The sequence below is a fragment of the Rhodococcus sp. WMMA185 genome (genome assembly GCF_001767395.1).
Taxonomy (GTDB): domain Bacteria; phylum Actinomycetota; class Actinomycetes; order Mycobacteriales; family Mycobacteriaceae; genus Rhodococcus_F.
In genome coordinates this window covers 2,050,172-2,165,514 of the sequence record NZ_CP017014.1, presented here as the reverse complement: position 1 = coordinate 2,165,514, position 115,343 = coordinate 2,050,172, and the positions used below count along the sequence as shown (strand labels likewise).

Sequence of the window (115,343 nt, the reverse complement as noted above, 5' to 3'; positions counted from 1 at the left end):
ACACCGACCGCCACGAGGAGGATGCGAATCGGCCGGCGGAACCGACCCCGCGCGAGCGCCGACGCCACGCACCACACAAGGTAGAAGCCGGCCGTCCATGCAAGGGGCACAACGAGGGGGACGCTCGCGAGAGCAGGGCCGATCCGGCCGGAGGCGTAGTCATAGCAGCCATACGGATATCCGGTGGCCGTCCCGAGAACCTCGGAGGCCAGACCGAGTCCGGCGGTGGCGAGGATGAGGCCTGCGGTCCAGCGCGGTCCCCGCGTGGCGGCCGCGTGTGTGATGCACGCGGTGGCGAGCAGTACAACCACCGATATGGTGACGGCATCGCGTGTGCCGCCGTGTACGAGCGGATACAGAATCTGCGCCCCGACAGCCGCTGCGGCCAGAAGGGCTGAGAGGCGCGCGGTCACTGCGCCGGCCACAGGCGCCGAAGGCCGCGCCGTGCATCGTGGAGCGCGACGTGCGCAGCGCTTCGTCCGCTCGCGCCGGATACCCCGCCGCCAGGATGTGTCGAGGCCCCAGTCAGATACAGGCGGTCGGCACCGGGAACGCGGTGCCCAGACAGTTCGGGCAGTGGACGCCACATCATCATCTGATCCAGCGACATCTCGACATGCATGACGTTGCCGCCGCGCAGCCCCATCTCGTCTTCGAGGTCTCTCGGCGACTGCACGTGCCGGTCGATCACGGATGTACTGAAACCTGGAGCGAGCAAGTCGATCTCAGCGATGATCCGATCGGCTTCGGGCTGGGCCAGGTCGCTCCACCGGCGATCACCGCTGAGCCGGTACGGCTGCCACTGGGACCACAAGGTCACCTGATGCTCGCCGACGGGTGCTATGGAGGGGTCCAGACTGCTGAAGCTCATACCCAGAACGGCGGGACGTGGGGGAAGTTCTCCGGCCAGGGCGGCGCCATGGGCGAGTCGCAGATGTGCGCGATCGGTTACAAGCAGTGCAAGCCCGTGAGTGACTGATGAATTGGGCGCGCTGGAGTAGTCCGGGAGAGCGTCGGTGGCCAGTCGCACAGCCATCCCGATTCCTGGTCCGACTCGAATCCGGCGACGCCAGCGATTGATTGTCGGTATGTCGTGTCCGCCACGTTCGAGGAGATCGAGTGTGGTGAGGACGTGGCAGCCCGCCACGACCACGCGAGATCGGATTTCGCGACCCGAAGATGTCCGGGTGGTCCAGGAGTCGTGGTGGCGGGTCAGAGCCGTGACTGAATCGCCGAGCGAGATTGTGCCGGCGTCCGATTGCAACCGGGATGCGAGCGCTGCGGTCAGGGCGCCGCTTCCGCCGACCGCGCGACCCGGAGGAACGGTATGCATGAGGGCGGCGAAGCCGACCATCGGGGCTGTCCCGGGTTCGGACATTGGCGGGCCGGACTGGGCACCGAACCAGGCGAGCGCGGCTTTGAGCCGTTCGTTGTCGAAGTACTCGTCCAGTAGGGCGTCGCCGGAGCCGAGGAACTGCCGGGAGAGGTCGCTGCCGCCGCCGTCCGCATCGAGTCCCCAGAACGACGAGAGCAGCGCGGGCGCGGTCGGAGGCTTCGAGAACGCGCGCATGACGCGGGCGCTGCGTGGACCCCACACCTCGACGAACCGGCGGTATGCGTCGGCATCGCGGGCCCCGCAGGATTCTTCGATCGACCGGCACGTTGCGGCCAGGCTGCGGTGGAAGACGATTCCGGGCCGACCTGTGTGATCCGGCGACGGAGCGAAGGCCCACGGATCGCAGTCGATGTATTTCAGCCCGTGCGCCCCCAGGTCGAGTTCTTCGACGATTCCCGTGTGGCGCACCATGATGTGTGCCGACGAACCGCGGTCGACTTTGTGCCCGGGAAAGCGCTCCACCGTCGATACGGCTCCGCCGAGAACTGTGTCACGCTCGATCACCTCGACGGACCATCCGGATCGCGCCAGATAACAGGCCGACACCAAGGCGTTGTGCCCCGAACCCACTACCACTGCATCGATCACTGGAGATTCCTCCCATCGCGTCGATCTCCGGGAGGTTCCTCCCACCGGATGGCGATCACAGCGGAAGTCCTCGTCCGAGTACTGCGAAGGGGCGGTTGTCGCCTCCGAATCGGAAGTGCCGCAGGACATCTTTGAAGCCGAGGCGCCGATAGAGTCGCCAGGCACGATTGTCCTCGTCCGCAACCTCCGGAGTGGAGAGAAGGACACCCTCCTCGGGTCTGTGTTCGAGGAGGCGCAGGAGCAGTGTCTCGCCGATTTGCTGCCCCTGAACGTCCGGGTGGACGTGCAGTTCGGTGAGTTCGAAGTAGTTGCCGAGGAGTATGTCGATGCGGTCGCGACTCCACCCGGTGTGCCGGAGTCCCGAGCGGACCTGCTGGTGCCACCACTGCCCGGGAGCGCCACGGTACCCGTAGGCGATGGCCACCAGGCGGGCGGGAGCTTCTTCGCTCGAACTGTCTCCGGCCGGTACGAACGCGGCGACGGCGCGCCATCCGGAGCGCCGAAGGTGTTCGCTCCATGTCGCTGCCCGGTGATATTCGGTGCCTTGGGGATAGCCCATGGCGGCGACGTAGACCGACAGCGCCTCCTGCAGGCGGTCGCGGAATTCGGCAGCCGAGAGTTCGACCACCAGCGGGGACTGGTCAGCGTTCGTGTCTACCGGTCTCACCTTTCTCTTGACGATGTGTCGGTGGCCTCAGCTATATTGAATAGATCGAACTGATGTTCGATAGAGGGGATCCGGTGATGCCCGAGGGAAGCGGGCATCACCGGACCCAGACCTGGCCCGAATTCAACGTCTGACTATGCCCGGCGGGTTGGTTGCGCCGGGGTCTTGGAGGTGTTCGAGGTGGCGACGAACCCGGTTGTGAAACCGCCTTCCGGGGATTCCCGAAAAACGGGAAGCAGGTGCGTTTCGGCATCCAGGCGAGCGGCGGCGCTTCTCGGTCGCGCCGATGCCCTCCTGTCGCAGTCGGTTGGAGCAGGCGCGCCGGCAGACCGATTCCACAGTGCATACCTGGCAGCCTTGCGAGGGGCGGGTGCGGCACTGGCCGCCGCTGAGGTGGCGTCGTCCGGTGCTCGAAGGACACGAACGCGTAACGCGTGGGTTCTCATGGCTGACGCCGCTCCCGACTTGGCGGACTGGGCCGACTACTTCGCCGGCCACTCGGCCACCCGTGCCGCGATCGAAGCCGGGACGTCGAGGATCTTGACCGATCGGGAGGCTGACGAGTTCTTCGTCGAGGTCGGACGTTTTCTGCATGCGGTCGAAGATCGCATCGGGCACGGCACAGGCCTCGGCTTGCGGGCTTCGTAGCCGAGGGTTGATGGCCGGAAAGCGCTGGGGGTCCGACGGCTCGGACTCGTAGGAAAGCAGTGGGTCGTACCTGAGATTACGGTGCCCGGTGCGGGGATCGGTATGGGGGTCCGTAATATTGGTGGCGATCTCGTACGCGGAGTAGGTGGTACGGGAATCAATCTGCTCGTATTATTAGATCTAGGTAGCCGCCAGAAGTCGGCTACCCACCGTCTCGCACCGCGGGGTGGTGGCCAACATTCCAGTGCCGGGGGAGGTACCGTGCCACTCTCCGAGCACGAGCAGCGAATGCTCGATCAGATCGAGAGCGCTCTCTATGCCGAGGATCCCAAGTTCGCCTCGACAGTGCGAGGCGGTCGCATACGTGCGGCATCGAGTCGTCGTCGAATGCAGGCGATCGCCCTGTTCGCTGTGGGGCTCGTCCTGCTCATCGCCGGCGTCGCCGTCCTGCCGAGCTGGCCGGGCGACTTTCCATTCGTCAGCCTGATCGGCTTCATGATCATGTTCGGTGCCGGCGTTCTACTCCTGTGGGGTGGAGGAAAGGGCAAGTCCGGTCAGGAGTCGGAGGATGGCTCGACCTCCAAGGGCTCGGCCACCGGACAGGATCGGACCGGCGGGTCCGATCGGGGCAAGTCCCGGGGCGGCCGCAAGAGTGGCGGGTTCTCGTCACGAATGGAAGATCGTTTCAAGAAGCGGTTCGACCAAGAGTAATAATGCTCACTCGGATCGTTGGCGGTGCGACATGAAGATGTCGCGCCGCCAATGCTTTTGTGGAGTGCGTTCGCGATAACCATTCGTCGGGTGGCGTTCGGTCTGTGCAATTGCTTGATCTAGGCATTTGCTTGGCCTAGGCAATTGCTTGGTCTAGGCAATTACTCGGGGATCGTGAACCCGTACACCGTCGCGATTTACCCGCAGGGCCGTCGCAGATCTTCCCCACTTTCCCCCAAAACGTTCACGATGTGCTGCCGGTTATGGTGACGCGTGCCCGCAGTCGGTGCTCTCACCTGGGCTGTTGTCGATTCGTTCGGCGCTGTGACGTCAATTATGTGGCGCGAAAATCGAAATCGATCCCATATATCGAAGGCCGCGACTGTATTGCCCCACCGAGATATATCTGTTCTGACCTGCAATTATCAAGAAATTGGGGGGACGACACCCTTCTTTCTTCCTTGTTGGTGGGGGAATGTGGGGTAGTGTGGTGCATGGCGGGGAGCGAAGTTGGCCCGTCCGGGGGTGGCGTCGATATGAATGCGGCGGGAGGTGTCGAGTGTTTCTCGGTACTTACACGCCCAAGCTCGATGACAAGGGGCGGCTCACACTGCCCGCGAAGTTCCGGGATGCACTGGCGGGAGGGTTGATGGTCACGAAGGGTCAGGATCACAGCCTGGCGGTGTATCCCAGGGAAGAGTTCACCGCTCTCGCACGAAAGGCCGCGGCGGCGTCGAGAAGCGACCCGGAGGCGAGGGCTTTCGTTCGCGGACTGGCCGCGGGCACCGACGAACAGCATGCAGATGCCCAGGGGCGCATCACCCTCTCGGCAGATCACCGTCGCTACGCGGGCCTCTCGAAGGACTGCGTTGTGGTCGGTTCGGTCGATTTCCTCGAAATCTGGGATGCGCAGTCCTGGCAGACCTACGTCGAGGAGAACGAGGAGAGCTACTCGCAGGCAACGGGTGTCGTGCTCGGTGAGATCGTCTGAGCCCGACCCGCGAGTGCAGCGAGGCCTCTGTCCGACGGAACCCTGACGCACTTCCCCAGCGCCAGGTTTCCTTCTCGGACAGGGACCCCGAAGCACTCGCCACGGCAACAGGCCGACAAGACAAGTTCGCCGACATGAGAAGTTCAGGGAGTGACCCGCGGCACCGGACCGGTTCACCCGCACCACAGAGTCAGGAGCCGGAGGAATGATGGTGGATCAGGAGGGAACGGATTCCTCACCCGCCGATGGGTTCGGTCACATCCCGGTGTTGCTCGACCGCGCACTCCAACTTCTTGATCCGGCTCTCACCGTGAATGACCCCCAGGGCGGGGGAGCAGTAATGGTCGACGCGACACTCGGTCTCGGCGGACACTCCGAGCGATTTCTCAAGGCTTACCCTCAGCTGAAATTGATCGGGCTCGACCGTGATCCGAATGCGCTGGAGATCGCTCGTAGCAGGCTCGCGCCCTACGCCGACCGAATCACCCTTGTTCACACTCGGTACGACGGTATCTCCGATGCGCTCGGTCAGGCGGGTCTGCCTGCGGAGGAGTCGGTTCAGGGGATTCTGTTCGATCTAGGCGTGTCGTCCATGCAACTCGACGAGTCGGACCGGGGCTTCGCATACTCGATCGACGCGCCTCTCGACATGCGTATGGACCCGACCACCGGTATCACCGCGGCAGAGGTGCTCAACACCTACGACCACGGCGATCTCGCTCGGATCCTCAGTACCTACGGCGAGGAGCGATTCGCAGGCAAGATCGCCTCGGAGATCGTCCGCCAACGTGCGAAAGAGCCGTTCACTACCAGTGCCGCGCTGGTCGAGTTGCTGTACCGCACCATTCCGGCGGCGACCCGCCGTTCCGGGGGACACCCGGCCAAACGGACGTTCCAAGCACTACGGGTGGAGGTCAACGGTGAACTCGATTCGCTTCGCGCCGCGGTGCCGGCTGCTCTCGACGCGTTGTCCGTAAAAGGTCGCGTTGTGTTCATGTCATACCAATCCTTGGAAGACCGGGTCGTCAAGCAGGAAATCGCACCCAGGTCGAAGTCGAAGAGCCCGGAAGGGCTTCCTGTCGAATTGCCTGGAATGGGTCCGGAGTTCCGCATCCTCACACGAGGAGCGGAACGCGCATCCGAACAGGAAGTTGAAGAGAATCCACGATCCGCCCCGGTGCGGTTGCGCGCTGCAGAAAGAATTGCCAGGAGGTCGGCGGCATGACGATTCAGGTGAGTTCCACCACAACACGGCCTGCGCGCACGGAAAAACGGTCGGGTGCCGCCGAGCGTGCCTACAAGAAACGAACTCAGCGCGCGTCCGCACGCGGTGGCTCCGGTGACGCTGCGCCGGGCCGGAACCGCACAGCGCTCGCCGCTCGCATCCCGTTCGTTGCGGCGATCATCGGTCTCCTCGGCGTCGGCCTGGTTGTCACTTTGCTCCTGACTACGCGCTCCGCCGAGGACTCGTACCAGTTGAGTGCGGCGCGTGCGCAGAATCAGGCTCTCGCGCAGCAGAAGGCGGCGCTCGAACGTGACGTAGAGACTGCCAACTCCGCGCCGAAACTGGCGGAGGAGGCAGCAAAGCTGGGCATGGTTCCGGCAAAGGATCCCGCACGACTTGTCGTCCATGAGGACGGCAGCGTCGAGGTCGTCGGAACCCCTGCTCCGGCTTCGGGTTCCCCGGTGCCGCCGCTCGACGTCGTCGCTCCGCAGACGAACGAAGGCATCCTGGTCCCGACGGCGCCGACTCGCGGCGCTGCGACACGGGAACCGCGCGCTGTACCGAGCACCGGCGACAGCCCCGAAATTCAAGCCCGGGGCGAACAACTCGTTCCGGTGATCCCATCGACCACCACTCCGGCGACTGAACCGCCGTCCGGTGATCACGGGTGAGCCGGAACACCCCGAGGACCAGCCGGCGCCCCAAGGGCGCCGGTTCGGCGGCCTTTCCGTTCAGACAGCGGATCGGACGCATTGTGATGTTCGGAGCGCTCGGTGTTGCTGCGCTGCAACTGTTGTGGATTCAGGTTGTCGACTCTCCGCGGCTGTCGGCAGAGGCAGCGAATCAGCGAACGACAACGGAGGTGGACCCAGCGTTGCGCGGTTCGATCCTCGACCGCAACGCCAAGCCCATCGCGTTCACCATGGAAGCGAGGGCGCTGACCTTCCAACCCACGCGCATTCGCAAGGAGCTCGAGGAAGCGAGAGCCAAGAGCGAGGCCGCCCCCGACGTGGATTCTCGGCTCGATGCCATAGCGGAGGAGATCCACGACCAACTCGGAGAGGCCGCGTCCGAGGAGGACTTGCTGGAGAAACTCTACAGTGACGAGACATTCGTCTATCTCGTGCGGAACGTCGATCCTGCCGTCGCCGAGCGGATCAGCGACAAATTTCCCGAGGTTGGCCTCGAACGGCAGGACGTCCGCGAATATCCGGGTGGATCTCTCGCAGCGAACATCGTCGGGGCTACCGGTTGGGACGGTCACGGGTTGCTAGGCCTCGAGGACTCGCTCGATTCCGTCCTCGCCGGCACCGATGGATCGCAGACCTACGATCGTGGGTCCGATGGCGCGGTGATCCCCGGTAGCTCGCGCGACAAACAACCGGCGGTGAACGGATCGAGCGTTGAACTCACCATCGACTCCGACCTGCAGTACTACGTGCAGCAGCAGGTCCAGTCGGCCAAGGACTTGTCCGGCGCAAAGGATGCATCAGCGGTCGTCCTCGACGCCCGCACCGGCGAGGTGCTCGCCATGTCGAATGACGACACGTTCAATCCTGCGATCGGCGTGGGTAATAATCCTCGGTCCGCGCAATTGGGCAACCTTCCGGTCAGCACGCCGTTCGAACCAGGTTCTGTCAACAAGATCGTCACCGCTGCCGCAGCTATCGAGTACGGGCTGACAACACCGGACGAGGTGCTCCAGGTCCCGGGCTCCATTGCAATGGCGGGCGTAACGGTGAAGGACGCTTGGGCACACGATGTAGTGCCGTACACGACCACGGGGGTGTTCGGTAAGTCGTCGAACGTGGGCACCCTCATGCTCGCTCAGCGAGTGGGTGAGGATCGGTACGCGGACATGTTGTCCAGGTTCGGCCTCGGCCAGCGCACCGACGTCGGGCTCCCCGGGGAGAGCGCCGGAAGCGTACCGAGTCGCGACCAATGGTCGGGAGGTACGTTCGCGAATCTTCCGATCGGCCAGGGTTTGTCAATGACGTTGTTGCAAATGACCGGCATGTACCAGGCAATCGCCAATGACGGAGTCCGCATCCCGCCTCGTATCGTTGCGGCGACGATCGACGAGACCGGAAACCGGACGGAGACCGAGAAACCCGAGGAGGTGACCGTCGTCAATCCCGAGACCGCAAGGACCGTGCGCGACATGTTCCGGGCCGTCACCCAGAACGACACAGGCAACCAACGGGGAACCGGGGTGCAAGCAGCTGTCGACGGATACCAGATCAGCGGCAAGACGGGAACGGCTCAGCAGGTCGATCCGGTGTGCAGGTGCTACTCGAACTCGAAGTACTGGATCACGTTCGCCGGGATCGCCCCCTCCGACGACCCGCGGTACGTTGTCGGAATAATGCTCAATGCGCCGACACGCAGTACAGACGGATCCGGCGGGCAGTCCGCCGCTCCCTTGTTCCACAACATCGCGTCCTGGATGCTCCAGCGAGACAGCGTGCCGATGTCTCCTGACCCCGGACACAAGCTGTTGCTGCAAGTCGATTGATCGAGGGTCGGCCGAATCCGGTTCCGAGATCGGTCGCGGTAATCTGACACGTCGGCCTCTGCGTGAACACAGTCTTCCCGTGGGCACAGTGAGTTGCCGCCTCGGCGCTGCGTACCGAACCGTGCACGGCGGCCGTTGCCAACAGTGAGATCGAAATCCGAGAGGAGACCGGTGCCCGTTCCGCCCCGCCGACAATCGGCGTCAAGCGAGGTGCCTCGCCAGCACTCGGCGTCCCTGGAGGTAACTGTCTCCGACGACCTTCGCCCCTCGCACCCCATACGTACCACGGTCGGCGCGTTGGCAGCGCTCACCGGCGCGCGGCTCGAAGCGCCGACGGGATCTGCGGATGATGTGATCGTGACCGGAGTGAGCCTGCGCGCCCAAGCGATAGCACCGGGCGACTTGTTCGCGGGCCTCCCCGGGGCACGGACGCACGGGGCCGAGTTCGCGGCCGAGGCCCTCGGACGGGGGGCGACAGCGATCTTCACCGACGAAGCCGGGTTCGCTCGCGTGTCCGAGCTCGCATCCGAAGTGCCGGTACTCGTCCACGACAACCCGCGTGGGGTACTGGGCGAATTGTCGGCCACCATCTACGGTCGACCCTCCGAGCAGATGCAGGTGATCGGCATCACCGGAACGTCGGGCAAGACCACGACGTCATATCTGCTCGAGTCCGCGCTCATCGCAGCAGGCCGAACGACAGGGCTCGTCGGCACCATCGAAACTCGCATGAGTGGGCGACGGATACCCAGCGCACTGACGACCCCGGAAGCCCCGCAGCTGCACGCCTTGTTTGCAGTCATGCTCGAGCAGGGGGTCGACACCGTGGTCATGGAGGTATCCAGTCACGCCCTGTCCCTCGGCCGTGTCGATGGAGTCCGCTTCGACATAGGTGCGTTCACGAACCTCTCGCGGGACCACTTGGACTTTCATCGTGACTTCGAGGACTACTTTGCGGCCAAGTCGCGCCTCTTCTCCGCCGATTCGCCGACGCACGCAGAACGCGCAGTCATCTGCGTCGATGACGAGTGGGGGCAGCGGATGGCCGAAGTGGCGCGGGGCGCGAATTCGGATGTGACGACGGTGGCCACTACGCCGCAGGGCGAGGGCGCTTCGTGGACTGCTGGTCCCGCGACGGTGTCGCCTTCGGGCACGCAGACCTTCGCCCTCACGGCCGCGGAGGGAACGACGCATGAGGTCGTGCTCCGGCTGCCCGGGCGGTACAACGTGGCCAACGCCTCTCTTGCCATTGCGCTGTGCGCGACTGCCGGCGTCGACCCGCAGGACGCCGCCCTGGGTATTGCCGCCGTCGACGTGCCGGGCCGGGTGGAGCGGATCGAGCGGGGGCAGGACTTCCTCGCGGTCGTCGACTACGCGCACAAACCCGCCGCGCTCGAAGCAGTGATCGCGACTTTGCGCGAGCAGGTGCAAGGCAGGATCGCCATCGTGGTGGGTGCCGGCGGTGACCGTGACGCGCAGAAGCGGCCCCTGATGGGTGCCGCGGCCGCGCGCGGTGCCGACCTCGTGGTCGTCACCGACGACAACCCGCGTACCGAGGATCCGGCCGCGATCCGGGCCGCCGTGCGGGAGGGCGCTCTCGATGTACCCGAACCCGAGCGGGGACAGGTATGGGAAGTAGCCGATCGGGCGAAGGCAATTGCCGATGCCGTCGGTTGGGCGCAAACAGGCGATGTAGTTCTGGTTGCGGGTAAGGGACACGAGATCGGTCAGGAGATAAACGGGGTGAAGTACCCATTTGACGACCGCGACGTACTGGGCGCTGCGATCGAGCGAGTAGTCGGAGGAACGCGATGATCCCCATGACACTCGCTCGCATTGCACAGATCGTGGGCGGCGAACTGCACGACGTCGACGATCCGTGCGTCGAAGTGACCGGTACGGTCGAGTTCGATTCGCGCGAAATCGCTGACGGGGGACTGTTTCTCGCTCTGCCCGGCGCCCGCGTCGACGGCCATGACCATTCGGCCGCTGCCATCGAGGCCGGCGCGGTAGCGGTACTGGCTGCCCGTCCGGTTGGCGTGCCCGCCATCGTGCTGCCCCCCAAGCCCGGTGATGTCCCCAGCCGCGCGATGGCTCTCGAACATGACGCCGACGGATCGGGCGCTGCTGTACTGGGGGCCCTGGCGTCGCTCGCCCGCGCCTCCGTCGACGGCCTCGCCGCGAACGGGTTGACCGTCGTCGGTGTCACCGGATCCGCCGGAAAGACGTCCACCAAGGACCTGCTCGCCGCGCTCTTGCGCCCGCTGGGGCCGGTGGTTGCGCCCCCCGGATCGTTCAACAACGAACTCGGACATCCGTGGACCGCTCTACGGGCGGACGCTGACACACGATTCCTGGTCTTGGAGATGTCGGCCCGCGGTCGTGGCCATATCTCTGCGCTCGCGGACATCGCTACCCCGAAAATCGGGGTTGTCCTCAATGTCGGAACGGCGCACCTCGGAGAATTCGGCTCGCGGGACGCTATCGCCGCAGCCAAGGGCGAACTCGTGGAATCGTTGCCGTCCGCCGCCGACGGTGGTGTTGCGATCCTCAACGCCGATGACCCGCTGGTGGCGGCGATGGCGACACGCACGTCGGCGCGGGTAGTGCTGGTAGGCCAGTCGGAAACAGCGGACGTACGGGCGACCGACGTCACCCTCGACGAGAAGGCCAGGGCACGGTTCACCCTCACCACACCCGCGGGCAGCGTCCCGGTGTCGTTGGTCGTGCACGGTGAGCACCAGGTCGGCAATGCTCTCGCCGCCGCGGCCGTGGCGCTCGAGTGTGGAGCCGACCTCGAGCAGATCGCTCGTGTCCTCGGTGGTGCCTCCGCGGTATCGGCCCGCAGGATGGACGTTCGCGATCGCCCAGACGGTGTCACGGTGATCAACGATTCGTACAACGCGAATCCCGATTCGATGCGGGCCGCGATCAAGGCTCTGGTGTCGATGGCGAGGACGGGTCGCGGTCAGGCGCGTCGAAGTTGGGCTGTACTGGGCGAAATGGCCGAGCTGGGCCCGGAATCGGTGGTCGAACATGACGCGATCGGCAGATTTGCGGTCCGGTTGGACGTGAGCCGGCTGATCGTCGTCGGAACCGGCCGGCCCTCGCGCGCTATGCATCAGGGCGCGGTAATGGAGGGTTCGTGGGGTGAGGAGTCGATCCTCGTCCCCGACATTGCCGGGGCAGTCGCAGTGCTCGAAGAACAGTTGCAACCGGGCGACCTGGTTTTGGTCAAGGCGTCGAAGTCCATCGGGTTGTGGGAGGTCGCGGACGCGGTGCTGGCAGAAACTACGGGGCCGAAGGGTTCGGAGGCCGAGCAGTGAGACAGATCCTCTTCGCAGCGGGTATCGCGCTCGCCGTCTCGATCATGCTGACCCCGGTTCTGGTCAAGGCCTTCTCCCGCCAAGGGTTCGGCCAGGAAATTCGGACCGAGGGTCCGGAGAGTCACCACGCGAAGCGCGGCACCCCGACCATGGGTGGCGTCGCCATCCTGGCCGGGTTGTGGGCCGGTTACTGGGGCGCGCATCTGATCGGCATGGGTTATGGCGCAGACGGACCGTCGGCGTCGGGACTGCTGGTGCTGGGTCTGACGACCGCGCTCGGCGCTGTCGGCTTCCTCGACGACTTCATCAAGATCCGCAAGCAGCGCAATCTGGGACTGAACAAGACGGCGAAACTGGTCGGCCAGTTGGTCGCTGCTGTGACATTCGGCATCCTCGCTCTGCAGTTCCGCGGGGAGAACGGCCTCACACCCGGCAGTACGCACCTGTCTTATGTTCGCGATATCGCGACGGTCTCACTGGGTGCGGTCGTCTTCGTCGCCTTCTGCTACCTGCTGGTCAGTGCGTGGTCGAACGCCGTCAATCTCACCGACGGGTTGGATGGTCTCGCGGCCGGTTCGATGAGCCTGGTGCTCGGGACGTACGTGATCATCACGTACTGGCAGTACCACAACGCGTGTGTGACTCCGGTCGCCGGATGCTATGACGTTCGGGATCCGCTCGACCTCGCGGTGATTTCGGCGGCGGCTGCCGGCGCGTGCATCGGATTCCTGTGGTGGAACGCCGCGCCTGCCAAGATTTTCATGGGTGACACCGGTTCCCTCGCGCTCGGCGGCCTCCTCGCGGGTTTGTCGATCACGTCCCGCACGGAACTGCTCATGGTTGTGATCGGTGCGCTGTTCGTCGCTGAGGCGGCATCTGTGGTCATCCAGGTTGCGGTCTTCCGGTCCAGTCGAAGACGGGTCTTCCGGATGGCCCCCTTCCACCATCACTTCGAACTCGCCGGATGGGCGGAAACCACGGTGATCATCCGCTTCTGGTTGCTGGCGGCCATCGCTTCGGCGATCGGTCTGGCGCTGTTCTTCAGCGAGTATCTGGCAGCGGTCGAGGGCTGACGTCGTGGCGGAGGAACGCGGCAGGCTCGAATGGCTGCGTGGCAGAAGTGTCCTCGTCGCGGGTGCGGGCATTTCCGGTAGGGCTACCATCGAGCCCCTCGGTGACCTCGGTGCCCTCGTCACTGTTACCGACTCGGACGCCGACGCCCTCGGGGCGTGTGCGCGTCAGGGTGCCGCGACCATCCTGATCGACGATTTGCTCGCCGACCGGGATCGTATCGCCGAATTCGCGCTGGTCGTGGCCAGCCCCGGTTTTCGCCCGGACGCCCCTGTACTGACTCTCGCCGCCGACGCGCAAGTGCCCGTCTGGGGCGACATCGAACTGTCCTGGCAGGTGGATCGAGCCGGGCTGTACGGACCACCGCGACAGTGGCTGGTCGTGACCGGCACCAACGGCAAGACCACTACGACCTCGATGCTGCATTCCATCCTCGAGGCGGCCAGATTGCCGAGCCAGGCCTGCGGCAACATCGGACTTCCCGTGCTCGATGCCCTACGGGAGACCGCGCCTCGGGCGGCCGTGCTGGCGGTGGAACTGTCTTCCTTCCAGTTGCACTGGGCACCCTCGGTCCGACCCGCGGCCGGCGCGATCCTCAATATCGCCGAGGACCACCTCGACTGGCACGGAGGCATGCAGGCGTACATCGACGCGAAGTCGCGGGCGTTGTCCGGCGAGGTAGCGATTCTGGGTTTGGACGACGCCGTTGCTTCATCGCTCCGTTCGTCGTCGCCGGCGCCCCGGACCCTGGGGTTCCGGCTGGGTGCGCCGGAATCGGGCGAGTTGGGTGTCGAAGGCGGGTATCTCGTAGACCGAGCGTTCGCAGATGGTGAGCGATTGGCTCCGGCACAAGGAATCGTCCCGCCCGGACCTGCCGGTCTGATGGACGCCCTGGCCGCGGCAGCACTTGCACGGGCCGTCGGGGTCGGGCCAGATGCCGTCGCCGAAGGTCTCGCCAACCATGTGGTGGGTCCGCACCGCGCGGCGCGCGTCGCGACGGTCGGGGGTGTGACGTTCGTCGACGATTCCAAGGCGACCAACCCGCACGCGGCCCGATCGTCGATTCTCGCTCACGAGCGGTTGGTCTGGATCGCAGGCGGACAACTCAAGGGTGCGCGGGTCGACGACTTGGTTGAGGAGGTGGCCGGACGCCTTGCCGGAGCCGTTCTACTCGGGCTCGACGCGCCGCAGATTGCGGAGTCGCTTGCGCGACACGCCCCGGAGGTACCGGTAGTCCGCGTCGAAAGGGGAGACGATGCAGGAGTGATCGAAGCCCCACGTGTACGGGGCGCGCAGGGTTGGTCGCGGACCGTGCCGCAGCGCGTCGTACTCGCCTCGGATACTGATGGCGATGCCCTGATGGGCGTCGTCGTCCGTGAGGCTGCGGCCTTGGCGAGAGCGGGAGATGCCGTCGTTCTGGCACCCGCAGCGGCGTCCCTCGACATGTTCGACAGCTACGGTCACCGCGGACGTAGCTTTGCGGACGCCGTTGGGAGGCTCGACGAGTCGGACATCTCCAGGAAGCTGCGATGACCTCCGCCGGATCGCGGACCCGCCGGGCTTCCGGCGGTCAACGGCCCCGCGTTCGCGAGAGCGCCGCGCCAAGGACGGCTCGTCAAGCATCGTCCGGTCCCAAGACACGCAAGCCACCGCCACGTCCGCCGCGCACCCGGATCGGGACCTGGTTGGCTCGTCCGCTGGCCTCGTTCCACCTCGTTTTGACCATCGCCGCTCTGTTGACCGTGCTCGGCCTCGTGATGGTGCTGTCGTCCTCGAGCGTCGAGGCGTACGCCTCCGACGGTTCGGCGTACACCCTGTTCACACGGCAGGTGTCCTTCGCGGGTCTCGGTGCCATCCTCTTCTATGTGGCGCTGCAGCTTCCCATCCGGCTGCTGCGCCGATTGTCGTTCTTCGCGTTTGCCGGCACGGTCGTCCTTCTCATCCTGGTTCTGATTCCCGGCATCGGCACGGAACTCGGTGGCACCCGCGGCTGGTTCGTCGTCGCCGGATTCGGGCTGCAGCCCTCGGAAGTGGCGAAGATCGCGCTGGCGGTCTGGGGTGCGCATCTTCTGGCCTCGCGGCGCCCCGACGTCTCGAGCGTGAAGGGCATGCTCGTTCCGCTCGTTCCGGCGGCGCTTGTGGTCCTCGTGCTGATTCTCCTGCAGCCCGACCTCGGAACGACCGTCTCCCTCGCCATCATCGTGCTGGCGTTGCTGTGGTTCGCGGGACTGCCGCTCAAATTGTTCATAGCGATCGTCGGCACCGGTTTCGTCGGCACCGTGATCCTGGCGCTGACCGCCGGTTATCGATCCGCACGAATGCGCGAGTTCTTCAACCCGGGCACAGATCCCCAGGGTGTCGGCTATCAGTCTCGACAGGCGATGTACTCGCTCGCCGACGGCGGATTCCTCGGGCGTGGTTTGGGGCAGAGTCGCGCGAAGTGGAGTTATCTGCCGAACGCTCACAACGACTTCATCTTCGCGATCATCGGGGAAGAACTCGGGTACGTCGGCGGCGCGGCGGTGCTCGGATTGTTCGGCCTGTTCGTCTACACCGGACTCCGTATCGCCGCCCGATCGGTGGATCCGTTTCTGCGGTTGCTCACCGGTACGGCCACCGTGTGGATCACCGGCCAGGCCTTCATCAATGTGGGATACGTGATCGGGCTGCTGCCGGTAACCGGATTGCAGTTGCCCCTGGTCTCCGCGGGCGGAACGTCGACGGCCACTACCTTGTTCATGTTCGGCCTCGTCGCCAACGCAGCGCGGCATGAACCGGAGGCCGTCGCGGCGCTGAACGCGGGCCAGGACACCCGATTCGGCAGACTCCTGAGAAAGCCGGATGTGTACTCGCCGGTGCGTGCCGCCACCGCGCGGGCGGTCGCGGTCCGGCGTGCGGAGGCCGATCGGCGCGCCGATCGTGAGGCGGCTGTGCGTACCCGCAGGGTCTCATACGGGAAGGGCCGACCCGCATCGGGTGGGAAGGGTCGCACACCAGAACGGGGTGTGCGTGGACAGCGAAGCTCGGGTGGCCGAGCAGAAGAGCGAGGATTTCGTAGGTGAGCGGCGACAATTCCGTCCTGTCGGTGATCGTGGCCGGTGGTGGTACCGCCGGGCATATCGAACCCGCTCTGGCAGTGGCCGATGCCATCAAGGCGATCGACGACAGCGTGATGGTAACTGCAATCGGTACCCCGCGTGGACTCGAAACCACCCTGGTCCCCGAGCGGGGGTACCCGCTCGAGCTCATTCCCCCGGTGCCCTTGCCGCGCAAACCCTCGCTCGATCTGCTGCGGCTTCCGGGCCGGCTCCGGGAGTCGGTGCGGCGTACACGTGAGGTGCTCGACGAGACGGAAGCCGACGTGATCGTCGGATTCGGAGGCTACGTCTCCGTGCCCGCGTACTTGGCCGCCGGTCGGGGGGGACTCCGGCGGCGGCGGCGGATTCCGATCGTGGTCCACGAGGCGAACGCGAGTGCCGGAATCGCGAACAAGATCGGGGCCCGGCGTGCCGCACGCGTACTCGCCGCGGTCCCCGATTCCGGTGTCGCTGCGCGCGGGCGCGCTGAAGCTGAGGTCATTGGAATCCCGGTGCGGGCATCGATCGCCGGTCTGGACCGGGCGGCGCTTCGGGCGCAGGCACGCGAGTACTTCGGGCTCCCAGCGGAGGGCCCGGTCCTGTTGGTCTTCGGGGGCTCGCAAGGCGCACGGTCGCTCAACGACGCGGTGTCGGCCGCGGCAGGGTCGCTCGGCTCGGCCGGTGTGGCGGTCATTCACGCGCACGGGCCGAAGAACACTGTCGAAGTTCCGGCGACGGTGGGCGCCCCACCCTACGTGGCGGTTCCGTATCTGTCGCGGATGGATCTCGCGTATTCGGCGGCGGACGTCGCAATCTGCCGCTCCGGTGCGATGACAGTGGCAGAGGTGTCGGCCGTGGGTCTTCCGGCGGTGTATGTACCCCTGCCGCACGGGAACGGCGAGCAGGAATTGAATGCGCGACCGGTCGTCGCGGCCGGGGGTGGCATGATCGTTGGCGATGGAGATCTGTCCGCCGGGTTCATCGCGGAGACCGTGATCCCCTTGCTGCGTGATCCCGTGCGACTCGCGGACATGGGACGCCGTGCGGCCGGGGCGGGTCACCGGAGCGCAGCCGCTGAGGTTGCGCGGATCGTGCTCGACGTAGCCGTGCTGACAAGGGGAACCCGATGACCGATTTGCCCCCGGACTTGGAACGCGTCCACATGGTCGGGATCGGCGGGGCCGGAATGTCCGGAATCGCACGGATCCTGCTGGCCCGGGGCGGACAGGTTTCCGGATCCGATGCAAAGGAGAGCCGCGGCGTACTGGCGCTTCGTGCTCGTGGTGCGGAGATCCGCATTGGCCATGACGCCGGGGCGCTCGACATTCTGCCCGGTGGCCCGACAGCAGTGGTCACCACGCACGGTGCGATACCCAAGGACAATCCCGAACTCGTGGAGGCGGGCCGTCGCGGAATTCCGGTGATCTTGCGTCCCACGGTCCTCGCATCCTTGATGCGGGGACATCGCACCGTGCTGGTGTCGGGCACTCACGGGAAGACATCGACGACGTCGATGGTGGTGGTCGCATTGCAGCATTGTGTGTTCGATCCGTCGTTCGCTGTCGGCGGTGAATTGAATGAGGCGGGCACCAACGCCCATCACGGCAGCGGCGACGTATTCGTGGCCGAGGCCGACGAGAGCGACGGTTCGCTGCTCCAGTACGACCCCGATGTCGTCGTCGTGACGAACATCGAGGCCGACCATCTCGACCACTTCGGCACCCCTGAGGCGTATACGCAGGTATTCGACGACTTCGCTGCCCGGCTCTCACCGGGCGGCCTTCTCGTTGCCTGCCTCGACGACCCCGGGTCAGCGGCGCTCGCTCGGCGGGTGGCTGCAAAGCAACTACCGGGGGTACGGGTACTCGGGTACGGCAGCGCCGAGGTCGCCGACGGTGCATTCGATCCGGTCGACGGCGTCGAGGTCGGTGCGCGACTGCTCGGCTTCGAGCCCAGGGACGTCGGCGGAGTCCTGCAATTCCAGTTGGCTGGAGAACAGGCGTCGAGGACCGTTCGGATGGGGGTGCCGGGCCGGCACATGGCGCTCAACGCCTTGGCCGCGGTGCTCGCGGCACGCGAAGCCGGTGCCGACGTGGACGAGATCCTCGAGGGCATCGCTGGATTCGGGGGAGTGCACCGGCGGTTCCAGTTCACCGGGCGTGAACACGGGGTCCGCGTGTTCGACGACTACGCGCATCACCCCACCGAGGTCCGCGCCGTACTCGGTGCTGCAGCCGACCTGGTTCTGCAACCTCAGGAGGCCGACCGCGGCGAGTCCGAAGACCAGGTGCGAAGGGGCAAGGTCATCGTGGTGTTTCAGCCTCACCTGTACTCCCGCACAGCAACATTCGCGGGGGAATTCGGGAAAGCACTCGATCTTGCGGACGAAGTCGTCGTGCTCGACGTTTATGGCGCCAGGGAAGAACCGTTGCCTGGTGTCAGCGGCGCGCTGGTCGCGCAGGCGGTGTCCAAGCCGGTGCACTATCAGCCCGATCTGTCACAGGTCCCGCGCCAGGTCGCGGCTCTCGCGTCGCCCGGAGACGTTGTGATCACAATGGGTGCCGGTGACGTGACGATGCTGGGCAACCAGATCCTCGATGCGCTTCGTGCGGCGCCGCGCCACAACCTCCGGCGATGAACCGGGAGCGTCGTGAGCGGCCCAAACGGGGTACGACATCGCGCAGGAAAACGGTATCGAGCAAGCCGACTGTTCCGCGCAAGAGGCCGACGGGGCGTGCACGGGAATCGGGTTCGGCTGCAAGAAAGTCGGCAGCGGAGGGGCCACCCCGCCCGTGGTACCGCAGGCCGCTCGTAGTTGGCTTCGCCGTTGCCGTCCTCGTCGTATCGCTCGGCCTCGTCGCCTGGTTCACGCCGCTGCTTTCTGTGCGCGAGGTCGACGTCACCGGGGCTACCTCGATCCCGGAGGAGCAGATTCGCTCCGTTCTGGCTGTCCCGCGCGGGCAACCTCTGTTGCGGGTCGACACGCAGTCCGCTGCCGGGAGGGTGGCGGAGATCCCCAAAGTGGCGTCCGTGCGGGTGCAACGCGTGTATCCGTCCACCATCCGGGTCACTGTGACTGATCGGGTTCCCGTCGTGTTCATCGACACCCCGGACGGTACGCACCTCCTGGATGCGGACGCCGTCGACTACGAGATCGCGCCGCCCCCACCCGGTGTTCCACGATTGGTGACCGAGAACCCCGGTTGGGGTGATCAGGCGACGGAGGCGGCCTTGGATGTGCTGGAGTCGATGCCGCCGCAACTGCGAGGTCAAGTGGGACAGATTGCCGCGAATTCGATTTCGGACATTGCAGTGACCCTCCTCGACGGCCGGGTCGTGATGTGGGGCGGTACCGAGAATTCCGCGCGTAAGGGGGCGGTCACACTGCCTCTGCTGACCCAGCCTGGGCAGACGTACGACGTGTCGAGTCCCGATCTGCCGACTGTACGATGACAGAGCGGAACTCGGATGCGAGACCGGTGTGCGGGTTCGTCAAATAACTTGTCGCGTCTCGGCGCGCCTAATGGCGTATCCACAAACTGGTGCATAGCGTTTCGTTCTAGTCGAGCACTTGACATAGACCTGACCCTATGGTTCAGGTTGAGAGTTTGCCTCGGCTGATGTGTCGTACCAAAGCGCAATTCACACTCACGGAAGGCGAGAGCCGATGACGCCCCCGCACAACTACCTCGCCGTAATCAAGGTCGTCGGCATCGGCGGCGGCGGCGTGAACGCGGTCAACCGGATGATCGACCAGGGACTCAAGGGAGTCGAGTTCATCGCTGTCAACACCGACGCGCAAGCGCTGCTGATGAGCGACGCCGACGTCAAGCTCGACGTCGGCCGGGAGCTCACCCGAGGGCTCGGTGCCGGCGCCGATCCCGAAGTCGGTCGAAAAGCGGCCGAGGACCACAAGGACGAGATCGAGGAAGTCCTCAAGGGTGCCGACATGGTGTTCGTGACCGCAGGCGAGGGCGGCGGTACGGGCACCGGCGGCGCACCGGTCGTGGCGAGCATCGCGCGCAAGCTCGGGGCGCTCACAGTAGGTGTCGTCACGCGCCCGTTCTCGTTCGAGGGCAAGCGGCGCGGGAGTCAGGCCGACACAGGCATACAGTCGCTGCGTGAATCCTGCGACACGCTCATCGTCATCCCGAATGATCGTCTACTCCAACTCGGAGACGCTGCGGTCACCCTGATGGATGCCTTCGTCAGCGCAGACGAGGTGCTACTCAATGGCGTTCAGGGCATCACCGACCTCATCACGACTCCGGGTCTGATCAACGTCGACTTCGCCGACGTCAAGGGCGTCATGTCGGGCGCAGGAAGCGCACTGATGGGCATCGGGTCCTCCCGCGGCGAGGGTCGTGCGATCAAAGCTGCCGAAGCAGCGATCAACTCTCCGCTCCTGGAGGCGTCGATGGAGGGTGCACGCGGCGTACTGCTCTCGATTGCCGGTGGCAGTGACCTAGGCCTTTTCGAGATCAACGAGGCCGCGTCGCTGGTGCAGGAAGCTGCTCACATCGACGCCAACATCATCTTCGGTACGGTCATCGATGATTCGCTCGGCGACGAGGTGCGCGTCACCGTGATCGCCGCCGGATTCGACGGTGGCACCCCCACGCGTCGTCCCGTGGAGTCCGGCGCGGCGGGTCGTAGCGCCATCGGTGCGGCGCGTGCAGGTGATGATGTCGGGTCAGCCGAGCAGCAAGGCGAGTCGGTTTCGGTGACACGCGAAACGATCGCCTCTCCGCACCGGAATTCGAACAACCTGCCCCCGCTGCCGGGCAAGGCACAGTCTCGTCCTTCCTCCACATTCGATGAGGAAACCGAGGACGACATCAACGTGCCCGACTTCATGCGTTGAGTTCGTCGTCCGCACAGCAGTTCCGGGTTCGACGAGTCGTCACCTCACGTGTCGGAGGTGCCTCGGCAGAGCCCTACGACTCCTTCAATCTCGGTGATCACGTCGGGGACGACCCTGTAGCCGTCGAAGCGAACCGGCGTCGACTCGCGGCGCAGATCGGTGTCCCGGACGACCATCTGATCTGGATGGAGCAGATTCACGGCCGCAATGTGACCGTGGTCGACGGGCCTACCGACACGGCCGTGCAAGCGACGGACGCGCTGGTGACGACGGTTCCGGGACTCGCGCTCGCGGTATTGAGCGCGGACTGTGTACCGGTGCTGCTGTCCGATGACGAGGCGGGGGTGGTCGCTGCCGTCCATGCGGGCCGGATCGGTGCCCGCATAGGCATCGTTCCGCGGGTTCTCGAGGTCATGGTGGCCCACGGTGCGAGGATCGAGCGGATCGGTGGGTTCCTCGGGCCGGCGGCGAGCGGGCGCCGGTACGAGGTTCCAGCGGCGATGCAGGCGGACGTCGAGAAGTTCCTCCCCGGAAGTGCCACCCGCACTTCCAGGGGGACTCCGGGTCTCGACCTACGGGCGGGTATTCGTAGGCAACTCCTCGATGCGGGCGTGTCAGGGGTTGCCGAGGACCCGCGGTGCACCATCGAGGACCGGACCTTGTTCAGTCACCGCCGTGACGCTCGAACGGGTCGACTCGCTGCGGTGATTTGGATGGATTCGGATGGATACTGAGTCGACCGGCGCGTGAGCGCTGTCGCCGACGTCGAGAGATCGGCGTCGAGAGATTTCGATGTGGGAGTGAAAACGATGAGCAGGGCCGGCGAGATCGAGGCCGCACTCGAGGCTGTGCGCCGACGGCTCGATGCTGCCTGCCGGGCGGCGGGTCGAGATTCATCGGAGGTGTCGCTCCTTCCGGTGACCAAGTTCTTCCCCGAATCCGATGTCCGCATTCTCTACGACCTCGGGTGCCGGGACTTCGCGGAGTCGCGCGAGCAGGAGGCCACTTCGAAGATCAAGGCGTTCCGCGCTCAGGTGCCTGATCAGTCGGTGCGGTGGCACATGATCGGGCACCTCCAGCGGAACAAGTCCAGGTCGGTTGCGCGCTGGGCCTACTCCATTCACTCGTTGGACCGCGAACGCCTCGTCGGCGCGCTCGGTCGGGCCGCGACGACGGCCCTCGAGTCGGGGGAGCGGACCGAACCTTTGCGGGTACTGCTCCAAGTGAGTCTCGACGGTGACCCGCAACGGGGCGGGGCGGCCGTTTCCGATCTCGAGCACCTTGCCGAACAGGTGCAGTCTTCGCCGGGTTTGGAGTACCGAGGGCTGATGGCGATTCCGCCCATCGACGCCGACCCCGATGCGGCATTCGGGGAACTACGGGAAATTCACGACCGCCTATGCCTCGAGCATCCGGAGGCGACGGAACTGTCGGCTGGTATGACGAATGATCTCGAGGCGGCCGTTCGACATGGTTCCACCTGCGTGCGTGTCGGAACCGCGCTGTTGGGTTCGAGGCCTATAACCTCAGATTAGGTCGCCCAGGTGATCGACTACCGGTCCACACCGCTGCTGCCGCGTGCAGTAGGATTTTGTCCGCCACGCCAAGGAAGGTCGATCAATGAGCAGTCTGCACAAGTTCAAGGCTTACTTCGGCATGGTTCCTCTCGAGGACTACGAGGACGAGTACCTGGACGAGCCGGAACACACTCGGCGGACCCCTCGACCCGCCCGCGACAGCGGTCGTGACTCATACGCGGACCGCGACGATCGGGATTTCCCGGAATCGACCTTCAGCCCCGGCGCCTACACGCCCGGCCGCCGTGACGAGCGGGACGAAGAGTTCGACCACTACGAGGCTCCGAGGCACAACTCGCGGGTAGAACCTGTGGGTATTCGATCGACCCGTTCGGGCGCGAGTGGTTCGATGCGTGGGAGCACACGTGGCGCGCTTGCCGTCGACAACCGCTCGGAGCGGGTGGAAGCTCATCGCGGCCCGCTCTTCGACGAGGGTGGCCCCCTGTCCAAGATCACGACGCTTCGCCCCCGAGATTATGCCGAGGCCCGCATCATCGGTGAGCGGTTCCGAGAAGGCAGCCCTGTCATCATGGACCTCGTCGAGATGAGCAATGCCGATGCCACGCGACTCGTGGATTTCGCTGCGGGACTCGCATTTGCGTTGCGTGGATCGATCGACAAGGTCGCCACGAAGGTATTCCTTCTGTCACCCGCAGACATCGATGTGTCCGCTGAGGAGCGCCGTCGGATAGCGGAGACGGGGTTTTACAGTCAGAAGTAAACACGCGCGCGGTCGGCGGAGACGACCATCGTGATCGTATGTCCGCCCCCGGCGCGATCCTCGGTGACTGTGGCGGAGAACGCCCTGGCTGCGCTGATTTTTTGATGAAGCGGATTTTCTACGGCAGAGTGAAGGTGTGGCCTTGTTCTCGGTGATCTACTTGGTGCTGTTCGTCTTTTGGCTGCTGCTCATTAGCCGAATAATTATCGAGTTCATCCGAACATTCGCACGAGACTGGCGACCGACCGGCGTTGTAGTCATCATTCTCGAGGCGGTTTTCACGGTCACGGATCCACCCGTCAAGTTGCTCCGGCGGCTCATCCCCCCGATCAATCTCGGTGGGGTGCGGTTGGATCTGTCCATCATGGTCTTGCTGTTCATCGTGTTCATCGCGATGTCGATCGTGGGACAAGCGCGTGCTACTGGTTTGGTGTGACAGAATGGTCAGCGTTGATCGGGTCTTGTTTCATCGTTCCGTAGACTGCCTTGTAACTGATAGCTTGCTCGACCGCCAAATGACGCGCGAAGGGATCCTTCCATGCCGCTGACTCCAGCTGATGTTCACAACGTCGCGTTCAGCAAGCCACCGATCGGTAAGCGGGGCTACAACGAAGACGAAGTCGATGCGTTCCTTGACCTTGTCGAGCAAGAGTTGTCGCGTCTGATCGAGGAGAACGCCGACCTTCGTCAGCGAGTCGGCGAGCTCGACCAGGAACTCGCCGAGGAGAAGAGTAGTCCCCGACCGCAGTCGGCCGCGCAGAGTCCGCCCGCCAAGGCGGAGCCGGCGCGCGATGTCGAGCAGCCGAAGGCCCCTGCGATGGCACCCGCGGCCGCGGCATCGGCCCCCGGTCAGGGCGCTGATGCTCATATGCAGGCAGCGAAGGTTCTCGGTCTCGCTCAGGAGATGGCGGACCGCCTCACGAGCGATGCCAAGACCGAATCCGAGCAACTGCTTGGCAATGCACGCACCAATGCCGAGCAACTCGTGAGTGATGCTCGTACGCGTTCGGAGACGATGATTTCCGAGGCGCGTCAGAAGTCCGAAGCGCTGATCACGGATGCTCAGACTCGTTCGGAGACCCAGTTGCGCCAGGCCAAGGAAAAGGCTGACGCACTTCAGGCGGACGCCGAGAAGAAGCACACCGAGATCATGGCGACAATCAACCAGCAGCGTTCGGTGCTAGAGGGTCGTATCGAACAGCTCAAGACCTTCGAGCGTGAATACCGCGTGCGGCTGAAGTCGTATCTGGAATCACAGCTCGAGGAACTGGAGCAGCGTGGATCAGCCGTTCCGGTGGACGGTGGTCAGGATTCGTTCGCGCAGGGCGGATCGCAGTCGAACTACAGCCAGTCCTACGCCAAGGGCACCAGCTGACTGAGTGCACGGGAGTTACCCAGCCAGTCGGGCCCGGATAGAGGTGAGCCGTGCTGGTCATGACACTCGCCCTGGCAGCGGTGGGTTTCTCGCTCCTGGTGGTGGCGCTGACGACTGGTTCCGTCATCTGGGCCTGGGGATGCATCGTAGTTTGCGTTGCCGGAGCAGTCCTGCTGCTCGTGAGTGCTCTCTCGGATAAGAAGGCCGTCGACTCCAACGGGCAAGAAGGCCGTGGAGCCGCCACCGGCTGAAGCGACTAGACTGCGTTCAGCGACCAAAATTGGACAGCAAGAATACGGCGGAGATCCGGCCATCACCGGGGAGCCTTCGGAAGAACGGCCGGTTAGTTAGTGGCTCAGTAGAACCGAACGGGTGGGCCCGTTACAGCCTGGCACCGAGAGGCGCCCTCCGGGGTTGCAAGCGGGGTGGTACCGCGGTGGTGACGCAGGAGGCGTCCCCGTCGTCCCCGTGCCGAGCACGTCAGGCACGAGGAGAGCGCCGGTGAGCAACCCCAGCAACGTCAACAACAGCAACTCCTACCCCAAGGTCGACTACGGCGTAGCGGACAATGCCGGTGTCAATTTCCCACGCATCGAGCAGCGCGTGCTGACAGGGTGGGAGGAAGACGACACCTTCCGCGCATCGATTGCCCAACGTGACGCCGCCCCCGAGTTCGTTTTCTACGACGGCCCCCCGTTCGCCAACGGTCTCCCGCACTACGGGCACCTCCTGACCGGATATGTCAAGGACGTGATCCCGCGGTTCCAGACGATGCGGGGCAAGAAGGTGGAGCGCCGATTCGGCTGGGACTGTCACGGACTTCCCGCCGAACTCGAGGCGGAGAAGCAACTCGGCATCAAGGACAAGGCCGAGATCGACATCATGGGCCTCGAGAAGTTCAACGAGTACTGCAAGTCGTCGGTCCTGCGCTACACGGACGAATGGCGCGATTACGTCACCCGCCAAGCCAGGTGGGTCGATTTCGACAACGACTACAAGACACTCGATCTCGACTTCATGGAGTCGGTGATGTGGGCGTTCAAGGAACTCTTCGACAAGGGGTTGATCTACCAGGGATTCCGGGTTCTGCCATACAGCTGGTACGAGCAGACCCCGCTGTCGAACCAGGAGACGCGACTCGACGACGCCTACAAGATGCGGCAGGATCCGGCTGTCACGGTCGACATGCCACTACACGGCGACGGACCACTCGATGGTGCGAACGCGCTCATCTGGACTACTACTCCGTGGACACTGCCGTCCAACCTCGCGGTCGGCGTTCACCCGGACATCGCCTACGTCCAGGTTGAGGTGGAGGACAAGCGCTACGTGCTGGCCAAGGACCGGTTGGCGCACTATGCGCGCGAACTCGGTGAATCACCGACGGTGGTGTCGGAACACCTTGGTTCGGACCTTCTCGGGCTCAGGTACGACCCGCCGTTCGATTTCTTCCTCGGACATGACAACGCCCACCGCGTCATTGCCGCCGACTACGTCACGACGGAGTCAGGTACCGGAATCGTCCACCTCGCACCAGCTTTCGGTGAAGAGGATATGGACTGCGCCACGGCGAACGGCATCGAAATCGTTCAGCCGCTCGACCCGGCCGGCAAGTTCACGGCGATGGTGCCCCCCTACGAGGGGCTGCAGGTGTTCGATGCGAACCCGGCGATCATCAAGGACCTCAAAGCTGCTGGAAAGTTGCTGCGGCACGAGACGATCGAGCACTCGTACCCGCACAGTTGGCGTAGCGGGAAGCCACTGATCTACATGGCCGTGCCGTCGTGGTTCGTCGCTGTGACAAAGTTCCGCGAGCGCATGGTGGAACTGAATCAGGACATCACGTGGGTGCCGGAGCACATCCGCGACGGCCAATTCGGCAAGTGGCTCGAGGGTGCGCGGGACTGGAACATCAGCCGCAACAGGTATTGGGGTAGCCCGATCCCTGTTTGGGTGTCGGACGACCCGGCATATCCGCGCATGGACGTGTACGGCTCGCTAGACGAACTCGAGCGAGATTTCGGCGTGCGTCCGACCGATCTGCACCGGCCGATGATCGACGACCTGGTGCGCCCGAACCCGGACGACCCGACCGGCAAGTCGATGATGCGACGCGTGCCCGAGGTGCTCGACTGCTGGTTCGAGTCGGGTTCGATGCCGTATGCGCAGGTGCATTATCCGTTCGAGAACAAGGAATGGTTCGACGGAGGGTCGCTTGCGGGCCCGACGATGGGTGCGGGCCACTTTCCGGGCGATTTCATCGTCGAGTACAGCGGCCAGACCCGCGGGTGGTTCTACACCCTGCACGTGCTCTCCACTGCGCTGTTCGATCGTCCCGCCTTCAAAACCGTTGCAGCACATGGCATCGTCCTCGGTGAAGACGGCCTGAAGATGAGCAAGTCGAAGGGCAACTACCCGGATGTCAACGAGGTGTTCGAGCGCGACGGATCGGACGCGATGCGCTGGTTCCTCATGTCCTCTCCGATCCTGCGCGGCGGGAACCTTGTCGTCACCGAGCGGGGTATTCGTGAGGGAGTGCGGCATGCGCTGCTGCCGCTGTGGAACGCGTGGAGCTTTCTGCAGTTGTATGCACCTTCAGCGGGTGTATGGCGCACCGATTCGCAGAACGTCCTCGACCGGTACATTCTCGCGAAGCTGGCGGCTACCCGGGACGTGATCACCCACGGCCTCGAGACCTACGACATAGCCGGTGCCTGCGACGAACTGCGCACTTTCTGTGACGCGCTGACGAACTGGTATGTGCGCCGGTCACGTTCGCGCTTCTGGAACGAAGACCGCGACGCAGTGGACACCTTGCACACGGTGCTCGAGGTCGTCACAAGGCTTGCCGCGCCGCTGTTGCCGCTGATCAGTGAGGTGATCTGGCGCGGGTTGACGGGTGGTCGGTCGGTGCATCTCGCGGACTGGCCGGCGGAGGGAGACCTACCCGGCGATCTGGAACTCGTGTCGGAGATGGACGAGGTTCGGTCGGTGTGCTCGACCGTTCTCGGACTCCGCAAGGCGCAGAACCTCCGGGTGCGGTTGCCCCTGTCCGAGGTGACGGTGGCATCGGACGATGCGAAGCGTCTGCACCCGTACCTCGGTCTCATCGCAGATGAGGTGAACGTGAAGAAGGTGACTCTCACCACAGACGTCGATGCCCACGGCAGGTTCGAACTCGTGGTCAATGCCCGGGCCGCGGGGCCGCGCCTCGGCAAGGACGTGCAGACCGTCATCAAGGCGGTCAAGGCCGGAGATTGGTCCGAGAACTCGGACGGTGCCGTGGTTGCGGCAGGAATCGCGTTGCTGCCCGAGGAGTACACGCGCCGACTCGTCGCCGCCGAGCCGGAGTCGACGGCCGCACTGCCCGACGGCGCCGGCCTGGTGGTGCTCGACTCGACGATCACGGAGGAGTTGGAAGCCGAGGGCTGGGCGAAAGACCGCATCCGCGAGTTGCAAGATGCGCGCCGGGCCGCCGGGCTCGACGTCTCCGACCGGATCACCGTCGTTCTCGAGGTGCCGGCGCAGCGACAGGCCTGGGCGGCCACTCATCGAGACCTGATTGCCGGCGAGATTCTGGCCGTCGAGCTGACACTCGCCGAAGTGGTCGGCGAGGCCGTCGAGCTCGGTGAGGGAGTGCGGGCGGCGATCGCCAGAGCGTGAGTCTCCGGGGCATGATCTGTCGGACCGGGCGGGTACCTTCCAGCAGGTGAGTCGTCGGTGGGTGCTGCATCTCGACATGGATGCGTTCTTTGCGTCGGTCGAGCAACTCACCCGGCCCACCCTTCGCGGCCGCCCGGTTCTCGTCGGTGGTCTCGGGGGACGCGGAGTGGTCGCCGGGGCCAGCTACGAAGCGCGTGTGTTCGGTGCGCGATCTGCCATGCCGATGCATCAGGCGCGGCGGCTCGTCGGACCTGGTGCGGTTGTTCTCCCGCCACGTGGCCGGCTCTATGGCGTGTTGAGCAGGTCAGTGTTCGATGCTCTCCGAGGTCCGTTGCCCGTGCTCGAGCAGCTCTCGATGGACGAGGCCTTCGGTGAGCCCACCGAACTGGCGGGTGCGGATGCTTCTACGGTGAGGCGCTATTGCGAGGGCCTGCGCGCCCTCGTGTTCGAGCAGACAGGTCTGGTCGCCTCGATCGGTGCCGGCTCAGGGAAGCAGGTGGCGAAGATCGCCTCTGGTCTGGCCAAGCCGAATGGGGTCGTGGTGATCGCACCCGAGCAGCAGCAGGCACTGTTGGATGGACTGCCGGTACGCAAGCTGTGGGGTATCGGCCCGGTCGCGGAGGACAAACTGAAGCGGCTCGGCATCGAGACGATCGGCAGCCTGGCCCGTACCTCGGAGTCGGAGGTGGCTTCCATCCTCGGCACCACGATCGGACCCGGGCTGCACCGACTCGCGCAGGGGATCGACGACCGTCCCGTTGCTGAGCGCGCGGAGTCCAAGCAGGTCAGCGCGGAGACCACCTTCGCCACCGACATCGTCACACTGGCGGAACTGCGCGGAGCAGTCGAATCGAGTGCTGCTTCGGCCTTCGAGCGACTGCACAGGGATGGCAGGGCGGCTCGGACCGTGGTGCTGAAGTTGAGGAAGGCCGACATGAGTATCGTGACGCGATCGGTGACACTGCCCTACGCCACACTCGACCGTCAGATCCTGGTGGCTGCGGCGCAGCGTCAGGTCATCGATCCGATCGAACTCGGACCGGTACGGCTGGTCGGCGTCGGGTTCGCCGGTCTGTCCGCCGTGCGCCAGGGCTCGCTGTTCCCCGAGTTGGAACTCGAGGTCCCCGGCTACGGGCAGACGCGGGTTCAGGACGGGGATGGTGGCGATCTGGTGGCCCCCACCGCCCCGGCACCAGCTCACGAAATCGGCAGTCGGTGGTATCCGGGTCTCGACGTGTCGCACCCCGGCTTCGGTCACGGCTGGGTACAGGGCGCCGGGCACGGTGTCGTGACGGTCAGATTCGAAACACGCACGACCGGGCCGGGCATTGCGCGGACATTCGCAGAAGGCGACACGCAACTCGAGCGAGCCGACATGGAAGGTTCACTCGGGTGACCAGCTCGCAGTAGTTTCGTTCAGCCAGCGGGCGCCGACTCCAGTTTGTCCACCGCCGTGTGGGCCAAACCGCCGAAGACGTCGGCATCGATCGGGTCCTGGCCGGTGGCGACCAGCTGGGTGACGGTGGTCCCCACGACGGCCACCACAACGTCGGAGACGAGGTCGAAGCCCGCGCTGGTAGTAGCAAGCCGGAACGCAACGGACGCATCGCCCACCGGTTGCTGGTCCAGGCCGCCGATTCGGTTCTGCACATGCACGCCGTCCGCGTCCGTTCCGGAGTACTCGGTGCAGCCATCGAGGCGGTTCTGCACCTGCGCGAACGCATCGGCTGCGTCGGCACCGGTCGCGTAGCTCGCCGCATCTTGGTCGATGCTCGCGAACCCGGGCCCCGTGAACGAACTCGATGCAGAGGACACCGCACCGATGCGCTGGTCGGCGACCGGAGACAGGATCGCGCCGCACTCGGCTGGATCGGTACTCGCTGCCGATGCAGCGCCGCGGTCCGCCGCCTCGGGGGCAGGTTGCAACCCCAGATCTTCCAGGGTGGGTACGGGTGAGAATCCAACCGGCAGGTCGCCGACATCGAGCAGGGCAGCCTGAAGCGCCGCCTGACCAGCGAACGGCACCCCCGACTGGTCCGGTGATGCGGTCACCGCCGGTCCCAGTGGGGGCAGTGCCCCGGTGGCCTCGGGCTCGTCGGAGGCCGACGAACACGCCGACAGCGAGAACACAGCGAGCAGAGTGCAGGCGGCGACGAAGGGCCCGCGAAACATCAGGAAATCCACTCCACACGGTTCGACGTGGTCTGCTGCAGGTGAGTCGGGCCGTCCGGGTCGCTGTACTGCTGATCCCCGGCCACATGGACTTCTCCGCTGACGGGCAGCGGAAGGTGAGATCGACGGTAACCGTCCCCGAACCCTGCATCACATACCGGTCGATGTTGAGCGTGCCCGCCCCGTTGGGCAGGTTCCAGACAGAGGAACTCGGCTTCTGTTCGATCGTGAAGTCGACGGTCAGTAGATCGCCGTCGCGGGCAGTCAGAGTTGCGACGGCAACCTGGTCGAGCGCGATACCGCTCATCACCCGCTGATGGATGCTCCATTGGGCACCCACTCCGACCGCTTCCGTGGGAAACGAGATCGTTCGGTACACAGCCTGATAGAAGGCCTGCTCGACAGCAGAGCGGGCAATGTCTTGGGCGTCCGCGTTCGGACGCAGCTTAAGCTCGGTGATCGCACCCGTCGGGTCGATCGTGAATCCTGCCTCGGCCCCTTCGCTTGCTTCGAGGGCAAGTCCGAGGCGTTCGTCCGGGCTGGTGACGTCGCCGAAAGTGAGGTCGACGGTGGTCTCGCCGTCGGTATCCTCCGGGCGCTTGTGGACGACAGCGCTGAGCGGCAGGGTGACCTCTGGAGACGAGAAGTCCTGGGCGGGCTGATCGTCTATCTGCTGGGACACCTGCGCTTCGGTGATCAGTGTCGCCTGCTGCGAGACACCGTCCGGTAGACGGTGCCGAATCACTTCGCGTGGTTCTTCGCCGGGTTGCATCATTTCGACGGTGGCGTCGGAGATGGGAACGGTCACTTCTCCGGGCGTAGACATCGACGCAGCGTGATTCGACTCCGAGGAGCCCACGTCGCCTGCACATCCAGCGGAAAGGACGAGTAGGGAAATGGTCGCTCCGAGTAGTCGGAATCCGGGCCGTGGAGCTTTCGAGAACGATGACACGCACCCAGGCTAGTGCCGTCAGGGAGCGTGTGAGCGCAAGCTTTCCCGCATAGTGGATGATGAAAGGGTGAGTCAGGACCGCACGGCAGAGAACGAGACCGACGTCGAAGACCGAGACGAGACGCCGAAACATCGGCGGATGCTGCTTCTATTCGTGGTCGCGGGGGTCGTACTTGCCCTGGATCTGCTTACCAAGATCCTCGCCGTCGCCAACATCGAGCCCGGTCAGCCCATCTGGCTGATCGGGGACGTCGTCTCATTGCGCCTGGTTCGCAATCCCGGTGCGGCATTCTCCATGGCTACGGGTATGACCTGGCTGCTCACACTGGTCGCGGTGGGTGTGGTCATCGGAGTGATCAGGATTGGCCGCACGCTCCGGTCACCCTGGTGGGCGCTCGGTCTGGGACTGGTGCTCGGGGGTGCCCTCGGCAACCTCATCGACCGATTCTTCCGGGCACCGGGGGTACTACAGGGGCATGTCGTCGATTTCGTCTCGGTCGGCTGGTGGCCGGTGTTCAACGTCGCTGACTCCGGCATTGTGTGTGGCGCCGTTCTGCTCGTCGTGCTCACATTCATAGGCGTGGAACCCGACGGCAGACGCAAGGCGGTGAAGAAGTGAGGGAAACACGGTCCATGCCGGTACCCCCCGGCCTCGAAGCAATGAGGGTCGATGCCGGACTCGCTCGCCTGCTCGGCTTGTCGCGCACAGCGGTGTCTCAACTCACAGAGGAGGGTTCGGTGCTGGTCGACGGAGTTGCCGTCGGAAAATCGGACAGGCTGTCTGCTGGGACGTGGCTCGAAGTAGAGCTGCCGGAACCACCGCGTCCACTGACCATCGAAGCTGAGCCCGTGGAGGGCATGGAGATCCTCTACGCGGACGACGACGTCGTCGCTGTAGACAAACCAGTGGGGGTCGCCGCGCATGCCAGCGTGGGATGGACCGGGCCGACGGTGATCGGCGGACTCGCTGCCGCCGGTTTTCGGATCTCGACGTCTGGTGCGCATGAGCGCCAGGGCATCGTGCACCGACTCGATGTCGGAACGTCCGGCGTCATGGTGGTGGCGACGTCGGAACGCGCCTACACGATTCTCAAACGAGCGTTCAAACAGCGCACGATCGACAAGCGGTACCACGCCCTCGTGCAGGGCCACCCGGATCCAAGCAGTGGAACCATCGACGCGCCGATCGGCAGACATCGCAGCAACGACTGGAAGTTCACGGTCACCGCTGACGGAAAGCCGAGTGTCACGCACTATGACACCATCGAGGCGTTCCAGTCGGCGAGCCTGCTCGATATCCACCTCGAGACAGGGCGTACCCATCAGATCCGGGTGCATTTCGCCGCGCTGCGGCATCCCTGCTGCGGTGACCTGACGTACGGAGCGGATCCGCGTCTGGCCGAACGCCTCGGGCTCGAGCGTCAGTGGCTTCACGCGCGATCGCTCGGCTTCGCCCATCCCGCGGACGGCCGGTGGGTCGAGATCGCCTCCAAGTATCCGAAGGATCTCGAGGACGCCCTCGAGGTTCTCCGGTCGAGTTGAGGTGATGCGTCGGCGTCAGGGGGGATACTTCGGTCTCGCTGTCGCCGCAGCGGTCCTTCTCGCGGTCACCGTAGTGCTCGGTGTCGTCAATCCGGTTCGGCAGATGCCGGTTTCGACGGACGCGCTGGGTCCGGACAACGGGGAGCGAGTATCCGACTATCTGGCCCGGTCCTCGCGGTCGCTCGCCGTGGAGCCACGGAGCGAACACTGGGCGCTGGTTTCATTCGAGGCTCCGGTGACCACCGAGGTGGTCGGGAACTCGCCTCCGGTGTGCGCGTGTCGCAGGTTCTGTTCCGTGTTCCCCTCGACCGGGTGCAGACGCCCCTCGTCGCCGTATCCGTCGCAGCGGGTGATGCTGCCCTCGCCCGAGCGAGCGTCCTGGCTGCGGGCCGCGCCCAGATGATGACGGGCGAGACCGAGCGGCAGGCGAACATCTCGGCGGTGTCGGCGGAGGAACTGGCCCGCAACTGCGCCTGTGTAATCGGCATAGTCGTGCGCGCAGACGGCGACAGGTTGGCGGCGTTGCAGACCGAGTCGGACGTCCGGGTTGTCGAGGCGCTCGCCGCCGACGCTGTTTTCGGTCGGTTCGCCGTGCGCCCGCTTCTTCCGGAACAGGTCGACCTCGTCCTGCCCGGTCCCGACGACGGCTCCGTTCGCGCTGGTCCGGTCGACAGCGGCGTCTCCGGCGGTGTGAGGTGACGGAGAGGAGGACCGAGGCGGTCGGAACCGCCTACGGCGTCGGCGCCTACGCACTGTGGGGCATGTTCCCGGCCTTCTTCGGACTACTGGGCCCGGCTGGATCGGGCGCGATTCTGGCCCATCGGATCGTGTGGACGCTGGCCATCATGCTCGTCGTACTCGCAGTGTCCAGCCGTATCGCCTCGCTGCGCGGACTCGGAGTATGGACGTGGTTGCTGGTCGCGGCCGCTTCCACGGCTATCACGTTGAACTGGGGGACTTATGTCTACGCGGTGATGTCCGACCGGGTGGTGGAGGCGGCACTCGGCTATTTCATCAATCCTCTGGTGAGCGTGTTGCTCGGTGTGGTGATCTTCCGGGAACGACTCTATCGCGCTCACGTCGTCGCCCTGGGACTTGCGACCACTGCTGTGCTCGTGATCACCGTGGACTACGGTAGGCCGCCGTACATCGCCCTCGTACTGGCCGGCTCGTTCGCGCTGTACGGGCTGTGCAAGAAGGTGATGCCGCTCGATCCGCGGACGAGCCTGACCGCCGAGGGAATCGTGGCCGCGCCGCTCGCTGTCGGCTACCTTGTGTTTCTGACTTTCACTGGCGCCAGCACGTTCTTCGGCAACGGTCCCGCGCACAGCATGTTGCTGATGGCCGCTGGGCCCGTGACGGCCCTGCCGCTCCTACTGTTCGGTGCAGCGGCGCAACGCGTGCCGTTGCGCACGATCGGCATGCTGCAGTACCTGACGCCCGCGTTACAGATGGTGTGGGGCGTCGCCGTTCTGCACGAGGACATGCCCCTTTCGCGGTGGATAGGATTCGCTTTGATCTGGCTGGCCCTCGTCATCTTCACGACCGACGCGCTGGTACGGGCCCGGCGAGTGAAGCACACTGTCGACTCGTCGCCGGTGCGCGCCGGGTAACTCGCATCACGACTTCTCCGACACCAGCCGTCGGCGACCGTCGCTGTCGGTGGGAGGACATACACTCGTGACGCTCCCCAGACAGTGAGAGAGGCGCACGTGGCTGACTCGTTCGTACATCTGCACAATCACACCGAGTACTCGATGCTCGACGGTGCGGCCAAGGTCGGCGCCATGTTCGAAGAGGCGGAGAGGCTCGGCATGTCGGCGGTCGGAATGACCGACCACGGCAACATGTACGGCGCCAGCGAGTTCTACAACGTTGCGAAGAAGCACGGAATCAAGCCGATCATCGGCATCGAAGCCTATGTCGCCCCCGAATCCCGATTCAACACCAAACGCGTGCTCTGGGGAGACCGCAGTCAGAAGTCAGACGACGTCTCCGGTAGCGGTGCGTACACCCATATGACGATGGTGGCGGAGAACTCCACCGGTCTTCGGAACCTGTTCAAGCTGTCCTCGCTCGCGTCCATCGAGGGACAACTCGGCAAGTGGGCGCGCATGGACGAAGAACTCATCGCCGCCCATCACGAGGGCATCATCGCCACCACCGGATGCCCATCCGGTGAGATTCAGACGCGCCTGCGCCTCGGGCACGACCGCGAGGCGCTCGAGGCTGCGGCCAAGTGGCAGGAGATCTGGGGCAAGGACAACTTCTTTCTCGAGTTGATGGACCACGGTCTGTCGATCGAACGCCGGGTCCGGGAGGGGCTGCTCGAGATCGGCAAGAAACTCGAGATCCCCCCGCTGGCGACCAACGACTGTCACTACGTCACCAAGGACGCCGCGGAGAACCACGAGGCGCTGCTGTGCATCCAGACGGGTAAGACGCTGTCCGACCCGACCCGGTTCAAGTTCGACGGCGACGGTTACTTCCTCAAGTCTGCGGCCGAGATGCGTGAGCTCTGGGACGACCAGGTGCCCGGCGCCTGCGACAACACCCTGCTGATCGCCGAGCGCGTCCAGTCCTATGACGAGGTGTGGGAGCACCGAGACCGGATGCCGATCTTTCCCGTTCCAGAGGGCGAGACTCAGGGGACCTGGCTCCGCAAGGAGGTGCTACGCGGTCTCGACCGGCGGTTCCCGGACGGGCCGAAGCAGGAATACCTCGACCGCGCGGACTACGAGATCAACGTCATCCTCGAGATGGGGTTTCCCGCGTACTTCCTCGTCGTCGGCGATCTGATCAACTACGCACGCGAGGTGGGGATCCGAGTCGGCCCCGGTCGCGGGTCGGCCGCCGGGTCACTCGTCGCCTATGCGATGGGTATCACCAACATCGACCCGATTCCGCACGGTCTACTGTTCGAGCGGTTCCTGAATCCCGAGCGCGTGTCGATGCCCGATATCGATATCGACTTCGATGATCGCCGTCGCGGTGAGATGGTGCGTTACGCAACCGAGAAGTGGGGGAGCGACCGCGTCGCCCAGGTCATCACGTTCGGCACCATCAAGACCAAGGCCGCGATCAAGGACTCCGCCCGCGTGCAGTTCGGCCAGCCGGGATTCGCGATCGCGGATCAGATCACCAAGGCGCTGCCCCCGCCGATCATGGCCAAGGACATCTCGGTATCCGGAATCACCGACCCGAACCATGAGCGCTACAAGGAGGCCGCGGAGGTTCGGGCTCTCATCGACTCCAATCCCGATGTCGCGAAGATCTACCAGACGGCGAAGGGTCTCGAAGGACTGATCCGGAACGCCGGCGTCCACGCCTGTGCGGTGATCATGTCGTCCGAGCCGCTGATGGACGCCATACCCGTGTGGAAGCGTGCCCAGGACGGCGCCATCATCACAGGTTGGGACTATCCGTCTTGCGAGGCGATAGGCCTGCTCAAGATGGACTTCCTCGGACTGCGGAACCTCACCGTCATCGGTGACGCCATCGACAACATCAAGGCCAACCGGGGTATCGATCTGGATCTGGATACCCTTCCGATCGACGATCCGGCCACCTACGAACTGCTCTCGCGCGGCGATACGCTCGGTGTGTTCCAGCTCGACGGCAGTGCCATGCGCGACCTGCTGCGGCGCATGCAGCCCACCGGCTTCGAGGACATCGTTGCGGTGCTCGCGCTGTACCGGCCCGGTCCGATGGGAATGAATGCGCACAACGACTACGCCGACCGCAAGAACGGGCGGCAAGAGGTCAAACCGATCCACCCGGAGCTCGAGGAACCCCTGAAAGACATCCTGGCCGACACGTACGGCCTGATCGTCTACCAGGAGCAGATCATGCAGATCGCTCAGAAAGTGGCAGGCTACTCGCTCGGACAGGCCGACATCCTTCGCCGGGCCATGGGCAAGAAGAAGCTGTCGGTGCTCGAGGAGGCCTACACCGGCTTCCGTGAGGGCATGCTCGCCAACGGATTCTCCGAGCCGGCGATCAAGGCGCTGTGGGACACGATTCTCCCCTTCGCCGGATACGCGTTCAACAAGTCTCACGCCGCCGGGTACGGGCTGGTGTCGTTCTGGACCGGGTACCTCAAGGCCAACTATCCCGCCGAGTACATGGCGGGGCTGCTCACTTCGGTCGGTGACGACAAAGACAAGGCCGCGGTCTATCTGGCCGACTGCCGCAAGATGGGGATCACCGTGCTCCCGCCCGATGTGAACGAGTCGGAGGTCGACTTCGCCTCCGTCGGTGAGGACATCCGGTTCGGGTTGGGGGCCGTCCGCAACGTCGGTGCCAACGTCGTGAGCTCGATCATCAAGGCACGCAAGGAGAAGTCCAAGTTCGTCGACTTCTCCGACTACCTGGGCAAGATCGACACCGCGGCGTGTTCGAAGAAGGTCACCGAATCCCTGATCAAGGCGGGCGGGTTCGACTCCCTGGGCCACCCGCGAAAGGGGCTACTACTGGTCCATGCCGACGCCATCGACGCGGTGATGGGCACCAAGAAGGCGGAGTCGGTCGGGCAATTCGACCTGTTCGGTGGCGCCGACGCCGACGAGTCGGTCACGTCGGTGTTCAACGTGAAGATTCCCGAGGAGGAGTGGGATTCCAAGCATCGGCTCGCACTCGAGCGGGAGATGCTGGGACTCTACGTCTCCGGTCACCCGCTCAATGGCGTCGAACACGTGCTGGCGGCGCAAGCCGATACCGCAATTCCGACGATCCTCGAAGGTGACGTCAAAGACGGCACCCAGGTGACCGTCGGGGGCATCCTCGCTTCGGTCAACCGGCGGATCAACAAGAACGGCCTGACGTGGGCGTCCGCGCAACTCGAGGACCTAGCCGGTGGTATCGAGGTGTTGTTCTTCCCTCAGGCCTATTCGGTGTACGGGATGGACGTCACGGAGGATTCGGTCGTGCTGGTCAAGGGGCGCGTGTCGATTCGCGACGACAGGATCTCACTCATCGCCAACGACCTTGCGGTGCCGGATCTGTCGGCGGTAGGTGTCGCGAAGCCACTGGCAGTGAGTTTGCCGCTGCGTCAATGCACCAAGGACAAACTCGGCGCCTTGAGGCAAGTCCTCACGCGGCACCCGGGAACCTCCGACGTCCATGTGCGGTTGATCGGCGGCAGTGAAGTCACGTTGTGGAAGGTCGACGACGTGTTGCGAGTAGAACCGTCGTCGGCGTTGATGGGCGACCTCAAGGCCCTACTGGGACCGAGCTGCCTCTCCGTGTGACGGCTCGGCCCCGGGATGATCCGAGGTGGGGGAGGCGTAGAGGCGTCTTCCCCACCACACGACGACGGCTACGGCGGCGGCGGTGAGCACGGCGGTCTGCAATGTCTGAGTGACGGTGAGGACCGTTACGAAGGTCAGCAGGGCCGCACCGAGAGCCTCCAGCTTGTGAAGGGGCCACTCGGTGCCGGCAATGTCGATTGTCTGGATGCCATCGCTGGCGCGGACATCGTGGCGCAGGCCGGCCCGACTCGTCGGCATTACAGATCACCTCATCGTCGGCAGTTCTCGTGGAGGGGGACGGGCGCGTCCCGGTTGAAATCAGGGTACTCGAATAGTCGAGTTCGTCACAGCGAACAATTGGATCAGGGCATTGCAATGCGGCGAGATCGACAAATTGTCGGCGGGTTCGCAGCGGTCGGGTGTTGACTGGTGGCATGCCACTCACAGGTGAATATGAACCCGGTTCGCTGAAGTGGTCCGCAGACCAGGCGAACTTGATCGAGTCCACTGATGGAGCGGAGGGAACGACGCTGGCGGGCATGCCGGTGGTCTTGCTCACCACCCGCGGTGTGAAGTCCGGCAAGCTCCGCAAGATTCCGTTGATGCGCGTCGAACACGAAGGAACGTACGCGATTGTCGCCTCACTCGGCGGTGCCCCGAACAATCCCGCCTGGTACCACAACGTGAAAGCCGAGCCGCTCGTCGAGTTGCGTGACGGAGCGGTGAAGCAGGACATGGTGGCCCGTGAGGTAACCGGCGCCGAGAAAGCCGTCTGGTGGGAACGCGCCGTCGCCGTGTACCCCGACTACGCCGACTATCAGAAGAAGACCGACCGGCAGATCCCCGTGTTCGTCCTCGAACCCGCGTGATGCCGGGTGAATGGCGGTATCGAAATATGTCCGCGAACGTCACAATTCGATCCGCAGAGTTGAACCCGGCTGGTACATGATGGCGTCAGAATGGGAATATGTTCGGGTGCCCACATCGCCCGACACCGCAGCCCAGGACATGATCTCTCCCCTCACGGTGGGAGAGATCGATGCGGCCATCGAGCGAATCTCCCCTGTAATCGACGCGACCCCGCTGCAGCGCAGCGAGCGGCTGTCGGCCCTGACTGGCGCGAACGTCTACCTGAAGCGAGAGGACCTGCAGGTGGTCCGCTCGTACAAACTGCGCGGCGCCTACAATCTCATGGCTCAACTCGACGCCGAGGAGCGTACGGCGGGAGTTGTGGCCGCCAGCGCCGGAAACCATGCCCAGGGTGTTGCATTCGCCTGCAAGTCCATGGAGATCAGCGGTCGCATCTACATCCCGTCGAATACGCCCAAGCAGAAGCGCGACCGCATCCGCGCGCACGGCGGAGAGTTCGTCGAACTGATCATGACGGGGGACACCTACGACGCCGCAGCCGCTGCCGCTGAGGCCGACGTCCAGCGCACCGGCGCGACGATGGTTCCGCCGTTCGACGACGTCCGTACCGCTGCCGGGCAGGGAACCATAGCAGCCGAGATTCTCGCTCAACTCGGTACATCGCCGGACGCCGTAGTCGTCCCTGTCGGTGGCGGCGGATGTATCGCCGGTATCGCGACCTACCTGCGCGCTCACGCGACCGGGACCGCCATCGTCGGAGTCGAACCGACTGGCGCGGCGTCGATGACCGCGGCGCTGGTCGCCGGTGCGCCCGTCACCCTCACGGAGATCGATCCCTTCGTCGACGGTGCGTCCGTGAAGCGTGTGGGTGACGTTCCGTACGCCGTCGTATCGGCCCTGGGCGCCGAGGTGGTCTCGCACACCTCACTGGGTCGGCCCGGCCGGCCGGCCACGATCCGACTCGAGGCCGATTCTTTCGTGATGGCGAATCTGGACGAGGGCTCGCTCTGCACGACGATGCTCGAGCTCTATCAGAACGAGGGCATCATCGCGGAACCGGCGGGTGCGCTGTCGGTGGCAGCTCTCGGCAACATCACCTTCGAACCCGGTTCGACGGTGGTGTGCCTGATCTCCGGTGGCAACAACGACATTTCCCGGTACGGCGAGATTCTGGAACGCTCCCTCGTCAACCTAGGTCTCAAGCATTACTTTCTTGTGGACTTCCCACAGGAGCCCGGTTCGCTGCGCAGATTCCTCGACGAGGTGCTCGGCCCCGAGGACGACATCACCCTGTTCGAGTACGTGAAGCGGAACAATCGCGAGACCGGCGCGGCGCTGGTGGGTATCGAACTCGGCAAGGCCGAGGGGCTGGGGGATTTGCTCGACCGGATGGAGCAGTCTCGGATACAGGTGGAGCGTCTCGAACCGGGGAGTCCCGCTTACCGGTACCTCACCTGACCGCTATCGGAGCAGGCGCTCGACAACCTTCGCATACAGTTCGGGCTCCGGCAGGGGGAGCCCGAGTAGCGCGGCAAGATAGATGCCATCGCCGACCAGACGCACGATCTCGGCCTGGACAGGGTCGGCGATTTCATTCTGGAGGCCTTCGTCCCACCCGCGCATGACCTCGGTGACGGCCTTCTGAATCTCGTCGTGCTGACCGTCTACGCTGCGAAGCGCTGCGATCGTGGAACGGTACAGGGCGAGTTCCTCGGCGGTATTGGCGTCGGGAACCTGCAGGTACCACTCCGATAGCGAGGTGCCGCCGGACATGGCGTCGGCGAAATGCGCATCCGCTCGCTCGCCGAGTCGTCGCACCATTGCTGCGAGGAGTGCTTCCTTACTGGGGAAGTGATAGAGCAGGCCACCTTTGGATACCCCTGCTTCCGCGGCGACCGCTTCCAGGGTCACCTGGGCGATTCCTACTTCGAGTAGCAGCTTCTCGAGAGCGTCGAGTATGCGATCGCGAGTACCGGCGGTCATGAGGAGCGACTGTACCGGAAATAACTTTACCGGCTGGACGGTTCACGGTAATGTACGGAAACTATACCGGCTGGACGGTGTACCGCATGTCCCAACTCTCGAATCGGAAAGTCGCAGGAAGTCAATTGTCTGTGTCCACGGATCGCGGGATCAACGAAGCCTCGGGTGAGCCGGGTCGGGCCTCCGCATCGCGCCGAGACTGGCTCGGGCTCATCGTCTTGGCGTTTGCCGTTCTCCTGATCGCGGTAGACGCCACCGTGCTCGATCTCGCGCTGCCGTTCATCAGCGCAGACCTCGAACCCAGTAGCACGCAGTTGCTGTGGATCATCGACGTCTACTCGTTCGTGCTCGCCGGTCTGCTGATTACGATGGGCACGCTCGGCGACCGAGTGGGGCGCCGCCGTCTCCTACTCTTCGGCGCCGCCGGGTTCGGGATTGCTTCGCTGATCGCAGCATGGGCCGTGTCGCCTGAAATGCTGATCGCAGCCCGTGTGCTACAGGGAATCTCGGGTGCGACGCTGATGCCCGCCACCCTCGGCCTGATCCGGGCGATCTTCGTCGACCCTCGCCAGCGCACCCTCGCGATCGGAGTCTGGAGCGCGATGGCAGGTGGTGGCGCCGCGGCAGGCCCGCTCATCGGTGGTTGGCTGCTCGAACACTTCTGGTGGGGTTCGGTGTTCCTGGTCAACATCCCGGTAATGCTCATGCTGATCGGCATCGGACCGGTGCTGATCCCGGAGTCGAAGAATCCGAACCCGGGACGCTTCGACCTGACCAGTGCGGCGCTGTCGATGTCTACGATGCTGCCACTCGTCTACGCCGTCAAAGAGTCTGTGGTGCACGGGATCTCCCCAGTGCTCATTGCCGTTGGTCTTGCCGGTGTCGCGTCTGGCGTTGTGTTCGTGCGCAGGCAGAGGGTTATGAAGGATCCGATGATCGACCTCGGTTTGTTCGCCAAGCCGGCATTCTCGACGGCCGTCCTCACCAACCTGCTTTCTGTCTTTGCGCTGGCAGGTGTTCTGTTCTTCGGATCCCAGTACCTGCAACTGGTCTTGGGTAAGACGGCGCTCGAAGCGGGGGTGTTGATGCTGCCCGGAATGCTGATGAGCGCGGTCACTGCCTTGGCGGCGGCCTGGATGGTCCGCTACTGGGCGACCTCGCATGTCCTCGGCGGCGGGCTGTTCGTCGGCGGTGTGGGTGCAGCCATGTTGTTCGCCCTGCGTGTCGACAGTGGGCCGAATATGTTCGTGATCGGCTTCGGACTCGTCGGTGCGGGTGTCGGTATCGCTTTGACTCTAGCGTCCGATCTCGTCGTCAGTGCGGTCGAACCCGAACGTGCGGGTGCCGCCTCGGCGGTGTCCGAAACCGCGTACGAACTCGGTATCGCGCTCGGTGTTGCGGTGCTGGGCAGCGTGGTCATGGCGATCTTCCGCAGCGGCCTCGACACCTCCCTGCTGGCGCCTGATCGGGTCGCGCCGGCCCAGGGGACCCTCGGCGCCGCAATCGCCGAGGCGCAGCACCTTCCGGAGACCGCGAGCACGGTGTTCCTGGAATCTGCACAGACCGCGTTCGTCGCGGGCATGCACGTGGCCGCCGTCGCCACCGCGGCAATCCTGTTCGTCACCGCGATCCTCGTACTGCGTCTGCTGCGCAGCCGTCAGGACGAGCGGGCTGCCGTCGCACCGTCGAGTACAACGAACGAGTGAGCCGGCAGCACCGTCACGGATGCTGTTTCGTCCTGGGTCGGCGCTTCCCACCAGAGCAAGGGGGAGCCGCCGACGGGGACGGTCACGGACTCGGCACTGAGGTTGCACGCGAGACGAAGTTGGCCGCGGTTCACGACGATCCAGCAGAGGGCCTCGTCGTAGTCCACCGACAGATTCTCGAGCCAAGGATCCGTGAGTTCCCAGCGTTCGCGTCGCAGGCGGATGAGAGAGCGGTAGCACTCGAGTAGACGGGCGTGCGGTTCGCGACCGCGCTCGTCCCAGTCGAGCTTGGATCTCGCGAACGTTTCCGGGTCCTGCGGATCGGGCACATCATCCGTGGTCCAGCCGTGATTGGCGAACTCGGCCTTGCGCCCCTCCGCCGTCGCTCGCGCGAGCGACGGCTCTGGATGCGACGTGAAGAACTGGAACGGCGTGCTCGCCCCCCATTCCTCGCCCATGAACAGCATCGGCGTGAACGGTGAGCACAGCACGAGTGCGGCTTTCACCGCCAGTTGCCCGTGGTTGAGATAGGTTCCGGGCCGGTCGCCCACCGCGCGGTTGCCGATCTGGTCGTGAGTGCAGGTGTACACGACCAGGGAACTGGCGGGGGTGCGCAGGGTGTCGAGGGGTCTGCCGTGCATGCGCCCGCGGAACGACGAGAATGTCCCCGCGTGGAACCAGCCTCGGCGCAGGGTGTCGGCCAGGCATGCCATCGAACCGAAATCCCCGTAGTATCCCTGTCTCTCACCCGACACCGCCGCATGGATGGCGTGATGGACGTCGTCGTCCCATTGGGCGTCGAGACCGAATCCGCTCGCGGACCGAGACGTGATCAGTCGCGGGTCGTTCAGGTCGCTCTCGGCAATCAACGTCAGGGGTCGCCTCAGATGTGCTGACAGACGTCGGGTCTGTATGGCCAAGTCCTCGAGGATGTGGGTGGCGGTATGGTCGACGAGCGCGTGGACGGCGTCGAGCCGGAGGGCGTCGATGTGGAACTCGCGGAACCAGCGCAGCGCGTTGTCGATGATGTAGCGGCGCACCTCGCCGCTTTCCGGACCGTCGAGATTGATGCCCAGGCCCCAGGTGCCCTCGGCCTGCGTCAGATACGGTCCGAAGCGGTCGAGGTAGTTCCCGGACGGGCCGAGATGGTTGTAGACCACGTCGAGGACAACCCCGACTCCGCGGGCGTGACATGCGTCCACGAGGGCCTGCAATCCGTCCGGTCCGCCGTATCCCTCGTGCACCGTGTACCACAGGACGCCGTCGTAGCCCCAGTTGTGAGTGCCGTTGAAGCCGTTGACCGGCATCAGTTCCACGAAATCGACGCCTAGTTCGACGAGGTGATCGAGGCGTTCGATCGCGGCACCGAAGGTGCCTTCGGCGGTGAAGGTTCCGACGTGCAGTTCGTAGACCACCGACCCGGCGAGCTGCCGCCCTGTCCACTGCGCGTCGGTCCACGAGCTCTCGTCGAGCGCATGCAATTGGGACGACGCGTGGACGCCGTCGGGTTGCCGCGGCGAGCGTGGGTCGGGGAGCACGGTGTCGCCATCGTCCAACAGGAAGCCGTACCGTGCGTCTGGGGCTGCATCGATCTCCGCGCACCACCACCCGTCCGGTGATGGAGTCATGTCGTGGCGTCGACCGTCGACGTCGACACGAACGGTATTCGGTAGCGGAGCCCAAACCTCGAAGGTGTGCACTCGATCAGGATGCCGTGATCTGGATTCTCGCGCAGCGCACGAGAGTTTGGTCGCCCCTTTCGCTGTGACGCCGGAAGTAGCAAGCTGGGAGTAGCAAGTCGAACGTCGCGAGGAGCAGTCATGCGCGTAGCAGTTGGAGACCGGTTGCACGTCCAGGGCAGGGTTGTCGGAAAACACGAGCAGACCGCCGAGGTCGTGGAGGTACACGGAGAGAACGGGGAACCGCCGTACCTCGTCCGGTACGACGACGGTCACGAGGCGCTCGTCTTCCCCGGGTCCGACGCGTGGGTGGAACACGCCAAGTCGTAAAGCTGGACCTAGAACGGCCAGCCGATCTGAGCGCTTCGGTTCGAGTCGAATGCGTGGTCGACGGCCCACAGTGTTTCCGGCGTGTCGGCCCAGAGCCGATGGGCCGCCGCGAATGTGCGTGCCCGATGCGCTCCGAGATACAGACTGCCCAGTACATCCAGATCGGCGACGACCTGCGGAGTGTCGTCCGTAGGCGTACAGGTGGCGTGGCCGTCCCGGGCTGTCAGCCGAAAGCACCCACCGGCATGGAGGAACCCGTCGTCGACCTGTAGAACGAGGTCGAGGTCGGATCGGTAGGTGCGCGCCTCGAGTGCGGCTCGTACATCCATGATCCGCACCCACAATCGGTCGTGCCGCGACCGCGTGCGGACCACACGACTATCGGTGAGCAGTTGGGGAAGCGGATCCTCGGGCGCCAGGGTCGTCTCGATGCCGTGCATCAGGTCGAGGCCGAACAGTGCGCGCCACAGCGCAGCGTGAGCGTCGTCGGTAACCGTCCGCATCTCTTGGATCCGGGCGATCATCGCGTCCTCCCCGCCGGCCCGGCGATACAGGGCGTAGCCGTCGTCGTGGAGCATGGCGAACAGGCTCGTACCGCCGCCGCGGTCGATGTCGTGATCGGCGAAAAGCTGATCCCACAAGATGTCGGGCCGAACCTGTGCGCCGGGTGTGATCCGTTGCCAGCGGTCGTAGACGGCTGTGATCGCAGCGCGGGCATCGGTCGGGCGTAGGACGCGTACCCCGCCCGGATCGGGGGCCTTCGGATGGAACGCCCCGAGACGACGGTCGACGCTTACCGTGGACTCGATGGTGGCGGGGCCGTATCCGAATCGCCCGTAGATTCCACCCTCGCTGGCGATGAGCACTGACAGCACAGCGCCGGTCGCTCGTATCCGTCGATGCTGCTCGGTGTAGAGGGTGCGGAGTATCCCCCGGCGTCGGTGCGAGGGTGCGACGGAGACCCCGGTGATCCCTGCCGCTCGTACTGCGACCTCGCCGGGGACGGTGACTGTCATCGGAAAATCCATGGTCACGCCGACCACGGCCTCGTCGTCGACCGCGATGATCGAGCGGTCGATGCCGACGAGTTCGCGCCGCGCATCCACGGCCTCCGAGGTGTACGGGGTACCGAACCCGACTTCGTGCAGTAGCAGAAGATTGCGCCAGTCCTGCTCGTCGGCGGTCCGGACAGTGATCTCAGTGCTGGTCGTCATGTCTCGAGAGAGTGGCACACCCGAGGTGGGTGCCGCATTCGAATTTCGGCGGAAGTCGCTTGGAGCCTTCTCCGGTTGCGCGAATACGCACATCTCGGCATCACATGCACGGACGTTGCTATCGGCGCCGTTGCGGAGGAGTGTGAGACACGTGGGATCAACGGGCGACGCCGCCCGTGGCGTCGCCCTCGACAAGGAAGGGTGACGATCGTGTTTGCACGCTCAACCACAATTCAGGCGCATCCCTCGTTCATCGACGAGGGGATCAAGCACGTGCGCGATGTCGTGATGCCTGCGCTGGCGGAAGTCGACGGTTGCCTCGGTTTGTCCCTGCTGGTCGATCGCGATTCGGGCCGATGCATCGCGACCAGTTCGTGGCGGGACGAGGAATCGCTGCGCTCGAGCGAGGGACCGGTGCGGGAGTTGCGTGACCGGGCTGCCGAGATCTTCCACGGCACCGCGGAGGTGTCGAGGTGGGACATTGCGGCGATGCACCGCGATCACCCCTCGGATCGCGGTGCCTACTGCCGGGTCACCTGGGCCAAGGCGGAACCAGCCCACATGGACCGTGTCGTCGATGTGTGGAAGTTGGCCGGAATACCCAAGATGGAGGAACTCGAAGGGTTCTGCAGCGCCAGCCTGCTAGTGGATCATGCTGCCGGCCGTGCGGTGTCGTCGCTGACCTACGACAGCCGCGAGGCGATGGAACGCAACATGGAACGCATCAACGAGATCAGGGCCGCATCTCTGCGCGAGGCGAACGCCGAGGTGCTCGAGACTGGTGAGTTCGAGCTTGCCATCGCGCACCTTCACGTCCCCGAGATGGCCTGACCGCCAGAGGAAGCACCTTAGAACGTGCCCTGAGCCGCCACTGTGCGGCCTGAAGAAAACCCACACCGCCTGGTGCGGGTTCCTTTCAGGTATGCCTCGAGTCGCGGGCTGCTACGACCCGAAGTTCAGCCCCGCGCTGCCGGTGGACACATCGCCCGTGCCGGGGTTGGTGCCGCCACCGGTGTTGGGGTCGGTGCCGCCACCGGTATTCGGGTCGGTGCCGCCACCCGTGTTCGGGTCGGTGCCGCCGCCCGTGTTCGGGTCGGTGCCGCCGCCCGTGCCGGGATCAGTGCCCGGGTCTGAACCAGGATCGGTTCCACCAGGAGCCGGTCCCGAGGAGAGATCGGTCAGGGTGATAGTCCAGGAGCTCGGGTTGTGGTCCTGGATGAACGCCGCGAGGTCTCCGACATCGTCGAATGCGAAACCGTACGCCTTGCCGTCCTTGGTGTTCTCGTGCAGGGCCCGCGAGTAGTGGTTGGCGACGGCGGTGTTGTAGTGGAGCTTGGTGTCACTGATGGGCTGAGCGGAGTGTTCGAGTAGCGTCCCTCGGTTGAAGGCAGCGCCCAGCATCGCGGCGACCGGTCCGGTCACACCGTCGTTCGGAGCCGCCAGGGCCCCATCACAGAAGAACACGTCGCGGGTGCTTGGTTTGCGGATCGGTGCCACACCCTTGTCGAAGATGAGCACCCCATCTCTGACCCGGCCGGTGTAGGTGATCTGCTTGAGGTGGTCGGTCACCAGCAGGTCGGTGGTGGCGTACTTGCTCCACACCTCATTGATGTACTCGTCGTAGTAGGTGGACGAGAACAGTCCGGAGTCGATGCCGTGGCCGGGGGCGATCACGCGCTTGTTGTCACCGATGATCAGTCGTGCGAAGTCCGGCTGATCGGCGATGGTGGAGAAGATTCTCTCGCGTCCGCCAGGGACGAGTTCGCCGGCGGTCTGCGACGCGTCTCCTTCCAATCGAATGGCCAACGGCACGGAGAACTTGTCGACCATTGTGGTGTTGCAGAACATTCCAAGGTCGTTCAGGGTGAACTCGACGCAGTCGTGCATCACCGAGAAACTGTCGTCGCTCTCAACCCAGCCCGCCGGGTACTGCATTCTCCGGACGCCCTGTTCGTCGGCGACGGCCCTGAACGTCAAGTCGCCGTCGATCGCGAAGTAGATGCGCCCCGACATCTGGGGCAAGACGAAATCTGTGTCTCCGGTGTTGGACAGCGGGATCGCCATGTCGAGGGGGGTGCCGTGAGCGACATCTTGGGGGACCGTTACGAAGACCCCGCTGGCATTGACGAATCCTTGCTGCCCGGCGGGGTTGACACCGGGAATGTACATCTTGATCGCACTGTTGCCGAAGGTTCCGGTGGCGTTGACCACCTTCGTGCGGATAGTGGTAGCAGCGTAGGCGCGAGGGGCCAGAGCCGGAGCAACTGACGACAGAATCGGTGCACCGAGGGCAACTGCACCCAGTGTGCTTCCAAGAAAGGCTCTTCTACTCAACATCTTTTGCTCCCCGTTACTGAGTTGTTATTGAGTCGTTATCGAGCGGAGAGTTTTGCAGACATCTCGGACGAAAGCAACAGCCGTGGAGTAACTCACAGCCAATCGAATCTGACACTTCCATTACCGTGCACGGCAGGAAGATGGGCAGTCGCCCGGCTTCGGTCAGCGGTCAGTTGCCAAGAGCGTGAGCAGGGCGACCGGGTAGGTGGCGAACAGCGAGTCGGCACGGGGTCCGGGAATCGTGTCGTCGTCGGCCGTGTGCACTGTCTCGCCGGTGAGGCGGTCGGTCCACGTCCCCTCGGGCAGCGCGACGGTGGTGTCGCCCCAGCCTGGCCGACCGAGTTGAACGTCGCCGAGTGCGACGCCGTCGAGTGCGACACTGTGCCGGGTTGCCACTGCGACGATGTCAGGGCGCGCACCTGCTGGGCCCCGCGCGAAGCCCACCACGTGGGTTGCGGCCTGCCCGGTACCGAAAATCGGGGTGTAGGACCCCCCGACGAAGGACTCCGGTCTCTCCCGGCGAAGTCTCAGAGCGGCCCGGACGACGTGCATCTTGGCCGCACCCGTCGCATCGACGGGTGGAATCCGCAGTTCCCGGAGGGTGCGCCGCCGCAAGTCGTAGTCCACCAGGCGGCGATTGTCGGGGTCGACGAGGGAGTCTGCCCAGAGTTCGGTGCCCTGATACACGTCCGGAATTCCCGGGCCGCAGAGTTGGAGGAGCTTCTGTCCGAGAGCGTCGGACCATCCGTGCCGTGCCAATTGGGTGCACAGCGAACCGATCGATTTCCCGACCGCCCCGTCGATCACGGTGTCGAGCCAGAGATGGAGATCACGTTCGAAGTCCGCGTCGACGTCGTTCCAGGATGTGCGGGCTCCGGCTTCGCGGACGGCCTTCTCCGCATAGGCGTGGATGCGGTCTCGAAAGCCTGGCACCTCGGCTGCAGCCCGACCGTCCACAGGCCACACACCGAACAGCGTCTGCCACATGAAGAGACCGGTAACCGGATCCGGGGGCGGGGCAATCCGCTCCCACCGATCGACGCATCCGGCCCAGAGGTGGGGCACCTGGGTCAGGACGCCGATCCGGGCTCGGACGTCCTCCCCGCGCTTGGTGTCATGGGTCGAGAGTGTCGTCATGGCCCTCGGCCACCTGGTAGCGCGCTCCGCGCTCGCGAGGTGGAACTCGGCCGGTGCGATGCCCATTCGTGCCGGATTGCCGCCCACTTCTTGAAGTGATGTCAGGCGGGCGGTGCGATAGAAGAGACAGTCCTCCACCGACTTCGCCATCACTGCGCCGCAGACTTGGTGGAAGCGGGTGGCCGCCTCACCCTGATTGATCAGAGCTGCAGCGAGCGCGTCGAGAGGTTCGGCCCATTCCGCTTCGTGTCGGGCGATGTCCCCGATAACGCGGCCCGCCAGTCCGGCGAGCGGGCGGTAGTCCGACCGGTACACGGGCATGGCTGCGATGACGTCCACGACGGCCTCGCGAAGAAGATCACTGCCGCACGCGCTGCCGGTCTCGGCGAGGATCGCACGCACGAGTCGACCGACCTCCGGTGCCAGGCCGGAAGTGGCGACCGTGCGTTTGATCGCCACTTCCTGCTCAGAGAGCCAGGCCGCGTCCCCTCGATCTCCCGTCTTGGCGGCCGACAACGCGGTCAGCGGGGCCGCCCCCGAGGGTTCGAGAAACACACCCCCGAGTTCGGCAAGTGCGTCGTAGCCGGTGGTGCCGTCGATCGGCAGAGTGGTGTCCAGCGGTTCGGTATGAGCCAGGATCTTCTCGATCACGAGCCAGCGGTCCGCGCCGATCACCGCGCGCAGCCGGGCGAGGTATCCCGCCGGATCGGACAGTCCGTCCGGGTGGTCGACGCGCACGCCGTCGATCAGTCCGCCGCTCACCCAGTCTCGAAGTTCGCGGTGCGCAGCTTCGAATACCCGCGGATCTTCCTGCCGGATGCAGGCAAGGTCACTGATCGTGAAGAATCGCCGGTATCCGATGAGCCCGGAATCCCATGGCACCAGGCGGTAGTGCTGCGCGTCGTGCACCGATCGCGGGTCGGTACCGTCGGTGCCCGGCGCGACCGGGAACCGATGCTCGTGAAATGCGAGCAACGGTTCGGTACCGGAGCGGTCGAGCGTCAGTGTTTCGAGATCCGCATCCGATCCGAGTACGGGAAGCGCCAGACGGCCGTCTACGCCGTTGTCCTCATCCCAGTCGATGTCGAAGTACTCCGCGTATTCGGAACTGTGACCGTGAGTGAGTACGTCCCACCACCAAGGGTTTTGGTGGGGTTTCGCAACGCCGACGTGGTTGGGGACGAGATCTACGACGATTCCCATGCCGCGGCAACGTAACTCCTCCGATAGCGCGAGCAGCGCCGCACGACCGCCGAGTGCGGGGGATACGCGAGTCACGTCGGTGACGTCGTAGCCATGGGTCGATCCGGCGGTCGCTGTGAGGATCGGTGATAGGTAGACATGCGAAACCCCCAGGTCATCGAGATAGTCGGCCACGGCAGCGGCGTCCGTGAGGGTGAAATGGTCGCCACGTAGTTGGAGCCGGTACGTCGCCGTGATCGACATGGTTGTCCTCGGTTCAGGCGGTCCGACGCAGCACGACCAGCGACCTGGCCTCGACATGCAGCGGATCTCCCGCTTTGATCACCGATTCCTTCACCCCATTCGGCACGAACGTGTCGAGCGCGACGGTCCATTCTTCGGCGTAATCGGAATGGAGAGTAGAGAAGTCGATTCCCTCGTGGTGCGCGTTGAAGCACAAGAGGAACGAATCACCGACAACCCGTTCCCCCCGTTGGTTGGGTTCGTGAATGCCCTTCCCGTTGAGGAATACCGCCAGCGACTTTCCGAACCCACTGTCCCAATCCTCGGGCGTCATCTCCTCGCCCGACGGCGTGAGCCATGCGATGTCTCTGGTCTGGTCGCCGCTGCGGATGGGTGTGCCCTCGAAGAATCTGCGTCGACGGAACACCGGATTGTTCATCCGCAGTGCGATCACCCGCTTGGTGAACTCCAGTAGGTCTGCGTTCGTATCGGTCAGAGACCAGTCGATCCACGACAGCTCCGAATCCTGGCAGTACACATTGTTGTTGCCTTGCTTGGTACGGCCCATCTCGTCGCCGTGCGCCAGCATAGGGGTGCCCTGGCTCAGCATGAGTGTCGCCAGCATGTTCCGGCTCTGCCGCCCACGGAGGTCGAGGATGTCCGGGTCGTCAGTCGGGCCTTCGACACCGCAGTTCCAGGAGCGGTTATGGCTCTCACCGTCGGTGTTGTTTTCGCCATTGGCCTCGTTGTGCTTCTCGTTGTAGGACACCAGGTCGCGTAGCGTGAACCCGTCGTGGGCGACCACGAAGTTGATGCTCGCGCTGGGCCGCCGGCCAGTCGCCTCGTAGAGGTCGGACGATCCGGTCAGACGGGACGCGAACTCGCCGAGAGTCGCCGGTTCGCCCCGCCAGTAATCGCGGACGGTGTCGCGGTACTTGCCGTTCCATTCCGTCCACAGTCCGGGAAAGTTGCCCACCTGGTAGCCACCCTCCCCGACGTCCCACGGTTCGGCGATCAGCTTGACCTGACTGACAACCGGGTCCTGTTGGACGAGGTCGAAGAACGCGGACAACCGGTTCACGTCGTGCAGTTCGCGCGCGAGCGTGGACGCGAGGTCGAATCGGAATCCGTCGACGTGCATTTCGGTGACCCAGTACCGCAGCGAGTCCATGATCAATTGCAGCGTGTGCGGGTGCCGAGCGTCCAAGCTGTTCCCGGTCCCGGTGTAGTCCTTGTAGTGCTCGGCGTTCCCGTCGACAAGGCGGTAGTAGGCGGCATTGTCGATCCCGCGGAAACAGATGGTCGGACCGAGGTGGTTGCCTTCTGCCGTGTGGTTGTAGACGACATCGAGGATTACTTCGATACCCGCCTCGTGGAACGTCCGGACCATCCACTTGAACTCCGATACGGCGGCGCCAGGCTTCTCCGCCAACGAGTACTCGTTGTGCGGGGCGAGGAAGCCGAACGTGTTGTATCCCCAGTAGTTCCGCAGCCCGCGGTCGAGCAGGGTCTGGTCGTGCATGAACTGGTGCACCGGCATCAGTTCGATCGCGGTGACGCCGAGTCCGACCAGGTGGTCGATGATCACCGGATGCGCCAGCCCCGCATAGGTGCCACGGAGATTCTCCGGAACATCGGGGTGGGTCGCCGTCATGCCCTTGACGTGAGCCTCGTAGATCACGGTCTCGTGGTAGGGACGCTTGGGCGCGCGATCGGAGTTCCAGTCGAAGAACGGGTTTATCACCACTGTGGTCATCGTGTGGCCGAGCGAATCATGTCCGGCCAAGGGGGGTTCCACAGGATTCTCGGCTTCCGCCTCGACCTCGGATTCCGAATGCCCCGACAGGTGCTCTTCGGGGTCTTCGTTGTCGCGGTCGATGGCATCGTGGAGGTCCGCCTGTTCCTCGACGTCGTAGGAGTACAGGGAGCGGTCGCCGTCGAAGGTGCCGTCGAAAGCCTTGCCGTAAGGGTCGAGGAGGAGCTTGCTCGGATCGCAGCGATGCCCGGCCGCCGGGTTCCACGGTCCGTGGACTCGGTACCCATAGCGCTGGCCCGGAGCGACCGTCGGCAGATATGCGTGCCACACGTAGCCGTCGACCTCTTCGAGGCGGATCCGCGTTTCCGTGCCGTCCCGGGCGATCAGGCACAGATCGACGGCTTCGGCTACTTCGGAGAACAGCGAAAAATTCGTTCCGGCCCCGTCGTATGTGGCGCCTAGGGGATAGGCGCTACCGGGCCACACCGGAAACGGCATGGTATCGGTCGAATCGCGAGGGCCCATATCGAAAACAGTAGTGCCCGCAGCCGTTCTGCTCTCTTTTCGACCACTCCTCGCCGGTCAGGCGGCGCTCTGACTATGAGCCGCCGCGCACATTCCTGCTGCAATGGTCCGCACCTCGTCGGCGGTGCACACGTAGGGCGGCATCGCATAGATCAGGTTGCGGAACGGCCGTAGCCACACCCCGGAAGCCACGGCTGCGTCGGTGACCTCCTGCATGTCCACCGGGTTCGCCAGCTCGATCACTCCGATGCCACCGAGAACGCGGACGTCTCGGACTCCGGGGAGGTCGACCGCAGGCCTCAGGCCCGATTCGAGTCCGGCGTTCAGGGCGGCGACCTCACCTCGCCAGTCGCGTGAGCGCAGCAGTTCGATCGAGGCCACTGCGACAGCGCAGGCGAGGGGATTGGCCATGAACGTCGGCCCATGCATCAGCCCACCGGCGTCTCCGGAACTGATGGTCTCGGCGACCTCGCTGGAGCAGAGGGTAGCGGCGAGAGTCATGTATCCGCCTGTGAGGGCTTTACCGACGCACATGATGTCGGGGCTCACCCGGGCGTGGTCGGCAGCGAACCACTCTCCGGTTCGGCCGAATCCGGTGGCTATCTCGTCGAACACCAGCAGTAGTTCGTGCTCGTCGCAGATCCGTCGAAGTTCCGACAGGTACCGGGGATCGTGAAACCGCATGCCGCCCGCACCCTGTACCACCGGTTCTACGATGATCGCCGCCAATTCGGACGAATGTGACTGAACGAGACGTTCGAACTCCGCGACGTAGCCGGCGTCGAACTCGCGCGGCGGCGGTGGCGCGAACACCTGCCGTGCCAGCACGTCCGTCCACAGCGAGTGCATTCCGCCATCAGGGTCGCAGACGCTCATCGGCGCGAACGTGTCGCCGTGATAGCCGCCGCGCCAGGTGAGCAGTCGATGCCTGCCCACCGTGCCGCGGCTTCGCCAGTACTGCAGACACATCTTGATCGCGACCTCGACGGACACCGAGCCCGAGTCCGCGAGGAAGACCTTGTCCAAACCGTCCGGGGAGTTATCCACGAGCAGTTGCGCCAGCCTGGCAGCCGGTTCGTGGGTCAGACCGCCGAACATGACATGACTCATCCGACCGAGTTGTGCGGTGGCGGCCGCGTCCAGGACAGGATGCCGGTAGCCGTGCACCGCGGCCCACCAGGAACTCATACCGTCGACGAGTTCGCGCCCGTCGGCAAGGGTGAGCCGGGTCCCGTTCGCCGAGGCTACGACGAGTGGGGCCGTCGAAGCAGGGAATGCGCCGTACGGATGCCAGAGCAGGGAGGCGTCGAGGGTGGAGATGTCGTCGACGGACAGGCTCGGGTAGGTCACCGCTCGACTCTAGCCACCCGAAGAATGTGACCCCATACCGGGTTGAACACCGTTCAAGTCGCGTATGGTGCTGTGGGTGAGCACCGACCGCGCCCCGTCCACCTGGCTCGACGACATCGAGTACCGGCGACGTGCTGCCGGACTGCGCCGCGAGTTGCGTCCTCGCACCTCCGGTAGTGGACTCATCGATCTGGCGTCGAACGATTACCTCGGCCTCGTGCGCCATCCCGAGGTGGTACGCGGGGCGACGACTGCGCTACGAAGGTGGGGTGCGGGGGCCACCGGCTCGCGGTTGGTCACCGGGTCGACCACCGAACACGATCTGCTCGAAAGGGAGTTCGCGGAGTTTGTCGGCGCCGAATCCGGTCTGGTGTTTTCCTCCGGTTACACCGCGAATCTGGGCGCCGTCACCGCGCTGTCCGGCGCCGGATCGCTGATCGTCTCCGACGCCGGAAGTCATGCCTCACTCGTGGATGCCTGCCGGCTGTCCCGCGCTCGCGTCGACGTTGCCCCGCATTCGAACGTCGAGTTCGTTCGCAGCGCGCTGGCCAACCGGACCGAGGAGCGTGCACTCGTGATCACCGATTCGGTGTTCAGCGCGGACGGCGATCTTTCGCCCTTGGTCGGACTACACCGGGTATGCCGGGAATTCGGCGCGTTCCTACTCGTAGACGAGGCCCACGGCATCGGTGTTCGCGGCAGCGGTGGGCGAGGCCTGGTGCACGAAGTGGGGCTGGCGGGCGAACCGGACATCGTCGTGACGGCCACTTTGTCGAAGTCTCTCGCCAGCCAGGGTGGTGCGGTTCTCGCCTCCGAAAAGGTCCGCGCACACCTCATCGATTCAGCACGCACGTTCATCTTCGACACGGGTTTGGCCCCGGCGTCGGTGGGAGCGGCGCGCGCGGCGCTCTCGATCTTGCGAGCCGAGCCCGATCGCGCCGGCACCGTACTGGACCGAGCCCGCGACCTTGCCCGATTCACAGGGGCGGGGACGCCCGAGTCTGCTGTTGTTTCGGTGATTCTCGGCGACCCGCAGCGGGCGGTCGACGCCGCAGCTGCGTGCCGGGAACAGGGATTGCACGTCGGCTGCTTCCGACCTCCGTCCGTGCCGGAGGGCACGTCGCGCCTGCGGCTCACTGCCCGGGCGACGCTCGGCCCCGAGGAACTGGCTCGGATCGAGACCGTGCTGGCGGACGTCCTCGAGGGAGCGTGGGCATGAGTATCGTCCTGATCACCGGTACCTCGACGGACGTGGGTAAGACCGTGGCTACGGCAGCGCTCGCAGCCGTAGCGCGGGCTGCGGGTCTGTCCGTGGCGGTTTGCAAGCCCGCGCAAACCGGAGTCGCTCCGGGACAGCCGGGTGACCTTGCGGAGGTGAGGAGACTGTCCGGCGTGGCGGCGGTGCTCGAACTCGCCCGCTACCCGGATCCGCTCGCCCCCGCTGCTGCGGCCCGTCGTGCCGGACTGCCGATGGTGCGGTGCGCCGACGTCGTAGAGAGCGTGAGGGCGCTGGACGCCGAACGCGACCTGGTGCTCGTCGAGGGGGCGGGCGGTCTGCTGGTGCGACTGGGAGTCGATGGATTTACTCTCGTTGATCTCGCGCGGGCGCTCGACGCACCGACCGTTGTGGTGGCGGCAGCCGGACTCGGCACTCTCAACCACACCGAACTCACCATCCGAGCGCTGACGGCCGAGCGGCTCGCCTGCGCCGGAATCGTGATCGGCTCGTGGCCGCACGAGCCCGGGCTCGCTGAGCAATGCAATCTTGACGACCTGCCCGCGGTGACCGGCGTCGATGTCGTCGGGTCCATCCCCGCTGGCAGTGGAAGCCTGCAAGCCGCGTCTTTTGCCGCAGCGGCGCCCGGGTGGTTCGACAGCGCCTGGTTGAGCTCGATGCTGGACCTGGCTCGCGACTCACCGCGGCCGGAAATCACCCCCAAGCTCCCCGTTTACCGGTAGTGTGAGCAACGTCACGACTATTCGGCGGGGTTGGGAGAGATTTCATGTCGACCTCCGAGATGCTCGAATTGAACCGCACGATCGACCGTCTGCGGCGCTGCGTCGGTTCGCTGCGTTCGATGTACGGCGATGCCGCACCCGTGCGGCGACTTGATAATGATCTCGAGCGGCTCGAGATCGATGCACGAGAACTCGACTCCTCGCCTCCGCGTACCTCTCGCCCATCGGAGGAACGAATCAAGGTGTCCGATACCCCGTACGACGCGTCGATGTGGCGGGGCGTCGATGACGAGGGTCTGGGCGGACTCCACTACGGGCGCGAATGAGCGCGCCGCCGAAGAATCCCGGTAGTGCTGGCGTCGGGGCTCCGACGCGTGCCCAGATAGCCGAACGCACGCTCCGCACCGACCGGTGGTGGCAGTTGCCGCTGCTCACGGTGCTCGGTCTGTCCGCGTTCGTGATCTACGCGTCGATCCGTTCGTGGGTCAGAACGGCGTATTGGGTCGACGAATATCACTACCTGACACCCTTCTACTCACCGTGCTTGAGTACGTCCTGCGTGCCGGGCTCGAGCCACTTCGGCACGCCTATCGGCGAATTGCCGATGATCATTCCGCTCGGATTCCTGGTGTTGCCGCTCCTGCTCGGATTCCGGCTCACCTGCTACTACTACCGCAAGGCCTACTACCGGTCGGTTTGGCTTGCACCGCCCGCGTGCGCGGTCGCCGAGCCGCATAGCACCTACTCGGGTGAAACGCGTTTTCCGCTGATCGTCCAGAACGTGCACCGCTACTTTTTCTACTTCGCGGTGGTCATCTCCGCGATCAACACTTATGACGCAGTTGGCTCGTTCCGCGGCGCGGACGGCAGGTTCGGCATCGGACTCGGGACCTTGATTCTGGTGGGCAACGTCATCCTGCTGTGGACGTACACCGTCTCGTGCCACTCGTGCCGGCATGTCACCGGTGGCCGGCTCACGCACTTCTCCAAACACCCGGTTCGGTACTGGATCTGGACACAGGTGAGCAAGCTGAACACCCGTCACATGCAATTCGCGTGGATCACGCTGGGCACGCTGATGTTCACCGACTTCTACGTGATGCTCGTGGCGAGTGGAACGCTATCCGACCTCCGCCTGATCAATTGATTTGCCAGTCCGGGCTCGAGACGGCTGTGAGGCCGACGACGTTCGGCAATGTATGAGAACTCGAGTCGATAGCACCAAAGGAGCACAATGACGGAAGTCGAACGGCACAGCTACGACGTCGTGGTGATCGGTGCCGGTGGTGCCGGACTGCGCGCGGTCATCGAGGCCCGCGAGCAGGGCCTGTCCGTCGCCGTCGTCTGCAAGTCGCTGTTCGGCAAGGCCCACACCGTCATGGCTGAGGGTGGGTGCGCAGCGGCAATGGGCAATGCCAACGAGAAGGACACGTGGCAAACCCACTTTCGGGACACGATGCGAGGTGGCAAGTTCCTCAACAACTGGCGAATGGCCGAGTTGCACGCACGTGAAGCACCGGATCGGGTATGGGAACTCGAAACCTACGGTGCTCTGTTCGACCGCACCGCCGACGGCCGGATCAGCCAGCGCAATTTCGGTGGTCACACCTATCCTCGTCTCGCGCACGTCGGCGACCGCACCGGTCTCGAGATCATCCGAACCATGCAGCAGAAGATCGTATCGCTGCAACAGGAGGATTTCGCCGCCACCGGAGATTATGAGGACCGAATCAAGATCTTTGCCGAATGCACCATCTCCGAACTCCTCAAAGACGGCGACCGAATCTCTGGTGCGTTCGGATATTGGCGTGAGAGTGGACGTTTCGTGCTGTTCGAGGCGCCCGCGGTGGTCATGGCGACCGGAGGAATCGGCAAGTCGTTCAAGGTGACATCCAATTCGTGGGAGTACACCGGCGATGGTCATGCGCTCGCCCTTCGCGCTGGGGCCGACCTCATCAACATGGAGTTCGTGCAATTCCACCCGACCGGCATGGTGTGGCCGCCCAGCGTGAAGGGCATCCTCGTCACCGAAGGTGTGCGGGGCGACGGGGGAGTGCTGAAGAACTCCGAGGGAGATCGGTTCATGTTCTCCTACATCCCCCCAGTCTTCAAAGGTCAGTACGCCGAGACCGAAGAAGAGGCCGACGCCTGGTACAAGGACTCCGACAACAACCGCCGCACACCGGATCTGCTGCCCCGCGACGAGGTGGCGCGCGCCATCAATTCGGAAGTCAAGGCCGGAAGGCAGACTCCGCACGGCGGCGTGTTTCTGGACATCGCCTCGCGTATGCCCGCCGACGAAATCGTCCGCCGATTGCCGTCGATGTATCACCAGTTCAAGGAGCTAGCGGACGTCGACATCACCAAGGAACAGATGGAGGTTGGGCCGACCTGCCACTACGTGATGGGCGGGATCGAGGTCGACCCCGACACCGGATCATCGAGCGTCGCCGGTCTGTACGCCGCGGGGGAGTGCTCGGGCGGCATGCACGGCTCCAACCGGCTCGGCGGCAATTCGCTGTCGGACCTGCTCGTGTTCGGACGCCGCGCGGGTCTCGGAGCTGCCTCGTACGTGAAGTCGCTCTCGGACAGACCCGTCGTCTCTCCTGGCTCTGTAGATGCGGCGGCACGAATGCTGTTGTCTCCGTTCGATTCCTCGCCCGAGGACGACGGAACGTCCGAGAACCCTTACACCCTTCACACCGAACTGCAGCAAGTCATGAACGATCTCGTCGGCATCATCCGGAAGGAAGACGAGATCGCTGCGGCGCTTGTCGCACTCGATGAGATCAAGGAACGTATCGGCAGTGTCGAGGTCGAAGGACACCGTCAGTTCAACCCGGGTTGGCACCTCGCGGTAGACCTGCGGAACATGGTGATCGTCAGTGAGTGCGTCGCCCGGGCGGCGCAGATGCGCACCGAAAGTCGCGGAGGGCACACCCGTGACGATCATCCGGCCATGGATGCCGAATGGCGCGACACCCTGCTCGTGTGCAGCGCGGTCGGGGACATGTCCGCGCATCCCGGCGCGGCCGTGCCGGATGTCCTGATCACCCGAAAACGTCAGACCCCGATGCGTAAGGACTTGTTGGCGCTCTTCGATATCGACGAACTGAGCAAGTACTACACCGACGCCGAACTCGCAGAGCATCCGGGAAGGAAGGGATGAAATGGGTTACGACGCACGGTTCCGGGTCTGGCGTGGAGACTCTGCCGATGGGGCCCTCGAGGATTATGTGATTCCCGTCAACGAAGGTGAAGTGGTGCTCGACATCATTCACCGACTCCAGGCCACCCAGGCCCCCGACTTGGCGGTGCGATGGAACTGCAAGGCAGGTAAGTGCGGTTCGTGTTCGGCGGAGATCAACGGCCAACCGCGTTTGATGTGTATGACGCGGATGTCGACGTTCGCGGAGGACGAGGTGGTGACGGTGACACCGATGCGTGCGTTTCCCGTCATCCGCGATCTCGTCACCGATGTGTCGTTCAACTACGAGAAGGCGCGCGAGGTCCCCTCGTTCACGCCCCCGCCCGGCCTCGCGCCGGGTGCGTACCGGATGCAGCAGATCGATGTCGAACGCTCCCAAGAGTTCCGAAAGTGCATCGAGTGCTTCTTGTGTCAGAACACTTGTCACGTAATCCGCGACCATGAGGACAACAAACCCGCTTTTTCCGGTCCCCGCTTCTTCATTCGGGTGGCCGAACTCGAGATGCATCCCCTCGACACCGCCGACCGCCGTGACTCGGCGCAGGACGCTTATGGTCTCGGATTGTGCAACATCACCAAGTGCTGTACCGAGGTGTGCCCGGAAGGCATCAAGATCACCGACAACGCGATCATTCCGATGAAGGAGCGGGTGGTGGATCGACGATACGATCCACTGGTCTGGTTGGGCAACAAGCTTTTTCGGCGACACAATACTTGAAACGCGTTTTCGGCTTGCCGTTCGTTCCAAACCGCATGAGGAGGATTCGCAATGGCTGACAGCGCAACCGGTATGGGAGCCGAGATCGCCGAGGCGATCGCCCGTGGTCTGGCGTTCCCCGAACGAACCCCAATCCTCAAACATCCCGACAGCGTTGGCCTCGACAGTGAAGACGTCTTCTTTCCCGCCCTCGATGGCACCGTCTTGGAGGGATGGTTTATCCCCTGCGATTCCGCCCGCATAGTGATCTGCAATCACTTCGGTCCCGCCAACCGCCAGGGGTACCCCGGCCATCTCGAGGGCTGGAACAGCTCCAACGGCGTCGAGGTCGACTTCCTTCCCAAGTACAAGGCTCTGCATGATGCCGGCTACAACGTGTTGGCCTACGACCTTCGAAACCACGGCCTCAGCTCAGCCGGAGCTGGGGGCATCTGCGCCACCGGATTGATCGAATGGCGCGACGTCATCGGCTCACTGCGCTACATTCGGTCGCGCCCCGACACCAAAGACATGGCAATCTCACTGCAGAGTCTGTGCATCGGTGCCGACGCCACTCTTGTTGCGATGACTCATCATCCCTCGGAATTCGAGGGCGTGCGCTCACTGATCGCTATACAGCCACTGACTGGCCGCAGTTTCGCCGAACGCGCACTCGAATCCATGGGAGTACCCGACGCCATCGGACACTTCGAAACCTGCATCGAGCTTCTGACAAGCTTCCAGGTCGACGACTACGACATGACCCGCTACGCGACCTCAGTCACCGTCCCTACCCTCGTCGTTCAAGTCCGAGACGACTCTATGACCCGCGAAGTCGACGTCCAAGCGATATACGATGCCATCCCCGCTGAGGACAAGGAGATGTTGTGGATTGACGGCACCCCTATCCGCCACCACGGCTATACCTACTTCGCCGAACACCCCCAAGAGATGATCGATTGGTACAACGCTCACCCATAGACCAACCCGGTACGATCCACTGGTCTGGTTGGGTAACAAGCTCTTCCGGCGCGGGCAGAGCTAGAGTGAACCGCCCGTTACCGGAGAGCCGACCGGACGAACTCGGTCACATCGGGCAGGGCGGCGTACATCGTCGCGACGTGAGTGGCGGGGTAGGTGTGGAACACGAAGTTCTGGCCGGCAGCCACCAGTTCCGAGGTGAGTGCATACGTGAACACCACGGGGACCATCTCGTCGAAGATGCCGTGGCCGATGAAGAGCGGGCGGTCGTAGCCGGTGACGGGTACCGCCAGGGAACGCTCCAGTGCCGCCTGCATTTCGGGGCCGTCGAGCGGCCGTGACAGCAACTGGCCGATGGACAGGTCGCTGAATTGAGCCTGTGCGTCCGCGTAGCAGAGCGACTCGATCTGGCCGAGAACGTCGCGGCCGAGTGGGCTCAGGTAGCTGTCCACGTCCAGGTCGGGATTTGCCGCGCGAAGACCGGCCAGCGCGTAAGCGATGAAAACCGTGCTCCCGGTGAGCGGAAGCGCGGGAAAGCTCGGGCCGGTCAGCGGGGCCAGTTTCTCGATGTTCGACGGCGCTCCGGTTGCGACGGTTCCACGGAAGTCGAGTTCGGGCGCGTACCGCGTGGCGATCGAAGCGGCGGCCAGGACCGCGTGGCCCCCCTGCGAATGCCCGAGCGCCACCCACCTATCCGACAATGAGGGTGTCACGGCACGGCCTGCGCGGACCATGTCGATCACGCTGTGCCCTTCCGACGGTCCGTCGAGGTACGGGTGAATTCCGGGTGTGCCGAGGCCGACGTAATCCGTTGCGACGATTGCATACCCTTGCTGGAGAAAGGACTCCAGGTACGGTATGACGATTTGGCCGGTAACCGTTGGGGCGCACTTGTCGGCGACGCCCACGGCGCCGTGCCCCCACGAGATGACCGGCCATCCGCCGGCTGGCGGCTCGCCCGGCGGCAGCAGGACCGCGCCGGTGCTGGGCGCCGGCCGATCTTGTGGACCTGTGGTCCAGTAGGTCACGTACGTTCCCGTAGCCACCCCCTGAGGTAGCCCGTCAGACGGCATGGGGGAGGAAGCGACGACGGTGCCTGGGTCGTCGAGCACAGTCTGCGCACCGGCAGGGGCGGGGACGCCGAGCCACGCCAGGCCGAGTGTCAGAGCGACAGCGATGCTTGCGCGTCGGATGAACCCGCGTCGGACAAACTCTGGTCGCATTGTCACCCCACCTTCTATTGGAACGCCGCCCGAACGAATTCCGTGGTTTCGGGCAGAGATGCCTCCATCGTCCCGAGGTGACCGTCCGGGTAGGTGCGGAACACGAAGTTCTGGCCCGCGGCCGCCAGCTCCGAGGTGAGAGCGAACGCGAATACTGCCGGAACCATGTCGTCGAAAAGCCCTTGGCCGATGAACAGCGGACGGTCGTAGCCGGTGACGGGCACGGCCAGCGAGCGCTGCAGCGCTGCCTGAATCGCGGGATCGTCGAGCTGCCGTGACAGCAGCTGGCCGATGGTCAGATTCCCGATCTGTGCTTCCGCGTCCGCGTAGCAGAGCGACTCGACGCGGCCGAGAACGTCGCGGCCCAGCGGGCTCAGGTAGCTGTCGAGGTTCAGGTCGGGATTTGCCGCGCGAAGACCGGCGAGCGCGTACGCGATGAACACCGTGCTCCCGGTGAGCGGAAGCGCCGGAAAGTCCGGTCCGGCCAGCGGCGCCAGTTTCTCGATGTTCGACGGCGCCCCGGTTGCGACCGTGCCCCGGAAGTCGAGTTCGGGTGCATACGTGGTGGCCATCGAGGCAGTGAACAGGGCGGCGTGCCCGCCCTGAGATTGCCCGAGCGCCACCCACCGGTCCGAGAGGGACGGCGTCACCGCCCGGCCCGCGCGGACCATGTCGATCATGCTGTGTGCCTCCGACGGCCCGTCGAGGTATGCATGGGTTCCGGGCGTCCCGAGTCCGACGTAATCCGTTTTGACGAGGGCATACCCCTGCTCGAGCCAGGAATCCAGATATGGGCTGGTGATCTGCCCGGTGACCGTTGGGGCGCACTTGTCGGCGATACCCACGGTGCCGTGCCCCCACGAGATGACCGGCCATCCGCCGGGTGGTGGTTCGCCCGGCGGCAGCAGGATCGCCCCGGTGCTCAGCGCGGGCTGACCCTGCGGGCCCTGAGTCCAATAGGTCACGTACGAGCCCGCAGCGACACTCTCGGGCAGTGCACCGGATGGTATGGGGGTGGAGGAGACGACGGTGCCCGGGCTGTCGAGGGCGGTCTGGGCGCCGGCAGGGACTGGGACGCTGAGCAGCATCACGCCGCATGTCACCGCGCCGGCGATAGTTCTACGGGGGCGGAGCCGAAATCTCATCGTGCACACTCCCTGGCCTCATGAACGGTCAGTAGACCGGCGCGGCGTGTATCACTCCATTGTGCCTACTAGGTGGGATGCGCGGCAGAGTCGAGGCGAGTGCGGATCCCGTCCACGAAGAGGGTGAGGCCGAAATCGAACCGGATCGCAGGGTCGCCGTCCAGCAGATCTTCGTCGTAGGCCGCGATGGCTGAGTGCGGGGCGTCGGGCGAGAGCGCGGCCCGGGTGAGTGCGCCGGCCGATTCCATCTGGGCGCGCGACTGCTCGTCGACGGTGTGTCCGAGCACGTAGTAGAGCAGCGAGTACGAGGCCAGTTCGGCGTGCTCGCGGGACAGGCCCGACCGCAATCCGACGGCCGCGAAGCTCTCGCGCACCCGCGCGTTGGTCATCCGGGAGGCATAGGTGGCCGATACAAGCTCGGCGCCGTCGCGGTGGGCCAGCAGCGCGGATCGTAGGCGGTGGGCCAGTTCGACGATCTCCCCGTCCCAAGCCGTGGCCTCGACCGGGGCATCGACGTCCTCGAGGATCTTGTCTGCCAGTGCTCCGAGAAGCGTCTGCTTGTTGGGAAAGTGCCAGTACAGCGCGCCCGCCTGTACACCGAGGGAGGAGGCCAGGCGGCGCATCGTCAAGTCGGCGAGGCCGAACTCGTCGAGGATGGCCATCGCGCCGTCGAGAACGTCGCCGCGTCGTAGTTGCACCGTGTGATCTCCTGATCCGTGATCTCCCCGGATCCGTCTGACTCGGCCCGCGGGAGTGCCTGGCTTTGACAGTATTCCACCACGGTTCTAACGTGAACGCCGTGCAACTTGTACGGTGTTCAATTCTCGTATCAGTCGATCCACGACAGGTGATCGGCCCGGCTCCCAGGAGATGCGTGTGACCTCGGCCTCAGTACAGACGGATATCCTCGCGCTCGCGCGGGAGCAGGTGCTCGAACGCGGCGAAGCGCTCAACGAGAGTCAGGTGCTCGAGGTTCTGAAGTTGCCCGACGAGCGGCTCGAGGAACTACTCGGGCTCGCCCATGACGTGCGCATGAAATGGTGCGGTCCCGAGGTCGAGGTCGAGGGCATCATCAGCCTCAAGACCGGCGGCTGCCCCGAGGATTGCCACTTCTGCTCTCAATCGGGACTCTTCCAGTCGCCCGTGCGTGCGGCTTGGCTCGATATCCCGAGCCTCGTCGAGGCGGCCAAACAGACTGCCAAGACGGGCGCCACCGAATTCTGCATCGTCGCCGCGGTCCGCGGTCCCGACGAGCGGCTGCTCGCGCAGGTAGCTGCCGGTATCGAGGCGATCCGCAATGAAGTCGACATCCAGATCGCATGCTCGCTCGGCATGCTGACCCAGGAGCAGGTCGACCAGCTCGCGGCGATGGGGGTCCATCGCTACAACCACAATCTCGAGACCGCGAAGTCGCACTTCCCGAATGTCGTCACCACCCATTCCTGGGATGAGCGGTGGAACACCCTCCGTATGGTCCGCGACGCGGGCATGGAGGTGTGCTGCGGCGGCATCCTCGCCATGGGCGAGAGCCTCGAGCAGCGCGCCGAGTTCGCCGCGAACCTGGCCGAGCTCGAGCCCGACGAGGTCCCGCTGAACTTCCTCAACCCGCGCCCGGGCACTCCGTTCGGTGATCTCGAGGTTCTGCCCGCGAGCGAGGCACTCAAGTCCGTCGCCGCATTCCGCCTCGCGCTGCCTCGCACGATTCTTCGCTTCGCCGGTGGACGGGAGATCACGCTCGGCGACCTCGGCGCGAAGCAGGGCATCCTCGGCGGTATCAACGCCGTCATCGTCGGAAACTACCTCACTACTCTCGGACGTCCCGCGGAAAAGGACCTCGACCTACTCGTCGATCTGCAGATGCCGATCAAGGCCCTGAACGACACCCTGTGACGACCACGGTGGAGACTGCTGCGAACAGCGACCCGGAAGAGCGCTACAACCCCTACACCGGCCGCAGAGTGGTGCCCGGCGTTGATGACACCGTTCCCACTGCCGCCCAGCTGGGACTGGAACCGCCCCGCTTCTGCGAGGCATGTGGTCGCCGCATGATCGTTCAGGTCAGCCCGGACGGGTGGTGGGCCAAGTGCTCCCGCCACGGTGTCGTCGACTCGACAGCTCTCGGTCGGCGGTAGCGTCTGGGGGGTGACTCCACTTCGGCGAATCCGGCTTCGATCAGCCGCGGGAATTTTCTGCGGCGCGGTGGCGGTGAGCGTTCTTGCGGGCGTGGTGTGGGGCATGCTCGCACCGCCCGAGAAGTTGTTAGTGGTTGCACCCGACCGTGGTGTGTCACTCACCGGGGAGAGCCTGCACAGATTCGACGCGATCGGGATGTTCGTATGCGCGGGTCTCGTCGTGGGCATCCTCACCGCGGTCGCCGCGTGGACGTTGAGACGCAGCCGCGGTCCGGTCGCCCTGGGCGCCGTCCTCGCCGGAAGCGCGGTGGGGGCCGGCGTCATGGCACTTGCCGGGCTCGGAGTGGCTGCACTGCGATATCCCCACCCCGGCGCGAACACAACCGGAACAATCGTTGCGGTCGCGCCGGGGGTCGGGACGCTTCTGGTGCTGATCTTTCAGCCCCTTGTCGCCGTCGTGGTGACGCTGGTACTCGCCGCGCTCAACCCGTATGACGACCTCGGCGTCGGGGATCGTCCGATCGAACTCGACGAGCCGGAGACGGGGGATCCGGACCGGCGGGACGCAGCCGTTACGTCGTGATCGCTACTTCTCGATCTTGGCGCGCAGCCGCACGTTGCCGAGCATGCGCCCGACGACCAACGCCGTGATCCGGCGGGTCCCCAGTCGCGGGCCGAGTGCCGAGATCTTGTTCGTCCACCCGGACATCACGCTCGGCGGCGGGTTGCGCCGGTCGAGGGCCCGGAACACGGTGTTCATCACTTGTTCTGAGGTTTGCATGTACCCGGCGGCCGCGTCCTGAGTGCCGACGACGTCGAAGAATTCGGTGTGTGTCGGGCCCGGAGAGAGCGCTAGCACCGTCAGTCCGGTACCTCGGGCCTCCGCCCACAATGCCTCCGTGAAGTGAAGGACGAATGCCTTGCTCGCCCCGTAGACGGCCATGCCGGGAGTCGGCTGGTATGCGGTGCTGCTCGCGATGTTCAGCAGTAGGCCACGTCCACGGAGCAGATCGGGCAGGAAGATGTGGGACAACTCGACGAGAGTGGTGACGTTGAGCTGAATGAGAGAGCTGAGCCTGTCCAGGTCAGCGGACGCGAAGTCTCCGTGCGTGCCGAAGCCGGCGTTGTTGACCAGCGAGTCGATGCGGATGCCGCGGGCGGTGAGCTCGCTTCTGAGGCTTTCGGCGGCGCCGGGCGTGGCGAGGTCGAACGGGAGCACGGTGACCGTCACCGGGTGCTTCTCGCGGAGTTCTTTCGCGAGCTGCTCGAGCCGGTCTTCTCGCCGGGCGACGAGAACGAGGTTTGCACCTCGCTCGGCGAAGCGTCGGGCGAAATCGGCGCCGAGGCCCGCGCTGGCGCCGGTGATGAGGACGGTCGATCCGGATACGTCGACAGACATGATTCTCCTAGTCGTTGAGTGCCCCCGAATGTAGCCACTGTCACCAATGTAGTCAATGTCAACATTGCGCTACGCTGTTGTCATGCCCGCCGCCGAACAGCCGTACCACCACGGAAGTCTGCGTCAGGTGCTACTCACACGCGCCGAGAATACGCTCGAGAAGGACGGCGTCGACGGCCTCTCTCTTCGTCGACTCGCCAGGGAGGCCGGGGTAAGCCATGCGGCTCCCAGCAAACATTTCCGGGATCGACAGGCCCTGCTGGACGCGCTGGTCGAGCAGGGGTTCCATCGGTTGACCAAGGCGCTCGAGCAGGCATTCGAGCAGGCCGAGCCACATCCCCGCGCCCGCTTGGGCGCAGTCGCGGGCACCTACGTGACGTTCGCACTCACCCACCGTGAGCTCCTCGCATTGATGTACAGCAGCAAGTTGGCGCCCGGGGCGGCCGCTGAGGTGGTGGAGGCCGGCCGTACCCCGATGGATCTGACGGTCCGGATCATCACCGAGGCCCAGGCCGCGGGTGACATCGGTCCCGGTGACCCCTGGCATATTGCGCTCGTTGCGTTCGCGACCTTCCACGGCATCGCGACCCTCGCCGCGGGCGGAATGCTCTACGGTGCCCCGGTCGACGAGTTGGTCGCTGCCGCATCGGACACGTTCTGGCGGGGGCTCGCTCGGGAGTGACTTCGTCGATCTGAGAAGTGTCGACCTGAGAAGCAACTAGTCGACTCGTTCTGACAGGTTCGGCCCCCATGGATCGGTGATCCATGGGGGCCGAGTGTCCTGCGGACTGAAGCGCCCTGGGCGCTCATTGGTGGTCTACGGGCAGCTTTGGACCAGTGCTTCGGTTGGGGTCGAACCGGGGCGACCGACCGCGTCACACGTAAGGCCAACCTCAATGAAGTTCGGAGTCCACCGGGCTAGGAACTGATGTTGAGGGTAAAGAGATGGATGACCGCGTCGACAGCGCTGTCTGTGATCTCCGATGAACTCATATCGTCTCCTGACTGTCATGTGCACATTTCTCACGCCACCTGGTGGCGCTGTCTCTTTATAGCCCAGTGGGCAGGGTGCGGGGTCGGAATCAAGATAGACCCCTGAGAATGTGGAGCCACTCAATTCTTGGGCATCCTGTTACACCCTGTCGCATTCCGTTCAAGACCGTCGGATGAAGGTTCATGCCGGCGACATCACATGCTTCCCCCAATTATCCGAATTCTCGTCTTCGTTACTCCTCACAATTATTCGATTTGTTATTCCTCACAATTATCCAGGTCGTTGCTTTGCAAATATCTTTGGTTCGTTACTCCTCACAGTTTCTCCAGTCTGAGTTGTGGGATGAACGCGTCGGGAACCTGTGCGCCTGTAATCGCTGGGCTTGCCCGCGGTGCCGACCTGGGGCGTCGATAGTTCTTGCACTGAGCGCAGAAACAGGGGCACTCGGCACTGCATGCGAGCCTCAGTTTCAGTGAGGCGCAAAGCCTCTAGGGCTAGGAGGAGAACAACTGCTCGAGAGTCCTGAGGAACTTGCTGGCTTCAGCGGCGAGACTGCCTGACAGGCTTCCTGAGGTGATGTTTGATGAAAACATATGCGGTCTCCTGACTGATGACTATGTTCTTCGTTGGAACGCGAAACTGGGGCCCACGGGATCGCGCGTGAGCCCCAGTTTCAGTGAATTTCCGAACCTCTTGGACTAGGAGTTCAGGCTCTCACTGAGGATCTTGATGACTTGGTCGACGCCGCTCTCCAAGATGTCCGATGAAAACATGCGGTCTCCTGACTGGTGATGTGTGTTTTGGATCACGCCCTTGGGGGCGCGCTTCTTTTCTACCCCAGCAAACGCGAATAGATGGTCCGAATAGGAATATTCCGAAAATATTTCTCGATTCTCACCGATCGCATACGGTCTTATCTCCCGTTGCATTCCGTTGACAGGCCCGACCACCCTCTCGGCGCCGTCTGTGTCTCCTGCGTGGTCACGGCACGCCGGCGTGGCGGCGGCCAGCAATCGGCGCCGTTCTTCGAGGCGATCTGCGTTCCGATGCGGCGTAGAACAGTGTCCGTAGAACAGTGTCCGTAGAACAATGTCCCTAGAACAGTGTCACTAGAAAAATGTCTCGGTATGTGTTGCGTGCAAAGCACTTTCGCGCCGAGGTTGTGGAGTTTGCAGGGCCGCAACTGGCGATCGGTGATTGCGGACAGCCTCGCGAGCGACCGAACGCGTCAGCCCGGCGGCCGCAGCGCCGCGAACTCGTCGGTGACGCGCAAGCAGGAATCGGTGAAGCGGAAAAGCGCCGCCGGGCGGCCGCCTGTTCGGCCCGAGCGTGCCGTCTTGCCCGTCGGAGTCAGCACGCCCCGTCTTCCGAGCACGCGCGCCAGGTTGGTGGCGTCGACCTGGTAACCCAGTGCGGCGCAATAAATTTCGCGTAGCGTCGACATCGCAAACTCCTCTGGGGCCAGCCCGAACGCGATGTTGGTGTAGGACAGCTTGGCGGCGAGGCGTGTGCGGGCGTGCTCGACCACTGTGCCGTGATCGAATGCCATCTCAGGCAGCGCGCACACCGGATGCCAGGCGGTGTCCGCCGGGACTTTCGGATCTGCCGGAAGGGGGACGAGTCCGAGGAATGTCGATGCGATCGTGCGCGGCCCGGGTACCCGGTGGGGATCACTGAACACCGACAGTTGCTCGAGATGCGAGACCTCCTGCACGTCCACCTTCTCGGCCAGTTGTCGCCGAGCCGACGTGGTGAGATCTTCGTCCTCGCGGAGCACGCCACCCGGCAGCGACCACTTGCCCGCCTGCGGATCGAGAGCCCGCTGCCACAACAGCACGGCCAACTCCTCGGAGCCGGATCCGGGGAGTTGGCCGCCGCCGCGACCGAACTCACCGGACTGATCTGGATCGATGGCGTCGGGGAAGTGGCGAACCTGGAACACCGCGGTGAGAACTTCATGGGTGGTGGTGCTACCATTGGGCATGTTTTCGATCATAAGTCGAAAACCGTGATTCTAGGAAATTCCGGACCGGCTCACCGAGTCCACGGCGAAGGAGCAAGCCATGACTGCCACCACATTGTGGGCGGGTACCCGCCCACAGATCCAGGACGGTCCCGGCGGCTACACGGGCGTCGAGGCGAGCGAAGAGTGGGCGGCCGAGATCAAGCGGCTGGCGCGGGAGCGGGGCGCGACCCTGCTCGCCCACAACTACCAGCTACCCGCGATCCAGGACGTCGCCGATCACGTCGGCGACTCCCTGGCCCTGTCTCGGATCGCGGCGGAGGCGCCCGAAGACACCATCGTGTTCTGCGGTGTCCACTTCATGGCGGAGACCGCAAAGATCCTGAGCCCGGACAAGACCGTCCTCATCCCCGATGAACGTGCCGGATGCTCGCTTGCCGATTCCATCACCGCCGACCAACTGCGTGAATGGAAGGCGGACTACCCCGACGCCGTCGTGGTGTCGTACGTCAACACGACCGCCGAGGTGAAGGGGCTGACCGACATATGCTGCACGTCGTCGAACGCTGTCGACGTCGTCGCATCGATCGACCCCGACCGTGAGGTGCTGTTCTTGCCGGATCAGTTCCTCGGAGCCCACGTCAAGCGTGTGACCGGTCGAGAGAACATGCAGATCTGGGCGGGCGAGTGCCATGTGCACGCCGGAATCAACGGGGACGAACTGACGGCGCGGGCCAAGTCGCACCCCGGCGCCGAACTGTACGTCCACCCCGAGTGCGGTTGCGCCACCTCCGCGCTCTACCTCGCCGGCGAGGGGTTCGTGCCCGAGGAGAAGGTGAAGATCCTCTCCACCGGAGGCATGCTCGACGCCGCCCGCGAGACCGGCGCCAGGCAGGTGCTGGTCGCCACCGAGGTCGGAATGCTGCATCAATTGCGCAAGGCCGCACCCGAGGTGGACTTCCAGGCCGTCAACGACCGCGCGTCGTGCCCCTACATGAAGATGATCACTCCGGCCGCCCTCCTGCGCTGCCTGCTCGAGGAGAAGGATGAGGTCCACGTCGACCCCGCGGTCGCCGAGCGTGCCCGAAAGTCGGTTCAGCGCATGATCGAGATCGGAAACCCGGGCGGCGGGGAGTGACTGGACCCGTTCGGGGGATCTCCTGGGAGGAGTACGCAGACTTCGTCGTGGTCGGGGGAGGGGTGGCCGGTCTCACGGCTGCCCGTACGGCCGCGCTTCGAGGTCTGACGGTGCTCACCATCAGCAAGGGCGGACCGGCCGACACTGCGACTCAGTACGCGCAGGGCGGCATTGCCGTCGTGGCCGAATCCGGAGACTCGGTCGACTCGCACGTTGCCGACACCTGTGAGGCAGGCGCAGGACTGTGCGACGCTGCAGCCGTGCGCTCGATCGTGGCCGGCGGACAGAGCGCGGTGGCAGAGCTCGCCGGGCTCGGTGCGATGTTCGACCGTGGCCGGGACGGTGACGTGTCTCGAACCCGGGAGGGCGGGCACAGCACACACCGGATCATTCACGCCGGCGGGGATGCGACCGGCGCCGAGGTGCAACGTGCCCTCGACACGGAGGTGCAGCGGGCGCTCGGCGCGACTGGCTCATCCGTGTTGTTCGGTGCCGCCGCACTCCGAGTGTTGACGGACTCCCACGGGGTAACCGGCGTCCTCGTCAATTCGCCGCGCGGACTCGGCGTCGTACACTGCCCATCCCTACTGTTGGCAACGGGCGGACTCGGTCAGCTGTACGCGTGTAGCACCAATCCGGCGGGCTCGACCGCAGACGGTCTCGCGCTCGCCCTCGACGCGGGAGCCGCAGTCGCGGACCTCGAGTTCGTCCAGTTTCACCCGACCGTCCTGTTCACGCCCGGTGGGCGGGGGCGGCGGCCGCTGATCAGCGAGGCCGTGCGTGGCGAGGGTGCCGTCCTGGTCGACGCCAACGGAGACTCGGTCACAGCCGGGGTGCACCCACTCGGCGACCTCGCGCCCCGCGACGTGGTCTCGCGCGCGATCGCCGCTCGGCTCCGTGCGCTCGGGCACGACCACGTCTACCTCGACGCCCGCGCTCTCCAAGGATTCGCGCAGCGCTTCCCCACGGTGACGGCGTCCTGCCTGGCCTCCGGAATCGACCCGCGCGAGCAACTGATCCCGGTGGCCCCGGCCGCTCATTACTCTTGCGGTGGCATCGTCACCGACGTCTCCGGTCGTACTGCAGTGCCCGGGCTGCTCGCCGCCGGCGAGGTCGCTCGTACCGGGCTGCACGGCGCCAATCGGCTTGCGTCGAACAGTCTCCTCGAGGGCCTCGTCGTCGGGGAACGGGCCGGTGCCGCCGCGGTCGAACGATCCGGTCTGCCGGTCGAGGTCATCGACCCGGCTCCGCAGGCACTGCCGCGCATCCCGCGTGACGGCCTGCAACAGTGGATGACCGACAACGTGTCCGTCGTCCGCGACGGTGCCGGACTGGCCGCGGTGGCGGCGGAACTATCGACGGCGCGGCGCGCGGTGCCTACCACCATCACCGATCTCGAGGACGCCGCCCTCACGATCACAGCGTCGGCCCTCGTCCTCGCAGCGGCCGCTCGCACCGAGAGCCGCGGCTGCCACACCCGCCTCGACTATCCGCAGCCGTCGTCCGACTGGCGTCGTAGCACGCACATCCGGCTCCGCGACGGAGAGCTCGAGCTTCTCGAACCTCAACTCACAGGAGTGCGCTGATGGCTGCCCACATCGACGAACTCGCCTCCCTGGGTCTGGACCCGGACGAGGTGCGAACTATCGTCCGAGTCGCGCTGGACGAAGACCTCCGTTACGGCCCCGACGTCACGTCGGTGTCGACGGTCCCGCTCGATGCCGTCGCCAAGGCTTCGGTGGCGTCCCGCGCCCACGGTACGGTCGCCGGGATCGATGTCGGGCTGCTGGTGCTCGACGAGGTGATCGGCGAGGGCAACTACGAGGTTCTGGGCCGCGTGGCGGACGGTACTCGGGTCACCCCCGGTCAGTCGGTGCTGTCGCTGTCCGCTCCTACTCGCGGGCTGCTCACCGCCGAGCGCACGATGCTCAACCTGGTCTGCCACCTCTCTGGCATCGCGACCGCGACCGCCGCGTGGGTTGATGCGGTCGAGGGCACCGGCGCGAAGATCCGCGACAGCCGCAAGACTCTGCCCGGGCTGCGAGCGTTGCAGAAGTACGCGGTCCGGGTCGGGGGCGGCGTGAACCACAGAATGGGGCTCGGCGACGCCGCGCTGATCAAGGACAACCACGTCGCCGCGGCGGGATCGGTGGTGGCCGCGCTACGCGCCGTCCGTGCTGCCGCGCCGGACCTCGAATGTGAGGTGGAGGTCGACAGCCTCGAGCAACTCGACGCCGTGCTCGCGGAGAACGTGGAACTGGTCCTGCTCGACAACTTCCCGCTGTGGCAGACGCAGATCGCGGTGCAGCGTCGGGACGCGACCGCTCCCGGCACGAAACTGGAGTCGTCCGGTGGGTTGACGCTCGACGTCGCGGCGGACTACGCCGGCACCGGGGTCGACTACCTCGCGGTCGGCGCTCTGACCCACTCGGTGAACGTGCTGGATCTCGGCCTCGATATGTGAATCGGCGCTATGTGAATCGGCGCTATGTGAACCGGCGCTACATCTGGCTCAAGTGGCGGCACGCATCGTGGCCAGGAAGGTTGCGGCACCGAAGAACAGCCCGGAGAAGGCGCGGTTGGTGGCGCGCTGCTGCCGGGGTGATCGTAAGAGTTGTAGGACCTTTGCCGCCAGCCCGGTGTAGAAGGTCATGACCACGACGTCTACCACTATCAGGGTGGCGGCGATGATCAGGTACTGGGGGACGAGTGGGGCCGACGTATCGAGGAACTGCGGGAGAACCGCCAACATGAAAATGATGGCCTTCGGGTTGCTCGCGTTGATGAGAAAGCCGCGCAGCGCCATCGCCGGTCCGCTGGCCTCGGTGGCTTCGTCGTCGAGGCCGGACATGTCGGTCGGTCTCGCCCGCCACTGCCGAATCCCGAGATACACAAGGTATGCGACGCCTAGCCACTTGATCACTGTGAATGCGAATACCGAACTCGCGAGCAACGCCCCGAGTCCGGCCGCGACCAAGACGATCTGCAGCAGTAATCCCAACTGAAGACCCGCAATGTTCCAGTAGCCGCGTCGAAGACCGAATCGCATTCCGGTGGCCATCGACATGATCGCGCTTGCCCCTGGGGACAAGCTGATAACGACAGAGGCGCCGAGCCACGCATACCAAACCTGCCAAGACACCAGACCATCGTACCGACACCGGTCGGGTTGTGCCGAGTGGGATTTATGCAGGTGGGAGGTGTATTTGAAGGGTGAAAATCAAGTGGAGTGGCGGACCGTGGCCAGGAGTGTGGCAGCCGTGAAGAACAAACCGGAGAAGGTTCGGTTGGTGGCTCGCTGCTGACGCGGCGACCTCATCAGCCGAAGGACCCTCGACGCCAGGCCGGTGTAGCCGATCATGATGGTCATGTCGACCGCGATCATGGTGACGGCGATGATTGCGTATTGAAGGAGCAGCGGCTCGTCCAGGGCAATGAACTGGGGGATCACCGCCAGCATGACGACGGTCGCCTTTGGGTTACTGGCGTTGACGAGAAAGCCGCGCAGGGCGATTGCCGGTCCGCTGGCCTTTCCGGTCTCGCCGCCGCTGTCTGGAGCATCGGTCGCGACCGCCCGCCACTGCCGAATCCCGAGATACACAAGGTACGCGACGCCGAACCACTTGATCACCGTGAACGCGTGCGTCGAGTTCGCCAGCACCGCGCCCAGCCCGGCGGCGACCACCACGAGTTGCAGCAGTAGTCCGAGTTCGAGACCCAGGATGTTCCAGTAGCCGCGTCCTAGGCCGAATCGCATCCCCGTGGACATCGAGGCAACCGCGCCGGCACCCGGGGACAGACTGATCAGGCACCACGCCCCGAACACCGCGTACCAGACCTGCCAAGACACCAGACCCATCGTACTGACACTCGACGAGACCGCCAGTGGAGATTGTGCTGGTGAGAGGTGGATTTGCTGAGGGGCAAAACTCAAAACCCTGTTCCAAATGTGGCATTTGGGGGATACTCGTCAGTAGGACTACCCGGTAGTAGGAGGCGCGACATGGTCGACACATTTACTCCGAAGGTCACCGAGGAGCAGGCGCGGGCCGTCGCCGAGGAGGCGAGGGAGTCGGGTTGGGACAAGCCCTCTTTCGCGAAGGAACTGTTTCTCGGACGATTCCAGCTCGATCTGATCCATCCCTTCCCGCAACCGACGCCCGTGGATGCGGCGAAGACCGAGGAGTTCCTGGGCCGCCTTCGCGCCCACTGTGAGGAGATCGACGGCAGCGTCATCGAATCCGAGTCGCGTATTCCCGACGAGTACGTCCGCGGCTTGGCCGACCTCGGGTGCTTCGGACTGAAGATCCCGCCGGAGTACGGCGGTCTCGGCCTCTCGCAGGTGGCGTACAACAGGGCACTGATGCTCGTGGGTTCAGTGCATCCGAGCCTGGGTGCTCTCCTGTCGGCCCATCAATCGATCGGTGTCCCCGAGCCACTGAAGCTCGCAGGCACCCCGGAGCAGAAGCGCGAATTCCTGCCGCGCTGTGCCCGCGGCGCTATCTCGGCGTTCCTGCTCACCGAACCGGATGTGGGATCTGATCCGGCGCGCCTCGCGTCGACGGCGATCCCCATTGAAGACGGCGCTGCCTACGAACTGGACGGGATGAAGCTGTGGACCACCAACGGCGTGGTCGCGGAACTGCTCGTCGTCATGGCGCGCGTGCCGAAGAGCGAGGGCCACCGCGGCGGTATCTCGGCGTTCGTCGTCGAGGCCGACTCGCCTGGTATCACCGTCGAACGGCGGAATGCGTTCATGGGACTGCGGGGCATCGAGAACGGTGTCACCCGCATGTACAAGGTTCGCGTGCCCCGAGAGAATCTGATCGGGCGTGAAGGTGACGGCCTCAAGATCGCGCTCACCACGCTGAACGCCGGCAGGCTCGCGATTCCGGCTATGTGCGCCGGTGCCGGCAAATGGTCGCTGAAGATCGCCCGGGAATGGTCCGGCGTGCGGGTGCAGTGGGGCAAGCCCGTCGGCGAGCACGCCGCCGTTGCGAGCAAGCTGTCGTTCGTGGCCGCGACCACCTATGCGCTCGAGGCGGTGGTGGACCTGTCGGCGCAGATGAACGACGAGGGTCGCAACGACATTCGGATCGAGGCGGCGCTGGCCAAGCTGTGGTCGTCCGAGATGGCCTGCATCATCTCCGACGAATTGGTCCAGATACGCGGCGGGCGGGGCTACGAGACCGCGGCGTCCCTGGCCGCCCGCGGGGAACGTGCGGTTCCTGCGGAGCAAGTGGATCGCGATCTGCGCATCAACAGGATTTTCGAGGGCTCGAGCGAGATCATGCGCCTGCTCGTCGCCAGGGAAGCCGTCGACGCGCATCTGACCGCTGCGGGCGACCTCGCCGATCCGCGTGCGGACGCCGGTGCGAAGGCCCGCGCGGCAGCGAAGGCCAGCGGCTTCTACGCGAAATGGCTACCGAAGCTGGTTGCGGGAAAGGGGCAGGTGCCCACGGCCTACGGTGAGTTCGGCGCCCTGGCCAAGCATCTGCGCTTCGTCGAGCGGCACTCTCGCAAGCTGGCCCGCTCCACGTTCTACGGCATGGGACGCTGGCAGGCAGGGTTGGAAAAGCAGCAGGGATTCCTCGGTCGGATCGTCGATATCGGCGCCGAACTGTTCGCGATGTCCGCCTCTTGTGTCAAAGCGGAGATGCAACGCCGGGAGAACGAGGCCGAGGGGACCGCAGCATACGAACTCGCCGACTTGTTCTGCCGGCAGGCGGCACTGAGGGTCGAGAGCCTGTTCGACGGGTTGTGGAACAACACCGATGATGTTGACCGAAAGGTCTCGCAATCGATCCTCGAAGGCCGGTATGCCTGGCTGGAACGGGGAGTGATCGACCAGAGTGAAGGCACTGGGCCGTGGATTGCCGAATGGACTCCCGGGCCGTCCGTCGAGGAGAATTTGGCTCGAAGGTTCCTGCGCTCTACCCACGAATAAGCACACTCGACTGCCTCTACGCCGGTACGCGACATCCTCGTTCCACCGCCGACCGGTGAAAAGGTGGTGCGGCTATCCTGGATAATCGGTGTCGTGCTCAGTTCGTCGTGAACGGTGCGCTCCTTGAATGACGCTGTGTCCGTCACTTGCCGCGTCCCACCAGTCGCAGAGAGGACCCCTCATGCTCGCCCGCACCGACCTTCGCGGTCGTACGCCGTCCACGTCCGAACTTCGGGCCGCACTTCCTCGAGGTGGAGTGGATGTGGATGCGGTGCTGCATCAGGTTCGCCCGGTCGTCGAGTCGGTTCGTGAACGTGGCGCCGAAGCGGCCCTGGAGTTCAGTGAGAAGTTCGACGGCGTTCGGCCTACCCAGGTCCGTGTACCGCAAGCCGAACTGGACCGCGCACTCCGCGAGCTCGATTCGGCGGTGCGCGCCGCTCTCGAGGTCGCGATCGAACGGACCCGCAAGGTACACGCCGATCAGCGGCGTACCGACACCACAACAGAGGTGGTTCCCGGCGGCACCGTCACCGAGCGGTGGATTCCCGTCGACCGTGTCGGTCTCTACGTGCCAGGCGGCAATGCGGTTTACCCGTCGAGTGTCGTGATGAACGTGGTACCCGCACAGGCGGCCGGCGTTCGCTCGCTGGTGGTGGCGTCGCCGCCGCAGTCCGACAACGGCGGCCTACCGCACCCGACCATCCTCGCGGCGGCAGCCCTTCTGGGCATCGACGAAGTGTGGGCCGTCGGCGGCGCTCAAGCCGTTGCCCTGCTCGCCTACGGTGGCACCGACACCGAAGGCGGGGACCTCGCCCCCGTCGACCTGATTACCGGGCCGGGCAACATCTACGTCACGGCTGCAAAGCGGCTGTGCCGTGGTCTCGTCGGGATCGACGCCGAGGCAGGCCCCACCGAGATCGCGATCCTTGCCGACTCCACCGCCGATCCGGTGCATGTCGCAGCCGACCTGATCAGCCAGGCCGAGCACGACGTGATGGCGGCCAGTGTGCTGGTCACCCCAAGTGTCGAACTTGCTGATGCCGTCGAGACAGCACTGGCCGCTCAGCTCGAGATCACCAAACACAGGGAGCGGGTCATAGCCGCGCTGTCGGGCACCCAGTCCGGCATCGTCCTGGTCTCCGACGTCGACGCGGGACTGCGCGTCGTCAACTCCTACGCCGCCGAGCACCTCGAGATCCAGACCGAGAACGCGTCCGCGGTGGCCGCCCAGGTAACCAGTGCCGGTGCGGTATTCGTCGGCCCTTGGGCGCCGGTCAGCCTGGGTGACTACTGCGCCGGGTCGAACCACGTGCTGCCCACCGCCGGCTGTGCCCGGCACTCGTCCGGTCTGAGTGTGCAGACCTTCCTGCGGGGGGTGCACGTCGTCGACTACACCGAAGCCGCGCTGAAGGAGGTGTCCGGTCATGTCATCACCCTCTCGAATGCAGAGGACCTGCCGGCCCACGGTGAGGCCGTGCGCCTGCGCTTCGAGGCCCTGCGATGACGGGGCCGGATGTCCCGGGCGCTTCCATCGGTGTGGATGCGCTGCCGATCCGGGAGAGCCTGCGCGGTAAGTCTGCATACGGCGCCCCGCAACTGAGAGTCCCGGTGCAACTGAACACCAACGAAAATCCGCACCCGCCAACGCAGGCGCTCGTCGACGACGTCGCGGAATTCGTCCGGGAGGCGGCACGGGAGTTGCACCGCTACCCGGACCGGGACGCGGTGGCGTTGCGCACCGATCTCGCCGCATATCTCACCCGTCAGACCGGTGTTCACGTCACCACCGAAAACGTCTGGGCAGCCAATGGGTCCAACGAGATCCTTCAACAGCTGCTGCAGGCTTTCGGGGGTCCCGGTCGCAGCGCAATGGGCTTCGTGCCGTCCTATTCGATGCACCCGATCATCGCCGACGGCACTCAGACCGAGTGGCTGCCGATATTCCGCCGCGACGACTTCGCTCTCGACGTAGAGGCCGCAGTCTCGGCCATCGGCGAACGCCGGCCCGACGTGGTGTTCGTGACCAGTCCCAACAACCCGACCGGACACAGTATCGAGATCGCGGACCTGCGCCGGATCCTCGATGCCGTAACGGGCATCGTGGTCGTGGACGAGGCGTATGCCGAGTTCTCCGACGCTCCGAGCGCAATGACCCTGATCGACGAGTACCCGTCGAAGCTCGTGGTGTCGCGGACGATGAGCAAGGCGTTTGCGTTCGCCGGTGGCAGGCTCGGATATCTCGCGGCCGCACCGGCGTTCATCGAAGCGCTGCTGCTCGTCCGGCTGCCGTACCATCTGTCCGTGATCTCGCAGGCTGCGGCCCGGGCTGCCTTACGGCACGCGGACGAGACGCTCGCCAGCGTGCACTCCCTTGCCAAGGAACGGGTTCGTGTTTCGAAAGCACTGGAGGACAAGGGCTTTCGAGTCATCCCGAGTGATGCGAACTTCATTCTGTTCGGCGACTTCACCGACAGCGCCCACGCGTGGCAGGCCTACCTCGATCGGGGGGTGCTGATTCGGGACGTCGGCATTCCGGGCTACCTTCGCGCCACGATCGGGCTAGCGTCCGAGAACGATGCCTTCATATCGGCCGGCGACGAGATTGCCGCGACCGAACTCACCAGTTCAGGAGACCGAGCATGACCGATCGCATCGCCAAGGTGGAACGCACAACCAAAGAATCGAGTATCAGCGTCGAACTGAACCTCGACGGCACCGGTGTCGTCGACGTCTCGACCGGCGTCCCGTTCTTCGACCACATGCTGACCGCGCTCGGCGCCCATGCGAGCTTCGATCTCACCGTCCGCGCAGAGGGCGACGTCGAGATCGAGGCGCACCACACGGTCGAGGACACCGCGATCGTGCTGGGCCAGGCACTTGGCCAGGCACTCGGCGACAAGAAGGGCATCCGCCGGTTCGGAGACGCCTTCATTCCGATGGACGAGACCCTCGCCCACGCGGTGGTCGACGTGTCCGGCCGTCCGTATTGCGTGCACACCGGGGAACCGGAACACCTCCTGCACGCCGTCATCGGCGGGGACCCCGGTGCCGCGTACTCGACGGTGATCAATCGTCACGTATTCGAATCGATCGCCCTCAACGCCCGCATCGCCCTCCACGTGCGGGTTCTCTACGGCCGCGATCAGCACCACATCACAGAGGCGGAGTTCAAGGCTGTTGCGCGAGCGCTGCGCGAGGCGGTAGAACCGGATCCCCGAGTCACCGGCGTGCCGTCGACCAAGGGCAGCCTGTAAGGGAAGTCCGGTTCGTGAGTGTCGTCCTGGTCTACGTCTTCTTCATCGCCGCGGGAATCGCGGCGGGCGGCGCCTACTCGATGTGGAAGTTGAACAAGCTGGCATCGGGTGTTCTTCTGGCCTTGGCTGTGCTCGCCGCAGTGGCGGGCGTTCTCAGGTTGGTGTAGATGACGGCCGCCGCAGAACCACGCCGCGGCCTCTTCCGCACACCCGGTCTGCCCACCGCCATGGTGATGGGTGCGGCCGCGTTCGGTGGATGGGCCGTCTTGCTGCCCGTCGTTCCCCTGGTGGTGTCTTTGTCCGGCGGTTCGGACGCACTGGCCGGCAGTGTCACCGCCGTCTTCATGGCCGCGACCGTCGTGACTCAACTGGCGGTGCCCAGGCTCCTGCGCCGGTGGGGACACCGGTGGGTACTCGCAGCCGGGTGCATGCTGCTCGGCCCACCATCGTTGCTGCTGTTACTTTCCGTCCACGCGGTCCCCGTTCTCGCCGTGTCGGCCTTGCGCGGAACGGGCTTCGGAATGCTCACTGTCGCCGGGTCTGCGCTGGTTGCCGAGCTCGCGCCACGCGAGATTCTCGGGCGGGCGACGGGCGCCCAGGGAATCGCGGTCGCCGGATCACAGATGGTGGGTCTTCCTGTGGGCCTGGCGATCATGCAGCGTTGGTCTGCTACCCCTGTCTTCGTGTTGGGGGCCCTGATCCCAATGGTCGCCGTAGTCGCGATCGCACGATTGCCCGCGATCGAGAACCGCCCCGATCGAGCGTCCTACGGGCGTATTCCATTGTGGGTTCTTGTCATACCGTGGCTGGCGATTGCCGTCGCCGCTGCAGCTTTCGGTGGTCTGTCCAGCCTGCTGCCCATTGCACTGGAAGACCGGGCCTCGTTCGCGGGGGTCATTCTCGCGGTTTCGAGCGGAGCGACACTCCTGGGACGGTATACGGCGGGGTTCGTCTCGGACCGAATCGGAGTGGGTCGCCTACTGGTGCCCGCCCTGGCGTTGGTATGCGCCGGACTGGTGCTGTTCGCCCTCGGTGAGGCAACGCACGCTCACGCGGCGTTGTTGGTATGCGCGGCGATCGCCTTCGGGTTCGGCTTCGGCGCGGTGCAGAACGAGTCGCTGGTGATGGTCTTCACCGCCGCGGGCCCCTCGCGGTTCGGCGCCGCGAGCGCGGGTTGGAACATCGGATTCGACGCGGGTGCGGGGCTCGGGTCCCTCGCACTCGGTGTTGTTGCCTCCTTGGCGGGATACTTCTGGGTCTTCGCAGTCGCGGCGATGGCGGCAGCGGTCGTTCCGGCCGTCGGAATGGTCGCCCACCGCGCGCTCGGGGCGGGTGCGCGGCCGGATAGGGTGACCGCATGAGCGCCCCAAAGATCGCCATCCTCGACTACGGTTCCGGCAATCTGCATTCGGCCACCCGCGCGCTGGCCAGAACCGGCGCGACCGTCGAGGTCACGTCCGACCCGAAGGTGGCGCTCGCGGCCGATGGTCTCGTCGTTCCCGGTGTGGGCGCATTCGCGGCGTGTATGGAGGGACTTCGTGCGGTTCGCGGCGAACGGATCATCGGTCAGCGGCTCGCAGGCGGGCGACCGGTCCTCGGAATCTGCGTCGGCATGCAGATCCTCTTCGAACGCGGCGTCGAATTCGGCGTCGCGGCCGATGGCTGCGGCGAATGGCCAGGTACTGTCGAGCGCCTGCAGGCCGACGTTTTGCCGCACATGGGCTGGAATACCGTCGAGGCACCGGACAACAGCACCCTGTTCGCTGGGATCGACCCCGACACCCGCTTTTACTTCGTCCACTCGTATGCCGCCCAGACCTGGGAACTACCGACGCCGGAACGGCTAGCGCCCCCGGCACTGACGTGGGCCGACTACGGCGGCAAGTTTCTCGCCGCCGTGGAGAACGGTGCGCTGTCCGCCACGCAGTTCCACCCCGAGAAGTCCGGAGACGCGGGTGCGGAGTTGCTCCTCAATTGGGTCGGCAGCCTGTAGCGCGCGTTCCGCGGTGCGTCGTGTGACGCGATTCCCGCGCTACGTCCGGACTCGGCGGAGAGGACCCGAGGCCCGGTTCCCGCCGCACAGCGACTAGGGTTGTCGCACGTGAGCCTGGTTCTTTTGCCCGCTGTAGATGTCGTCAACGGAGAAGCTGTTCGCCTCGTCCAAGGGGAGGCCGGCACCGAGACCGGATACGGCTCGCCGCGCGACGCCGCACTCGCATGGCAGAACGACGGCGCCGAGTGGGTGCACATCGTCGACCTCGATGCCGCTTTCGGGCGCGGTTCCAATCATGAACTGCTCGCCGATGTGGTGGGCGAACTCGACGTCCAGGTGGAACTGTCCGGCGGAATCCGCGACGACGCGTCGCTCGAGGCAGCACTGGCCACCGGGTGTGGACGCGTCAACCTCGGGACCGCCGCCATCGAGAATCCCGACTGGTGTGCCCGCGCGATAGCGAAGCATGGCGACAAGATCGCAGTCGGCCTCGACGTACGGCTCGTCAACGGTGACTATCAGCTCCGCGGCCGCGGCTGGGTGACCGAGGGCGGGAACCTATGGGACACCCTCGCCAGACTCGACAAGGACGGCTGCTCTCGATATGTCGTTACCGATGTGAGCAAGGACGGCACACTCACCGGCCCGAATCTCGAGCTCCTCGCGCAAGTCTGCGCGGCCACCGAAGCGCCTGTCGTCGCGTCAGGCGGGGTCTCGACGTTGGGTGACCTCGAGGCGATTGCCGGGCTCGTCGACCAGGGAGTCGAGGGATCCATCGTCGGGAAGGCGCTCTACGCGGGACGGTTCACCCTTCGCGAAGCACTCGACGCGGTCTCGGGCTGAATGCACCGACAATGAGTCTGTCCCGCGACCCCCAGGAACTACTTGCCATCGCCGCCGAACTACTCGACGGTGTGCACGACCGTTTCGTCTCCGGAGTAGGGGCGCCAAGCGCGGTGCACAAGGGTCCCGATGACTTCGCTACCGCCGTCGATCTCGAGCTCGAGAAACGGTTGACCGGGGAACTGCGCGATCGGACCGGTATCGATGTCCACGGTGAGGAGTTCGGCGGTCCTGACCTCGGTAGCGGACCCATCTGGGTGCTCGATCCCATTGACGGCACCTTCAACTACTCGGCGGGGCTGCCCACTGCGGGCATACTGCTCGCGCTCCTCGATGCCGGTGTGCCGGTTCTGGGTCTCACTTGGCTACCGCTTGTCGGCCGGCGGTACGCCGCCATCGCAGACGGACCCTTGCTCGAGAGCGGACGGCCACTGCCGAGGCTGAGTCGGAGCTCGCTGGCTTCATCGATCGTAGGCATGGGTGCCTTCAATATCGACAGCCATGGCCGCATTCCCGGCTCCTATCGGCTGAAGGTCCTGGCGCAGTTGAGTAGGGTGTCGTCGCGTATCCGGATTCACGGATCGATAGGTGTGGATCTTGCGTTCACTGCTGCCGGAATACTGGGCGGCGCAGTAGTGTTCGGTCACAATGCTTGGGACAATGCGGCGGGTGTCGCGTTGGTGCGGGCTGCCGGTGGCGTCGTAACGGACTTGGCAGGCGATCCGTGGACCATCGACTCGGGTTCGGTGCTCGCTGGTGCACCGGGTGTGCACGGCGAGATTCTCGATATTCTCGGGTCGTTGGGTGACCCACGTTCAGGGCTCGAGGAAGGGCACGCGCAATGACTTTGGCAGTTCGGGTAATACCGTGTCTGGACGTCGATGACGGCCGCGTCGTCAAGGGTGTCAACTTCGAGAATCTGCGAGATGCCGGTGATCCGGTCGAACTGGCTGCCGCCTACGATGCCCAGGGCGCAGACGAACTCACCTTTCTCGACGTCACCGCGTCCACTGCGGATCGGGGCACCATGCTCGACGTCGTGAGTCGGACGGCGGAGCAGGTTTTCATCCCCCTGACGGTCGGTGGCGGAGTCCGTACGGCCGAGGACGTGGATCGACTGCTGCGGGCCGGAGCAGACAAGGTGAGCGTGAACACCGCAGCCATCGCCCGGCCGGAATTGTTGCGTGAGTTGAGTGAACGCTTCGGTTCGCAGTGCATCGTGTTGTCGGTGGACGCACGGACCACGCCGGAGGGTGGACCTTCCACCGAGTCCGGCTGGGAGGTGACCACGCACGGCGGCAAACGGGGAACCGGGATCGACGCGGTCGAGTGGGCGGTTCGCGGCGCCGAATTGGGGGTGGGGGAGATCCTGCTCAACTCGATGGACGCGGACGGCACAAAGGCGGGATTCGACCTGCGGATGATCCGCGCCGTGCGCGCCGCCGTGCACGTACCGGTGATCGCGAGCGGCGGGGCGGGTGCCGTCGAGCACTTCGCCCCCGCGATCGGGGCAGGTGCTGACGCAGTGCTGGCGGCCAGCGTGTTCCACTTCGGCGACATGACCATCGGCGATGTGAAGAAGTCCATGCGCGAAGAAGGGATTGCGGTCCGATGAGTCTCGATCCGGCCATCGCGTCCCGGCTCAAACGCAACGAGGCCGGGTTGTTCAGTGCTGTGGCGCAGGAGAAGTCGACCGGCGATGTGTTGATGGTCGCGTGGATGGACGACGAGGCTCTCGCGCGTACGCTCGAGACCCGCAAGGGTACGTACTACTCGCGGTCGCGTCAGCAGTACTGGGTGAAGGGCGAGACGTCGGGGCATACCCAGTACGTGCACGAGGTGCGCCTGGACTGCGACGGCGACACGGTCCTGCTCGTCGTCGATCAGGTGGGTGCCGCGTGTCACACCGGGACGCACACGTGCTTCGATTCCGACGTACTGCTGCGCGGCGAATAGGTTGCGGACGAACAGATTCGGCTGTTCGAGACCAAAGCGAATCATCAGGTGGAGCACTGTCTGATCCACCGATGAACCCTTAGGGTGTCGTCGAGTGGTTGCCCACCCGGGGCTCGTGTTGAGGGAATGCCTGGTGCGTTGTGTCCATCACAACAAGCGGGCTCATCGAGCGTTCGCGGGCACTGGAACTCGACGGCCGTGGCATGCGTTCGAGGACACATGGTGAGTTCGGTTCCGTGCCTCGGTTCAGTGAGATCGGGGCTCGGGGAGATCGGGGCACGGAACCGAACTGGTCATTTAGCTTGTGGCGTGAGACTTCCGGTCCATGCAGGGGTGTTACTGGTGACGCGCACATAGTCCACCAACATGGTTTGGGGGAACGATGTGGTGGGGTCGGGGTTTCCGGAGAAGTTACCGCCGACAGCGACGTTGAGAATCATGAAAAACGGGTGGTCGAAGACCCATTGGTTTCCCATGCCGATGTCCAGCGGTGTCCGGCTTGCGTACTGTTTGCCGTCCAGCGTCCACGTGATCAGGTTCGGGGACCAGTCGACAGCATAGGTATGAAAGTCGTCGGAGAGCTTCTGGCCGTCGGGAAGAGTGAAGCTGGTGGTGGGGCCTTCGTCGCCTTCGTATCCGGGCCCGTGGATTGTGCCGTGGACAGTGCCTGGTTCGCTGCCCTTGTACTCCATGGCGTCGATCTCACCGCTCTGCGGCCACCCTACTTCTGTGAAGTCGCTACCCAACATCCAGAACGCGGGCCAGATCCCTTGTCCGATGGGGAGCTTGATCCGCGCCTCGAAGTGGCCGTACGTCGGGTTGAATGATTCCGAGGTGTTGATTCGTCCCGATGTGAAGTCGCCGACCTGGGGATCGCTCAGATCGGTGCCCTCGTTCATCTTGGCTGTGATCTGTAGGTGCCCGTCGCCGTCGAGCGAGATGTTGTCCGTACCGTCGGTGTATTGCTGTAGCTCGTTGTTTTCACCGAAGCCGGGGTCGTAGATCCATTTGGATTCATCGATGGGGGAGCCGGCTGGTCCTTCGAAATCGTCTTCGAAGATCACCGTTCCGAGTGGCGCCGGATTGGCGAGCGCTACCGGCACACCGGTGAACCCTGCAACGCTCACCGTCGTCAGAGCGAGAACGGCGGCAGAGCCGAGGGTTGAGATCAAGACCGAAGACGTTCGGCGACCGGAACGCGAGTCGCGGCTGGTGAAGATACGCAAAGATTTGGACATGTATAGCTCCTTGTAGTCCGTATGAAGTTGTCTCCAGAGGTCCGTCGTGCAGGTTCTCTCTCCGGAGGACTCCGCATGTAGGTCTACTCGGCATGGGCGGGGTTGTCTATACCGAGTCTTCACGGGTTGTCGTCTTCACGGGTTGTCGGAGCAGAATGAAGTCCTGTGGCCCGGAGGTGATCTCGAACGAGGCGGGGCGTGTGCCGAGCAGGGCCGTGCGGCTGGCCTAAAGGGCCTTACCTGCACCTGTGGACGGTCGTGTCCACAGGTGCAAGTTGCGCCGCAAGAGATTTCGAGACCTACCGGTCTGTACACGGTTTGCAAACGACTTGCCGAAACGAGCCGACACGGCAGACCGCTGCGAGCACTTCGCAAGTGCTGTCTGCTCTGAAAGAGCAGACTGTCCCGTGACCTTCAACAGCACTGCCGCGAGCACTTGAGGCCGCTACCACGAAATATGTTGAGAGGCAGGCTCTCTTGCGCGCACCGGCGGGAGCACGTCAGTGCGCGCAAGATCGGCGAAGAACATAGGCGAAGACGGCAGTCGAAACATGTGCCAGTTGCTCGGCGCCTCTCGCGCGCGGGCTCAGGTGGCCTGGCGGGTCTGCAGGAACGCGAGGGCTTGGTCGCCGTGAGTGTTGGCTCGGAACTCGCTGGAAATCACTTCGAGCACCGTGCGGTCGGTATCGATGACGAACGTGGATCGCTTCACCGGTGCAAGTTTGCCCAGCAGCCCACGACGGACTCCGAACTTCTCCGCCACGGCGCCGTCGGCGTCCGACAGCAGCGGGTAGTCGACGGATTGCTCTTGCGCAAAGGATGCCTGCTTGTCGACGGCGTCGATGCTGATGCCGGCGCGGGATGCGCCGACGGCGGAGAACTCTGCACCGAGGTCGCGGAAGTGGCAGGCTTCGGCGGTGCAAACCGGCGTCGAGGCTGCGGGGTAGAAGAACAACACCAGAGGACCGTCTTCGAGCAGGCTCGATAGTGAGCGTTCGACTCCGTCCTGGTCGGGCAGGGTGAATTCCGGGGCGATCTGACCTGGCTTCATAAGTGCCGAGGTTACCGTGCACGTAGGCACGACGGATGCGCCTGGGATGATAGGGGCATGCACGGCGAGCCTACTACGATTCCCACGCCTATTTCTGCCGCCACCGAGCCTTCAGGCGCGTCGAATTCGACCACGACGCGCGAGCAGTTTCATGCGCTCGCCGCAGAACACCGGGTGGTCCCGGTGACCCGCAAGGTGCTGGCCGACGCAGAGACCCCGCTGTCGGCGTATTCCAAGCTCGCGGCGGGTCGACCCGGTACGTTTCTGCTCGAGTCTGCAGAGAACGGTCGATCGTGGTCGCGGTGGTCATTCATCGGTGTGGACAGTCCGGCCGCGCTCACCGTCGTCGACGGTGAAGCGGTCTGGTACGGCAACGTCCCCGCAGGAGTACCGTCCGGCGGCGATCCGATCGCGGCACTCGGCGCAACGCTGGAGTTGCTGCGGACCGAGCGACTCCCCGATCTGCCGCCCCTGACCGGTGGAATGGTCGGCTTCCTCGGGTACGACGCTGTGCGCAGAATCGAGCGCATCGGTGAACATGCCCTCGACGATCTGCAGATCCCCGAGATGGTCATGCTGCTCGCCACAGACCTCGCGGCGGTCGACCATCACGAGGGTGCCATCACACTGATCGCCAACGCGGTCAACTGGGACGGCACAGACGAACACGTCGACGAGGCCTACGACAACGCGATCGCGCGCCTAGAGCGTATGACCGCGGCGCTGTCTGCTCCGGCGGCCTCGACGGTGTCGACGTTCACGAAGCCCGCTCCCGACTACCGGCGTCAGCGCACCACCGAAGGTTTCGGCGCCGATGTGAAGAAACTCGTAGGGGATATCGAGGCCGGCGAGGCATTCCAGGTGGTGCTCTCGCAGCGCTTCGAGATCGACTGCACCGCGGACCCGATCGATGTCTACCGGATGCTGCGTGCTTCCAATCCCAGCCCCTACATGTACCTCGTCAACGTGCCGAACGGGGACGACGAGACTGCCTTCGCCATCGTCGGGTCGAGTCCGGAGGCTCTGGTGACAGTGTCGGAGGGTGTCGCCACCACACATCCGATCGCCGGAACCAGGTGGCGTGGTGCCACCGAGGAAGATGATCTCCTCCTCGAGAAGGATCTTCTCGCTGACGAGAAGGAGAACGCCGAGCACCTGATGCTCGTCGATCTGGGCCGCAACGACTTGGGTCGGGTATGCGAACCGGGAACGGTGAAAGTCCACGACTACCGCCACATCGAGCGGTACAGCCACGTGATGCACCTGGTTTCCACCGTCACCGGTCACCTTGCGGAAGGAAAGCAGGCCCTCGACGCCGTCACTGCGTGCTTCCCCGCGGGCACGCTGTCGGGGGCGCCGAAAGTGCGGGCCATGCAGCTGATCGAGGAACTCGAGCACACCCGGCGCGGGGTATATGGCGGCATCGTCGGCTACCTCGACTTCGCAGGCGACGCCGATACTGCGATCGCGATCCGGACCGCGGTGATCAAAGACGGCATCGGGTACGTCCAGGCGGGTGCTGGAGTAGTCGCGGATTCGGTTCCCGAATACGAGGACAATGAGGCCCGCAACAAGGCGATGGCCGTACTCGGTGCCATCGCGGCCGCCCACACATTGCGACCGGTTCACACGTCAGGGGGCGGTGCACGGTGACAGATTCCTCGCAGCCCGCCGAATCGTCGCGGCAGTCGGCGTCCACGACCGGGCGTCGCCGGCCGGTTGTCTCGGTGGGGCTTCTCGGTGTCGCCGCAGGGTTCTTGTGGGCCGCGTCCCGCATGACCTGGGTGGAGGTCACTTCCGCCGACGGACTCGGTGAAGAGCGCACCTCTGCACTCGTGGGGGGAACCTGGGCGGCTGCGCTCACCCCACTCGCGCTGACGCTCGTTGCCGCCGTCGCCGCTTCGTTCGCTGTCAAAGGTTGGGCGCTTCGTGTGCTCGGCGTGCTCGTCGCTGCGGTCGCGGTCTCCGCCGCCGTCCCAGCCATCCTCCTACTCATGGTCGGGGCGTCGTATGACGAGGCAGGTAGGTTGGCCGAACTCCCGGCCCGCGCCGTGGTTCAATCCGTCGACATATATGCGGCGCCGGCGATCCTCGTCCTGGTCGGCGCCCTGGCAGCCCTCGCCGCAGCAGCCGAGCTGATGAGCCGTCCCCGCGCAGAGGCTGGACTTTCGTCCAGGTACGACAGTCCGGGGGCCAGGCGTGCGGCGGCAGAGAAGGGAGGTACCGCGGCCGACGGTCCGGTGACGCAGCGGGCACTGTGGGACGCTCTGGACGCCGGTGAAGATCCCACCGCGGGCGACAGCAGGGGCGACGGTGTCGAGCACGTTGACGACACCGGCGGCGACCCGGGTACCCGAATGTAAACAGCGTCACAGTGCCATCTAGGCTGGCCTCAACCTTGACATCGATCCTTACATCGGGTTTCCGCCCAGAAAGGACTTGGGCACGATGACCGTTCTCGACTCGATTCTCGACGGGGTGCGTGCCGATGTCGCTGCCCGCGAAGCCGTTCTCGACTTTGCTGGAGTCAAGGCCGCTGCTGCTGCTGCGCCTCCGGCGCTCGATGCGGCCGCCGCCCTACTCGAGCCCGGTATCGGAGTCATCGCCGAAGTGAAGCGGGCGAGCCCGTCCAGGGGTGCGCTTGCCGAGATCGCCGACCCGGCGGAACTCGCCGCCACATACGAGGCGGGCGGTGCACGGGTGATCAGTGTGCTCACCGAGGAGCGTCGGTTCCACGGTTCCCTAGCGGATCTCGATGCCGTGCGCCGGGCGGTGAGCATCCCGATTCTGCGCAAGGACTTCATCGTCGGCCCGTACCAGATTCACGAAGCGCGAGCACACGGTGCCGACGTCGTGCTGCTCATCGTCGCGGCCCTGGAACAGGACGCTCTGGTGTCGTTGATCGATCGGACGGAATCGCTGGGGATGACGGCGCTGGTCGAGGTCCATACCGAGGACGAAGCCAACCGAGCGTTGGAGGCGGGGGCCAAGGTGATCGGGGTCAATGCCCGCAACCTGAAGAATCTCGAAGTCGACCCGAACGTTTTCGGTGAGATCGCTCCGGGACTTCCCACGGAGGTCATCAAGATCGCCGAGTCCGGCGTACGCGGCCCGGCAGACCTGTTGGCATACGCGGGTGCGGGAGCGGATGCGGTGCTGGTCGGGGAGGGGCTCGTCACCAGCGGGGATCCGCGCAAGGCTGTGGCTGATCTGGTGAACGCCGGCGCGCACCCGTCCTGCCCCAAGCCCTCGCGCTGAGTAGACGGCGGTCGAGTCGACCCAATCGGCGACGGGAATGAAGTTGGGGCAGACTGGACCGATGACCCTACGTAATCAGGAAATCGTCTTCAAGGGTGGTGACCTACCAACCGCCGGCGACGGAATCGCCGAGCGCACTACGCACGACCCCGATGCCGGAGGGCACTTCGGCGCCTACGGAGGACGGCACGTGCCGGAGGCCCTGATGGCTGTGATCGAAGAAGTCACCGCCGAATACGAGAAGGCGCGTGCGGACGACGCCTTCCTGTCGGAACTCGATCGTCTGCAGCGCGACTACACCGGTCGTCCGTCTCCAGTCTTCGAGGCGACGCGGATGAGCGAGTTCGCCGGTGGAGCTCGTCTCATCCTCAAGCGTGAAGACCTCAACCACACAGGTTCACACAAAATCAACAACGTGCTCGGTCAGGTGTTGCTCGCCAAGCGGATGGGCAAGACCCGCGTCATCGCCGAGACCGGAGCCGGTCAGCACGGCGTGGCCACCGCTACCGCATGTGCCCTTCTCGGCCTCGAATGCGTCATCTTCATGGGTGCTGTCGACACCGAGCGGCAGGCGCTGAACGTGGCCCGGATGCGGCTGCTCGGATCCTCGGTCGTGTCGGTCGAGTCTGGGTCGAGGACCCTCAAGGACGCCATCAACGAGGGACTGCGCGACTGGGTTACCAACGCGCACAATACCTATTACTGCTTCGGCACAGCGGCCGGGCCACATCCCTTCCCGACCATGGTCCGCGACTTCCAGCGCGTCATCGGCCTCGAGGCACGTGCCCAGGTGCAGGCAATGACGGGCCGACTGCCCGATGCCGTCACTGCATGCGTCGGCGGCGGTTCCAATGCAATCGGAATCTTCCACGCGTTCCTCGACGACCCGGGTGTGCGTCTGGTGGGATACGAGGCCGCCGGTGACGGCATCGAAACCGGCCGTCACGCAGCCACCTTCACGGCGGGTACACCCGGCGCCTTCCAAGGCGGGTATTCATACCTGTTGCAGGACGAGGATGGGCAAACCATTGAGTCGCACTCGATTTCGGCGGGTCTCGACTACCCGGGCGTCGGTCCAGAACATGCGCTCCTCAAGGACATCGGACGCGCCACGTACGAGCCGGTCACGGACACCGAGGCTATGGATGCGCTACGCCTGCTGTCCGAGCGGGAGGGAATCATCCCGGCCATCGAGTCCGCCCACGCTGTCGCCGGATCGCTGAAGCTGGGCCGGGAACTGGGAGAAGGTGCAATCATCCTCACCAACCTCTCAGGACGTGGCGACAAGGACATGGACACCGCCGCAAGGTGGTTCGGCCTGTTCGATTCCGGCAATGCGACCGACAGCAAGACGATTGATAAGGACGGTTCGGCCAAATGAGCGAACAACTTTCGCGCCTGGCTCCGACGTTCGCGCAATGCCGCGAAGAGAAGCGGGCCGCCCTCGTCGGATATCTCCCCGCCGGCTATCCCACCCTTTCCGGGTCCATTGACGTGGTCAAGGCAATGGTCGAGTCTGGCTGCGACATCGTCGAGGTCGGCATCGCCTACTCGGATCCGGTGATGGACGGGCCGACCATCCAAGCAGCAGCGGAGACGGCGCTGCGGGGCGGTGTGCGCGTTCGCGACGTGTTCACCGTCGTCGAGCAGATCGCTTCCGTCGGCGGCAAGGCAGTCGTGATGACCTACTGGAATCCGGTTCTGCAGTACGGCGTCGATGCGTTCGCTCGCGACCTGGCAAGCGCAGGCGGTCTCGGACTGATCACACCCAACCTCATTCCCGAGGAAGCGGGTGAGTGGTTCACCGCATCGAAGGAACACGATCTCGACCGGATTTTCCTCGTCGCCCCGTCCTCGACCGAGGAACGTCTCGCGATGACCGTCGATGCGAGCAGTGGCTTCGTGTACGCCGCATCCACCATGGGCGTCACCGGGGCGCGTAACGCGGTGTCGTCGATGGCGCCGGAGCTGTGCGCTCGTGTCCGGGCGCACTCCGACATTCCGGTGGGAGTGGGACTGGGTGTGCGCTCCGGGGCGCAGGCCGCCGAGATCGCCGCATACGCCGATGCCGTTATCGTCGGTTCTGCCCTGGTCACCGCGGTCGAAAGTGGCCTCGATGCGGTGCGTTCCCTCACCAGGGAACTTGCCGAGGGTGTCCGCTCGGTTAACGTGGCTTCGTGACTTCCACACAGGTACTGGCCTATATTCCGAGCCCCCCTCAAGGCGTCTGGTACGTCGGGCCGCTTGCGCTACGCGCATACGCGCTCTGCATCATCGTCGGCATCGTCGTCGCGATCGTGTGGGGCGACCGTCGTTGGGTCGCTCGTGGCGGCGAGAAGGGCACCGTTCTCGACATTGCCGTGTGGGCGGTGCCTTTCGGTCTGATCGGTGGCCGGCTCTACCACGTGATGACCGACTGGCCGACGTACTTCGGCGAAGGCGGCCGTCCCGCCGACGCGCTGAAGATCTGGCAGGGCGGTCTGGGGATCTGGGGAGCCGTGGCGCTCGGCGCCGTCGGTGCGTGGATCGGGTGCCGCCGTCGCGGAATCCCACTGCCGGCATTCGGTGATGCGATCGCGCCGGCGATCCTGTTGGCGCAGGCGATCGGCAGGTTCGGAAACTACTTCAACCAGGAACTCTACGGCCGCGAGACCACGGTGCCGTGGGGACTCGAGATCTTCTATAGGAGTAACGATGCGGGCCAGGTATCGCCGAGCCTGATCGACGGTGTCTCCACCGGCGAGGTGGCATTCGTGGTCCACCCAACCTTCCTGTACGAGGCGCTGTGGAACGTGCTGGTCGTCATCGCACTGGTGTGGGTGGATCGCCGCTTCCGCATCGGCCACGGACGACTGTTCGCGCTGTATGTAGCCGGCTACTGCGCAGGTCGCTTCTGGATCGAACTGATGCGTACCGATCATGCCAGCCTGATCGCGGGCGTGCGCGTGAACTCGTTCACCTCGGCCATCGTCTTTGTCCTGGCCGTGGTGTACTTTTTGTTCGCTACCAAAGGCAGGGAAGATCCGGCGGAACTGCGTTCGGCGAAACCCGCGTCGGTGGTGGGGGAGATCTCCGAGAATGGGCCTGACGGAAAGGCCGAAGACGAGAGCGAGTCGGTTTCGGCCGACAAGAGCGACTCCGGCGAAACGGAGTTGAGCGTTTCCACAGACGCGGAGACCAGCGACAAGAAGGATGAAGTGAATGACTGAACCGGGGAGCGCATCCGATGAATCCGGCGCAGGTGCGACCGACGACCAGGACAAGATGAACCTCGGTAAGGGGAGCGACAGCAACGATTCGGGCTTGCCGCCCGAGTTCGGCTCACCCTTCGATTACGACGCCACCGCCGAAGCCTCATTGTCGCAGCCGCCCGCCACATCGGAGGCCACTCCGTCGTCGGGATCGACGGGCACCGGTCCGGGTTGGGATACCTACTCTGGAGTCGGCAATGGCCCGGGTTGGGGGTCGACCCCCACCTACCCGGCTCCGAGCGGAACCGATTCGACCGCAGCGCTTCCGAATGTGGGCGAGACGACTCCGCCGACCGCGTCTGCTCCCGGCTTCCAGCAGCCTCCACAGCAATCCGGCGGCCCGGTCTACGGCGCTCCCGACCCGAACTTCGCCGCAGCCCAGCAGGCTGGCTACGGCCAGCAGGGTTTCCCGGGGTCTGGATATCCTCAGCCCGGGTTCGCGCAGCCCGGATACGCGGTCGCTGGCTACAGCCCATACGGCGACCCGACAGCTCCGTTCGGTCGTGATCCGGTGACGGGTGAACCGTATTCGGACAAGTCGAAGACCACCGCCGGGCTCCTCCAGATTCTCATCGGCTTTCTCGGGATCTGCGGAGTCGGCCGTCTGTACATCGGAAGCACAGGCGTGGGGCTCGCCCAGTTGCTCGGAGTCTTGGTCGGCTACGTATTGCTTCTCGTCGTCATCGGGATCATCGTTGTGCCTGCCGTATGGCTGTGGGCATTCGTCGACGGAATCATGATGCTTTCGGGAAGCGTCAAGGACGGAGAAGGCAGACCGCTCCGGAGCTGACAAGCACATTCTGTGGCCCGTGTTGCTGATGCGACACGGGCCACAGGCGTGTCCTGGTCGGATTCCAGGCTCGAAGTTGCATATCTCGACGGGTATAAGTCCTGGTAAACTAAGCGCGCCGGGTGTACGCCCGGTAGTAAACCTTCACGGGCCGATGCTGTCCCGGAGGACCCCGAAACGCAGTTGGCGCCCGTCGTGGCGACCCCGCTAGCCGAGGCCGCCGACAGCACGCATGGCGCGCGCAATGGTGGTCTTGCCTGCCGATGTGGAGGATTTCGGTGCTGTTCTCACAGTCGCCCGGGCCCCAGGGGCTCTACGACCCGGATCTCGAGGCCGATTCATGCGGTGTCGCCATGGTGGCGGACCTGCATGGTCGCCGCTCGCATGCCATCGTCTCGGACGCGCTCCTCGCGCTCGACAACCTAGAGCACCGCGGTGCGGCAGGCTCGGAACCGAACAGCGGGGATGGCGCCGGCATCCTCCTCCAACTGCCGACAGAGTTCTTCAGCGATGTCATCGAGTTCGATCTGCCGGCGTGTTCGGACGACCGAACCAGCACATATGCGGCGGGAGTCTGCTTTCTGCCGAGAGAGCCGAAGGCGCGGGCGGTCGCACAGCAGCGTGTGTGCGATATCGCCGTCGAGGAAGGGCTGGAGATTCTCGGCTGGCGTGAGGTTCCCGTCGACCCGGTCGGTGCGGACATCGGGGCCGGTGCACGGGCCTGCGAACCTTACATGAGCCAGGTCTTCGTTGCCGCGCCCTCGGTCGGAGGAATCCGCCCGGGTGGACTGGAACTGGACCGCCTGGTGTATCCGCTACGCAAGCGCGCCGAGCGGGTCACTGACGAAGTCGAGGCCGACGGAACCGGCCTGTACTTCGCGTCGCTGTCGAGCCGGACCCTCGTCTACAAGGGAATGCTGACCACATCCCAGCTCTCGCAGTACTTTCCGGACCTGCGCGACGAGCGAATCGCGAGCGCGATCGCGATCGTGCACAGCAGGTTTTCCACCAACACGTTCCCTTCCTGGCCGCTCGCGCATCCGTTCCGTTTCGTCGCGCACAACGGGGAAATCAACACCGTGCAAGGCAACCGGAACCGCATGCGGGCTCGGGAGGCATTGCTGTCGAGTGCGGCGATTCCGGGCGACATCCGGCGGATATATCCCATCTGCACTCCAGGAGCCTCGGATTCGGCGTCGCTGGACGAGGTGCTGGAGTTGCTCCACCTCGCCGGGCGCAGCCTGCCGCACGCGGTCACGATGATGATGCCGGAGGCATGGGAGAACGACGGCGAGATGTGCCCCGACGTGCGGGCGTTCTACAAGTTCCATGCTTCGCTGATGGAACCCTGGGATGGGCCGGCGTGTGTCACCTTCACCGACGGCACGGTGGTGGGGGCCGTACTGGACCGCAATGGTCTTCGGCCCGGCAGATGGTGGCAGACCGTCGACGGCCGGGTGATCCTCGCGAGCGAGAGCGGCGTGCTCGCCGTGCCGCAGGCCGAGGTCGTGGCGAAAGGCCGGCTAGAGCCCGGGCGGATGTTCCTGGTCGACACCTCCGAAGGCCGTGTCGTGCCTGATGAGGAAGTCAAGGCACGTCTGGCCGCGGAGCATCCATATGGGGAGTGGCTGTATACGGGCCTGCTCGAATTGAAGACACTGCCCGCCCGTCCACACGTCCAGCACAATCACGAGTCCGTGGTGCGCCGCCAAGTCGCGTTCGGATACACCGAGGAGGATCTGCGTATCCTGCTCGGGCCGATGGCGGCATCCGGTACCGAGGCACTCGGCTCGATGGGCACGGACACGCCGTTCGCCGTCATGTCGCAACGCTCGCGACTGCTCTACGACTACTTCATAGAACTGTTCGCGCAGGTCACCAACCCTCCGCTCGACGCCATACGCGAGGAAATCGTGACGTCACTGTCACGGGTCATGGGGCCGGAGGAGAATCTGCTCGAGCCTACGGCGGCGTCGTGCCGCCAGATCGTGCTGCCGTGGCCGGTACTCGGCAACGACGATGTGAACAAGATCATCAACCTCAACGAGGACGGCAACTATCCCGGTCTCGCGGCGACGGTCCTGCATGCGTTGTACGACGTCGAACGGGGCGGCGGGGGAATGGCGGAGGCGATCGAGGAGTTGCGTGCGAGGGCGAGCGCCGCGATCGCAGACGGGTATCGGACTCTGGTGATCTCGGACCGGGACTCGGACCACACCCGAGCGCCCATCCCGTCGCTGCTCGCGGTGGCGGCGGTACACCACCATCTGGTTCGCACGAAGGAGCGCACCAAGGTGGCGCTGGTGGTCGAATCCGGTGACGCACGAGAGGTACACCATATCGCCCTGCTCATCGGGTACGGCGCGGCCGCCGTCAATCCATACCTTGCGATGGAGTCGATAGAGGACCTCGTGTCGGAGGGTGAACTCACCGGCGTGGCGCACACGATCGCTGTCCGGAACTACCTCACCGCGCTCGGCAGGGGCGTGCTGAAGGTGATGTCGAAAATGGGCATCTGCACGGTCGGTTCGTACACTGCGGCGCAGGTATTCGAGGCGATCGGACTGGGCCACGACCTCGTCGACAAATACTTCACCGGCACGGTCAGCAAACTTGGTGGTGTCGGTCTGGACGAGATCGCCCGCGAGGTGATGATCCGGCACCGTAAGGCCTATCCGGACAACCCGGCAGGGGTCGCTCACCGGCGACTCCAGGACGGCGGCGAGTATCAGTTCCGCCGCGACGGCGAACTGCATCTCTTCACGCCGGAGACGGTGTTTCTGCTACAGCATGCCACCCGAACCGGGCGGCGCGAGGTTTTCGCGAGGTACAGCGACGAGGTGAATCGGCTCGCCGAGGCCGGCGGTGCGTTGCGCGGTCTGTTCGCGTTGCGCGAGGGCGTGCGCCCGCCGGTTCGGCTGGACGAGGTGGAGCCGGTTGAGCAGATCGTCACCCGGTTCAATACCGGTGCGATGAGCTACGGGTCCATCTCCGCCGAGGCGCACGAGACCATGGCCGTTGCGATGAACAATCTCGGTGGACGCTCGAATTCCGGGGAGGGCGGCGAGAAGATCGATCGCCTCTACGATCCGACCCGGCGTAGCGCCGTCAAGCAAGTGGCAAGCGGGCGTTTCGGCGTCACCAGTGTCTACTTGATCAACGCCAGCGACATCCAGATCAAAATTGCGCAGGGAGCCAAGCCGGGTGAAGGCGGCCAGTTGCCCGCATTCAAGGTATATCCCTGGATCGCGGAGACCCGCCATTCAACGCCCGGCGTCGGATTGATCTCGCCACCGCCGCACCACGACATCTATTCGATCGAGGATCTCGCGCAGCTGATCCACGACCTGAAGAACGCCAACCATCAAGCGCGGGTTCATGTGAAGTTGGTCAGCTCTGTGGGCGTGGGCACGGTCGCTGCCGGAGTCAGTAAGGCGCACGCCGACGTGGTTCTCATCTCCGGCAACGATGGAGGCACGGGTGCAACTCCCCTCACGTCGATGAAGCATGCGGGGGCACCCTGGGAGATCGGCTTGGCCGACACGCAGCAGACACTCGTTCTCAACGGATTGCGCGATCGCATTACCGTCCAGTGCGACGGTGGCTTGCGCACCGCCCGAGACGTTGTGGTCGCGACGTTGCTCGGTGCGGAGGAGTTCGGATTCTCCACAGCCCCGCTCATCGTGGCCGGGTGCGTGATGATGAGGGTCTGCCATCTCGACACCTGTCCAGTCGGTGTTGCCACCCAGAATCCGGAACTGCGCAAGCGATACACCGGCAAACCGGAGTTCGTGGAGGAGTTCTTCCGTTTCATCGCCGAGGACGTCCGGCAGTATCTCGCGGATCTCGGATTCCGCAGCATCGACGAGGCGGTCGGGCACGCGGAGGTTCTCGACACCGCGGAAGGGATCGCGCACTGGAAGAATCGTGGACTCGACCTGACACCGATCTTCGGCGTTCCAAGCGGGCCCTCGGTTGCGTCGTCTCCGCGACGCAGGATCCGCGACCAGGACCACGGGCTCGACCGAGCCCTGGACCGCACGCTCATTCAGCTCGCCGAGGGTGCGCTGGAAGACGCGCACGCGGTAGAGATCCAGATGCCTGTACGCAACGTCAACCGGACGGTCGGCACCCTGCTCGGAGCGGAGGTCACCCGCCGCTACGGTGCCGCAGGCCTGCCCGACGACACGATCCGGCTGACACTCACCGGCTCGGCGGGGCAGTCCTTGGGGGCGTTTCTGCCACCTGGTATCACCATCGATCTCGTAGGTGACGCGAATGATTACGTCGGAAAAGGGTTGTCGGGTGGGCGAATTGCCGTTCGGCCTGCCCCCGATGTTCTCTTCGCAGCCGAGACTCAGGTGATCGCAGGCAACACGCTGCTGTACGGGGCGACTTCGGGGGAGATGTACCTCCGGGGACGTGTGGGTGAACGCTTCTCGGTGCGTAATTCCGGCGCCTCGGCAGTCGTGGAGGGCGTCGGCGACCACGCCTGCGAATACATGACTGGCGGGCGCGTAGTGGTCCTGGGACAGACAGGGCGGAACCTGGCGGCCGGAATGTCGGGGGGTATCGCGTACGTCCTGGACCTCGACCCGGCAAAGGTGAACCAAGCGATGGTGAAGTTGCTACAGCCCGACCCCGACGACCTCGACTGGCTGCATGAGGCGGTTGCCCGGCACCACCGCTGGACCGGCTCCGCAGTAGCGGCCTCGGTGCTCGCCGACTGGGCCCGGCGCTCGGCACTGTTCACGAAGGTGATGCCGGTGGACTACCAGCGGGTGCTGGAGGCGACCCGTATCGCCAAGGCGGGCGGACTCGACGTCGACACCGCGATCATGGAGGCGACACGTGGCTGATCCACAGGGTTTTCTCCGCATCGCCAAGAAAGAGGCGCGCAAGCGTCCCGTCTCGGAGCGGGTGCACGACTGGAACGAGGTGGCGGCACCCCAGAGTCCGGCGGAGCGCGCGGCCGAGGTGTCCGAACAGGCGACACGGTGCATGGACTGCGGAATTCCGTTCTGCCTCTCGGGGAGTGCGGGTTGCCCGCTGGGGAACCTGATCCCCGAGTGGAACGATCTGGTGCGGCGCGGTCGGTGGTCGGAGGCGAGTGAACGGCTCCACGCCACCAACAATTTCCCGGAGTTCACCGGACGGTTGTGCCCCGCCCCGTGCGAGTCGGCGTGCGTGCTGGCGCTCGCCGACACGTACACGACCGGAAGCGTCACCATCAAGCGGATAGAACAGGCCATCGCCGACGCCGCATGGGAGTCCGGCATAGTCGAGCCCAAGCCGCCTATGATCTCTTCCGGTTGCTCGGTGGCGGTGATCGGTTCCGGCCCAGCGGGTCTCACCGCGGCGCAGCAGCTGACTCGTGCGGGACACGACGTCACCGTCTACGAGCGTGACGACAGGCTCGGGGGCTTGCTGCGTTACGGCATCCCGGAGTTCAAGATGGAGAAGTCTGTTCTCGATCAGCGGCTCATGCAGATGCGAGCCGAGGGAACGCGTTTCGTCACCGACTGCGAGGTCGGGGTCGATGTCACGGTCGAGCAGCTACGAGGCACGTTCGACGCGGTGGTCCTCGCAATCGGAGCCTTGCGTGCGCGCGACAACCCGTCGGTCGAGGGCCGGGAGTTGGGTGGGATCCACCTCGCGATGGAACACCTCGTCACGGCCAACAGGGAGTGTGAGGGCGACGGCCGCTCGGAGATCACCGCGAAGGGCAAACACGTTGTCATCATCGGAGGGGGAGACACGGGCGCCGACTGCCTCGGAACCGCGCACCGGCAGGGTGCGCTGTCGGTGACTCAGTTGGACTACAACCCGGAGTTGCCCATGGTGCGAGACGAGTCCGCGACGCCGTGGCCGGCGTGGCCGATGGTGCTGCGCACGTCTCCCGCGCACGCCGAGGGTGGTGTCCGCCGGTATCAGGTTGCGGTGCAGCGCTTCCTCGGAGACGAGCACGGCAATGTCCGGTCGATGGTCCTCGCTGAGGTCCAGGTCACCCGTGAGGGCGGCAAACGCACGATCACGCCGATAGGCGAAGAGATCGAACTACCTTGCGAACTTGCATTGTTCGCTATCGGATTCGAGGGTGTCGACCTCGGGCCGCTGCTCGACGACTACGGCCTGACTCCGACCCGGAGCGGCGTCCTCTCGTGTGGACCCGACTGGCAGACCACGGCACCCGGCGTCTTCGTCTGCGGCGACGCGCATCGGGGTGCGTCGCTCGTAGTGTGGGCAATCGCGGAGGCCCGGTCTGCCGCGCGTGCGGTTGACGTGTACCTCACCGGCGCTTCGGACCTCCCGTCACCGGTGCATCCGATGTCGCTCCCACTCGCGGTTGTGTGAAGTCGTACGAAACGGAGGAAATAGAGAAGGTCGCTCGGTACGACTAGGCTCGACGCCGTGAACCGACGCACGAAAATCGTATGCACACTTGGACCCGCCACCGCCAGCAGTGACCGTATCCGGGAACTGGTCGAAAGCGGTATGGACGTGGCCCGGCTGAACTTCAGCCACGGCGATCACTCCGACCACGAGCAGAACTACAAGCGTGTCCGCGCAGCCTCGGATGAGACAGGGAAAGCGGTGGGTATCCTCGCGGACCTGCAGGGACCGAAGATTCGGCTCGGACGGTTCGCGGAGGACCGCACAGTATGGGCCACCGGCGAGGTCGTGCGCATCACCGTCGAAGATTGCGTGGGGACCCACGACCGAGTTTCGACCACCTACAAGCAGTTGGCCGAGGACGCCAAAGTAGGCGATCGGCTTCTCGTCGACGACGGCAAGGTGGGTCTCGTCGTCGAAGACGTCGAAGGCAACGACGTCATCTGCCGGGTCACCGAGGGTGGCCCCGTCAGCAACAACAAGGGTTTGTCCCTGCCGGGGATGAATGTGTCGGTCCCGGCGCTGTCGGACAAGGACATCGCCGACCTCGAATTCGCGCTCGGGCTCGGCGTCGACTTCGTCGCCCTGTCTTTCGTGCGGTCACCGGCGGACATAGAACTGGTTCATGCCGTGATGGATCGGGTCGGTCGCCGCATCCCGGTCATCGCGAAGCTCGAGAAGCCTGAGGCGATAGACAACCTCGAAGCGATTGTCCTCGCGTTCGACGCGGTGATGGTTGCTCGTGGTGACCTCGGTGTCGAGCTGCCGCTCGAGCAGGTGCCGCTGGTACAGAAGCGGGCCATTCAGATCGCCCGTGAGAACGCGAAGCCGGTGATCGTCGCGACGCAGATGCTCGAGTCGATGATCGAGAACTCGCGGCCTACGAGGGCCGAGGCGTCGGACGTGGCGAATGCCGTTCTCGACGGCGCCGATGCCGTGATGCTGTCCGGTGAGACGTCGGTCGGCAAATACATCATGGAAACCGTGCGGACGATGGCCCGAATCGTGGAGGCCGTGGAGGGTGAGTCGACTCGCGTGCCGCCGTTGACGCACGTTCCACGGACCAAGCGCGGAGTGATCTCCTATGCGGCCCGAGACATCGGCGAGCGACTCGATGCAAAGGCGTTGGTTGCGTTCACCCAGTCCGGCGACACGGTGCGGCGTCTTGCGCGCCTGCACACTCCGCTGCCGTTGCTGGCGTTCACACCATTGCCTGAGGTGCGGAGTCAGTTGTCTCTGACGTGGGGGACCGAGACGTTTCTCGTGGACCCGGTCGATGATACGGACGCCATGGTGCGCCAGGTCGACAGCGCGCTGCTCGGACTCGAGCGCTGCGAGAAGGGTGAATTGGTGATAATCGTCGCCGGATCGCCGCCCGGCACCGTAGGCTCAACCAATTTGATCCATGTCCACAGAATCGGGGAAGAGGACCATTAGGTGACCGAAGTCGCGGCGAAGACCGATCTCCAAACCCTTCTCGATCTGCTCGATCTCGAGAGAATCGGCGAGGACACCTACAGAGGTCGGCATCCCGCGCAGGTGGGCAGCAGGACTTTCGGGGGGCAGTTGATCTCCCAGGCGCTCATCGCTGCCGGCCGTACCGTGACCGGCGAGCGAGCCGTACACGCCGTCAACGCCCACTTCATCCGTGGCGGCGACGTCAAGGACTACATTGAGTACCGGGTGGAGCGGCACCGCGACGGCCGGGCGTTCGCGAACCGTCAGGTCACGGCATGGCAGAACGGTCAGGAGCTGTTCGTCATGCTTGCGGCCTTCCAAGATTGGGGGGAGGGGCTCGAGCACGCGGTCACGGTGCCCGACGTCCCTTTTCCGGACACGCTGCCTCCGCTGGGCGACCATCTACTGGGCTACGAGGAACGGCTGAAGGGATTCGTCGATGCCCTCAAGCCCATCGACATGCGTTACGCGAACGATCCGTCTTGGATCATGAAGGGGACCGGCGAGAAGCTCACGCACAATCGAGTCTGGATGAAGGCGGACGGGGAGCTTCCCGACGACCCCTTGGTGCACTTCGCCGTCATGGGCTATTCATCGGACACGACAGTTCTCGATTCCATCATCACCACCCACGGTCTGTCGTGGGGGCTGGACCGGATCGTCGCGGCCACCGTCAACCATTCGATCTGGTTCCACCGGCCGTTCAGGTTCGACGAATGGATGCTGTACGACACCGAGTCGCCTGTGGCAGCGGGTTCCCGTGGGCTGGCGACCGGCCGATTCTTCTCACTCGAGGGCCAGTTGCTCGCTACCGTCGTTCAGGAAGGCCTGATACGCCATTTCCCCCGCAGGGATTGCGCTCAGGTCGTTCCTGCGGCGGCGAACAGCCTCGATCGGTAGTTCACCACCCGCAGAGCCTGAGAAGGAAGGGATCGAGAGACCCAGGGTTTGCTCTCGATCCCTTCTCGTGAGCGTCACCTCGTGATTGGGGATGTGGGTTTGAACTGGAACAACGTGATCTGGGACAGCCTGATGTGGCTGTTGCAGGCATACATCATGACAGTGGCGGCGTTCGCCGTCGTGGTCGTTCTGCTGGCCCGGTTCACCAGGTGGGGTAGGCAGTTCTGGCGTTTCGCGGCGCCCTACTTCAATCCCAGGCGCAGCCTCAAACCGCTGTCGATCCTCGCGGTGTTGATGCTCTCGACCGTGTTCGCCGTACGGGTGACGGTGCTGTTCTCGTATTGGTACAACGACTTCTACGATTCGATCCAGAATCTGGACGAGTCGGCGTTCTGGCGCTTTCTGGGCGTCTTCGCGATACTGGCGACGGTTCACGTCTCGCGCGCGCTGATCGACTTTCTGATCGGACAAACGCTCGACATCGACTGGCGGACCTGGCTCAATCATCATTTGGTCGACGGCTGGCTCGACGGTCGCGCGTACTACCGCGACCGGTTCCTCGAGGACGCGATCGACAATCCCGATCAGCGTATTCAGACCGACATCACCAACTTCGTCACGACGTCGCGGACCCTGTCGATGGGCGCCGTCACGGCGGTGCTGTCGATCGTGTCCTTCACGGGAATCCTGTGGGACCTGTCCGGTCCGATGACGGTTTTCGGCGTCGAGATTTCGCGGGCGATGATCTTCCTCGTCTACATCTACGTGCTGGTGACCACGGCGGTGGCGTTCTGGATCGGCCGGCCCCTCATCAAGTTGAATTTCCTCAACGAGAAACTCGGTGCAAACTTTCGCTACGCCCTGATCCGGGTGAAGGAGTACGGCGAGAGCATCGCCTTCTACCGCGGCGAAGACGTTGAGCGCCGCACGCTGGCCGGGCGGTTCGCCGAGGTGATCCGGAACATGTGGAACATCGTCTTCCGGACGCTGAAGTTCAGTGGGTGGAACCTCAGCGTCAACCAGACGGCGGTCATTTTTCCGTTCCTCGTGCAGGGTCCGCGGCTGTTCGCCGGTCAGGTGTCCCTCGGTGACGTCATGCAGACGTCGCAGGCATTTGGGCAGGTTCACGACTCGCTGTCGTTCTTCCGTGAGTCGTATGACGATTTCGCGAGTTTCCGCGCGACGCTCATCAGGCTCAATGGACTCGCCAACGACAACCAGCATGCCGCCGAATTGCCCATTCTGAAGACCGGTAAAGGGGGTGACGACCTCGAGATCTCGAACCTCGACGTCCGGGTCCCGTCAGGGGAGGTGCTCATCGAAGGACTCGACCTCATCGTGAAGCCCGGCGAGTCGTTGCTGGTGAGCGGCCCCTCAGGCTCGGGTAAGACCACGCTGCTACGTACGCTGGCCGACTTGTGGCCCTATGCCACGGGCACGGTGTCGCGGCCGGCCGGAGAGGCGATCTTCCTCTCTCAGCGCCCGTATCTGCCTCTCGGCTCGCTTCGGACCGCACTGGCGTACCCGAAGGAACCATCGGCAGTGGACGACACTGTGCGTGACGCACTGGCGAAGGTGGCCCTGGGAAATCTGGGCGACCGACTCGACGAGGTCGCGGACTGGAGTCGCATCCTCTCGCCGGGGGAGCAGCAGAGATTGTCATTCGCGCGAGTGCTGATTGCCCGTCCCGCCGTGGTCTTCCTCGACGAGGCCACGTCGGCGATAGACGAAGGACTCGAGTTTTCGCTCTACACCCTCCTGGGGTCCGAACTTCCGGGCAGCATCGTCCTGAGCGTTGGTCACCGCAGCACGCTGAACCAATTTCATTCCCGCAGAGTGGAGCTCGAGGGGGAGGGGCGGTGGTCGGAGTCGGAACTGGTGCGGTGACCTGGGATCCGCTCGAGCCGTTACGACGTCTTGCGGTAGGACGCGGCGAGCTCTTCGGCTCGATCCCACGGTGACCAGTCGACGGTGCGGCCGTCGAGTTGGGCCTCGACGACTTCGAGTCCGGCGTGCCAGCCCGCGGCGTGGGCGTAGGCGGACTCTTCCTCTTCGACGGTGTGGGTGAGGGTCAGCCAACAGCCACCGGTTCCGTCCGGAACGAGTTCCCAGTGCAGCGTTTCGGCATCCCACAGGTATTCGAGTATGTGAGCCGGACGAACGGAGATGACCGTCCCGGTGGTGGTGTGATCTTCGGGTAGACCGAATCGGCGCACCTGTTCCGGGGTCACCCGAAATACCAGTTCAGCACCGGGTGTGAGGTCGAATTCGACCTCGGCGGGGAACCACGCCTTCAGGCATTGCGGATCGGTGAGAACACGCCACACCTTCTCCGGCGGGTGCGACAACGATTGCTCGAATCGAAGTGCGACACGCCCGTCGTAGGTAAAGCTGACGGTGCCGGGATTCATTTGTGACCTCCGCACTAGAGGGCATACCTGTGTGATCATCCTACTGGCATGACCGCGTAGAACCCTAGGATCGAGCCCAAGAAAAGTAGCTCTACCTGCGACTCACCGGCCATTGCATTGATCGAATCGGGCATGGGCTTTCCATCCGGGAGTTGGATGGCGCGGCTGCCGAGCGCCCATGTCCATGCGTTCACCGCGATTCTGGCCTGCCTTGCGCACGGCTATGCCGACGGTGAGCCGCAGACATGGTCACGACCGAACCGCCGATCGCGATCAGCAGGGCGACGACCGCGACGCCGAGGTAGCGCCACTCGGACGCCTGGCTATAAGGAAAGGTGTCCGCCCAGTCCAAACCGAGGCGTACGACGACCGCACCGAGTACCCAGCTCAGCACGCAGCAGGCGATGACCGAGACCTTCCATGTCATGTGTTGCAGGTCGACGGCGCCGGGGCACCTGTGAATCGTGCGGTCATCCAGTCGAGCGCATGAGGCAGCACTGTGGCTGCCGGCAGCACGTGCCCGATGACGAATCCGGGCGCGATCGGCGGGATCTCCTGCACGCTGAACTCGACCGTCGCACCGAGTCGGCACCAGTCGTCGGCGAGCGTCCGAGCCTGCTCGTAGGGAACCAGATCGTCATTGCGGCCCTGAGCGATCAGGACCGGATTGGGAGGCGCCACACGCCCGATGCGCTGCTCGTCGATGACAGCCCCGACCTTCGGCAACGTGTCGATGAGTTCGGCGAAGGTGCGGCCGTCGGTTGTCCACTCCGAGGTCCGGTGCAGTCCGTACCGCGTGGTCGTCTCGGGGACACACTGGGTCGCGATGTCGTCGAGGGTCTCGCGGCCATACGGGCTTAGGACGCTGTCGATTTCGTCGCGAATTTCCGGGTAACCAGCGTAGAAGGCGTTGACCGAGTACCCGAGAAGACCTGTGCCCAGCCCACCGTCTATTTTTTCCGCCACAGCGCGCAGGTCTGCGGGCGGACCACCCGCGTACGTGCCGCGGATGTTCAGCTCGGGCGCGTACGTACCCTGTAACTCGGCTGCGGAGGCGGTCGCTCCTCCGCCCTGCGAGTAACCCCACAGTCCGATTGGGCTGTCGTCGCCGATCCGGGTACCGGGCAACCTGGTCACCGCCCGTGCCGCATCGAGTACGGCGTACCCCTCTGCGCGTCGATCGGTATACGAGTGAATCCCGGGTGTGCCGAGCCCCTCGTAGTCCGTGACGACGACGTCCATGCCGCGGGAGAGCAGCGCATACGCCTGGGTGGTCTCGTACTCCACCGCGAAGTCGAGCGGTGGGGTGTAGTGGACGACCTCGGAGAACAGCTTCGACGGTGCACACTGGTCGCCTTGGCCCTGGGTACCGGGCGCGAGGACGACCAGAGGTCGTGGACCGCCCTCGGTCCACGGCACGCTCGCGTCGAAGTAGGTTCCGGTGACCGCGACCGCGTTCCCGTGGGCGTCTGTGCTGCGGTACATGATTCGCTGTGCACCCGACGGCCACGGTCCAACCTGGTTCGGCACGGTCAGCGCGGGCGGATACGACTCGGACTTCAACACGTCGCCGGGCGAGCCCTCGGGGAGGGGTGTCGGCACCGCGTAGAAGTCGGTCGGTGCGGAAGCAGCTGGTGCGGTGCCGGCGGTCACGAGTGCGAGGCTGACGCCCAACACCAGAGCGGCCCCGCGTCCCCATCGCGAGATATTCATGTGACAGACACCACACGATGAAGGGGTAGGTGTCAATGGTGAAGGCGCGTGATGGCCCGATTCGGCGGGACGAACTCCTTGAACGGGATGATGGTGCCCTCGGTGAGACTCGAACTCACACTGTACGGGTTTTGAATCCGTTTCCTCTGCCAATTGGGATACGAGGGCGGGTCGCGCTGTACCACTGTAGAAGATCGTCGCACAGAGTCAAAACCGGTACCCTCCTCACGGTTCCTCCCGCGTCGAGGTCGTTCCAGCAGAGGAGAATGGCGCCCATGAATGCTCCACGGCAGCCAGATACGTCGCCGCAGCCGCGGCGGGTCGTCGTGGCTGAAGACGAGGCACTGATCCGGCTCGATCTGGTCGAGATGCTGCAGGACGAGGGCTACGAAGTGGTCGGTGAGGCGGGGGACGGGCAGGCGGCCGTCGACCTGGCCGTGGAGCTGAAACCCGACCTGGTGATCATGGACGTGAAGATGCCCCGTCGCGACGGTATCGACGCGGCCTCGGAGATTGCAGCGAAACGCATTGCGCCCGTAGTGATTCTCACCGCATTCAGTCAGCGCGAGGTGGTTGAACGCGCCCGGGACGCCGGTGCGATGGCATATCTGGTCAAACCGTTCTCCGCGGCCGACCTGATTCCGGCGGTCGAATTGGCTGCCAGTCGATTCAGGGAGGTCGCAGCGCTCGAACGTGAGATTTCGGACCTGTCCGAGCGGCTGGACACACGCAAGATCATCGACCGCGCCAAGGGCGTACTGATGGAGAAGCACTCACTGACCGAGCCCGAGGCGTTCCGTTGGATCCAGCGAGCCGCCATGGATCGAAGGTCGACGATGAAAGCCGTTGCCCAGGTGGTACTCGAGACCCTCGGCGGTGAAACGCCGACCTGACCTCCCGGAGCTCAGGCCGGTCGTTCATTGTGACGCCGGTGTAAAAGCTGGGCTCTCCAGGTAACAGTAAGGTCACGAGCCGGTCTGGACGGATCGAGAACTCAGTTGGACCGCTAGCGTCTGATCCCACGGTGGACGCAGATTCGTGTGGCGTCCGTATCGAGTGATCTAAGGAGATTTTGGATGGCAAGACAGACCTTCGTGCGGACGGCTGCGGTTCTCGGCGCGGCGTCTCTCGCACTCGCGGGCTGCAGTTCGAGCAGTAGCGACGCCGCCGCGAGTGACAGCGACAGCTCCGCCCCGGCCACCACAGTTTCAACCGACTGCACGCCCGAAGTGGCAACAGCATCAGATGTTCCGTCCACCGCGCCGCTGAAAATCGGTACCCTACTTCCGAATACGGGCAGCCTGTCCTTCCTGGGCCCGCCGATGGTGGCCGGCACCCAGCTAGGCGTCAACGATGTCAACGCAGCCGGAGGGGTCCTCGGCCAACCGGTCGAACTGATCCCCGGAGACTCCGGTGACACCACTACCGATACGGCGAACGTCACCGTCGACCGGGAGCTCGCTGCGGGCACCCAAGTGATCATCGGTGCGGCATCGTCGTCGGTGTCACTCAAGGTCATCGACAAGGTGACCAGCGCGGGAGTTGTCATGTTCTCCCCGGCAAACACATCCGATCAGTTCGTCTGCTACGAGGACGGCGGGATGTACTTCCGGACAGCCCCAACCGACGTGTTGCAGGCCCAGGCTGTGTCACAGCTCATTTCGGATGATGGCGGCCAGCGTGTGTCGATCCTGGCTCTCAACGATCCCTACGGCACCGGCCTCGCCGACAACCTGGTGCAAAATCTCGTCGACGCCGGTATCCCCGACGATCAGATTCAGAAGATCGTCTACGACCCCAATGCACAGTCGTTCAACTCCGAGGTCGACCAGGTCAAGGACTTCGGCCCGGACTCGGTGGCTGTAATCGGATTCGAGGAGTCGGCCAAGATCATCGACCGTATGCACTCGGTGGGCATCGGACCGTCGGACGGAATGATGGTCTACGGTGTGGACGGCAACATGGGCAACGCCTTGGGTGAGAACGTGGCCGCACCGCTGCTGGATGGTATGAAGGGCACCACGCCCATGACCGACATCGGCGAGGCGTTCGAGAATCGCCTCATGGTCGTCGACCCCGGCTTGATCGACTTCAACTACGCCGCCGAATCCTACGATGCCGTGATCATTTCGGCCCTGGCCGCGGAAGCAGCGAAGTCGACCGCAGGCACGGACATCGCTGCCAACATCAACGCCGTCACCGGAGGTGGCACCCCCTGCGCCTCGTACGAGGAATGCCTCCCCCTGGTGCAGGACGGTCAGGACATCGACTACGACGGCGTCACGGGTGCACTCGACTTCGGGGCAGCCGGAGAGCCGTCGATCGGGTCGTACGCCAAACTGCAGTTCGGCGCGGACAACACATTGGCGCCGACGACGGCGGATGACTTCATCATCGTCGGTGGATGATCTGACCTCGCAACACAACTAAGGGATCTCGACACAACTGCGGGCCAGGAAATCCCTGGCCCGCAGTTGTGTTGCGCCTCGGCAAGCGTAGGTGAACTACTTCTTCTTTTCTTGACTCCCGGCGAGCGTGCCCAGATAGAGTTCGACCACCTTCGGATCGTGCATCAGGTTCGGTCCGGAGTCGGTGTATGCATTGCGACCCTGGTCGAGCACGTATCCGCGGTCGCAGATCTGTAGGCATCGGCGGGCGTTCTGCTCCACCATGATCACCGATACCCCTGCGCCGTTGATGGCCTTGCAGCGGATGAACACCTCGTCCTGGAACATCGGTGACAAGCCGGCGGACGGTTCGTCCAGGAGTAGAACTGATGGGTTCATCATCAATGCGCGCCCCATGGCGACCATCTGCCGTTCGCCGCCGGACAGGGCGCCTGCCTTCACCTTTCTCCGCTCGACCAGCAAGGGGAACAGGTCGCCGACGAACTCGAACCTCTCCTCGAAGAGTTTGGGACGCAGATACATCCCCATCTCGAGGTTCTCCTCGATGGTGAGCGAGGGAAAGACGTTCTGCGTCTGCGGGACATACCCGACCCCCTTCTGCACGAGCACGTGGGCAGGTTTCGATGTGATGTCCTCTCCGCGCAGGACCACCGATCCCTTCCGAACTGGAATCAGCCCGAACAACGACTTGAGGAGTGTGGATTTCCCCGCACCGTTGGGACCGATGATGCCCACGATCTCGCCCTCGCGCAGGAAGAAGTTGCACTCGTTGAGAATGTTGACACCGGGGATGTAGCCGGCGACTACGCCATCCGCTCGAAGGAGTGCCCCTTCGGCGAGTCGTGCGTGTTCCTCGGGTGTGGCCGCGAATTCCGCTGGAGTCAGTTCGGTCATCGGTTCTCGTGCCTCAGTTCGGTTATGTCAGGTTCGGAGAGGTCGCCGCCGCTTTCGAGAGTCTCGGCCTCGGCCGATTCGAGAGCTTCGGCGAGGACGGCGGTTTCGCCCACCGGATTTCCCGCGTCGTCGAATTGGAGTGCCTGGTCGTGATGGGCGCCCAGGTACGCGTCGACCACCGCCTCGTTCGACGAGAGATGCTCCGGCGTGGACTCGGCGATCACGCTGCCCTGAGCCATCACCACCACCCAGTCGCTGATGTCGCGGATGACATCCATGTCGTGTTCGACGAACACAACGGTCATGCCCTCGTCGCGCAGCGACTTGACGTGGCCGAGCAGACTCTGGGTCAACGCCGGATTCACGCCGGCCATGGGTTCGTCGAGCATCACTACCGTGGGATCGGTCATCAATGCCCGCGCCATCTCCAGCAACTTGCGCTGCCCACCGGACAACGAGCCGGCGAGGTCGTCGGCCTTGGCATCGAGCTTGAATCGGACGAGCAGTTCGTGGGCGCGTTCGGTGACGGCACGTTCTTGGGCCTTCCACGTCCATGGCAGCAGGGTGTGCGCGATGCGTTCGCCCCGTTGCCCCGTTGCTCCGAGTCGCACGTTGTCGAGCACGGACAGTTTCGACAGTGCCTTGGTGAGCTGGAACGTTCGCACCACACCCTTGCGGGCCACCTGGTGCGGGTATAGGCGGCCCAGGGGCTGCCCGTCCATCGACCAGGTACCGGTGTCGGGCCGGTCGAATCCGGTGAGCAGGTTGAACAGGGTTGTCTTGCCCGCACCGTTGGGTCCGATCAGCCCGGTGATGCAGCCGCGCTGGACCTCGAGGTGGTCTACATCGACGGCCTTGAGACCGCCGAACGACCGGGACACGTTGTCCACCACGAGTATCGGATCCGGTTTGGGTACGCCGGGGGAGTGCGGCACGTCAGCGAAGATCGCCGCGCGCTGCTCGGCTGTGAGGTCGGTGTCAGGCATTGAGCTGTACCTCCCGTTTGTTGCCCAGTATGCCCTGTGGCCGGAACACCATCAGGACGGCGATCATGATGCCGAGCAGGACGAACCGCATGGCGCCAACCTGTTGTTCGGTCAGCGCTAGGAGCGGTTCGGGTCCCGAGATGGCCTGCCGTAGCAGTGCGTCGGGGATGGCCAGGAGAAACCAGAACAGCATGGCGCCGATGACGGGTCCGAAGACGGTGGCGGCGCCACCGAGGATGAGTGCGCCGAAGGCGAAGAACGTCTGAGCGGTCGAATAGAAGTCAGGGTTGATCGACTTGGTCTGCAGCGCGTTGAACACGCCACCCAGGCCGCCGATCATGCCGCCGAGAACCAAGGCCTGCATCTTGTAGACGAAGACGTTCTTGCCCAACGACCGTGCGGCGTCCTCGTCTTCCCGGACGGCTTTGAGTACTCGACCCCACGGACTGTGTGTCAACAGGTATACGAACCCGCACAGCACGAGCACGAGCGACCAGCCGACCACCATCGACCACAGGTCGTCGCCGTAGAACTTCACACCGAGGAAGGAGTATTGCTTCCCCGATTCGAACGGGCTGAAGTCCGTGAACGGATCGGCGAAACCGTATAGCCCATTGGTGGACCCGGTGACGGAATCCGAAGCTGTGGAACGAAATACCAGCCGCAGGATCTCCGATGCGGCGATCGTGACGATGGCGAGATAGTCGGCCCGCAGGCGAAGCGTCGGGATACCGAGAATCAGGGCCAGGAGTCCGGCTGCGGCCAGACCGACGAGAACGCCGAGCCACAACGGTTGGTTATAGGTGACTGTCATGATCCCCACGCCGTAGCCACCGAGGAGCGCGAAACCGATCTGGCCGAAGTTCAGCAGTCCGGCGTAGCCGAAATGCAGGTTCAAGCCGATCGCGAGCAGCGCGTAGAAGATCGCCGACGGCCCGATCAGCTGGGCGAGTGAAACCTGGAGTGCTCCGATGATGTCCATGCCTCACCCGATCCTTTGTCGGCTGCCGAGAATGCCCTGAGGTCGGACGACGAGGATGACGATCAAGATGAGCAGGCCTCCGATGTACTTGAGGTCGGGGTTGATCACGAGCGTGGACAATTGGACGAGCAGGCCGACGATCACACAACCGAGCAGCGCGCCGTAGGCGGTGCCGAGTCCGCCGAGCGTGATTCCCGCGAACATCAGCAGAAGAAGCTTGAAGCCCATTTCCCACTGCACCCGCCCACCGAGTTCCGAGATGGCGAACAGGATCCCGCCGAGAGCGGCGAGACCGCCGCCGAGACCCCAGACGAAGCGAATCACGCGTTCGACGTCGATGCCGGACGACTCCGCGAGATCACGGTTGTCGGATACCGCCCGCATCGCCTTGCCGATGCGCGTCTTCTGCAGGAGCACTGCGACACCGATCAGGACGACGAGACTGATGATGATGGACAGGAGGTTGGCGTCGGTGATCGCGATCGGCCCCCACTGCCTCTGCACCTGGACCTGGTAGTCGTCGAACGGCTCCGTGCGGTCCGAGAAGAAAATGAGAATCAGGTAGCGCAGTGCGATCGCGAGTCCGATCGACACCACGAGCTGCGCAATCAGCCCGGTCTTGCGGCGGCGCAGAGGTTTCCACACAGCGGCGTTGTTCAACAGACCGATCAGGACACCGACGATGATTGCGATGACAGAGGCGGCGATCAGCTGCATGCCGAAGGTCACGTTGATGACCCACGCCGCAACGGCACCGAGCGTCACGAGTTCGCCGTGCGCGAAGTTCGTCAGACCGGTGGTGCCGTAGATCAGACTCAAGCCGACGCCCGCGATGGCGATGATCAGACCGAACCTCAGCCCGTCGACGGTTTGACGGATCAGTTTTTCGTAGAACGAGATGTCGGAACCGGTCTTCTCTTCACCGAACAGGAAGATCACTGTGTTGGCGCGGCCGGCCACCACGTCTCGTTCCACGGTCCCCTGCACGCTCACGCCGTCGGAGAGTGATCCCTCGACGATCTCGAACGTGTAGGTGCCGGGGACGAGGTGAACCTCCCACCGGCCCTTGTTCGTTGATTCGGTGCGGGCAGCTTCTCGGCCCGACGAGTCGAGCGCGCGCACTTCGACGCTCGCCAGACGGTCCCCGCCGTTGTTGAGGGTGCCGCTGACCCGGACCGCGTTGTCCGGCGGCGCTGTATGCGCGCTGGCCACGGGAGGTGACGGTGTCGGGGTGGGCTCTTGCGCCGTCGCGGGACCGCCGAGTGCGATTGCTGCCACGAGGCTGAGCAGGACGAGGGCGAACACGCGGCCGAGGTGCCGGGCAACCGGCTCTCGTCTCGAGTTTTCCCTGGGGGATGTCGGTCGCGCCCTCGCTGCTGAGAGTCGCTTCCTTACGGTTGGAGCCACGCAAGTCCTCCGGGGACGTGATAGTCGGTCACTGTCTGATGTGGCGGACCGGACTGAAAGCCGGTTCGCGACTTCCGGACTCTAGCGGCTCAGGTCGCGAGAAATCGGGTTCTCGGATTTCCGGCAAGTTTCGGTTGGGTTTCCAAGCGTCCGGCTGATCGCTGTCGTATCCGCTCCCTAGACTGGGCAACCGTGAGCCCCGCAACGACACCCCGGTCCACCACGTCCGCTACGTCCGGTGCAGCTGCGCTGGACGGTGACCGTCCCACCTTGATGCTTCTCGACGGTCATTCGCTGGCCTTCCGCGCGTTCTACGCACTGCCGGCAGAAAACTTCAAGACCCACAGCGGTCAGGTCACCAACGCGGTCTACGGGTTCACGTCGATGTTGATCAACCTGCTGCGCGACGAACAGCCCACCCATGTCGCGGCCGCGTTCGACGTGTCAAGGCAAACCTTCCGGGCGGAGAAGTTCCCCGAATACAAGGCGAATCGCAGCAAGGCGCCGGACGAGTTCAAAGGCCAGGTGGAGATCACCAAGGACGTTCTCGGCGCGCTCGGCATCCCTGTCATGGCGGAAGAAGGCTTCGAGGCTGACGACATCATCGCGACACTGACCACCCAGGCGGAGGCGCTCGGGTACCGCGTTCTCGTGGTGACCGGTGACCGGGACTCGCTCCAGTTGGTCACCGATGGGGTGACGGTGCTGTACCCGAAGAAGGGTGTTTCG

The 115,343-nt window shown here is 64.6% G+C and carries 100 protein-coding genes, 1 tRNA gene and 2 pseudogenes (2 of these 103 running past the window's edge); 73 read left to right on the top strand and 30 right to left on the bottom strand.

Going from position 1 to position 115,343, the window contains the following annotated elements; all coding sequences use genetic code 11:
• The 3 genes in view from BFN03_RS09575 to BFN03_RS09565 are tightly spaced (at most 55 nt apart) and all read right to left on the bottom strand, a layout consistent with a single transcriptional unit that may run on beyond the window.
• Nucleotides 1-413: the 5' portion of a carotenoid biosynthesis protein gene (locus tag BFN03_RS09575; RefSeq protein ID WP_070380778.1), read on the bottom strand. Its footprint begins 400 nt before the window's first position; the window shows 413 of its 813 coding nt (coding positions 1-413); it begins with the start codon at nucleotides 411-413; its stop codon lies off the left edge, out of view.
• Complete coding sequence (locus BFN03_RS09570) at nucleotides 410-1,984, bottom strand: phytoene desaturase family protein (RefSeq protein ID WP_070378820.1); 1,575 nt, start codon at nucleotides 1,982-1,984, stop codon at nucleotides 410-412. Before BFN03_RS09570 ends, BFN03_RS09575 begins: the two co-directional genes overlap by 4 nt.
• A 55-nt stretch (nucleotides 1,985-2,039) precedes the next feature.
• Nucleotides 2,040-2,651, bottom strand: coding sequence for a GNAT family N-acetyltransferase (locus tag BFN03_RS09565; RefSeq protein ID WP_070378819.1), 612 nt, complete (start codon nucleotides 2,649-2,651; stop codon nucleotides 2,040-2,042).
• Between the two features lie 180 nt (nucleotides 2,652-2,831).
• Between BFN03_RS09565 and BFN03_RS09560 the strand changes: the two genes are divergently transcribed.
• The 23 genes from BFN03_RS09560 (at nucleotide 2,832) to BFN03_RS09450 (ending at nucleotide 29,811) form a co-directional block, all read left to right on the top strand.
• Nucleotides 2,832-3,299: an SAV_6107 family HEPN domain-containing protein gene (locus BFN03_RS09560; RefSeq protein WP_332309186.1), complete on the top strand. Its 468-nt coding sequence runs from the start codon at nucleotides 2,832-2,834 to the stop codon at nucleotides 3,297-3,299.
• Between the two features lie 261 nt (nucleotides 3,300-3,560).
• The gene (locus tag BFN03_RS09555; RefSeq protein ID WP_070378818.1) at nucleotides 3,561-4,010 is read left to right on the top strand and encodes a DUF3040 domain-containing protein; all 450 of its coding nucleotides are present in this window, start codon (nucleotides 3,561-3,563) and stop codon (nucleotides 4,008-4,010) included.
• A gap of 559 nt (nucleotides 4,011-4,569) precedes the next feature.
• Nucleotides 4,570-5,001, top strand: coding sequence for a division/cell wall cluster transcriptional repressor MraZ (mraZ, locus tag BFN03_RS09550; RefSeq protein ID WP_070378817.1), 432 nt, complete (start codon nucleotides 4,570-4,572; stop codon nucleotides 4,999-5,001).
• A gap of 208 nt (nucleotides 5,002-5,209) precedes the next feature.
• Nucleotides 5,210-6,226 carry a 16S rRNA (cytosine(1402)-N(4))-methyltransferase RsmH gene (gene rsmH / locus BFN03_RS09545; RefSeq protein WP_070380776.1) on the top strand — a complete coding sequence of 339 codons (1,017 nt, stop codon included), beginning with the start codon at nucleotides 5,210-5,212 and terminating at the stop codon, nucleotides 6,224-6,226.
• Nucleotides 6,223-6,897 carry an FtsB family cell division protein gene (locus BFN03_RS09540; protein WP_070378816.1) on the top strand — a complete coding sequence of 225 codons (675 nt, stop codon included), beginning with the start codon at nucleotides 6,223-6,225 and terminating at the stop codon, nucleotides 6,895-6,897. Before rsmH ends, BFN03_RS09540 begins: the two co-directional genes overlap by 4 nt.
• Nucleotides 6,894-8,741 carry a peptidoglycan D,D-transpeptidase FtsI family protein gene (locus tag BFN03_RS09535; protein ID WP_070378815.1) on the top strand — a complete coding sequence of 616 codons (1,848 nt, stop codon included), beginning with the start codon at nucleotides 6,894-6,896 and terminating at the stop codon, nucleotides 8,739-8,741. Before BFN03_RS09540 ends, BFN03_RS09535 begins: the two co-directional genes overlap by 4 nt.
• A 171-nt stretch (nucleotides 8,742-8,912) precedes the next feature.
• The gene (locus tag BFN03_RS09530) at nucleotides 8,913-10,556 is read left to right on the top strand and encodes a UDP-N-acetylmuramoyl-L-alanyl-D-glutamate--2,6-diaminopimelate ligase (RefSeq protein WP_442971874.1); all 1,644 of its coding nucleotides are present in this window, start codon (nucleotides 8,913-8,915) and stop codon (nucleotides 10,554-10,556) included.
• A complete protein-coding gene (locus BFN03_RS09525) occupies nucleotides 10,553-12,067 on the top strand; it encodes a UDP-N-acetylmuramoyl-tripeptide--D-alanyl-D-alanine ligase (RefSeq protein ID WP_070378814.1) in 1,515 nt (504 codons plus the stop codon). Before BFN03_RS09530 ends, BFN03_RS09525 begins: the two co-directional genes overlap by 4 nt.
• The gene (gene mraY, locus BFN03_RS09520) at nucleotides 12,064-13,140 is read left to right on the top strand and encodes a phospho-N-acetylmuramoyl-pentapeptide-transferase (protein WP_070378813.1); all 1,077 of its coding nucleotides are present in this window, start codon (nucleotides 12,064-12,066) and stop codon (nucleotides 13,138-13,140) included. Before BFN03_RS09525 ends, mraY begins: the two co-directional genes overlap by 4 nt.
• 4 nt (nucleotides 13,141-13,144) lie before the next feature.
• Nucleotides 13,145-14,671: a UDP-N-acetylmuramoyl-L-alanine--D-glutamate ligase gene (gene murD, locus BFN03_RS09515; protein WP_070378812.1), complete on the top strand. Its 1,527-nt coding sequence runs from the start codon at nucleotides 13,145-13,147 to the stop codon at nucleotides 14,669-14,671.
• Entirely contained in the window at nucleotides 14,668-16,200 is a 1,533-nt protein-coding gene (ftsW, locus tag BFN03_RS09510; protein ID WP_070378811.1) for a putative lipid II flippase FtsW, read from the top strand. The genes murD and ftsW overlap by 4 nt, the downstream gene beginning before the upstream one ends.
• Nucleotides 16,197-17,345: an undecaprenyldiphospho-muramoylpentapeptide beta-N-acetylglucosaminyltransferase gene (gene murG, locus BFN03_RS09505; protein ID WP_070378810.1), complete on the top strand. Its 1,149-nt coding sequence runs from the start codon at nucleotides 16,197-16,199 to the stop codon at nucleotides 17,343-17,345. Before ftsW ends, murG begins: the two co-directional genes overlap by 4 nt.
• Nucleotides 17,342-18,853, top strand: coding sequence for a UDP-N-acetylmuramate--L-alanine ligase (gene murC, locus BFN03_RS09500; protein ID WP_070378809.1), 1,512 nt, complete (start codon nucleotides 17,342-17,344; stop codon nucleotides 18,851-18,853). The genes murG and murC overlap by 4 nt, the downstream gene beginning before the upstream one ends.
• A gap of 236 nt (nucleotides 18,854-19,089) precedes the next feature.
• Entirely contained in the window at nucleotides 19,090-19,668 is a 579-nt protein-coding gene (locus BFN03_RS09495) for a cell division protein FtsQ/DivIB (RefSeq protein ID WP_070380775.1), read from the top strand.
• A gap of 214 nt (nucleotides 19,669-19,882) precedes the next feature.
• Nucleotides 19,883-21,079 carry a cell division protein FtsZ gene (gene ftsZ / locus BFN03_RS09490; RefSeq protein WP_070378808.1) on the top strand — a complete coding sequence of 399 codons (1,197 nt, stop codon included), beginning with the start codon at nucleotides 19,883-19,885 and terminating at the stop codon, nucleotides 21,077-21,079.
• A complete protein-coding gene (pgeF, locus tag BFN03_RS09485; RefSeq protein WP_070378807.1) occupies nucleotides 21,076-21,813 on the top strand; it encodes a peptidoglycan editing factor PgeF in 738 nt (245 codons plus the stop codon). The genes ftsZ and pgeF overlap by 4 nt, the downstream gene beginning before the upstream one ends.
• A 75-nt stretch (nucleotides 21,814-21,888) precedes the next feature.
• Complete coding sequence (locus tag BFN03_RS09480) at nucleotides 21,889-22,614, top strand: YggS family pyridoxal phosphate-dependent enzyme (RefSeq protein WP_070380773.1); 726 nt, start codon at nucleotides 21,889-21,891, stop codon at nucleotides 22,612-22,614.
• An 85-nt stretch (nucleotides 22,615-22,699) separates the two neighbouring features.
• Nucleotides 22,700-23,377: a cell division protein SepF gene (locus tag BFN03_RS09475; protein ID WP_070378806.1), complete on the top strand. Its 678-nt coding sequence runs from the start codon at nucleotides 22,700-22,702 to the stop codon at nucleotides 23,375-23,377.
• 136 nt (nucleotides 23,378-23,513) lie between these two features.
• On the top strand, nucleotides 23,514-23,813 hold the full coding sequence (locus BFN03_RS09470) for a YggT family protein (RefSeq protein ID WP_070378805.1): 300 nt from the start codon (nucleotides 23,514-23,516) through the stop codon (nucleotides 23,811-23,813).
• Nucleotides 23,814-23,915: 102 nt separating this feature from the next.
• Nucleotides 23,916-24,752 carry a DivIVA-like cell division protein Wag31 gene (gene wag31, locus BFN03_RS09465; RefSeq protein WP_070378804.1) on the top strand — a complete coding sequence of 279 codons (837 nt, stop codon included), beginning with the start codon at nucleotides 23,916-23,918 and terminating at the stop codon, nucleotides 24,750-24,752.
• 50 nt (nucleotides 24,753-24,802) lie between these two features.
• On the top strand, nucleotides 24,803-25,003 hold the full coding sequence (locus BFN03_RS09460; protein ID WP_070378803.1) for a hypothetical protein: 201 nt from the start codon (nucleotides 24,803-24,805) through the stop codon (nucleotides 25,001-25,003).
• Nucleotides 25,004-25,253: 250 nt separating this feature from the next.
• Nucleotides 25,254-28,415, top strand: a complete 3,162-nt coding sequence (gene ileS / locus BFN03_RS09455; protein WP_070378802.1) for an isoleucine--tRNA ligase — start codon at nucleotides 25,254-25,256, stop codon at nucleotides 28,413-28,415.
• Between the two features lie 46 nt (nucleotides 28,416-28,461).
• Nucleotides 28,462-29,811: a DNA polymerase IV gene (locus tag BFN03_RS09450; RefSeq protein ID WP_442971873.1), complete on the top strand. Its 1,350-nt coding sequence runs from the start codon at nucleotides 28,462-28,464 to the stop codon at nucleotides 29,809-29,811.
• Nucleotides 29,812-29,831: 20 nt separating this feature from the next.
• Here BFN03_RS09450 and BFN03_RS09445 read toward each other — a convergent pair whose 3' ends face one another.
• Both BFN03_RS09445 and BFN03_RS20940 read right to left on the bottom strand, forming a co-directional pair.
• Nucleotides 29,832-30,587 (bottom strand): sensor domain-containing protein, encoded by a 756-nt coding sequence (locus tag BFN03_RS09445; protein ID WP_070380772.1) that lies wholly within the window; start codon nucleotides 30,585-30,587, stop codon nucleotides 29,832-29,834.
• Nucleotides 30,587-31,539: pseudogene (locus BFN03_RS20940) on the bottom strand (hypothetical protein). The gene BFN03_RS09445 and the pseudogene BFN03_RS20940 overlap by 1 nt, the downstream one beginning before the upstream one ends.
• A 52-nt stretch (nucleotides 31,540-31,591) precedes the next feature.
• Between BFN03_RS20940 and lspA the strand changes: the two are divergent.
• From lspA to dnaE, 5 genes and pseudogenes are all read left to right on the top strand, one after another.
• Nucleotides 31,592-32,158 (top strand): signal peptidase II, encoded by a 567-nt coding sequence (gene lspA, locus BFN03_RS09430; protein WP_198163440.1) that lies wholly within the window; start codon nucleotides 31,592-31,594, stop codon nucleotides 32,156-32,158.
• Complete coding sequence (locus tag BFN03_RS09425; protein WP_070378797.1) at nucleotides 32,155-33,081, top strand: RluA family pseudouridine synthase; 927 nt, start codon at nucleotides 32,155-32,157, stop codon at nucleotides 33,079-33,081. Before lspA ends, BFN03_RS09425 begins: the two co-directional genes overlap by 4 nt.
• 4 nt (nucleotides 33,082-33,085) lie before the next feature.
• Nucleotides 33,086-33,780, top strand: a pseudogene (locus BFN03_RS09420) (hypothetical protein).
• 62 nt (nucleotides 33,781-33,842) lie between these two features.
• The gene (gene rarD / locus BFN03_RS09415) at nucleotides 33,843-34,694 is read left to right on the top strand and encodes an EamA family transporter RarD (RefSeq protein ID WP_442971881.1); all 852 of its coding nucleotides are present in this window, start codon (nucleotides 33,843-33,845) and stop codon (nucleotides 34,692-34,694) included.
• 99 nt (nucleotides 34,695-34,793) lie between these two features.
• Nucleotides 34,794-38,330 carry a DNA polymerase III subunit alpha gene (dnaE, locus tag BFN03_RS09410; RefSeq protein ID WP_070380771.1) on the top strand — a complete coding sequence of 1,179 codons (3,537 nt, stop codon included), beginning with the start codon at nucleotides 34,794-34,796 and terminating at the stop codon, nucleotides 38,328-38,330.
• Here dnaE and BFN03_RS09405 read toward each other — a convergent pair.
• On the bottom strand, nucleotides 38,301-38,588 hold the full coding sequence (locus BFN03_RS09405) for a hypothetical protein (protein WP_070378795.1): 288 nt from the start codon (nucleotides 38,586-38,588) through the stop codon (nucleotides 38,301-38,303). The genes dnaE and BFN03_RS09405 overlap by 30 nt on opposite strands.
• A 176-nt stretch (nucleotides 38,589-38,764) precedes the next feature.
• Here BFN03_RS09405 and BFN03_RS09400 point away from each other — a divergent pair, with 176 nt between their 5' ends.
• Nucleotides 38,765-39,199: a nitroreductase family deazaflavin-dependent oxidoreductase gene (locus BFN03_RS09400; protein ID WP_070380770.1), complete on the top strand. Its 435-nt coding sequence runs from the start codon at nucleotides 38,765-38,767 to the stop codon at nucleotides 39,197-39,199.
• Between the two features lie 106 nt (nucleotides 39,200-39,305).
• Nucleotides 39,306-40,658: a threonine ammonia-lyase IlvA gene (ilvA, locus tag BFN03_RS09395; protein ID WP_157109588.1), complete on the top strand. Its 1,353-nt coding sequence runs from the start codon at nucleotides 39,306-39,308 to the stop codon at nucleotides 40,656-40,658.
• A 3-nt stretch (nucleotides 40,659-40,661) separates the two neighbouring features.
• Here ilvA and BFN03_RS09390 read toward each other — a convergent pair whose 3' ends face one another.
• The gene (locus BFN03_RS09390; RefSeq protein ID WP_070378794.1) at nucleotides 40,662-41,183 is read right to left on the bottom strand and encodes a TetR/AcrR family transcriptional regulator; all 522 of its coding nucleotides are present in this window, start codon (nucleotides 41,181-41,183) and stop codon (nucleotides 40,662-40,664) included.
• Nucleotides 41,184-41,308: 125 nt separating this feature from the next.
• Here BFN03_RS09390 and BFN03_RS09385 point away from each other — a divergent pair, with 125 nt between their 5' ends.
• Nucleotides 41,309-42,889 (top strand): MFS transporter, encoded by a 1,581-nt coding sequence (locus BFN03_RS09385; RefSeq protein ID WP_070380768.1) that lies wholly within the window; start codon nucleotides 41,309-41,311, stop codon nucleotides 42,887-42,889.
• On the opposite strand, the gene treZ is transcribed toward BFN03_RS09385, so the two are convergent.
• On the bottom strand, nucleotides 42,841-44,589 hold the full coding sequence (gene treZ / locus BFN03_RS09380; protein ID WP_070378793.1) for a malto-oligosyltrehalose trehalohydrolase: 1,749 nt from the start codon (nucleotides 44,587-44,589) through the stop codon (nucleotides 42,841-42,843). The two genes, BFN03_RS09385 and treZ, sit on opposite strands and share 49 nt — an antisense overlap.
• 120 nt (nucleotides 44,590-44,709) lie before the next feature.
• Between treZ and BFN03_RS09375 the strand changes: the two genes are divergently transcribed.
• A complete protein-coding gene (locus BFN03_RS09375) occupies nucleotides 44,710-44,898 on the top strand; it encodes a DUF1918 domain-containing protein (RefSeq protein ID WP_070378792.1) in 189 nt (62 codons plus the stop codon).
• Between the two features lie 8 nt (nucleotides 44,899-44,906).
• Here BFN03_RS09375 and BFN03_RS09370 read toward each other — a convergent pair whose 3' ends face one another.
• Nucleotides 44,907-46,112, bottom strand: a complete 1,206-nt coding sequence (locus BFN03_RS09370; RefSeq protein ID WP_070378791.1) for an enhanced intracellular survival protein Eis — start codon at nucleotides 46,110-46,112, stop codon at nucleotides 44,907-44,909.
• A gap of 201 nt (nucleotides 46,113-46,313) precedes the next feature.
• Here BFN03_RS09370 and BFN03_RS09365 point away from each other — a divergent pair, with 201 nt between their 5' ends.
• The gene (locus tag BFN03_RS09365) at nucleotides 46,314-46,943 is read left to right on the top strand and encodes an antibiotic biosynthesis monooxygenase (protein WP_070378790.1); all 630 of its coding nucleotides are present in this window, start codon (nucleotides 46,314-46,316) and stop codon (nucleotides 46,941-46,943) included.
• Between the two features lie 111 nt (nucleotides 46,944-47,054).
• Here the strand turns inward: BFN03_RS09365 and BFN03_RS09360 are convergent, their stop codons facing one another.
• The 4 genes from BFN03_RS09360 to BFN03_RS09345 all read right to left on the bottom strand — a co-directional run bounded on the left by BFN03_RS09360 (nucleotide 47,055) and on the right by BFN03_RS09345 (nucleotide 54,642).
• The gene (locus BFN03_RS09360; protein WP_198163438.1) at nucleotides 47,055-48,449 is read right to left on the bottom strand and encodes a beta-1,3-glucanase family protein; all 1,395 of its coding nucleotides are present in this window, start codon (nucleotides 48,447-48,449) and stop codon (nucleotides 47,055-47,057) included.
• A gap of 162 nt (nucleotides 48,450-48,611) precedes the next feature.
• Nucleotides 48,612-51,032 carry a malto-oligosyltrehalose synthase gene (treY, locus tag BFN03_RS09355; protein WP_070378788.1) on the bottom strand — a complete coding sequence of 807 codons (2,421 nt, stop codon included), beginning with the start codon at nucleotides 51,030-51,032 and terminating at the stop codon, nucleotides 48,612-48,614.
• Between the two features lie 13 nt (nucleotides 51,033-51,045).
• The gene (gene glgX, locus BFN03_RS09350; RefSeq protein WP_070378787.1) at nucleotides 51,046-53,292 is read right to left on the bottom strand and encodes a glycogen debranching protein GlgX; all 2,247 of its coding nucleotides are present in this window, start codon (nucleotides 53,290-53,292) and stop codon (nucleotides 51,046-51,048) included.
• A gap of 57 nt (nucleotides 53,293-53,349) precedes the next feature.
• Nucleotides 53,350-54,642 (bottom strand): adenosylmethionine--8-amino-7-oxononanoate transaminase, encoded by a 1,293-nt coding sequence (locus BFN03_RS09345; RefSeq protein WP_070378786.1) that lies wholly within the window; start codon nucleotides 54,640-54,642, stop codon nucleotides 53,350-53,352.
• Between the two features lie 64 nt (nucleotides 54,643-54,706).
• On the opposite strand from BFN03_RS09345, the gene BFN03_RS09340 reads away from it, so the two are divergent.
• The 7 genes from BFN03_RS09340 to BFN03_RS09310 all read left to right on the top strand — a co-directional run bounded on the left by BFN03_RS09340 (nucleotide 54,707) and on the right by BFN03_RS09310 (nucleotide 61,487).
• Nucleotides 54,707-55,861, top strand: coding sequence for an 8-amino-7-oxononanoate synthase (locus BFN03_RS09340; protein ID WP_070378785.1), 1,155 nt, complete (start codon nucleotides 54,707-54,709; stop codon nucleotides 55,859-55,861).
• Entirely contained in the window at nucleotides 55,858-56,601 is a 744-nt protein-coding gene (gene bioD / locus BFN03_RS09335; protein ID WP_070380767.1) for a dethiobiotin synthase, read from the top strand. The genes BFN03_RS09340 and bioD overlap by 4 nt, the downstream gene beginning before the upstream one ends.
• Nucleotides 56,602-56,645: 44 nt before the next feature.
• Entirely contained in the window at nucleotides 56,646-56,927 is a 282-nt protein-coding gene (locus BFN03_RS09330) for a hypothetical protein (protein WP_070378784.1), read from the top strand.
• Nucleotides 56,924-57,748 carry a hypothetical protein gene (locus BFN03_RS09325; RefSeq protein ID WP_070378783.1) on the top strand — a complete coding sequence of 275 codons (825 nt, stop codon included), beginning with the start codon at nucleotides 56,924-56,926 and terminating at the stop codon, nucleotides 57,746-57,748. The genes BFN03_RS09330 and BFN03_RS09325 overlap by 4 nt, the downstream gene beginning before the upstream one ends.
• Nucleotides 57,749-57,835: 87 nt before the next feature.
• Nucleotides 57,836-59,770 carry a fumarate reductase/succinate dehydrogenase flavoprotein subunit gene (locus BFN03_RS09320; protein WP_070378782.1) on the top strand — a complete coding sequence of 645 codons (1,935 nt, stop codon included), beginning with the start codon at nucleotides 57,836-57,838 and terminating at the stop codon, nucleotides 59,768-59,770.
• 1 nt (nucleotide 59,771) lies between these two features.
• Nucleotides 59,772-60,527, top strand: a complete 756-nt coding sequence (locus BFN03_RS09315; protein WP_070378781.1) for a succinate dehydrogenase/fumarate reductase iron-sulfur subunit — start codon at nucleotides 59,772-59,774, stop codon at nucleotides 60,525-60,527.
• A gap of 51 nt (nucleotides 60,528-60,578) precedes the next feature.
• Nucleotides 60,579-61,487, top strand: coding sequence for an alpha/beta hydrolase family protein (locus BFN03_RS09310; protein WP_070378780.1), 909 nt, complete (start codon nucleotides 60,579-60,581; stop codon nucleotides 61,485-61,487).
• Nucleotides 61,488-61,564: 77 nt separating this feature from the next.
• On the opposite strand, the gene BFN03_RS09305 is transcribed toward BFN03_RS09310, so the two are convergent.
• From BFN03_RS09305 to BFN03_RS09295, 3 genes are all read right to left on the bottom strand, one after another.
• The gene (locus BFN03_RS09305; RefSeq protein ID WP_070378779.1) at nucleotides 61,565-62,710 is read right to left on the bottom strand and encodes a lipase family protein; all 1,146 of its coding nucleotides are present in this window, start codon (nucleotides 62,708-62,710) and stop codon (nucleotides 61,565-61,567) included.
• A 14-nt stretch (nucleotides 62,711-62,724) separates the two neighbouring features.
• The gene (locus BFN03_RS09300; RefSeq protein WP_070378778.1) at nucleotides 62,725-63,855 is read right to left on the bottom strand and encodes a lipase family protein; all 1,131 of its coding nucleotides are present in this window, start codon (nucleotides 63,853-63,855) and stop codon (nucleotides 62,725-62,727) included.
• A gap of 68 nt (nucleotides 63,856-63,923) precedes the next feature.
• The gene (locus BFN03_RS09295) at nucleotides 63,924-64,553 is read right to left on the bottom strand and encodes a TetR/AcrR family transcriptional regulator C-terminal domain-containing protein (RefSeq protein ID WP_070378777.1); all 630 of its coding nucleotides are present in this window, start codon (nucleotides 64,551-64,553) and stop codon (nucleotides 63,924-63,926) included.
• A 178-nt stretch (nucleotides 64,554-64,731) separates the two neighbouring features.
• On the opposite strand from BFN03_RS09295, the gene bioB reads away from it, so the two are divergent.
• Genes bioB through BFN03_RS09280 form a run of 3 tightly spaced genes read left to right on the top strand, consistent with a single transcriptional unit; the run spans nucleotide 64,732 to nucleotide 66,570 of the window.
• Nucleotides 64,732-65,745 (top strand): biotin synthase BioB, encoded by a 1,014-nt coding sequence (gene bioB / locus BFN03_RS09290; RefSeq protein WP_070380766.1) that lies wholly within the window; start codon nucleotides 64,732-64,734, stop codon nucleotides 65,743-65,745.
• The gene (bsaP, locus tag BFN03_RS09285; RefSeq protein ID WP_070378776.1) at nucleotides 65,742-65,987 is read left to right on the top strand and encodes a biotin synthase auxiliary protein BsaP; all 246 of its coding nucleotides are present in this window, start codon (nucleotides 65,742-65,744) and stop codon (nucleotides 65,985-65,987) included. Before bioB ends, bsaP begins: the two co-directional genes overlap by 4 nt.
• 10 nt (nucleotides 65,988-65,997) lie before the next feature.
• Entirely contained in the window at nucleotides 65,998-66,570 is a 573-nt protein-coding gene (locus BFN03_RS09280; RefSeq protein WP_070378775.1) for a DUF2567 domain-containing protein, read from the top strand.
• Nucleotides 66,571-66,573: 3 nt separating this feature from the next.
• On the opposite strand, the gene BFN03_RS09275 is transcribed toward BFN03_RS09280, so the two are convergent.
• Nucleotides 66,574-67,386, bottom strand: coding sequence for an SDR family NAD(P)-dependent oxidoreductase (locus tag BFN03_RS09275; RefSeq protein ID WP_070378774.1), 813 nt, complete (start codon nucleotides 67,384-67,386; stop codon nucleotides 66,574-66,576).
• A gap of 82 nt (nucleotides 67,387-67,468) precedes the next feature.
• Here BFN03_RS09275 and BFN03_RS09270 point away from each other — a divergent pair, with 82 nt between their 5' ends.
• On the top strand, nucleotides 67,469-68,068 hold the full coding sequence (locus tag BFN03_RS09270; protein ID WP_070380765.1) for a TetR/AcrR family transcriptional regulator: 600 nt from the start codon (nucleotides 67,469-67,471) through the stop codon (nucleotides 68,066-68,068).
• A 1,540-nt stretch (nucleotides 68,069-69,608) separates the two neighbouring features.
• Here the strand turns inward: BFN03_RS09270 and BFN03_RS09260 are convergent.
• Nucleotides 69,609-70,364 (bottom strand): NUDIX hydrolase, encoded by a 756-nt coding sequence (locus BFN03_RS09260; protein ID WP_070380764.1) that lies wholly within the window; start codon nucleotides 70,362-70,364, stop codon nucleotides 69,609-69,611.
• Nucleotides 70,365-70,443: 79 nt separating this feature from the next.
• On the opposite strand from BFN03_RS09260, the gene nadA reads away from it, so the two are divergent.
• The 3 genes from nadA to nadC are packed head-to-tail and all read left to right on the top strand — an operon-like array spanning nucleotide 70,444 to nucleotide 73,945.
• Nucleotides 70,444-71,481 (top strand): quinolinate synthase NadA, encoded by a 1,038-nt coding sequence (gene nadA / locus BFN03_RS09255; protein ID WP_070378772.1) that lies wholly within the window; start codon nucleotides 70,444-70,446, stop codon nucleotides 71,479-71,481.
• Nucleotides 71,478-73,067: an L-aspartate oxidase gene (locus tag BFN03_RS09250; RefSeq protein ID WP_070378771.1), complete on the top strand. Its 1,590-nt coding sequence runs from the start codon at nucleotides 71,478-71,480 to the stop codon at nucleotides 73,065-73,067. Before nadA ends, BFN03_RS09250 begins: the two co-directional genes overlap by 4 nt.
• The gene (gene nadC / locus BFN03_RS09245; RefSeq protein ID WP_070378770.1) at nucleotides 73,067-73,945 is read left to right on the top strand and encodes a carboxylating nicotinate-nucleotide diphosphorylase; all 879 of its coding nucleotides are present in this window, start codon (nucleotides 73,067-73,069) and stop codon (nucleotides 73,943-73,945) included. The genes BFN03_RS09250 and nadC overlap by 1 nt, the downstream gene beginning before the upstream one ends.
• A 48-nt stretch (nucleotides 73,946-73,993) precedes the next feature.
• On the opposite strand, the gene BFN03_RS09240 is transcribed toward nadC, so the two are convergent.
• The gene (locus BFN03_RS09240; RefSeq protein ID WP_070378769.1) at nucleotides 73,994-74,623 is read right to left on the bottom strand and encodes a LysE family transporter; all 630 of its coding nucleotides are present in this window, start codon (nucleotides 74,621-74,623) and stop codon (nucleotides 73,994-73,996) included.
• A gap of 78 nt (nucleotides 74,624-74,701) precedes the next feature.
• Complete coding sequence (locus BFN03_RS09235; protein ID WP_070380763.1) at nucleotides 74,702-75,331, bottom strand: LysE family transporter; 630 nt, start codon at nucleotides 75,329-75,331, stop codon at nucleotides 74,702-74,704.
• A 153-nt stretch (nucleotides 75,332-75,484) separates the two neighbouring features.
• Between BFN03_RS09235 and BFN03_RS09230 the strand changes: the two genes are divergently transcribed.
• The 11 genes from BFN03_RS09230 (at nucleotide 75,485) to hisI (ending at nucleotide 85,474) form a co-directional block, all read left to right on the top strand.
• A complete protein-coding gene (locus BFN03_RS09230) occupies nucleotides 75,485-77,428 on the top strand; it encodes an acyl-CoA dehydrogenase family protein (protein WP_070378768.1) in 1,944 nt (647 codons plus the stop codon).
• A 181-nt stretch (nucleotides 77,429-77,609) separates the two neighbouring features.
• Complete coding sequence (gene hisD, locus BFN03_RS09225; protein ID WP_070378767.1) at nucleotides 77,610-78,932, top strand: histidinol dehydrogenase; 1,323 nt, start codon at nucleotides 77,610-77,612, stop codon at nucleotides 78,930-78,932.
• Complete coding sequence (locus BFN03_RS09220; RefSeq protein WP_070378766.1) at nucleotides 78,929-80,071, top strand: histidinol-phosphate transaminase; 1,143 nt, start codon at nucleotides 78,929-78,931, stop codon at nucleotides 80,069-80,071. Before hisD ends, BFN03_RS09220 begins: the two co-directional genes overlap by 4 nt.
• Entirely contained in the window at nucleotides 80,068-80,682 is a 615-nt protein-coding gene (gene hisB / locus BFN03_RS09215) for an imidazoleglycerol-phosphate dehydratase HisB (protein ID WP_070378765.1), read from the top strand. The genes BFN03_RS09220 and hisB overlap by 4 nt, the downstream gene beginning before the upstream one ends.
• A 14-nt stretch (nucleotides 80,683-80,696) precedes the next feature.
• Nucleotides 80,697-80,849, top strand: coding sequence for a hypothetical protein (locus BFN03_RS20600; RefSeq protein ID WP_198163436.1), 153 nt, complete (start codon nucleotides 80,697-80,699; stop codon nucleotides 80,847-80,849).
• A complete protein-coding gene (locus BFN03_RS09210; protein WP_070378764.1) occupies nucleotides 80,850-82,043 on the top strand; it encodes an MFS transporter in 1,194 nt (397 codons plus the stop codon). It begins immediately after the preceding gene.
• A complete protein-coding gene (gene hisH, locus BFN03_RS09205) occupies nucleotides 82,040-82,675 on the top strand; it encodes an imidazole glycerol phosphate synthase subunit HisH (RefSeq protein WP_070378763.1) in 636 nt (211 codons plus the stop codon). Before BFN03_RS09210 ends, hisH begins: the two co-directional genes overlap by 4 nt.
• A gap of 108 nt (nucleotides 82,676-82,783) precedes the next feature.
• The gene (gene priA / locus BFN03_RS09200; protein WP_070378762.1) at nucleotides 82,784-83,518 is read left to right on the top strand and encodes a bifunctional 1-(5-phosphoribosyl)-5-((5-phosphoribosylamino)methylideneamino)imidazole-4-carboxamide isomerase/phosphoribosylanthranilate isomerase PriA; all 735 of its coding nucleotides are present in this window, start codon (nucleotides 82,784-82,786) and stop codon (nucleotides 83,516-83,518) included.
• 11 nt (nucleotides 83,519-83,529) lie between these two features.
• Entirely contained in the window at nucleotides 83,530-84,363 is an 834-nt protein-coding gene (locus tag BFN03_RS09195; protein WP_070378761.1) for an inositol monophosphatase family protein, read from the top strand.
• Nucleotides 84,360-85,133 (top strand): imidazole glycerol phosphate synthase subunit HisF, encoded by a 774-nt coding sequence (gene hisF / locus BFN03_RS09190; protein WP_070378760.1) that lies wholly within the window; start codon nucleotides 84,360-84,362, stop codon nucleotides 85,131-85,133. Before BFN03_RS09195 ends, hisF begins: the two co-directional genes overlap by 4 nt.
• A complete protein-coding gene (gene hisI, locus BFN03_RS09185) occupies nucleotides 85,130-85,474 on the top strand; it encodes a phosphoribosyl-AMP cyclohydrolase (protein ID WP_070378759.1) in 345 nt (114 codons plus the stop codon). The genes hisF and hisI overlap by 4 nt, the downstream gene beginning before the upstream one ends.
• Nucleotides 85,475-85,767: 293 nt before the next feature.
• Here the strand turns inward: hisI and BFN03_RS09180 are convergent, their stop codons facing one another.
• Both BFN03_RS09180 and BFN03_RS09175 read right to left on the bottom strand, forming a co-directional pair.
• Entirely contained in the window at nucleotides 85,768-86,712 is a 945-nt protein-coding gene (locus BFN03_RS09180) for a glycoside hydrolase family 16 protein (RefSeq protein WP_070378758.1), read from the bottom strand.
• Nucleotides 86,713-87,298: 586 nt separating this feature from the next.
• Nucleotides 87,299-87,763, bottom strand: coding sequence for a peroxiredoxin (locus BFN03_RS09175; RefSeq protein ID WP_070378757.1), 465 nt, complete (start codon nucleotides 87,761-87,763; stop codon nucleotides 87,299-87,301).
• 57 nt (nucleotides 87,764-87,820) lie between these two features.
• Between BFN03_RS09175 and BFN03_RS09170 the strand changes: the two genes are divergently transcribed.
• From BFN03_RS09170 to BFN03_RS09115, 12 genes are all read left to right on the top strand, one after another.
• Complete coding sequence (locus tag BFN03_RS09170) at nucleotides 87,821-89,416, top strand: anthranilate synthase component I (protein WP_070378756.1); 1,596 nt, start codon at nucleotides 87,821-87,823, stop codon at nucleotides 89,414-89,416.
• Nucleotides 89,413-90,126, top strand: a complete 714-nt coding sequence (locus BFN03_RS09165; protein ID WP_070378755.1) for a TIGR02234 family membrane protein — start codon at nucleotides 89,413-89,415, stop codon at nucleotides 90,124-90,126. Before BFN03_RS09170 ends, BFN03_RS09165 begins: the two co-directional genes overlap by 4 nt.
• A gap of 85 nt (nucleotides 90,127-90,211) precedes the next feature.
• The gene (trpC, locus tag BFN03_RS09160) at nucleotides 90,212-91,021 is read left to right on the top strand and encodes an indole-3-glycerol phosphate synthase TrpC (protein WP_070380762.1); all 810 of its coding nucleotides are present in this window, start codon (nucleotides 90,212-90,214) and stop codon (nucleotides 91,019-91,021) included.
• Between the two features lie 61 nt (nucleotides 91,022-91,082).
• Nucleotides 91,083-92,402, top strand: a complete 1,320-nt coding sequence (gene trpB, locus BFN03_RS09155; protein ID WP_070380761.1) for a tryptophan synthase subunit beta — start codon at nucleotides 91,083-91,085, stop codon at nucleotides 92,400-92,402.
• On the top strand, nucleotides 92,399-93,202 hold the full coding sequence (gene trpA, locus BFN03_RS09150; RefSeq protein ID WP_070378754.1) for a tryptophan synthase subunit alpha: 804 nt from the start codon (nucleotides 92,399-92,401) through the stop codon (nucleotides 93,200-93,202). The genes trpB and trpA overlap by 4 nt, the downstream gene beginning before the upstream one ends.
• Entirely contained in the window at nucleotides 93,199-94,230 is a 1,032-nt protein-coding gene (gene lgt / locus BFN03_RS09145) for a prolipoprotein diacylglyceryl transferase (RefSeq protein ID WP_070378753.1), read from the top strand. Before trpA ends, lgt begins: the two co-directional genes overlap by 4 nt.
• Entirely contained in the window at nucleotides 94,223-95,062 is an 840-nt protein-coding gene (locus tag BFN03_RS09140) for a TM2 domain-containing protein (protein ID WP_070378752.1), read from the top strand. The genes lgt and BFN03_RS09140 overlap by 8 nt, the downstream gene beginning before the upstream one ends.
• 278 nt (nucleotides 95,063-95,340) lie before the next feature.
• Nucleotides 95,341-99,921, top strand: coding sequence for a glutamate synthase large subunit (gene gltB, locus BFN03_RS09135; protein ID WP_070378751.1), 4,581 nt, complete (start codon nucleotides 95,341-95,343; stop codon nucleotides 99,919-99,921).
• Entirely contained in the window at nucleotides 99,914-101,416 is a 1,503-nt protein-coding gene (locus tag BFN03_RS09130; RefSeq protein ID WP_070378750.1) for a glutamate synthase subunit beta, read from the top strand. Before gltB ends, BFN03_RS09130 begins: the two co-directional genes overlap by 8 nt.
• A 57-nt stretch (nucleotides 101,417-101,473) precedes the next feature.
• The gene (pyk, locus tag BFN03_RS09125; protein ID WP_070378749.1) at nucleotides 101,474-102,892 is read left to right on the top strand and encodes a pyruvate kinase; all 1,419 of its coding nucleotides are present in this window, start codon (nucleotides 101,474-101,476) and stop codon (nucleotides 102,890-102,892) included.
• Nucleotides 102,893-103,813, top strand: coding sequence for an acyl-CoA thioesterase (locus BFN03_RS09120; protein ID WP_070378748.1), 921 nt, complete (start codon nucleotides 102,893-102,895; stop codon nucleotides 103,811-103,813).
• Nucleotides 103,814-103,912: 99 nt separating this feature from the next.
• Nucleotides 103,913-105,700 (top strand): ABC transporter ATP-binding protein/permease, encoded by a 1,788-nt coding sequence (locus BFN03_RS09115; RefSeq protein WP_070380760.1) that lies wholly within the window; start codon nucleotides 103,913-103,915, stop codon nucleotides 105,698-105,700.
• A 20-nt stretch (nucleotides 105,701-105,720) separates the two neighbouring features.
• Here BFN03_RS09115 and BFN03_RS09110 read toward each other — a convergent pair whose 3' ends face one another.
• The 4 genes from BFN03_RS09110 to BFN03_RS09095 all read right to left on the bottom strand — a co-directional run bounded on the left by BFN03_RS09110 (nucleotide 105,721) and on the right by BFN03_RS09095 (nucleotide 108,105).
• A complete protein-coding gene (locus BFN03_RS09110; RefSeq protein ID WP_070378747.1) occupies nucleotides 105,721-106,224 on the bottom strand; it encodes an SRPBCC family protein in 504 nt (167 codons plus the stop codon).
• A 190-nt stretch (nucleotides 106,225-106,414) separates the two neighbouring features.
• The gene (locus BFN03_RS09105) at nucleotides 106,415-106,651 is read right to left on the bottom strand and encodes a hypothetical protein (protein ID WP_070378746.1); all 237 of its coding nucleotides are present in this window, start codon (nucleotides 106,649-106,651) and stop codon (nucleotides 106,415-106,417) included.
• Entirely contained in the window at nucleotides 106,648-107,937 is a 1,290-nt protein-coding gene (locus BFN03_RS09100) for a lipase family protein (RefSeq protein ID WP_070378745.1), read from the bottom strand. The genes BFN03_RS09105 and BFN03_RS09100 overlap by 4 nt, the downstream gene beginning before the upstream one ends.
• Before the next feature lie 91 nt (nucleotides 107,938-108,028).
• Nucleotides 108,029-108,105 (bottom strand) — tRNA-Leu (locus BFN03_RS09095).
• A gap of 98 nt (nucleotides 108,106-108,203) precedes the next feature.
• Here BFN03_RS09095 and BFN03_RS09090 point away from each other — a divergent pair.
• Complete coding sequence (locus tag BFN03_RS09090) at nucleotides 108,204-108,830, top strand: ANTAR domain-containing response regulator (protein WP_070378744.1); 627 nt, start codon at nucleotides 108,204-108,206, stop codon at nucleotides 108,828-108,830.
• A 183-nt stretch (nucleotides 108,831-109,013) separates the two neighbouring features.
• Nucleotides 109,014-110,345, top strand: coding sequence for an ABC transporter substrate-binding protein (locus tag BFN03_RS09085; protein WP_070378743.1), 1,332 nt, complete (start codon nucleotides 109,014-109,016; stop codon nucleotides 110,343-110,345).
• A 96-nt stretch (nucleotides 110,346-110,441) separates the two neighbouring features.
• Here BFN03_RS09085 and BFN03_RS09080 read toward each other — a convergent pair whose 3' ends face one another.
• From BFN03_RS09080 to BFN03_RS09065, 4 genes are read right to left on the bottom strand one after another with little or no spacing between them, the layout of a single operon-like run.
• The gene (locus tag BFN03_RS09080; RefSeq protein ID WP_070378742.1) at nucleotides 110,442-111,239 is read right to left on the bottom strand and encodes an ABC transporter ATP-binding protein; all 798 of its coding nucleotides are present in this window, start codon (nucleotides 111,237-111,239) and stop codon (nucleotides 110,442-110,444) included.
• Complete coding sequence (locus BFN03_RS09075; protein WP_070378741.1) at nucleotides 111,236-112,225, bottom strand: ABC transporter ATP-binding protein; 990 nt, start codon at nucleotides 112,223-112,225, stop codon at nucleotides 111,236-111,238. The genes BFN03_RS09080 and BFN03_RS09075 overlap by 4 nt, the downstream gene beginning before the upstream one ends.
• Complete coding sequence (locus tag BFN03_RS09070) at nucleotides 112,218-113,207, bottom strand: branched-chain amino acid ABC transporter permease (RefSeq protein ID WP_070378740.1); 990 nt, start codon at nucleotides 113,205-113,207, stop codon at nucleotides 112,218-112,220. Before BFN03_RS09070 ends, BFN03_RS09075 begins: the two co-directional genes overlap by 8 nt.
• Before the next feature lie 3 nt (nucleotides 113,208-113,210).
• Nucleotides 113,211-114,614, bottom strand: coding sequence for a branched-chain amino acid ABC transporter permease (locus tag BFN03_RS09065; RefSeq protein ID WP_084385564.1), 1,404 nt, complete (start codon nucleotides 114,612-114,614; stop codon nucleotides 113,211-113,213).
• A 192-nt stretch (nucleotides 114,615-114,806) separates the two neighbouring features.
• Here BFN03_RS09065 and polA point away from each other — a divergent pair, with 192 nt between their 5' ends.
• On the top strand, nucleotides 114,807-115,343 hold the beginning of the coding sequence (gene polA, locus BFN03_RS09060; protein WP_084385563.1) for a DNA polymerase I. It continues 2,208 nt past the right edge of the window; 537 of the gene's 2,745 nt are visible here — the first part of the coding sequence; it begins with the start codon at nucleotides 114,807-114,809; its stop codon lies off the right edge, out of view.

What these genes read in the sequence shown, in the direction of transcription:
- BFN03_RS09405 (WP_070378795.1), bottom strand. Translation starts at nt 38,588, where the DNA reads ATGCCGACGAGTCGGGCCGGCCTGCGCCACGATGTCCGCGCCAGCGAT.
- bioD (WP_070380767.1), top strand. Translation starts at nt 55,858, where the DNA reads ATGAGTATCGTCCTGATCACCGGTACCTCGACGGACGTGGGTAAGACC.
- hisI (WP_070378759.1), top strand. Translation starts at nt 85,130, where the DNA reads ATGAGTCTCGATCCGGCCATCGCGTCCCGGCTCAAACGCAACGAGGCC.
- BFN03_RS09080 (WP_070378742.1), bottom strand. Translation starts at nt 111,239, where the DNA reads ATGACCGAACTGACTCCAGCGGAATTCGCGGCCACACCCGAGGAACAC.
- trpC (WP_070380762.1), top strand. Translation starts at nt 90,212, where the DNA reads ATGACCGTTCTCGACTCGATTCTCGACGGGGTGCGTGCCGATGTCGCT.
- BFN03_RS09400 (WP_070380770.1), top strand. Translation starts at nt 38,765, where the DNA reads ATGCCACTCACAGGTGAATATGAACCCGGTTCGCTGAAGTGGTCCGCA.
- BFN03_RS09220 (WP_070378766.1), top strand. Translation starts at nt 78,929, where the DNA reads ATGACGGGGCCGGATGTCCCGGGCGCTTCCATCGGTGTGGATGCGCTG.
- nadA (WP_070378772.1), top strand. Translation starts at nt 70,444, where the DNA reads ATGACTGCCACCACATTGTGGGCGGGTACCCGCCCACAGATCCAGGAC.
- BFN03_RS09085 (WP_070378743.1), top strand. Translation starts at nt 109,014, where the DNA reads ATGGCAAGACAGACCTTCGTGCGGACGGCTGCGGTTCTCGGCGCGGCG.
- BFN03_RS09180 (WP_070378758.1), bottom strand. Translation starts at nt 86,712, where the DNA reads ATGTCCAAATCTTTGCGTATCTTCACCAGCCGCGACTCGCGTTCCGGT.
- BFN03_RS09140 (WP_070378752.1), top strand. Translation starts at nt 94,223, where the DNA reads ATGACTGAACCGGGGAGCGCATCCGATGAATCCGGCGCAGGTGCGACC.
- BFN03_RS09305 (WP_070378779.1), bottom strand. Translation starts at nt 62,710, where the DNA reads ATGCGACCAGAGTTTGTCCGACGCGGGTTCATCCGACGCGCAAGCATC.
- glgX (WP_070378787.1), bottom strand. Translation starts at nt 53,292, where the DNA reads ATGGGCCCTCGCGATTCGACCGATACCATGCCGTTTCCGGTGTGGCCC.
- BFN03_RS09310 (WP_070378780.1), top strand. Translation starts at nt 60,579, where the DNA reads ATGGCTGACAGCGCAACCGGTATGGGAGCCGAGATCGCCGAGGCGATC.
- BFN03_RS09075 (WP_070378741.1), bottom strand. Translation starts at nt 112,225, where the DNA reads ATGCCTGACACCGACCTCACAGCCGAGCAGCGCGCGGCGATCTTCGCT.
- BFN03_RS09320 (WP_070378782.1), top strand. Translation starts at nt 57,836, where the DNA reads ATGACGGAAGTCGAACGGCACAGCTACGACGTCGTGGTGATCGGTGCC.
- BFN03_RS09175 (WP_070378757.1), bottom strand. Translation starts at nt 87,763, where the DNA reads ATGAAGCCAGGTCAGATCGCCCCGGAATTCACCCTGCCCGACCAGGAC.
- wag31 (WP_070378804.1), top strand. Translation starts at nt 23,916, where the DNA reads ATGCCGCTGACTCCAGCTGATGTTCACAACGTCGCGTTCAGCAAGCCA.
- hisB (WP_070378765.1), top strand. Translation starts at nt 80,068, where the DNA reads ATGACCGATCGCATCGCCAAGGTGGAACGCACAACCAAAGAATCGAGT.
- BFN03_RS09325 (WP_070378783.1), top strand. Translation starts at nt 56,924, where the DNA reads ATGAGCGCGCCGCCGAAGAATCCCGGTAGTGCTGGCGTCGGGGCTCCG.
- BFN03_RS09375 (WP_070378792.1), top strand. Translation starts at nt 44,710, where the DNA reads ATGCGCGTAGCAGTTGGAGACCGGTTGCACGTCCAGGGCAGGGTTGTC.
- rsmH (WP_070380776.1), top strand. Translation starts at nt 5,210, where the DNA reads ATGGTGGATCAGGAGGGAACGGATTCCTCACCCGCCGATGGGTTCGGT.
- BFN03_RS09210 (WP_070378764.1), top strand. Translation starts at nt 80,850, where the DNA reads ATGACGGCCGCCGCAGAACCACGCCGCGGCCTCTTCCGCACACCCGGT.
- BFN03_RS09270 (WP_070380765.1), top strand. Translation starts at nt 67,469, where the DNA reads ATGCCCGCCGCCGAACAGCCGTACCACCACGGAAGTCTGCGTCAGGTG.
- treY (WP_070378788.1), bottom strand. Translation starts at nt 51,032, where the DNA reads ATGTCGATCACGGCGACGTACCGGCTCCAACTACGTGGCGACCATTTC.
- BFN03_RS09070 (WP_070378740.1), bottom strand. Translation starts at nt 113,207, where the DNA reads ATGGACATCATCGGAGCACTCCAGGTTTCACTCGCCCAGCTGATCGGG.
- BFN03_RS09525 (WP_070378814.1), top strand. Translation starts at nt 10,553, where the DNA reads ATGATCCCCATGACACTCGCTCGCATTGCACAGATCGTGGGCGGCGAA.
- BFN03_RS09360 (WP_198163438.1), bottom strand. Translation starts at nt 48,449, where the DNA reads ATGTTGAGTAGAAGAGCCTTTCTTGGAAGCACACTGGGTGCAGTTGCC.
- BFN03_RS09275 (WP_070378774.1), bottom strand. Translation starts at nt 67,386, where the DNA reads ATGTCTGTCGACGTATCCGGATCGACCGTCCTCATCACCGGCGCCAGC.
- trpA (WP_070378754.1), top strand. Translation starts at nt 92,399, where the DNA reads ATGAGCGAACAACTTTCGCGCCTGGCTCCGACGTTCGCGCAATGCCGC.
- BFN03_RS09480 (WP_070380773.1), top strand. Translation starts at nt 21,889, where the DNA reads ATGAGCAGGGCCGGCGAGATCGAGGCCGCACTCGAGGCTGTGCGCCGA.
- hisD (WP_070378767.1), top strand. Translation starts at nt 77,610, where the DNA reads ATGCTCGCCCGCACCGACCTTCGCGGTCGTACGCCGTCCACGTCCGAA.
- BFN03_RS09105 (WP_070378746.1), bottom strand. Translation starts at nt 106,651, where the DNA reads ATGACATGGAAGGTCTCGGTCATCGCCTGCTGCGTGCTGAGCTGGGTA.
- BFN03_RS09315 (WP_070378781.1), top strand. Translation starts at nt 59,772, where the DNA reads ATGGGTTACGACGCACGGTTCCGGGTCTGGCGTGGAGACTCTGCCGAT.
- nadC (WP_070378770.1), top strand. Translation starts at nt 73,067, where the DNA reads ATGGCTGCCCACATCGACGAACTCGCCTCCCTGGGTCTGGACCCGGAC.
- hisH (WP_070378763.1), top strand. Translation starts at nt 82,040, where the DNA reads ATGAGCGCCCCAAAGATCGCCATCCTCGACTACGGTTCCGGCAATCTG.
- ftsZ (WP_070378808.1), top strand. Translation starts at nt 19,883, where the DNA reads ATGACGCCCCCGCACAACTACCTCGCCGTAATCAAGGTCGTCGGCATC.
- BFN03_RS09370 (WP_070378791.1), bottom strand. Translation starts at nt 46,112, where the DNA reads ATGACGACCAGCACTGAGATCACTGTCCGGACCGCCGACGAGCAGGAC.
- BFN03_RS09195 (WP_070378761.1), top strand. Translation starts at nt 83,530, where the DNA reads ATGAGTCTGTCCCGCGACCCCCAGGAACTACTTGCCATCGCCGCCGAA.
- BFN03_RS09300 (WP_070378778.1), bottom strand. Translation starts at nt 63,855, where the DNA reads ATGAGATTTCGGCTCCGCCCCCGTAGAACTATCGCCGGCGCGGTGACA.
- BFN03_RS09170 (WP_070378756.1), top strand. Translation starts at nt 87,821, where the DNA reads ATGCACGGCGAGCCTACTACGATTCCCACGCCTATTTCTGCCGCCACC.
- BFN03_RS09230 (WP_070378768.1), top strand. Translation starts at nt 75,485, where the DNA reads ATGGTCGACACATTTACTCCGAAGGTCACCGAGGAGCAGGCGCGGGCC.
- ftsW (WP_070378811.1), top strand. Translation starts at nt 14,668, where the DNA reads ATGACCTCCGCCGGATCGCGGACCCGCCGGGCTTCCGGCGGTCAACGG.
- BFN03_RS09260 (WP_070380764.1), bottom strand. Translation starts at nt 70,364, where the DNA reads ATGCCCAATGGTAGCACCACCACCCATGAAGTTCTCACCGCGGTGTTC.
- BFN03_RS09445 (WP_070380772.1), bottom strand. Translation starts at nt 30,587, where the DNA reads ATGTTTCGCGGGCCCTTCGTCGCCGCCTGCACTCTGCTCGCTGTGTTC.
- trpB (WP_070380761.1), top strand. Translation starts at nt 91,083, where the DNA reads ATGACCCTACGTAATCAGGAAATCGTCTTCAAGGGTGGTGACCTACCA.
- BFN03_RS09090 (WP_070378744.1), top strand. Translation starts at nt 108,204, where the DNA reads ATGGCGCCCATGAATGCTCCACGGCAGCCAGATACGTCGCCGCAGCCG.
- BFN03_RS09340 (WP_070378785.1), top strand. Translation starts at nt 54,707, where the DNA reads ATGGTGCTGTGGGTGAGCACCGACCGCGCCCCGTCCACCTGGCTCGAC.
- rarD (WP_442971881.1), top strand. Translation starts at nt 33,843, where the DNA reads ATGTTCCCGGCCTTCTTCGGACTACTGGGCCCGGCTGGATCGGGCGCG.
- BFN03_RS09540 (WP_070378816.1), top strand. Translation starts at nt 6,223, where the DNA reads ATGACGATTCAGGTGAGTTCCACCACAACACGGCCTGCGCGCACGGAA.
- BFN03_RS09475 (WP_070378806.1), top strand. Translation starts at nt 22,700, where the DNA reads ATGAGCAGTCTGCACAAGTTCAAGGCTTACTTCGGCATGGTTCCTCTC.
- BFN03_RS09390 (WP_070378794.1), bottom strand. Translation starts at nt 41,183, where the DNA reads ATGACCGCCGGTACTCGCGATCGCATACTCGACGCTCTCGAGAAGCTG.
- hisF (WP_070378760.1), top strand. Translation starts at nt 84,360, where the DNA reads ATGACTTTGGCAGTTCGGGTAATACCGTGTCTGGACGTCGATGACGGC.
- BFN03_RS09100 (WP_070378745.1), bottom strand. Translation starts at nt 107,937, where the DNA reads ATGAATATCTCGCGATGGGGACGCGGGGCCGCTCTGGTGTTGGGCGTC.
- murC (WP_070378809.1), top strand. Translation starts at nt 17,342, where the DNA reads ATGACCGATTTGCCCCCGGACTTGGAACGCGTCCACATGGTCGGGATC.
- BFN03_RS09330 (WP_070378784.1), top strand. Translation starts at nt 56,646, where the DNA reads ATGTCGACCTCCGAGATGCTCGAATTGAACCGCACGATCGACCGTCTG.
- BFN03_RS09110 (WP_070378747.1), bottom strand. Translation starts at nt 106,224, where the DNA reads ATGAATCCCGGCACCGTCAGCTTTACCTACGACGGGCGTGTCGCACTT.